This window comes from Nocardia sp. NPDC003979 (assembly GCF_053605015.1).
Genome location: NZ_JBSGIJ010000010.1, coordinates 1 through 114,839, shown reverse-complemented (window position 1 = coordinate 114,839; position 114,839 = coordinate 1). Strand labels below are relative to the sequence as shown.

Here is a 114,839-nt window from a genome sequence, read left to right as displayed (position 1 = left end):
CGGCGGCATGAACACCTGACCACCGGCCTTCGTGACGCGCTCGGCGATCTCGTCGGCCCGTTCGGCCGCGAAATAGGTGGTCCACACCGACGGCATCTGCCGCATGTCGTCGGGTTTGGGTCCGATGCCCGCCGCGGGTCTACCGTCGAGCATCGCCATGAGATACCCACCCGCGCCCGCGTCCTCGATGTCCCAACCGAAGAGCGCGCTGTAGAACGTGCGGGCGGCGGCCGGATCGTCGACCTGACAGTCGACCCAGCACGGCGTGCCCTGGGGCCATGGTTCGTCACGTGTCGGCATTGTCGAACGTCCTCCTCGTCGATGAATGACACCGGCCGGGTCGGTCGGCACGCGCCAAGTCAACCACTGCCCACCGACACGTCCGTCGCCGAGGATAACGCCCTGAACTGGAACGATACCTGTTCACTGCGACCCTCCGAGCGGTCCGGCGCTGCCCGCCGCAAGTCGTTACCACTGTTACAGTTTCGGCGCCGATCTGCGGTGGCTAGGTCAACGATGAACGAACCGGTCGGGAGCGACTCGATGACGTTGAGAGGTTCCGAACGTGGGCTCGTCCGTGTGCTGACGGCGATTCTCGCGATCACAGCGGTGCTCGCCTGCGGGGCAGGCCAGGTGTCGGGCAGGCCGGGCGGCGACGTGCCCGGCGTGCGCTGGACCGCCCAGCACGACGCGCCGGGCACCTATCCGGAAGTGCGCGTCGAGCGCGGCGTGCATATCACCATGAGCGACGGCGTGGTCCTCAAGGCCGACGTGTACCGCCCCGCCGACGCGGCAGGGGTGATCGAGCAGAAGCCGCTGCCCACGATCGTGAGCCTCACGCCCTACTCCAAACTCATGACCGGCCTGATCGAGCAGGCCGCCGCCACCCCCGGCCTGCAGTCGACCGCCGTCGACATCGTGCGCCGCCTGAACCTGTCGAGCACACCCATCAGCGGTTTCGGCGATCTGATGCAGGCACTGGACGGCGGCATGATCCAGACCATGCTCGGCGTCGACCGCAAACTCATCGGTAGCGGCTACACCGTGGTGGTCGCCGACGTGCGCGGAACCGGTCAGTCGCAGGGCAAATGGGACACCCTCGGCGCCCGCGAACAGCTCGACACCCGCGAGGTGATCGAGTGGGCGGCCGCCCAGCCGTGGTCCAACGGCCGCATCGGCATGAGCGGCGGTTCGTACTCGGGCATCAACCAGCTGCGGGCCGCCGAAGACGCGCCCGCCGCGCTGCAGGCCATCTTCCCGGTGGAACCCGGCAGCGATCTGATGCGTGACGTGGTCGCCCCCGGCGGTGGCGTCGGCACGACATTCCTTCCGCTGTGGCTCAATTCGGTCAACCAGCTCAAACTCGTGCCCGACGTGGCGTCGATGATCCAGGGCACCTTCGACTGGACCTGGTTCAACGATCGCATCGCCGACCCGACGACAAATTTCGACCTGCTCGCCCAGGCGCTGCTCACCCCCTCGCTCGAGGACATGCCGCCCGCCCTCGACGGCGCGCTCGACGAGACCTCGGCGTTTCGCGAGGCGATCATGGGTCACCCGGAGAAGGTGAACGTGCCGACGTTCGTCTACGGCGGCTGGCACGACATCTTCGCCAACAGCGCGACCAAACTCTACGAACAGCTCCCGCTGCCCCCGGGCCGCAAGCAGCTGGTCGTCGGCGACACCTATCACGCCAATCCCGGTGCGGGAACCGGTGTTCCGGGGGCGCCGCCGCGGCTGGACGTGTTGCAGCGCGCCTGGTTCGACAAGTGGCTCAAGGACATCGACAGCGGTGTCGAGGCGTTCGGCCCGGTGACGGTGAAACAGCAGGGCGGCGGCTGGGTTACGCTGCGCGAGTGGCCGCAGCCGGGTGTCACCCATCGGCGGGTATATCTGTCGGCGGAGGCGAGCGGGTCCACCGAGGACAGCCTGCACGACGGCTCACTGCGTCCCACAGGCCCCGGCGCGGTCGAAAACCTCACGGTGGCACCAGGTTTGAGCACCATCTGCTCGCGGGACGCGGCGCAGGGTTCGGCCGGGATGACCGCCGCGCTCGACGCGTGCGCCAAGGACTCGCGTATCGCCGAGCGCAACGCGCTCACCTTCACCAGCGCACCGGTCGCCGAGGAGACGGTGATCTCGGGCCCGATCAATGTGCGGCTCAACACGGTGCACACCGGCAGTGACGGATTCTGGAATGTCACCGTCAACGATGTCGCTCCCGACGGCACCTCCACCGTGCTCACCACCGGTCAGCTCACCGCCTCCATGCGGGCCATCGACGAACGGCGCAGCGCGCGGTCGGTGAACGGGGACCTCACCGCACCGTTCAACCCCCTCACCCTCGACCGGTTGCTGCCCGTGGTCCCCGGTGCGCCGACCGAGATCGACATCGCTGTCATCCCGACCCAGGCCGTGCTCGCACCGGGGCATCGTGTGCGGATCGACGTGTACGCGGGCAACGCGCCCAAGGCGCTGCCGTTCCGCCCGATGCTCGACGCCTCCGGGCTGGAACCGCAGCAGGTGCGCCTCGACCCGGCGGCACCGAGCTTCGTCAACCTGCCCACCGACAAGCCGATCCCGTGAGTCGAGCTCAGAGCTGGGATTTCACCTCGGCGGCAATGAGTTCGAGGTGGTCGAGATCGGCCAGGTCGAGGATCTGCAGGTAGATCCGGCTCGCACGGATCTCGCGGTAGCGGGCGATCTTGTCCACCACCTCGGCGGGCGAGCCGGCCAGCCCGTTGGTCTTCAGCTCGTCGACCTCACGCCCGATCGCCGCGGCCCGGCGCGCCACCTCGGCGTCGGTGCGCCCGACGCAGGCCACGAGCGCGTTGGAATACACCAGTTCGTCGGTGCGCCCGGCCGCGCGCACGGCGGCGCGGACCCGGTCGAACTGGGCCGAGCTGTCGTCCACCGAGGCGAAGGGCATATTGAATTCGGTGGCGTAGCGGGCGGCCAGGCGGGGGGTGCGGACCTTGCCGTTGCCGCCGATCACCACCGGCACCGGATCCTGCACCGGTTTCGGCAGGGCGGGGGAGTCGGTGAGCTGGTAGTGCTCGCCGTCGAAGGAGAAGGTATCGCCGAGCTTGGTCGACCACAGGCCCGTGACGATCGCGAGCTGTTCTTCGAGCAGGCCGAACCTGTTGTCGGGGAACGGGATTCCGTAGGCGGCGTGCTCGGCGGCGAACCAGCCGCTGCCGAGCCCGAGTTCCACCCGGCCACCCGACATCTGGTCGACCTGGGCCACCTGGATGGCCAGCGGCCCGGGCAGCCGGAACGTCGCGGCGGTGACCAGGGTGCCCAGGCGGATGCGGGAGGTGTCGCGGGCCAGACCCGCCAGGGTGATCCAGGCGTCGGTGGGACCGGGCAGGCCGTCGGCATCGCCCATGGCCAGATAGTGGTCGGAGCGGAAGAAGGCGTCGAAGTCGAGATCCTCGGCGGCGCGCGCCACGGCGAGCAGCGTGTCGTAGTCGGCGCCCTGCTGCGGTTCGGTGAAGATGCGGAGGTCCATGATCACCATCGTGCCCGAGACGCGCGCGGGTGTGTGAGGCTGTAGGGGCTACGGCTCGGCGGAGGAGGATACGGTGGGAGAACCTGTCATTGTCGTCATGGGCGTCTCCGGGTGCGGCAAGACGACCGTCGGGGCCCTGCTCGCCGACCGCCTCGACGTGCCCTACGCCGAGGGCGACGACTTCCACCCGCTGGCCAATATCGAGAAGATGGCGGCCGGGATCCCGCTCACCGACGAGGACCGGTGGCCGTGGCTCGACACGGTCGCCACCTGGCTGCACGAGCACAGCGAGACGGGCGGGGTGGCCAGCTGTTCGGCGCTGCGCCGGGTGTACCGCGACCGCCTGCGAGCCAAGGCGCCCGACACCTACTTCGTGCATCTGGCCGCCACCCGGGTGGAACTGATGCGCCGGATGACCGGTCGCCTCGGCCACTTCATGCCGACCATCCTGCTCGACTCGCAACTGGCCACGCTCGAACCACTCGAGCAGGACGAAGCCGGTGTCGCCCTCAACGCGCTACAACCGCCGGGGGTGCTCGTCACCGAGGCGGTCGAGAAATGGAGAGCCGATCACCGCTGAAACAGCGGATGCAGCTGCTCGACGGGCGCGAGCATCAACCACCCGCCGATCACGGCCGCCGCCAGACAGACCAGCGCGAAGAACGCCACCCACAGCAGCGCGGGCAGATGCGTGAGACGGGCCAGCTGATCGGCATCGGAATCGGCGCGCCCGGGTTGTCTGCGCCTGCCGCGCTGCAGCTCGAGCACGGGACGGACGGCGGCGGCCAGCAGGAACCACGCGGCCAGATACGCGAACGCGGCCTGGAGCAGGTCGCTGCCGTACCAGGACACCCCGAACACCAGTGCGCCGAGCACGAGGACGGTCACCAGACCGTACACATTGCGCACCTTCACCAGCACCGCGATCAGCATGGCCAGGGTGGCCCACAACATCACCGACACCCGGCCGGAACCCAGCAGCGCCGCGTAGCCGACGCCGAGCAGCGCGGGCGCCGGATATCCGGCCATCGCGGTGAGGATCATGCCGGGACCGGTGGGTTTGCCACTGGACACCGTGAGACCCGAGGTGTCGGTGTGCAGCGTGATGGCGTGCAATCTGCGCCCGGTGAGCAGCGCGAACAGCGCGTGCCCACCCTCGTGCGCCACGGTGACGGCGGCCCGGGTGATCCGCCACAGCGGCCGATACCCGACCAGGATCAGCGCCAGCGCTGCGGTGACGAGCACCAGCCACCACGGCGGCGCGGGTTGCGGTGCGAGTAAACGTTCGAACGAAGAGCTGACCGATCCGGTGTCCACCGCCGCACTGTAGCCGCGATTCGCCACGCTCACGGCCCGGTCAGCGCATGATGCGCCGATACTGTGTTGGCGCAATGCTTTCCGGGTAACAAACCCCGGCCGGGCGTGGTAGCAAAGGGCATGCAGATGCGACCGCACCGATGGACTCCGCCCCGCGCCACCGCCCGGGCCGCACAGACTCAGAGCAACCCCGCGCTGCCTGAGGTTCGGTTGATACCGCTGCCCGGGCAGGGGCCCGAGGATGTCGTGCTGACGGCCGACGGACATGTGGTCACCGGCACCGAGGACGGAGCCATCTGGCGCGTCGATCCGGCCGAGGGCACCGTCGAGAAGATCGCACACGCGGCGGGCAGGCCGCTGGGAATGCACGCGGACGCCGACGGTTCGCTGCTGATCTGCGTCGCGGGCCACGGCGTACTCCGACTGACCGAGGCCGGTGCCGAACTCGAACCGGTGATCACCGAAGTGGACGGGGAACGCATCATCTTCCCCAGCAATGTGGTGCGCGACGACGACGGCACTGTCTACTTCTCGATTTCGTCGCGGCGCTGGCCGTTCGAGCAGTGGATGGGTGACATCCTCGAGCATTCCGGCAGCGGCCGGCTGGTCCGCCGCGATCCGGCGGGGCAGGTGGAGGTGCTGATCGACGGGCTGCAATTCGCCAACGGGGTGGTGCTGGCGCCGGACCGGTCCTGTGTGCTGGTCGCCGAGACCGGCGCCTACCGGATCACGAGGTACTGGCTCTCGGGTCCCCGCGCGGGCACCGTCGACCGTCTCGTCGAGAACCTGCCCGGCTCGCCGGACAACATGCTCCTCGGCAGCGACGGCCTGATCTGGATCGGGATGGTGGCACCACGCAACCCGCTGCTGGACCGGATGCTGGCACTGCCCGGCATCTTCCGACGCCTGACCTGGGCGCTGCCCGAGTGGCTCCGACCGGCGCCCGCCCGCTCCGCGTGGGTGATCGCGCTCAACCTCGACGGCACGGTCGTGCACGACCTGCAACGCCCTGGCGACGACTTCGCGATGGTCACCTCGGTGGTCGAGCACCAGGGCAACCTTTACCTGGGCAGTCTTTCCGAATCGGCCGTCGGGGTGAGCGCGGTGCCGTGACGTGCGCAGTATCGTCGATAGCCGACCCGATGAGACTGCGGAGGGATGGCTCGACGATGACCAAGCCCTGCCTGTTGCTTCAGCTCCGCCCCGAACGTGCCGCGTCCGACGACGAGTACGCCGCGCTGCTGCGCGCCGCCGAACTCACCGACGACGAGGTGGTGCGCATCGAGATGGATCGGGGGATGCCCGAGGTCGACCTGGACGACTTCTGCGCCGTGATCGTCGGCGGCGGGCCGAGCAACGTGAGCGCGCCCGAACAGGACAAGTACGACTACCAGCGGCGGTTCGAACCGCCGCTGCGCGCGCTGCTCACCGAGATCGTCGACCGGGATTTCCCGTACTTCGGTGCCTGCTACGGCCTGGGCATCCTGGCCGACGTGCTCGGCGGGGAGGTCGGCCCCGACCGCTACGGCGAAGCTGTCGGCGCGACGACAGTCGTGGTGGCCGACGGCGCCGCCGACCCCTTGCTCACCGGCATCCCGCGTTCGTTCCGTGCCTTCGTCGGTCACAAAGAGGCCTGCCAGGGCGCGCCGCCGGGCGCGGTGCTGCTCGCCGGTTCCGAGGGTTGCCCCGTGCAGATGATCCGGGTGGGGCGCAATGTCTACGCCACCCAGTTCCATCCTGAACTCGACGGCACCGGGCTGTCCGTGCGGATCGAGGCCTACCGGCACGCGGGCTATTTCGATCCGAGCGAGGCGGACATGCTGGTCGAACTGGGTCGGCGTGAATCGGTGCCGGTGCCGCGGGAACTGTTGCGGCGCTTCATCTCGCGCTCTCGCGGGTAGCCCGGACGGTGGAGGGCAGGGGATGGTCGGGTTCCAGCGCGGGCAGGCCGTCGATGCTGGCGGAGTTGTCGCCCGCGATGCGCCGCGCGAAATCTTCGTCGGTGCGCCGGGTGTGGGCCTCGTCCAGAATGGAGCGCTCCTCGACCAGGTCCATCCTCGGCACCGACCAGCCGCACGAATCGGCGATGCGGTCGACCGAGACCACGATCACCGCGCGGATACCGGGATGCTCGGTGCCGAATCGCGCACGCAGCGTGTCGAATTCGGGGGAGTCGGGCCGCACGACCCGCCCGGTGCCGAGTAGGCGCAGGATACGGGCGACGCGGGAGAACGAGCAGAACATCACGGTGATGCGGCCGTTGTCGCGCAGGTGCGCGATCGTCTCCGAGCCGCTGCCGAACAGATCGAGGTAGGCGACGGTGTGGTCGTCGAGGACGGCGAAGGTGTCGCGATATCCCTTGGGGGACACATTGATATGGCCGCCGGAGGAGGGCGCGGTTCCCACGAAGTACATCGGCTGGTCGGCGATGAACGCCCGTAACTTGTCGTCGATCCGGTCGAACACCTTGGCCATGACGCACTTTCCGGTCCCGCCGGGCGGCGAGCTCCCCATGGTCGAGTGTATCGACGACGACGTTGGATTCACGGTGAGAGTTATCGCAGACGGCGCCCACCGTGGTGACCGACGATGGGGCCATGACGCAGACCGCTCCCCATCCTGTCCAGCAGCGCTACGCGGACCCGGACGCTGCCGTTCCCGCGCAGTGGAACTCTGTGCTGCAGGTGTTGCACGAACACAAATCGGTCCGGCGCTACCTGCCCGACCCGGTGACACCGGCGACGATCCGCCTGCTGATCTCGGCGGCCCAGTCGGCTCCGACCTCGTCGAACCTGCAGGCCTGGAGTGTGATCGAGGTCCGTGATCCGGCACGGCGAGCCCGGCTGGCGGCGGTCGCGGGCGGTCAGGCACACATCGAGCAGGCGCCGGTACTGCTGGTCTGGACCGCCGACTTCGCGCGGTTGCGTCAGCTCGCCGACGACCACCGCGCGCCCCTCGACGGCGCCGACTATCTGGAATCCAGCTACGTTGGCGTGGTCGATGCCGCGCTCGCCGCCCAGAATGCCGTGGTCGCCGCCGAATCGCTCGGGCTCGGCACCGTCTACATCGGTGCGTTGCGCAACGACCCCGAGCGGGTCGCGGCGGAACTGAACCTGCCCGCCCACGTGTTCCCCATCTTCGGGCTGGTGGTCGGCCACCCCGACCCGACGGAGGGCACACGGGTGAAGCCGCGACTGCCGCAGGCGGCCGTGCTGCACCAGGAGACCTACGACCTACCGCGTCAGCGCGGACCGGTCGCCGACTACGAGCAGCGGATCGGCGCGGTCTACGGCGACCAGGGCCTCCCGTTCTCCTGGACCGAGCGGGTACTGGCCCGCCTCGGCTCCGAGGCCTCGCTCAACGGTCGCCACCGACTCCGGGAGTCCTTGGCGGCCATGGGATTCCGGCTCCGCTGAGGCGGATCAGCCGTTGATCGCCTCGGCGGTGAGTTCGAGGGAACGGATGCGGGTGTCGATGTCGTAGACGAGGGTGGTGAGCATCAGTTCGTCGGGCCGGGTGTCCTCGATGAGCTGGGCAGCCTGGGCACGCACCGTCTCCGGCGACCCCTGCAATTGACCGGCCTTGCGCTGTGCGGCGAAGTGGCGTTCGGCATCACTACCGGGGAACCCCTCGGCCTGCTCGGGGGTGGCCAGTGCCTGCGGGCGGCCGGCGCGCAGGTTGACGAAGGCCAGGTCGCGTGGTGCGGCGAGGCGGTCGGCCTCGGCGTCGGTGTCGGCGCAGATCGCCGAGACCGCGACCATGCTGTACGGCTCGGCCAGGATCGCCGAGGGCCGGAAGTTGTCCCGGTAGAGCGCGAGCGCGGCGGCGGTGTTCTCGCCGGCGAAGTGGTGCGCGAACGCGAACGGCAACCCCAGCACGGCCGCGACCTGCGCGCTGTACCCGCTCGAGCCGAGCAACCACATTTCGGGCTGTGTACCACGACCAGGGGTGGCGACGATGCCGTCCGCATCGGTGCCACCGAAATAGCCCATCAGAGCGGTCAGCTCACGGGGAAACGATTCGGCGCCGAGACCTTCGGCGTGCCTGCGCAGCGCGCGAGCGGTAGCCGGATCGGTGCCGGGCGCACGACCGATACCGAGGTCGATACGGCCCGGATGCAATGCTTCGAGGGTGCCGAACTGTTCGGCGACGACCAGCGGAGCGTGGTTGGGCAGCATCACGCCACCCGAGCCGACCCGGATGCGCGAGGTCGACGCGGCGAGATGCGCCAGCACCACGGCGGGCGCCGAACTGGCGATGCCGGGCATGTTGTGGTGCTCGGCCACCCAGAAGCGGCGCATCCCCAGCTCCTCGGCGCGCCGGGCGAAGCGGGTCGTCGCCTGCAGGGCCTCGCCTGCCGTCGCGTCGGCCTGCACCGGTGCCAGATCGAGAACCGACAACGTGACCGGGCTCATGAGTCTCCTTCGCGTGAAATCCCCTCAGTAGGCCAACCGGCGCGGCGGCTCCGGTATTTCCGGCGAGCGGTAGGGGTGATCGGCGGCACGGTTGCCGCGCGGTAGCGTGCAGGACTGTTCGACACGAAGGAAGGATCCCGCCATGTCCGCTGACGGTCCCGGCCTACCCACCGCCGCGCCGACCGAGACCCGCACCGCTGCGTCGGAGGAGGGCTACGCGCGCGGGCTCAATCCGCGCACGATCCAGATGATCGCCATCGGCGGCGCCATCGGCACCGGCCTGTTCTACGGCTCCGGCGCGGCGATCGAACAGGCGGGCCCCTCGCTGATCCTGGCCTACCTCGCCGCCGGACTGGCGATCTTCGTCATCATGCGCGCGCTCGGTGAGCTGCTCACCTACCGTCCGGTCTCGGGCAGCTTCGCCGAGTACGCGCACGAGTTCCTCGGCCGGTTCGCCGGATTCGCCACGGGGTGGTCCTACTGGGCGGTGTGGGTGTCGACCTGCATGGCCGAGATCACCGTCGCCGGGCACTACGTGCAGTACTGGTTCGACATTCCGCAGTGGGTGACCGCGCTGGTGGTGCTTGCGGTGCTGTTCACCGCCAACCTGATCTCGGTGCGGATCTTCGGTGAGGGCGAGTTCTGGTTCTCGGCGATCAAGGTGACCGCGATCCTGGCGATGATCCTGATCGGCATCGGTGTGCTGGTGTTCGGGTTCGGGCACGCCGCCGATCCGACGGTGACGAACCTGTGGGCCGACGGCGGGGTGTTCCCCCACGGCTTCGGGCAGACCCTGCTGGTGTTGCAGATCGTCGTGTTCGCCTATGTCGGTGTCGAATTGGTCGGCGTGACGGCGGGGGAGGCCCGCGATCCGAAGACCACCCTGCGCAAGGCGATCAACACCCTGCCCTTCCGCATCGGCCTGTTCTATATCGGCGCGCTCGTGGTCATCATGTCGGTGGCGAGCTGGCGCAGCTTCCATGCCGGGCGCAGCCCGTTCGTGGAGGTGTTCGAGCAGATCGGCATCCCCGCCGCCGCGGGCATCATCAACTTCGTGCTGCTCACCGCGGCACTGTCGTCGTGCAACTCCGGCATCTACTCGACCGGCCGGATGCTGCGCAGCCTCGCGTTGCGCGACGAGGCGCCCGGCGGGTTCGCGAAACTGAGCAAGCAGTCGGTGCCGTTCGCCGGTATCTGCGCCTCGGCGGCGGCGATGGTGATCGGTGTGGTGGTGAACGTGATCTCGCCGGACAAGGCCTTCGCCTACATCACCTCGGTGAGCACCGTCGGCATCATCGTGGTGTGGAGCGTGATCCTGGTGTGCCACTTGAAGTATCGCGCCAAGGTGCGCGCGGGTGAGCTGCCCGGCAGCGACTACCGCCTGCCCGGCGCGCCCGTGACCACCTGGGCGGCTCTCGGTTTCCTCGGCCTGGTCGTGATCCTGCTGCTGTGGACCGACGGTGGTCGCACCGCGCTGGTCGTCGGTGCCGTGTGGGCCGCGCTGGTGTGCCTGGGCTACTACACCTTCGGCCGCAAGGGAGCAGCGCACACCCACTGACTCCGGTTTGCTGGAAAGCCGCTGGCAGACAAGCGTTTTCTGTCATACCCCATCGGTATCGTCGAAGTGTCACACAACTGGCCCGGCGAGTGTTGCCGGGCGGTGCGAGAACGGGGGCACGACATGAGTGACGACTATCGCGGCGATCTGCGGCCGCCACGCAGGCACGGAACCACCTGGCGCGAATCGGAATACCGGATCCTCGCCGACGACCTACGGGCCGGTGTCGATCTGGCCCGCACCGCGCGAACGCTCGGGCGCACGGAATCGGCGGTACGCACCGCACTCCGCAACTTCGTGCCACCCGAGGACCGGATATCCACGGCCGAGCGTGAACGGTGGGTGCGAACGCGCCTGGTCGCCGAACCCGAATGGGACTGGTGGGCCGTGGTGATCGACCAGCACCGCCGCTCCGGCAGCCGCTTGTGGTTCACCCGCCACGAACACTGTGCCCGGATCGGTTGGCGCCGCAAGACACCCATGCCCGCGCTCGCCCAGGAACTCGACACCTCGGAACTCTCGGCCGCCGAGTTGCTGCGCTCACTCGGCCTCGTCGAGAGCATCGAGGAAGCCGCCGACCGACTCGGTGCCACCCCGGGACACGCACTGGCCGAACGGGTTTCGGCTCGCCGCGACCGTGCCGTCGGCGCCCGCTGGATCCTGGTTGTCGACGGCGCCGCGGGCACGACCCACCCCCGCAACGCCCCGACCCGCCGCCACATCTCCCTGCACGAGACCCGCGCGGCCGCCGAAGCCGAACGCGACCGCATCCTCGCCTGGCACCAGCGCCTCACCGCCTCGGCTCGACATAGTGGACCGGCAACCGGACAGGACATCGACAGCCCGTATACATACGGCGACACGACGGTCCTGCGTAACCATGGCGCACCCACACCCGCACCCGTACCCGTACCCGCACCCGCGCCCGCGCCCGCACCGGCGGACCGGTCGCATCGGTCGGCGCATTCGGACCCAGGCACCGCGGCGCTGCCCAGCGTCGGAGACCTCGCCGAGACGACCCGGCCGCACCGGCAGGCGCGTGCCGCTGGCGACGCCGCGGCGTCGTCCGGGCCGGGTGACGCCCGCGAGTCGGTGTGGTGGACCATCGCCGAACGCGGGCTCGGCGCGAGCACCGGACCGACTCGGTGCGGTGAGTTCGCCGCGGTGGGCGGCGGTGGTGAGGTCGCCGCGGAGGCGCTGGCGGTGGGCGACATCATCAGGGTGCAGGTTCCCGACGGGTACCTCCAGGACCGCATCATCGCGATCACTCGCGCGGGAGCGGGCGCGCCGGTCACCGTCGACCTCGCACCCGTCGCGAACTCGCGCATCCGCCGCGTCGTCGAATTCGGGGCGCAGGAGCGAGTCGAGGTGGTGCGCCACACCGAGCAACGATCCGCTTGACCGCGACTACGAACCGACGCTCGCGGCGGCCGCGGTGGGCGTCGACCGGACACCCTGGTATCGGCGGTGCCCGTACAACCGGCGCATGAGCGACACCGATGACGCCTCGGCGCGGGCAGCCATCGGTCCGGGTGTGACCGGATGTCGGTTGCCGCTTGGGCGGCCGTCAGTCGGCGGGTGTCCGTCCGGGCATGGTGGCGGCCGCCGCGAACATGATCACCGCCATGGCGAGGATGGCGGCGAACACCAGGTGGATGCCGGAGGCGAGTTCGGTGGGGGTGGGGTGGTCGGGGTCGGTGATGCCGGTGTTGACGATGGCACCGAACACGGCGACACCGAGCGCGCTGCCGAAAGATCGGGCGAACATATTGGCCGAGGTCACCACACCCCGCTCCTGCCAGGGTGCGCTGTTCTGCGCCGCGATCAGGGTGGGCGAGGCGACCAGGCCCATGCCACCGCCGATCAGGAAGCACGAACCCGCGATCTGCCACGGGCTGGTTTCGGCATCGATGAACAGTGTTGTCGCGCAACCGATGACGGCAAGCGTGCTGCCGAGCAGACCGGCGATGCGGAATCCCCAGCGCAGGTACAACCTGCCCGACAGTGTCGCCGCCAGCGGCCAGCCGAGGGTGAGCCCGCCGACGGCGAGCCCGGCGATCAGGGCGGTGGTGCCGAGGACACCCTGGGCGAAAGTCGGGACGTAGGAGGTCAATCCGAGCACCACCGCGCCGACGAGCAGCGACACCGTACTGCTGGCGATCACGATCCGGCGCGTGAAAACCCACAGCGGCAGCACCGGATTGGGGACCCGCAACTCGACGACGGCGAACACCGCGAGAACCACCGTGCTGCCCACGAACAGGCCGATCGACACCGGTGAATCCCACGCCCACGCCTGCCCACCTTCGAGCAGCGCCAGGATCAGCGCCCCCGCGCCGAGCGTGAGCAGCCCCGCGCCGAGGTAGTCGATCCGCTGACGGCTGCGCGGCGCCGATTCGGCGAAGTGCCGCACCAACATCCATGCCGCGACCGCACACAGCGGCAGGTTGATCAGGAAGATCCACCGCCAGTCCGCGTGATCGGAGAGCAGTCCGCCCAGCAGCGGCCCGAGCACCGCCGACCCGGCCCACACACCCGCCATATAGCCCTGAACCCTGGCCCGTTCGGTCAGGTTGTAGAGGTCGCTCGCGATGACCATCGTCATCGGCTGGATCGCACCGGCGCCGATTCCCTGGATGGCACGAAAAACGATGAGCGCCAGCATATTCGACGCCAGACCACACAGCAGCGAGCCGACGGCGAACACCACGATCCCGAACAGGATCACCGGCTTACGGCCCACCATGTCGGCCAGCTTGCCGTAGATCGGCACCGTGACCGCCTGCGCCAGCAGGTAGATCGAGAACAACCACGGGAACATCGCGAACCCACCGAGCGAATCGGTGATGGTGAGCACCGCCGTGGCGATGATCGTGGAGTCCAGCGCGATCAGCGAGGTCGAGAGCATGAGCGAGGCGAGTACCGCACCCCGTTCGGATCGCAACCCGACAGCCGTGTCCGCCGTATCGGTCGCCACTGCGGTCCTTTCCTCGACTAACCAGTCGGTCCACGGTATCCGGCGCGCCCACGTTCGCGCGCGGAGATTTCCGTGCCGGGCGGGCCGGTGGGTCAGGCCGCCGCGAACTTGGCGGCGATCTCGGCCGCGGTGACCTTGGCCAACTCGACGAAGAACGGCACCCGTTCGTCGATCATCAGCGTGACGGGTCCGCGCAGGCCGAGCGCGAATCGGCACCGCCCCTCGGGGTCGAGGATCGGCAGGCCGATGGTGCGGAATCCGGGATCGAGTTCGCGGTCGTTGAACGCGTAGCCGCGCTCGCGGGTGGTGACGAGTTCGGCGCGCAGTTCTTCGGGCCCGGTCACGGACCGCTCGGTGCCTTCTTCGTAGGGCAGCGAACGCAACTCGTCGTCATCGACGTCGGACCAGGCGAGCAGCGCTTTGCCGAGCGCGCTGGCGTGCAGCGGCAGCCGGACACCCTGCAATTTGTGTCCATCGCTCTCGCGCCACCGGCTGGTGCCGAGCAGGACGGCGTGGATTCCGTGGCGGGTGGCCACCGAGCCGGTCGCACCGGTGGTGGCGGCGAGCTGCTCGAGGCAGGGCTCGGCGAGGTAGATCTTGTGCTGGCGGTAGGCGATCTGGCCGTACTCGGCCAGGGCACCGCCCATGCGATACCGGCTGGACTCGGTGTCCTTCTCCAGGAAGCCCGCTTGCACCAGCGCGCCGAGCAACCGGTGCGTGGTGCTCACCGCGAGCCCTTGTGCGCGTGCGACTTCCGAGACACCGCGTTCCTCGCCACCGCGGAAGCAGTCGAGTACAGACAGGGCTCGGGTGACGGTCTGCACGCTGGAGGTCTCCACGAACCGAAGGTAACACAGGTATGTGGGCAAGCCTGTCGATGTATTCCGCTATGTGGAAAGCGTTGCGGTGCAGCGACCGGGCAATCGCCATAAATCTGCGGATGCCTTCCTGTCAAGCTTTCCGATCCACGGAAAGGCATACCTCGTTCCGCACGATGCGCGCTCATACGCTCCGAGGGCATCGACCCCGTCCCGAACAGGAGCCCCGAATGTCCCGCAGGCTGTCGGCCTTCTCGCGGATCGCCCTCGCGATCGCCCCCGTCGTCGCCCTCGTCGCGGCATGTGGCTCCGGCTCGACGCCGGAACAGGGGGCAGACACCCCCTACATCCTCAAGGTCACCGACCCGGGCAACAGCGGCCCGCTGGCCGTCGGCAAACGCGACGGCACCTTCGACGCGGCCCTCGCACCGCTGGGCGCCAAGATCCAATGGGTCAGCACCACACCGGGTTTCAGCTCCATGCTGAAGCTGTTCAACACCGGCGAACTCGACGTGTCCGGCGCGGCCTTCAGCCCCGTGGTCGGCGCGCTGTCCAAGGACGTCGGCGTGAAGATCGTCGCGGTCGCCGACCCGGCGGGTCAGGATCAGAGCGGAATCGTCGTCCGACCGGAGTCCGGGGTGACCTCGGTGGCCGGCCTCGCGGGGAAGCGGATCGCGGTGAACCCGGCAGGCAAGGGCGAGTACATCACGCTCAAAGCCCTTGCCCAGGCCGGTATTCCGGCCGATCAGGTCACCCGGGTCCCGCTGCAGCAGAAGGACGCCGCCTCGGCGTTCGCGACCGGCAAGGTCGACGCGTGGGCGTCGTTCCTCGTGCCGTACCAGGAGGCCAAGGCCGCGGGCGCGGTGGAGATCACCACCGAGAAGCAGATCGGCTCCAAGGACAACTCCGTGGTGGTGTTCCGCACCGAGATCCTCGACGAGCGCCCCGATGTGGCCGCGAAGTATCTGGAAGTGCTGCAAGGTCTCACCGCGAAGCAGAAGGCCGCACCGGCCGACTTCGAGAACGTCTTCGACAAGTCCGGTCCACGCGCGCTCACGGGCGAGCGGCTGGCAGACGCCGTCCGGGTGGGTGCGCAAGCCTCCGTGCCCCGGCTGCCCGTCGACTCCGATGCCGCCGACCTGGCCGATGTGGTCAACACCTTCGCCGACAACGGCGTCATCGCCCGCCGTATCACCGCCGCCGACATCTTCTACGACCTGAAATCCAAGCTGACCCCCGAACAGCTCGCCGCGCTGAAGGACAAGTGAGGTGAGCACCCTCCTCCTTGCCGCGCCCCGTGTCCGGCGCACCCGGGAGCGGCCACGCTGGTTGTCGCTCGGTCTGCGCGCGCTGCTACCCGTCCTCATCGTGCTCGCCTGGTGGGCAGGCTCGGCAAGCGGTGCCGTCTCGCCGCGGGTGATCGCCGGACCCGGCGCCGTCTGGTCCGCGCTGGTCGAGCTGGCAGGCAGCGGTCAACTGCTCGACTTCGCCCTCGCCTCGTTCGGCCGCGCGGCCGCCGGGGTGGCGATCGGGGTCGGCGTCGGACTGGTGCTCGGCCTGCTGTCGGGGTTGTCCGCCCTCGGCGAGGAACTGGTCGACTCGACCATGCAGATCGTGCGTGCGGTGCCGTTCCTGGCTTTGGTTCCGTTGTTCATCGCCTGGTTCGGCATCGACGAGCTCTACAAGGTGCTGCTGATCGCGGTGGCGACCACCGCCCCGATGTACGCCTACACCTACCTGGGCGTGCGCAATGTCGACCGGAAGATGGTCGAGGCGGCACGCAGTTTCGGCCTCACCGGAACCCGGCTCGTCGTCGAAGTGATCGTGCCCGCCGCGCTGCCCGGCATCCTGATGGCGCTGCGGGTGTGCTTATCGATCAGCATCACCGCGCTGATCGCCGCCGAACAGGTCGGCACCCAGCAGGGCGTCGGCTACCTGGTGACGCTGGCCCAGGAATACAACCGCACCGACTACATGGTGCTGTGCGTGGTCCTCTACGCGCTGCTCGGTCTGGTGTTCGACGCACTCGTACGGCTCGCGGAACGGTACGCGATGCCCTGGCGCAAGCAGGTGGCGATCCGATGACGACAACAGCAGCCGCCCCGGTCGAGGTAGCGGCGGACCCGGTGGCGGTGTCGATCACCGGTCTACGCAAGGCCTTCGGCGACAAGACCGTGCTCGACGGCGTGGACCTCACCATCCGCCGCGGCGAGTTCGTGGTGCTGCTCGGCCCGAGCGGCACCGGCAAGACCACCCTGCTGCGCCTGCTCACCGGGCTCGAAACACCGGACTCCGGTGAGGTGCTCGTACCGCCGCGCCGCACGACCGTCTACCAGGAACCGCGCCTGATCCCGTCGAAGCGAGTGCTGGCCAACGTGATCGTCGGTTTGCGGCGCGGCAAGGCACAGCGCGAAGCGGGCCTGCGCGCGTTGACCGAAGTGCACCTCGACGGCAAGGCGGGACAGTGGCCCGCCACCTTGTCCGGTGGCGAGGCGCAGCGTGCCGCCCTGGCCAGGGCCCTGGTGCGTGAACCGGAACTGCTGCTGCTCGACGAGCCGTTCGCGGCACTCGACGCGCTGACCCGGCTGCGCATGCAGGACCTGGTCGGCGATCTCGTCGCCCGCCACCGGCCCGCCGTACTCATGGTCACCCACGACGTCGACGAGGCGATCCGGCTCGCCGACCGGGTGATCATCCTCGACCGCGGCCGTTTCGCCGTGGACGAGACCGTCGACCTACCCCACCCGCGCGATCACGCGGCACCCGAAACCCTCGGCTACCGAACGCGATTCCTCGCCCAACTCGGTGTCGGACCACATGCAAGGAGCCTGTCATGACCGAAACCCTGTGGTACACCCGCTGCCCCGTGCCCACCGCGAGCGGGCTCGCGCACAGCCTCGGCTGGCTCGGTGAGACCGCCGCGAACGCGGGCCTCGAGTTCGGCGTGCTGCAGGACGCGGGCCCCGAACTCGCCGGGCACCACTTCCTGCACGATCTGTCCGGCCTGATCCGCGAGGGCGGGAACGTGCCCGCCCTGGCCGCACGCGCACAGGGTTCACCGACCCGTCTGATCGGTCTCACCTGGATCGACGAGTCCCAGGCGATCCTGGTCGGCCCCGATTCGCCGGTCACCGATGCCGCCGGGCTCGCCGGGCTGCGCATCGGCGTCCCCGCCTGGGCACAGGACCAGGCCCGCAGCTTCCCGCGAGCGATGGCGCTGCACGGATTCGCCAACGCCCTGCGCCCGGCCGGGCTGACCCTGGCCGATGTGCGCGTCGTCGAGCTGGCGGTCGAGCCAGACCCGCAGGTGCGCACCGAGATCCAGAGTGCTCGTCGCTCGACGACCTGGGGTGTGGACGAACTCCTCGACGGCAGGGTCGACGCGATCTATGTCAAGGGCGCTCGTGCCAAGGAGGTGGCGGCCGAGCACGGCCTACGCGTGGCGGTCGACCTCGATGCCTCGGCTACCAAGCGTCTGCGGGTCAACAACGGCACCCCGCGCCCGATCACGGTCCACGCCGACCTGCTCGAGTCCCGGCCCGAGGTCGTCGTCGGCTTCCTCGCGCAGAGCCTGCGCGCCGCCGACTGGGCCGCCGGTGACCTCGACGGTGTCCGCGCGGTGCTCCAGCGCGAAACGCTGTCCGGCCCGGCCGGTGTCGTCGCTGCCTACGGCGCCGAGTTCCACCGCGGCCTGCATCCCTCGCTCACCGACGAACGGGTCGAACTGCTCGGTGTGCAGAAGCAGTTCCTCTACACCCACGGCTTCCTGGCCGCCGATTTCGATCTCGAATCCTGGGTCGCTCCTGAGCCGTTGGCCCGTGCGCGTGAGATCGTCGCTGCCGAGCGGGTGCCGGCATGACCGATTTCCTGTGGCGGCTGCCCAGCCGTGGTGACGGACGACGCGCCGATCCGGCGCTGCGTGGCCGCGGTGGGTTCGGACCGCCGAACCCCGTTGTCGAGACCACCGATCTGCGGCCGGGTCGCTTCGGCCCGTTCGACGACCTCGCCCAGATCGTCGACGCCGCCGAACTCACCGGCTTCGACGGCGTGCTCGCACCCTACGACCCGCTCGGCGAGGAATCCTGGATCGTGGCGGCCGCGGCCCTGCGCGCCACCCGCCACACGCGGGTGACGGTCGAATTCCAGCCCGCGTTCGGCACCCCGGTGTACGCGGCCAAGCTGTCGGCGACCCTGCAGCGGCACTCGGCAGGGCGGCTGAACTGGCGGTTGGCCGTCGACACCGATGAAGCCGAGGCGCGCACGCGGGGCGACCGGGTCACCGGTGACGAGCGCTACGACCGTGCCGCGGAGTTCCTCACCGTGGCGCGCGGAGTCTGGAACGAGAACGAGGTCGGTGCTGCGGGATTCGCGGGCACCGGTTTCGATTACGCGGGTCGCTATTACGACGTGGTCGACGGTGGCTTCCGTGGCATCCTGTCCGGCCTGCCGTTTCCGGTGGTGCATCTGAGTGGGACCACGCCCGCCGCGCTGGCGCTCTCCGCCGCGCACGGCGATGTCCACCTGTTCGCCGAACAGGAAGACGGCATCACCGGTGCGGTCACCGAGTTGGGGGAGCGGGCCGCCGCGGCCGGGCGCCGCGTGCGAGTCGGCCTCGAGTTGCCGATCATCGCCAGGGAGACCGAGGACGAAGCCTGGGCCAGGGTGCATCGGCAGTGGGCCGAACTCGACCGACCCGACAACGTCGCCGACCACACCCTCGGTGACGGACGCTGGTCCGGGTTCCAGGCGTTCGGCTACGACCAGCGCATCGGCCTCGTCGGCAGCTACGCGCAGGTAGCGCAACACCTTTCGGATTACGCCGCCGCAGGCGTGCGGACCTTCGTGCTGTCGGGCCACCCCGCTGTCGAGGAAATCCACCGCGCGGGCGAACACCTGCTGTTCCTCGCCGACCCGACCGCCCGCACCCTCGCTCAGGAGGTCACCGCATGACCATCGATGTCTACTGGCGCATCGGCATGGAAGGCGACCACGCTTCGCTGCGGACCCCACGCCGCTACAACCGGGGCAACGCGGGCGGTTACGGTCCGGGCAATATCGCCCCGGCCGTACGGAACGGCGCGCTCGACGACTACACCTACCTCGATCACGTCGCCGCGGTCGCCAAGGCCACGGAATCGGCGGGCTTCCTGGGTGGGTTGCTGCCGTCGTTCCCGGTGACCGACGACCCGTGGGCCTTCGCCGCCGCGCTGGCCGCCGAGACCACCACCTATCGCTTCATGGTCGCCTTCCAGCCCGGCTTCCTGCACCCGGTGCAGGCGGCGCGCATGTCGGCGAGCCTGCAACGCGCCACGGGCGGGCGGCTGGTCTACAACATCATCAGCGGTGGTGGCGGTCCGGCCCAATTGTGGTGGGGTGACAAGGTTTCCCATGACGACCGCTATGCGCGCACGAGCGAGTTCCTCGACGTGCTGCGCGGCGTCTGGGATGGTGAGCCCTGCGATCACGACGGCCGCTTCTTCCGCACCGAAGGCGCCGCACTGCCACCCGGGCTGGCCGGTCAGCCCTTCCCGGAGGTGTACTTCTCCGGTTCGTCGGGCGCCGCCGTGGCCGCCGCGGGTCGCCACGCCGACTACTACCTGTCCTGGCTCGAGCCCTACGCCGACCTGCGCGCCAAATTCGACGGTGTGCGGCGCAACGCCGAAACCACCGGACGCACACCGAAGTTCGCCGTCCGTATCGACATCGTCGCCCGCCACACCGAGGAAGCCGCGTGGGCCGAGATCGAGCAGGGCTGGGCTTTCGTCGATCGCGACGCCGCCAACCGTGCGGCCCAGGGCGACTCGGTCGGCGCCGCCCGGATCAAGGGCTGGGTGCCCGAGAACATCACCGGCTACCGCGATCTGGAAGTCCAGCCCAACGTCTGGTGCGGTTTCAGCCTGATCCGGGGCGGTCCGGCGTTCGGCCTGGTCGGCAGCTACGAACAGGTCGCCCAGCGGCTCGACGAACTGATCGACCTCGGCGTCGACGCCTTCATCCTCGCGGGCAACCCGCACCTGGAAGAGGCCTACCGGGTCGGTGAGGAAGTACTGCCGCTGCTCGGCCGCTCCCGGCTCACCGCCCCGCCCACCGACACCGTCCTCGCGACGGCCCGATAACCCACAGGAGTGCCCATGACCACCACCGAAACCCTGTTGCCGGAGACCGTGACAGCCTTCGTCGCGGCGGCCACCCGCGACGCCGCGACCGCGTTCCGGGTCTTCCGGGAGACCGGAACCGTCACCGGCAACGGCACCGTCAACTTCGTCGAGCGCGTGCCGGGTACCGAGATCGCCGTCGCCCTCAACGAACCCGGCCCCTGGGCCACCGACCGCACGGTCGAACCCGTCGTGGCAACCTTCGACGGAGAAGTGCTGTCCGGCAAGGGCTCCGCCGGATTCGTCACCGGCTACGCGAAGGTCTTCCGCGCGCACCCGGAGATCACCTCGGTCGTGCACATCCACACGCCTTGGCTGGGCGGCTGGGCCCAGACCCACCGCACCCTGCCCATCCGCTACGCCGCCTCCCAGCGGCTCACCCTGTCGCGCGAGATCCCGCCGCACATCGACCGCACCATCGGCGCGGGCGACTTCATCCTGAGCAAGCTCGAGACCGACCCACACCTGGCAGCCATTTTCGAGGCGAACGGCGGGGCCAATGTGATCGGCCGTGCCGGTCTGCTGGAACTGGCGAAATTCGTGGTGCTGCTCGAAGAGGGTGCGCAGTACCAGGCGATCGCCGAAACCCTCGGCGGTTCGGTCGAATTCGATCCGTCGAACCTGGCGGTGCAGTGGCAGCGCAGCGGGCTGGCCGACGAAGCCCGCCGCCTCGGCCTGATCGGAGACGCGCGATGAGCATCCGGGTCGGCTACTTCCCACACAACAACTCGCTGTTCGTCCTGCGCCACCGCGGCATTCTCGAACGGCTGCTACCCGAGGTCGAATGGGTCGACCTTCGTGAACTGCCCCGGCCCGCGCGGGTCGATCCGAAAACCGCACTGCCCGGCGAACATTCGGACTGGCTGTTCACCGAGGGCGGCTACGACATCATCGGCACCGGCTTCACCCCACCGCTCACCGCGCTCGCCAACGGCCGCGACATCGTCTACCTCGGCATCTCGGGACCGCGCGTGGAGAACGGCAGGCTGGTCGCGACCACCGCGAGCGGCATCACCTCCGCCGCCGATCTGCGGGGCAAGCGGGTCGGCATCGCGCACGGTTCGTGGCAGACCACGCTGCTGCTGTTCGCCCTCGACAAGGTCGGTCTGACCTGGGCGGATGTCGAACCGATCGACGTGGACGTGCGCGACGGCGGAGCGGCACTGCTGGCCGGTGAGCTCGACGCCTGGGTCGGCACCTACCCGGGTCTGCATGAGATCGAGGCCGCCACCGAACTCACCACGCTGGTCGATACCGCCTCGGTCTTCAGCCATCCGTCCCTGTGGTTCACCCGCCGCGACCTGCCCGAAGGCGATCCCGACACCGTGGAGGCGGTGCTCGCGGCACTGCGCGAATCCGACGCCTGGATCGTCGAGAACCCGCGGGCCGCGGCACAGTATTTCGTCGACGACGCGCTGCGCCACGGGATCCCCGCCGATCTCGACGCCTGGGAAGCGGCGCTGCGCGGGCGCCCGTTCGGCGTGCACCCCGTGAACGAGGACTTTCTCGACGAACAGCAGCGCGCCGCCGACCTCCTCGCCACGAACGGGCTGCTCCCGCGTGCTGTCGAGGTGCGCTCGGCGGTGCTCCCGTGGATCGGGGAGCTGATCGGCGAACAGGCCACCACCACGGTCTGAACCTCCGTATCCGATGCCCCTGGGCGGCCGATTCGGGCGCCCAGGGGCATCGGATGCGATCGCAGTCCGCTCTCGACGCAGGTCTCGACAAGTGGCCGGCGATTCGCCGTCGCCGATATGCGCGGTGCCGGTCGGCAACGGTTCGCCCCGGATCAACTTCGCCGTGACCCCGTCACCCACACCGGTCCGGTGAGCAACCAGATCACCGTGATCACACCGAGCGAACCGAAGATCCCCATCAGCTGTTCGCGCTGCTCGGCGTCGGCCACCGTGTAGCTCAGCGCCAGGGTGAGGGCGCCCGCGATGGCGGCCGCGCCGAGCCAGCGGGCGAAGTCCGCCCACTCCTTGCGGGTGCGTTCCGGCCCGTATTTCGGCACCCGGACGGGCGCGGGTCCGCCGGCGAATCGGTGGGCGAAGCGCTCGTCCAGCCACCGGATCATGCGCGGCCCGAACATCACCGTGCACCCGAGGTAGATGCCGGCGATCCGGTGCGCGAACGTCACTTCGCCGCCCCGGTGCAGGTCGATCGCGACCGCGACCACCAGCACCACGTCCAGCGCGGGAACCAGCGCAAGGGTGACGGTGCTGGCGCGCCGCAACCGCAGCAGGTAGCGCAGGGCCAACCCGCCCACCACCAGCACCCAGAAGCCGATTTCGCACCCCGCGATCGTCAGCAGTACCGGGTTCGTCAGTTCGTTCATGCGTTCAGGGTGCCGAACCGGATGTGGTGGGCACATCCGGCTTCCGGTCGCGGGCGGGTCCGTCCTTCGGGGGACGTCTTGTACCGCCCGATGTGCTGGAATGAGCAGATGCCCACCGTCCGCGCGCCCATGGACCGGCTCGTGGAGGCGTTCGACAGCGCCACCTCGGCGGCCGTCGGGGTCTTCCTCGTCGGATTGCTGCTGTGGGGGGTCGGTGGCTGGTCCATCGTCGTCGACCGCGATCTCTACCCGCCCGCAGCGAAACTGGCACTGCTGTTAGCCGCCCTCGCCATCCAGCTCACCGCGCAGCGCAGGCCCGCGCTCGCGTTCGGCCTGATGATCGTGTTGCTGGCGGGCGACTTCGTCTATGGGCCCTCGCTGCCGCTGTGGATCGCGCTGACCGACGTGATCTTCCTGGCGGTGAGCACCGGGTCGGCCCGGCTGTCGGTGGTGGTCGGCTGGTTCGCGTTCCTGGTGACCGTCGGTGGGGCGCTGCTCGCCCTGGCCCTGCTCGGGGTGCGGGCCGCGCTCTACGCCGGTCTGATCGGGGTCGCGCTCACCTGGTCGCCCCTCGGCTACGGCCGGGCCGTGCGTGCCTCCCGGCGGATGGTCGACGCCGAACGCGACGCCGGTCGCGCCGAACTCGCCGCGCGCGACGCCGAACGGTCCGCCGCCATCGGGGAGGAGCGCAGGCGCCTGGCCCGCGATCTGCACGACGCGGTCGCCGGTCACGTCTCGGCCGTCGCCATCCTCGCCGAGGTCGCGCAGCGCGACCCGGGCAATATCGGTGTCCTGCAAACGATCCGGTCGAGCAGCCTGGCCGCCATGGAGGAGATGCGGACCACGATCGAACTGCTCACCGGGCCCGACGACAGCGCCGTCACGACCCGGCTGGCCTCGCTGGACGGCCTGATCGAGGCGGCCGAGGCGGCGGGCGGGTCGGTGACGCTGCGACGACCCGACGACCTGTCGATGCCGCTGGCGATCGAGGCCGTGGTCACCCGGATCCTCGGCGAGACCATCACCAACGCGACCAAACACGCACCGGGCGCACCCTTGGACATCGAACTGCGCCGGGAGGGCGCCGGGTTGGTGGTCGAGGCGAGCAATCCCCTCGGTTCCGAGGTGGCGACAGGCCACGGAAACGGATTGCGCAACATGATGTTTCGCGCCGAATCGATGGACGGCACCGCGACGGCGGGCGCCCGCGACGGCCGATGGCATGTTCGGGTCCGGATTCCCCTGGAGGCCAGATGACGGTGACCGTGCTGGTGGCCGACGATCACGCCGCGATCCGCGCGGGCCTGAAGATGCTGCTCGAGGCCACCGGGGAGGTGCGGGTGGTCGGTGAAGCGGCCGACGGCGCCGCGGCCGTCCGCCAGGCCAAGGCGCTGAGCCCCGACGTCGTCCTGATGGACGTGCGCATGCCCCGCGTCGACGGCTTGGCGGCCACGGCGGCTGTCGTCGCGGAGACCAGCGCGAAAGTCCTGGTCCTCACCACCTTCGCCATCGACGACTACGTGCTCGGCGCGCTGTCGGCAGGCGCGAGCGGATTCCTGCTGAAATCGGTGGGCGGCGACGACCTGGTCCGCGCCGTCCGGGCGGTGGCCGACGGTGACGCGGTGCTCGACCCCAAGGTGACCCGTGCCGTGATCGCCGCCCTCCCACGTGCCGAGGAGTCCGCCCCACCCGACCTCTCGGCCCTCACCGACCGCGAACGGCAGGTGCTGGCCGGTCTCGGCGCCGGCCTGTCCAATATGCAGATCGGCACCCGCCTGCGGATCGGTGAGGCGACGGTGAAAACGCACGTCTCGCGGGTGCTGAGCAAGCTCGGCGTGCAGTCACGCGTGCAGGCCGCGGTCATCGCGGCACAGGTCGGTCTCGAATTCCCGTGACGCGAATTCGTGCCGTTTGAAACGGGCACGCCGGTTCAATACCCATGTCAGGGCGCGGAGGTGGCCTGCGGAGTGTCGCGCACGCCACCCGACCCGCCTGAGGTTGAATATTCAATAGATCTGGCTCTACCGCGTCACGCGTTCTCGACATCGGCGTCACAACGAACAACCGACGAAGGAGCAACGATCGTGAGCATGATCCTGGCCGCTGTACACGACACCTATGGCATCGTTCTCGCGCAGGTGGGCAACCCGACGCCGGAGGCGCCGCCCATGGCCGACAAGGTGCTGCAGCTCGGCCGGTACTTCACCTGGATGATCCTGCTGTCCGGCGTCACCGCCATCACCTACGGCGGCGGCCGCTTCGCCTGGGAGAAGTGGAACGGCGGCGGCCTGCAGTCACCCAAGATGATCGCCAGCGCGATGGCGGGCGGCGCGGTCGCCACCAGCGCGGGCACCATCATGAACGCGGTCATCGGAGCCTGATCCGCCCGCCCCCATCGGGCACAGTGGTGGAGTGAGTGTTCACGTAGCCACCCTGCACACCGACGAAGATCTCCATGCGGCGAGTGCGGTGTTCCGCGCGGCGATGGTCGGCCTGCCACCTTCCCCGCCCGACAGCGACCACCTGTCCGAACCCGGACGCACGCTCGGCGCCCGCATCGACGGGCAGTTGGTCGGCACCGCCGAGTCCTATACGAGCTGGCTGGTCGTGCCGGGCGGCACGCGGGTGCCGCACGCCGCCGTCACCCATGTCGGTGTCCTGCCGACCCATACGCGCCGCGGCGTGCTCACCAGCCTGCTGCGCACCCAGCTCCACGACATCGCCGACCGCGGTGAAGTCGTCGCCACCCTGCGCGCGTCGGAGGGTTCCATCTACGAACGCTTCGGGTACGGAGTGGCCAGTTCCTTCGCGACCTTCGACATCCGTCGCTCCCGTGCTCGCCTGCGTGACACCGTGCCCGGCTCCGGGCCGGTGCGGTTCGTCGAGCCTGGTCAGGCCTGGAAACTGTTCCCGCAGATCTACGCCACCGCCGACGTCTCCTGGACCGGTGCGATCGCCCGCCCCGAGTACTGGTGGACACGGCGCGAACTCGGCGCGACTCCGCCGCTGTACACCGTGACGCACGGCCCCGCCGGTGCCGAGGACGGTTTCGCCCGCTACCACCCCGTCGACACCGCGAGCTGGTTCACAAGTCCCGAACGGGTGATCGTGGTCGACGACCTGGTGGCGACCACCCCGCAGGCCTACATCGGGTTGATCCGGCACCTGCTCACCGTCGATCTGGTCGACAAGGTGACCATTGCCTTCGCCCCGGTCGATGCGCCGCTGCGGCAGCTGTTCGCCGACGAACGCGCGGTCCAGGTCGCTGCCGTGCGAGACGAGACCTGGTTGCGGCTGGTCGATGTGGCTGCGGCGCTGGCCCGTCGTACCTATCGGGAGGCGCCGCCGGTGATCATCGAGGTCGACGACGCGATCCTGTCCGCCAATACGGGCAGGTACCGGGTCGCAGCCGACGCGGTCACCCGCGTGGACGACGCACCCGACGTGAGCGTCGATGTCGCCACCCTCGGCGCGGTCTACCTCGGCGGGTCGACGTGGGCGCAACTGGCCCTCGCGGGCCGCGTCGTCGAGCACCGCCCCGGCTCCGTGGACGCCGCCGACGCCCTGTTCGCCACGCCCACACAGCCTTTCAGCGGCACCTTCTTCTGATTCACGGACGGAAGAGCTGCTCGCTGGGGCCGAGCGGACGCAGGGTTCGCGACACCTGGGCGACCAGTTGCCACGGTCGCTTCGCGTCGGTCGAGGCTTTGCCGCTGGTGAGGATTGCCCCGGACAGGCCGCGGATGGGGTCGGCCCAGCCGTACTGGGTCGTCAAACCGCTTCGCCCGAAATGGAATTCGGTGTCGGGGCCGAACTTCGATCGCCGCGCGCCCAGTTCGAAACCGGCGCGGCTCACCCGGCCCGCGGCACCGGGCATGCGGTCCGCCGGGCTGATCGCCGTGCGCACGGTGTCGGGTTCGAGGATCCTGATCCCGTCCAATTCGCCACCCCGCGCGAGGATTTCGTAGAATCGGGACAACTCCTCGGCGGTGGTCACCAGGTTGCCCGACGGCAGTTCGGCGGTGAGGAAGGCGTCGTTGGTCGCCTTGGACGCCTTGTCCATGCGCCCGCCGACCGCCTTGTTCGTCAGGAACAGCATCAGCCGCGAAGGCGGGGGACCAGTCTTGACGCTCGGCACCACCTTGTCGACGTCGGCCGGGTCGACCCCGAAGTTGTTCCAGCGGAAGCCCAGTGGCGTGAGGACCTGCTCGGCCAAGTGCTCGCGCATCCGCTTCCCGGTCGCCCGCTGCACGAGCAGCCGCTGGATGAGCCCGCTCGTCAGCGCGTGATAGACGCGGAAGCGCCCCGGTGGCCAACTGGGCCGCAGTGCGATGAGCGCCTCGACCGCGAGGTCTTCGTCGATCGCCAGCTGTGCCCCCTGGTAGGGCGGGGTGATGAACGGGATGCCCGCCGAATGCGACAGCACATCACCGATGGTGATTGCGCCCTTGCGATGCGAGGCGAATTCCGGGATGTAGTCGCACACAGGATCGTTCGCCGCGAACGCACCCTGCTCGATCAGGATCGACATCACCGTCGCGGCAACACCTTTCGCGGTGGAGAACCCGCAGAACGGTGTCTCCGGGGTGGCGAGGATCTTCTCCGCATCGGGCCCGTCGGTAGGTGCGTTGCCCCACCCGTGCCCGATGGTCCGGTTCAGCACGATCTTCCCGTTGCGGCGCAGACACACCTGAATGGCCGGCGTGGTGCCCATCGAATACCAGTCCCGCACCGAGGCCCACAACGCCTCGACATCGGCACGGGTGGACCCGGCGTCGGCCGGATCGTCCTCGTACCCGACGGTCGTCACCGAGTCCAGATCGTCGGCAATTGTCACCAGTGCGCCGGTAGGTGAGTTCATCGGGCCAGCCTACCGATGCTGGCTCCTGACCCGCCCCCATCGGCGAAGCACCGCTCACGTCAGCGGTCGCCTTTCGTTGAAGCACGCGGCCAAGGCTCTGAACCAGCGTGGCAGGTTCGATTCCTCGGCAGGACACGCAAAACATGGGCAACCGGAAAACGCCTGGTCATCACGGGTTCTTACACGATCTAGCGATCCCGGTTCGCCGGTGCCGATCCTATCGTGTTCCCGTCTCCGATGTGCCCACGGCGGGGCACAACGGAGACGGGAACACGCGCGAACTGGGCATCTGCTACGGGTGTACCGGCTCGCTTCCGGTACCGGATGCCGCCGCTGATACTGGCCGAGGACGAGTCGGCGGGCGACAGGCTCTATCGATGATTCTGAAGGAGCGGCGCACATCGCAGACCGCCTCTTGGCACGCGCCGAGCCATTGCACCGGGAGGGTGCCTAGACAGACGCCGCGTGGTGGGCGGGGCGGTGAGGCTACTTCTGTCGGAAGCAGTATGCGATGCCGGTGCGCTTGTCGATGAAGTTGTTGATCTTGGCAGGGATGTAGTCGATCTGTCCGGCGTAGTCGTCGGCGGCCAACGGTGGGTCACACGCGGCTACGTTGTTGACCCCTGACAGCGTGCGGTCCAGTCGGAACGAGGTGGGTTCGGTGCAGGTGGCGTCGTGGGAGTAGATGGTCATCATCGGCACATAGCAGCGGCCTACCGTTAGGTGCGGGCCTGCGCATCCGTGTGCGACGGTGAGGGAACCGTCCTTGAGGCCGGTGATGATGAGCCGAATCTCTTTGTCCTCGCATACAACATTCCTGCCCTCTTCGCCGGAGGCGATCTCGAGCACCTTGACCTGCTTGTTTACTTGTGGGTCGGCGCAGTCCATCACGTTGATCGGTCCGTGATGGACGAACTCATCGATCCTGGTGCAGTCGCCGACGGTCGGCAGTTGCGTCGTGGTCGTGTCGAGCTTCGGATCGGCCACGCCGACGGTGGGCTCGGCTTGCCCGGTCACGGTCCCACCACACGAGCTCACCCCCATGGCCAAGACGAGCGCGCCCAGCGTCAAGCCCCCGACCCGCGTGAGGTGAAGCGAACGTGATGCCCTACGCGGCTGTGTGAATCCCATGGCCTCTATCTTGCAGATACGGGCTTGTCCGACCCTCACGGCGGTTCGCTTGCGCCGTTCACACTGTGCCGCGCAACGCCCGTACTCCTACTGAACCGCCCCGGGTTTGGTGCTCACATCCCTTCTTGAGGAAGATGAGCAGACCATGCCAGCGAAGTACGACGAAGCGACCAAAGCCAAGGCTGTCCGGCTGGTCGTTGAGCACCGTGACGATTACGACAGCGAGTGGGCCGCGATCACAGCGGTCGCGTCTCGACTCGGGATGACCCCGGAGACGCTGAGGAAATGGATCCGCCAGGCGGCAGTCGATACCGGCGCCGCCGAGGGTGTCTCGACCGAGTCGGCGAAGGTGATCAGGGAGCAGAAACGCAAGATAGCCGAGTTGGAACAAACGATCGAAATCCTCGAAGCCGCAACAACTTTCTTCGCGCGGGAGAGCGACCCGCGACAGCGATAGTCTGCAAGTTCATCGCCGAGCATCGGGCTCGGTTCGGGGTCGCTCCGATCTGCCGTGTGCTGAGCGCGCACGGCGCCGAGATCGCCCCGAGAACGTTCTTTGCCTGGCAGAAGCGGGCGCCGTCGAAGCGGACGATGTGGGACACCGCGGTGACCGAGATCCTCGCCGGGATCTATGAACCCGACAAGCACGGTCGGCGGGCCGCCGAGTCGTTGTACGGGGCCGAGAAGATGTGGGCTCACCTGCAACGCCAGGGCATACCGGTAGCCCGGTGCACGGTCGAGCGGTTGATGCGCGTGAACGGGTGGAAAGGGGTCGTGCGGCGCAAGAAGGTCCGCACCACCGAACCCGCCCCGGCCGCCTATCGAGCGCCTGACCTGGTCGATCGGCAGTTCCGGGTGCCTGCACCGAACATGTTGTTCGTCGCGGACTTCACCTACGTCCGCTTGGTCACCGGCGTGTTCGTCTATACCGCGTTCGTCATCGATGCCTACGCCGGCACGATCGTGGGCTGGGAATGCGCGGCGAGCAAGCGCACCACGTTCGTGGAATCAGCGATCCGCGCTGCGGTCGCGCTTCGCGCCGGCCAAGGTCGTCCGGTGACCGACGCGATACATCATTCCGACGCGGGATCGCAATACACGGCGGTGAAACGCGTTGAGACACTAGCACTTTCAGGTTTGAGGCCATCGATTGGCTCCGTGGGCGATGCCTATGACAACGCCCTTGCCGAGACCACGATCGGGCTCTATAAGACTGAGGCAATCCGTGACGATTCCCCGTTCCGGCGTGGCCCGCTGCATCGGATTGCCGATGTCGAACTCCTCACCGCGGACTGGGTTTCCTGGTTCAACCAGTCCCGGTTGATGCACCGCCTCGCTCGCAAACCGCCGATCGAGTACGAAGCCGACTACTATGCCGACCTGACCCAGCAACCCGCCGGAGTCAGATAACCGGGTGCGCATCAACCCCGGGGCGGTTCAGCCTTCACCGTTCGGGCGATGCTGAGTGCCATGCGCGCACAGTACTTTGCGGCCTTGGGCCGTAGCGGTGAGGTGGTAGGTGAGGTTGCCCGCGCGGACGAGCTCTTCGCAGCTCGGACCCCCGACAGCGACCCACCGTGGATGTGCTTCTACGACACTGCCGAACATCTCGGAAGCACAGGGAAAGCACTTGCGCTCGCAGCCGAGGCGCTCGACTCGATCGACGTCGCCGCACCTAGGCTTCGCTACGCCATCGACATGCATGGCTCCGACTACCTGAGGTCGCGCACCTTCTCAGAGATCCGACTGGCTGCGTTGACGATGAAGCTCGGAGACCCGCGCGAGGCGGCGGCGCTCGGATGCGAAGCGGTAGAGCACAGTCGGACGCTGAGGTCGGCGCGAATCGCAACCGAACTTCGTGGGCTGGCGGCTGTGGCAAGTACTCACCGTCGCATCACTGACGTCGGCGAGTTGCGAGCGATGATCGCCGCCACAGCACCACGTAGGCGAGCGAAATGAACAGATCCGAAGCTGCCGAGCGGGGCGCGCGTGCCATTCTCGAGCAGGCGGCGGCTAGAAGCGGCGTCGATCCGACGCACGCGGAACTCGTACGAGCCGGGTCGAACAGCATCTTCGTGGTCGACGACCTCGTCGGTCGGGTCGGCAAGGTGGGGTCGGCGGACTCGGCTATGCGGGAGTTGCGTATCTCCCAGTGGTTGAACGCATCTGGCTTGCCCACGGTTCGAGTCGCTGACGTGGCGAATCCGATTTCGGTGGTGAACGATCGTCCGGTGACCTGGTGGGTGCGTATTCCGGACCATCGCGCGGCGAGCACGACTGAACTCGCAACCGTGCTTCGCCGACTGCACGCACTCGCGCCACCGACGACTTTTACACTGCCGGAGCACCAGCCACTCGCCGGCCTGCATGGAGTCATCACGTCTGCAGATGAGCTCGGGAAGAACGACCGTGCATGGCTTCTGGAACACCTCGACACTTTGTCCAGCAGGTATCTGGCTCTCGGCGAGCCGATGCAGCGCAGAGTGATTCATGGCGATGCCTGGCAGGGCAACGTCGTTGTTCCGCTCGACGGTGTCCCGATAGTTGTTGATTTGGACCGTGTTTCGTTGGGCCGCCCCGCATGGGACCTCATTCAGGTAGCTGCTGACCGCACCGACTTCGACCGCTTGTCAGAAGGCGACTACCGATCGTTCGTGGATGCGTATGGTGCTGACGTCACTACCGACCCGGCCTTCCGGCTGCTTGCCGACATTCAAGAGCTGCGGTGGGTTGTCTTCGCCCTGTCTCGGTCATCGAGCAGCGAGAACGCAGCCAACCAGGTGCGGCACCGTCTGGCGTGCCTGCGAGGCGAGGTCGCCAGGCCGTGGCATTGGGACGCGCTCTGAGGAGCCGATGCCCTGCCGGCAGCCGTAGCCGCCACGGGGACACCGCACAAGCGCGGCATTGGGATCAATCGTGGCCGTGTGGTGTGTGGTCGAGTGTCCAGGGGCACGGTCCGCGCCGAGCGTGGGCGCAGCGAAAGGTCAAGCTGGGGAATGAGCACGGCTGAACGATGGCCGACGCGCGCCTAGAGGTCGGGACGGTCGGAATCACTGCGCAGCACGCAGAACTCGTTGCCTTCGGGGTCGGCGAGGATCACCCAGCCCGAACCGTCGGGATTCCGGTGATCGGCGACGAAAGTGGCGCCGATGCCGAGCAGGCGGTCTACCTCCTGATCACGGGAGGTTTCGGGGCGCAGGCACAGATGGATTCTGTTTTCGATCGTCTTGGTCTCGGGTACCTGGTTGAAATGGAGTACCGGGCCCTCTGCGAGCAGGACTTGAGTCTCCTCGGCGCCCGGCCCGTCCTCCGGGTGTGTCGGGCTGCCGGTGACACTGCTCCAGAAGAGCGAAAGCGCATAGGCGTCCGCACAATCGATCGCGACGTGCTGCACCAGAGAGGCCATGGTGCAATCATTCCGAAACTTCACGCCCGACACCACGCAATTGCGGCACCCGGTGAGCCGGAGCCGTTCAGTGGTCGCCGATATGAAGGGTGCGGCCTCGGGAGACCGGGAGGCCACATCCAGTCCTAGACGATTTCCGAGGTTCCCGAGCAGAGCCGGAAGCGCCGGTGGTGTGGTTCGCCCAGTTCAGGGTGACCGTCGTCGTATAACCACCCCACAGGCTGCCTCCGGCGTGGATGGTGAAGTACGGAACGCCCGGGGCGCCGTACGGCTGCGCCCCGATGACCTGACCGCACCGGACATCACCATCGCGCAAGCGACTACTCTCGCCGCCGCATTCCGACCAATATGCTTTTGCGCCAGCATTTCTCGCCCTTCTTCAGGGGCGAACGGGTTGTCAGGCGACCGCATCGGCCGGGAGGGGGTCGGTGGCGGGTGTGCGGCCTGCGGCGGTGACCGCCCGGCGGGCGTAGGCGCGGACGTCGGCGTCGGGGTCGGTTACCGCGGATTCGAGGGCGTCGAGTGCGGTAGGGCTGTCCAACCAGGTGGATAGGGACAGGACCGCTGCCTTGCGGACGTCGAGATGGCGGTCGGACACGGCCGCACGTAGCGGTTCGACCGCCACCTCCGGGCTCGCACCCGCCAGGCCTTTCGCGGCGCCGACTCGAACCTGCCAGGCGGAATCGCGCAGTGCGGCGACGAGACCGGTGATGTCGTCGGTGCCGAGGGCGGCGTAGGCGGTGAGCGCGGCGGCGCGGACCAGCGGGTCAGGGTCGGCGACCAGGGTGCGGATCACCTCGTGACCGCCCGCCCCGATCGAGGCAAGCCCCTGGGCGACGGCGATGCGCACCTCCCGGTTGGCATCGCCTGCGATCGAGGCGACCGCGGCGTCGTCGTCGAGCGAGACCAGCGCACGCACCGCCTCGATCCGCACCCGATGATCCGTATCGCCCAGTGCGACACGGAATTCCGTGGCCGTCCCTGCTCGCAGTGCGCGCAGCAGATCGACTACGGTGGCACGCACCAGCGGGTCGGGGGAGCTGAGATGCCAGGCCAGTTCGCCGGGCCCGGGCAGGACCTCCACCAGTTCGCGCAGGCTTTCGGTGGCCGCACGGCGCACCGAGGCGGCCTCGTCACCGAGGGCACGCACCAGTTCGTCGGCGAATCCCTCGGGGGTGTTCTCGGTCAACACCGACAGCGCCGCTACCCGAACCACCGGATCGGCATCGTTCAAGTAGCTCGAAATATCCTCGACCGCAGGTGAATCCAGTGCGAGCAACGTGACCAGTCGTGGCGAGGACGGCGACACCGGCGCGGCAACCTCGCGCACCGGTGCCTCCCGCTGCGGTGCCCGGGTGCCGACCAGCTCCGGCTGGGCGATCACCTCGACGATCGGCTCGGCCGACGGCACATCGTCCAGGCCGGGCACCGGCACCAGATAGGGCGCCACCGACCGCTTGACGAACTCCATCTCGCCGTCGGCGGTCTTGCGCAGATTCAGGTGGAAATTCCACGACTCGTCGTCGCGGTCGGGTAGGTCGGCGCGATCGTGGTAGAGCCCCCACCGCGATTCGGTGCGCGTCAGCGAACTGCGCGAGGCCATCTCGGCGCAGTCGCGGATGAACTGGACCTCCACCGCGCGCATCAGCTCGTGCGGTGTGGTCGCGCCGATCCCGTCGACCTCGGCGCGCATCCGCTCGAAGGTCTCCACCGCGATAGACAGTTTCGCCGCCGTCTTCGGCGGCGCCACATAATCGTTCACGAACCGGCGCAGCTTGTACTCGACCTGGGTTTGGGGCGGACCCTCGGGCTGCCGCAGCGGACGGTAGATCAGCTCGTGTGCCTCGGCGAGCTGATCGGCGGGCAGCGAACCCGGCGCCTCGACCTCGGTCAGCGTCGACGCCGCGTGCGCACCCGCGAGGTCGCCGTAGACGAACGCGCCGATCATGTAGTTGTGCGGCACGCACGCCAGGTCACCGGCCGCGTACAGTCCGGGAACCGTGGTGCGCGCGTTCTCGTCCACCCACACGCCCGAGGCCGAATGCCCACTGCACAAACCGATTTCGGAGATGTGCATCTCGATGTCGTGGGTGCGGTAGTCGTGACCGCGGTTGGCGTGGAACGTTCCGCGAGTGGGGCGTTCGGTCGTGTGCAGGATCGATTCGAGGGTGGACAACGTCTCGTCGGGCAGATGCGACACCTTGAGATAGATGGGGCCGCGCGCGGATTCGATCTCCTGCTTCACCTCGGCCATCATCTGGCCCGACCAGTAGTCCGAATCCACGAACCGCTCACCCTCGGCATTGACCTGATAACCGCCGAACGGGTTGGCCACATACGCGCAGGCCGGGCCGTTGTAGTCCTTGATCAGCGGGTTGATCTGGAAGCACTCGATGCCCGAGAGCTCGGCGCCGGCGTGATAGGCCATCGAGTACCCGTCGCCGGCGTTGGTCGGATTCTCGTAGGTGCCGTAGAGGTAACCCGAGGCAGGCAGCCCGAGCCTGCCGCACGGACCCGTCGCCAGGATCACCGCCTTGGCCGCGACCTCGACGAATTCGCCGGTGCGCGTGTTCAATGCGGCCGCGCCGACCGCCCGCCCGTTCGCCGTGAGGACCCGCACCGGCATGAGCCGGTTCTCGATCCGGATCCGCTCGCGCATCGTGCGCTGACGCAGCACCCGGTACAGGGCCTTCTTCACGTCCTTGCCCTCGGGCATCGGCAGCACATACGAGCCAGAGCGGTGCACCCGGCGCACCGCGTACTCGCCGTACTCGTCCTTCTCGAACTTCACCCCGTAGCGTTCGAGACGCTGCACCATGGCGAAACCTCTTGTCGCCGTTTGGTACACGGTGCGCTGGTCGACGATGCCGTCGTTGGCGCGGGTGATCTCGGCGACGTAGTCCTCCGGTTCGGCCTTGCCGGGGATGACGGCGTTGTTCACGCCGTCCATCCCCATGGCCAGCGCACCGGAGTGGCGCACATGCGCCTTCTCGAGCAGCAGCACGTTCGCACCGGCCTCGGCGGCGGTGAGCGCGGCCATCGTGCCCGCCGTTCCGCCACCGATCACGAGCACATCGCAGTCGAGGCGGACGCGGTCGTCCAGATCGGGAATGTTCACAGCGACTCCAGGATTCGGGACCTCAGCGCGGTTCGGTCGACCGGTTCGCGCGGGTCGGGAACCTCGACGACCGCGCGCAGCGTGCCGGCGCCGAGCACGGCGATCCGGTCGCCGAGGCGTAGCGCTTCGTCGAGGTCGTGGGTGACGAAAACGATCGTGGTGGGGTGTGCGCGCCAGGTTTCCACGAGCAGGCGCTGCATCTCGGCGCGGGTCTGGCTGTCCAGCGCGCCGAAGGGCTCGTCCATGAGCACCGCGCGCGGCGAACCGGCCAGGCTGCGGGCGAGTTGCACACGTTGGCGCATCCCGCCCGACAGATCGCGAGGCAGATAGTCGGCGTATCCGGTGAGCCCGACTTCGCCGAGCCAACGCAGTGCCTGTTCCCGGCGCTCCGCTCGCGCGACACCGCGAAGACGCAGGGCCAGTTCGACATTGGCGCGAGCCGTGCGCCACGGCAGCAGCGCGTCGTCTTGGAAGACCAGCGCCCGATCCGCCGACGGCCGGGTGACGACATCACCGTCGGCCCGGATCGTCCCCCCGCTCGGCTCGCGCAGTCCGGCGATCGCACGCAACAGGGTGGACTTGCCGCAGCCGGACTTGCCGACCAGGACGAGGATCTCCCCGGCGCCGATCGACAGATCCAGTTCGCGGACAACGGTTCTGGTGCCGTAGCCGACGCGCACCGATTCCAGATCGAGGCGCATGCCGGTCGAGACGGCGGTGGCGATGGTCATGAGACGACCTCTCTCGGCAGCCAGCGAGTGGCCCGCCGACCGGCCAGTTCGACGATTCCGGAGGTGAGGAAGCCGAGCACGCCGATGGTGATCATGCCGACGAACACGGCCGGGTAGTCCACGATGGTGTAGGACTGCCAGGTGCGGTAGCCGATCCCGAGGCGACCGGAGATCATCTCCGCGGAGATGAGGCAGATCCAGGCCACCCCCATGCCCACCGACAACCCGCTGAACACCCCGGGCAGGATCCCGGGCACCACCACCCTGGTGAGTACTTCGCGCCGCGACGCACCGAGGGTGCGGACGGCGTCCTCCCAGATGGTCGGCAGCGCGCGCGTCGCGTGCCGGGTGCTCACCAGCACGGGGAACAGCGACGCGGTGAAGGTGATGAAAACGATGCCCGACTCGTCGCTGGGGAACAGCAGGATCGCCACCGGGACCAGCGCGATCGCCGGAATCGGCCGCACCAGTTCGGCCAGCGGACCGAACACATCGGCCAGCAACCGCGACCGGCCGAGGCCGATACCCGCCAGCACCCCGACGACCGCGGCCAGCCCGAACCCGGTGACGATCCGGATCAGCGACTGAGCCACGTCCAGGTAGTACTGTCCGCTGCCCAGGTGCTCCCCGAATTCGGCGACGATCTCGGTCACCGTGGGCAGGGTGTCGAACCGCAGCCCGAATCGCACATCGCCGGCAGTGAGCAGTTGCCACAGCCCGATCGCCGCCACCACCGAACTGACCCGAATCGACCGGGACACCCACCTGGACGACTCTGGGGCGCCGGATGCGTCCGTTCCGTTGAGGGACAGTGCGTCGGCGAGCGATGCATGCGAGCCGGAGACCTCGGAAGCGGTGGTATCTGTGTTCTTTTCGGCGACGGACGGTTGGCCGGTTCGGGTAGCAGTCGAGCCGGGAGCCGTTGTGTCGCCGGGTGTTCGGGAATCGGTGGGCGCTCGAGTGGGGGGCGCGTCGGGACCGAGTGCCGGCGGCTGGTCCGAGCGGGCGGTGGGGGTCATCCGCGAACCTCCGCGACGGCCTGGTCGTAGGTGACAGTGATGGCCGCCGGGTGGGTGCCCCGGTACCGGTCGACTGCGGCCTGGGTGGTGAACGGCAGGTATCGGGTGCCGTCACGCAACCAGATCGCCTTGTCCGCGAACCAGCGGGTGCCGAGTTCCGCATCGGGAACGTAGGCCGCGCGGACGGTCTTGCCCTGTGCCTCGGCGGCCTGCACCGCCCGCAGCAGGCAGTCGGGATTCGCGGCGGGCTGCGGTTTGTCGGCGCCCTCGACCCACACCTCACCGGCCAGGGCCGGATCGGTCACTGGCACAGCGCACACCGGGTCGGTGCCGGTGACCTTGCTGGGGTTGGTCGACTCGGCCAGGGTCGCGTCGTAATCGCGGCCGGTCTCGGCGAACGCCTGCCGCAGCGGCCCGTCCTCGACGAACGCATCGATATCGAGGTCGGCGAAGTCACCGATCGACTTCAGGTAGTTCACATCGCCTTTGAACGCATCGATCAGCTTCGTCTTGAGAGTGGTGTCGAAGCTCGTGCCGCCGGGCCCGTTGTAGAGGTACACGACCTCCTGCGGCAGCCCGGACCCCTTCGCGACGAGATCGGCCGCCTCGAAAGGCTTTTCGTTGAGGAAGGCGGTCGCGTCCAGCTGTGCGGCCAGGAATGCCTGCAGCACCTCGGGATGCTCGGCCGCATACGCCCGCCGGGCCACCACCCCGTGGAAGGTCGGCACATTCAGTTCGGCACCGTCGTAGAGCAGCTTGGCCTTGTTCTGCTGCACCAGCAGACCCGGCCAGGCCACGAACTGCGACAGCGCGCTCACCTGATGCGATTCCAGTGCCGTCGCCCCGACCTGGGGTTGCTGGTTGAGCACCTCCACACCCTTCGCCGGATCGATTCCCGCCCGGCTCAACGCCTGCACCAGAGTGCCGTGACCCGCCGAACCCACACTGGCCGAGATCTTCTGCCCGGCCAGGTCGGTCAGCGACCGCGCGGGTGAATCCTGCGGCACCACAACCATGTTCAGCGCACCCTTGGGGTTGTAGCCGGTGATCGACACCAGCTCGGTGCGGGAACGCTCGGCGGCCTGGGTGCGTGAACCGTTGATCAGCAACGGGTAGTCACCCATCGACCCGATATCGATCTTCTCCGCCACCATCTGGGCGGTGATCGGCGCACCGGTGTCGTAGTCCTGCCACTCCACCTGGTACTTCGCACCACCCGCATCGGTGATGCGCTGCAGGCGCTGTTCCAGGTAACCCTGCGCGCGCAGCAGCGTGCCCGCGGTGACGGTGTTGATGGTCTTGGACTGATAGCCGATGACGACCTTGACGGTGCCGGCCGGTGCGGCCGTCGAACTTTCGAGCGAGCACCCGGCCGCGGCGAGGGCGACGGCAAGGGCGACGGGCAGCAAGCGAGTGATCTTCATGCGTGGGGTTCCCGGGTTCAGCGGAGCAGGTAGGGCATGTTGACGGTGACGGCGCCGGTGGGGCAGCGCGCGGCGCAAGGGCCGCAGTACCAGCACTCGTCGACATGCATGTACGCCTTGCCCGAATCCTCGTGAATGGCAAGGGAATCGAGCGGGCACATGTCGACGCACAACGTGCAGCCGGTGATGCACAGGGATTCGTCGATCGTCACGGGGACGTCGGCGCGCTGGGGCACGAGGGCCATCTAACGGACCTTCCATTCGGGTGCGCTGCGCACGAGGCTGCCGCGCATGGTGATTCGATCGCCGCGCATGCGGATGTACTCGAGATCGACGGGTCTGCCGTCGTCGAGGCGGGTGAGCCGCTCGAGCATCAGCAGCGGCGCACCGGCCGGGGCGTCGAGGGTGACGGCGGTGTGCGGGTCGGCGGCCACCGCCTCGAGGGCGATCTCCGCGTCACCGAGCGAGCGGCCGGTGATCTGTTCGAGCAGGACGAACACGTCGGTGTTCGCGAGATCATGGGCCAGCACCTCGGCGCCGATGTCCGGGACGAGGTAGGTCAGGTCCAGGCTCAGCGGCAGGTCGGCGAGGAACCGCAACCGCTCGATGTAGACCACCTGCTCGCCCGGTGTGAGCCCGAGCCTGCGGGCCACGGCGGGCGGCGCGGTGACAGTGCCCGCCACGCGCACTTCGTTGCGCACTGTGCCGTGCTCGGCGAGGGTTTCCTGCAAACCGAGCAGTACGTCGAGTCCGTGGTCGAACTTGCGGGCCGCCACCCGGGTGCCCACCTTCGGGGCACGGTCGATGAGTCCCTCGTCGCGCAGCAGCGCCAGCGCCGCGCGGACGGCATTGCGGGAGGCTCCGTGTTCGGCGGCCAACTCCTGCTCGCCGGGCACCGTGCCGTCGAGCGCACCCGACAGGATCTGGTGGCGCACCACGTCGGCGACGCGACGAGCCCGATCGGCGCGCCGGTCGTGCCCCGGCTCTTTCGTGCCTGTTCTCTCGCTGACCTGCATGAACAGCGACGATAGTGGCGATTACGCCGGTGCCCGCGGCACGCGGAACGGCACGAAATCGTGCTGATCTGTTTCCGCCGGGTGGTGGGTCGCGCGACCTGCGCGAACCCGGCCCGCTACGGGTATTGCGCCACCCGGCGCCACGAGGACGGCTTTGGAATCAGGCCGATCGTAATGTCAGGGCTGGCCCGGCTTGAGCACGATGAACAGGCCGTTGGCCTCGGCGCAGAGACGGTCACCGTCGTGCATGGTCGCCTTCAGGTACACCTTGCGGCCGTCGCGCCGTTCGGCATGGGCGCGCACGGTGAGTTCACGGTTGAGCGGGGTGACCGACCGGTAGTCGACGGTGAGCGAGGCCGTGCGGGTCACCGCAGCGGTGGCCAGGGCGGCGGTCATGCCGAGGATGTCGTCGAAGGCGAGCGAGATGTGCCCGCCGTGCGCGGCCTGGTTGCCGCCCAGGTGGAAGGTGCGGAAGGTGACCTTCGCGGTCACACCGTCGCGGTCACCGCTGACCACCGTGTACGGCGGCAGGGTGATATTGCCGCGCGCGGGTAGATCGGTGCGCGTCCAGCTCGGCGAGGACCACTCGTCGACCACGGCCTCGTCCAGGCGGGCATTGAGCTGCTCGAGCGCGACGATCGTCTCCTTGGCCAGCTCGTCGGACGGGTTCGCCAGTCGCGCGCGGTCCATCAGCTCGCGCACCTGCTCGATGAACTCGCCGTAGTGCGGTCCGCCGATCAGGGTGTCGCTCTCGCTCGCGCGCGCTTCGATGAGCTCGGCCATCGGCCGGAAGCCGCCCTCGTGATGCGTCTGGTCGGGCCGCGAGTCGCCGACGTTCTTCTCGTCCATATGCAACACGTTATCGTTTCCGAGCTGGGCGTTCGCGCGGGGGACCGCCGCCGGTCGGTTAGGCTCGATGCCGATCATCATCGACGGCGAGAGGCTTGGCATGAGTATCGCGGCGGTTGTGTTCGACATGGACGGTGTGCTGATCGACTCCGAGCCCGTCTGGGAAAAGGTTCGCAAAGACTACGTCACCGTCAATGGTGGTCGCTGGCAACCGGATTCGCAGCAGCGCATGATGGGCATGTCCACCGTGGAGTGGTCGTCGTATCTGGCCGACGACCTCGGTGTCGCCCAGCCGGCCGACAAGGTCGCCGCCGACGTCATCGATCTGATGGCCGACGAGTACGCCCAGCGCCTGCCGCTGCTGCCCGGCGCCGTCGACGCCGTTCGCCGCTGCGCGGATTCCTGGAAGCTCGGGCTCGCCAGTTCTTCTCCTGCCCCCCTGATCGCGCTCGTTCTGGAGAAGGCGGGGCTGATGGAGAGTTTCGCGGTCGTGCTGTCCACCGAGGAGGTAGGTCGCGGCAAGCCCGCGCCCGATGTGTACCTCACGGTCGCGCAGCGGTTGGGAGTCGACCCGAAGAACTGTACGGCGGTGGAGGATTCGACCAACGGCCTGCGATCCGCGCACGCCGCGGGGATGCGGGTGATCGCGGTGCCGCGCCCGGAGTTCCCGGCCTCGGCCGAGGCGCTCGCCCAGGCCCAGGTGGTGCTCGACGGTCTCGATCAGCTCACCGCCGACGTGATCACCGGCTGATCAGAAACTGCCGGTCACACCGTCGATGCGTTCGCGCAGCAGGTCGGCGTGCCCGTTGTGGCGGGCGTACTCCTCGATCATGTGCAGATACACCCAGCGCAGCGTGTAGCCGTCGGAACGCCACGGCACCTGGAACACATGATCGAGGGAGAGGTCGGCGACGGCGGCGTCGCAGGCGGCGACTTCGGCGTGGAACAGGTCGAAGACCTCCGGTGCCGGACGCGAATCCAGGTCGTCGAAGTCGGCGTCGGGTTCGAGTTCGGACGCGTACACCGGGCCGATGTCCTCACCGGCGGCCGACACCCGGAACCAGCCGCGTTCGACCTCGGTGAGATGACGAACCAACCCGAGCAGCGACAGGTTCGACGGCGGAACCGAACGTTTCGCCAGCTGCGCGGCGTCGAGCCCGCCGCATTTGTTGAGCAACGTCTGACGATGGAAGTCCAACCAGGACTGCAACATCGGGCGTTCGTCGGCGCCGACCAGGGTGCGGGTCGGCACGAGTTCGGGCGCCTGCCAGGTCATGGGTGCGAGGCTAGTCGTCGTCGTCCGATCCCGCAGTCCGATTACCGCGACGATGCCGGTCACGGGTCGAGGGGCAGCGTCCGGCACACTGGCCGGATGGGTGCCGAGCATGTCGACCTGCCCGAGGTCGTGGTCCACGTCGGTGACGGTGCGGGTGCGCCCCGCGCCGTCGACCCCGCCCGCCCCGGCGCCGATGCCGTGAACCCGGCCTCCGACCACCCCTTCCTGCTGCTCACCCGGGGGCCGGACCACATCCAGGCCCGCTACCTGCCCGACGGCACCTACGAGATCGAGCACATCGCGGCCACCGACCACCGCCACCTGTTCACCACCGACGCGGTGCTGGTGCGCGATGTCGTCTGGTCCTGGATCCAGCGCGACACCTGGTGGTCCGACACCGTCGCCTGGACGACCGTCGACCCCGCGCTGGCCGAAATCGACGCCCTGCGCGCCGAACTCACCGACATGCTCGACGGCATGTCCCTGCTCGACAGCGTCACCGACGACCTCGACGCGGCTCTCGCCCGAGCCGACGAACTACTCACCGCCGAACCGGATTTCGACGACGGGTGACGGCGGAAAGGTCGCCGCGGTGACGAATCCGCGGCGACCCTCCCGTCAGTCCTCGTCGCCCTCGCACCAGTCGTCGAATGCCTCGAACTCGGCCTCGTACTGGGGTGGGACAGAGTCTTCGACCGCGTCCTCGATGGGATCCCACACCCGGTTGCAGTTCTCCGGGGCAGGTGGCCAGGACTCGATGTACTGGACCAGCGGGGTCTTCGGCGCTTCGGGTTCCTCGGCGTTCGCCACCGCGGCCGAGCTCAGGGCGAAGGCACCCGCGACGGCCGCGGCGGTGACGATCCGGTAACCAGCTCTCACAACATCCTCCTGTCTTCGGCGGCACTCCATGCCGGCTCGATTCTGCCTCCGCCTTACCCACGGGCCACTCGTCCAAGCACGCGGGCGCAGCCGTGTCGCGGCATAAGCCACGCTTATGTGCTCGTCGTGGATCGGGATCTACCCGGGGACGCGCGGCCCGGCGATGGTGGGGAGGTGAATCGCGTAGGAACTGTCGCGCCGGGCCTGGCACTGGCACTGCTGCTGGCCGCCGTCGCCACCCCGGTGGGTGAGGCGCTGCCGATGGCCGGAGCGCCGGTGGTGGCCCTGATCGCCGGCGCGCTGACCGGAATGTGGTTGCGGCGCCGGGGGAGTGCGAGGTTCGAGCCGGGCCTCGACGTGGCCAGGCAGCGGACGCTCGGGTGGGCCATCGTGCTGCTCGGTCTCGGTCTGCCGATGGGTTCGGTGCTCGGTGTGGGGCGCGAGACCGCTGTCGTGCTGGTCGGCACACTCGCCGCCGGTGCCGTCGCCGCGTTCGTCGTCGGGCGGATGCTCGCTGTGGACCGTGAGTCGGCGACTCTGATCGCCGCCGGGTCGACCATCTGCGGTGCCTCCGCCATCGCGGCCGCGACGGCGGTGCTCCGCCCCGATCGGCAACGGGTGGCATATGCGCTCGGTACCATCTTCGTCTTCAATGTCGTTGCGGTACTCGTCTATCCACCGCTGGGCCGGGCGATCGGGATGTCGCCGCAGGCGTTCGGCCTCTGGGCGGGCACCGCCATCAACGACACCTCCTCGGTGCTCGCCGCCGGGGTGGTGTTCGGGGCGGGCGCCGCGCAGTTCGCCGTCGTGGTGAAGCTGGTCCGCAGTCTGGCCATCGTCCCGCTCTGCCTCGGCCTGCATCTGGGGCGCCGACGGATGGCCGAGCGAACGGGCACATCCCCCGGCTCCCTGCGCGAAAGCTTCCCGCTGTTCGTCGTGATGTTCGTTGCGGCGTCCATCGTCGCCGCCACCGGCATCCTGCCCTCGGCTCTCACCGAGCCACTCGCGGTGACGAGCGGCTGGTTGATCACCGCCGTCCTGGCCGCCATCGGCACGTCCCTGAGCCTGGAGCGCCTGCGGTCCGCGGGTCCACGTCCGCTGCTCCTCGGCGGCGCCATCGGCGTGGTGCTCGGCACCTCGAGTCTGGCGCTGATGGCGCTCACCGGCTGGTGCTGAAACCCGAGGTCAGGTGCCTGTTCGGCGCCCGGCGGAGATCATCGTGGTTTGCTGGAGAGGTGCGCACACGAAGCCGGATCGCCGCCGCCGCCCTCGGCGCCATGCTGTGGGGCGAGTGGGTGAACTGGCGTGCGTCCCGAACCGAGACGCGCCCCGACACCGGCGGATCCGAAGCGGTGGTCGTGCTCGGATACCGCAATGCCGGTCGCAGCGCCAACGCCATGAACCGATGGCGAGTACGGGCGGGTCTGCGTTCCCGCGACCCAGGAGCGAGCGAATCGCGGCTGGTCCTGTGCGGCGGTGCCTGCGCGGGGCCCGACACCGAGGCATCGCTGCTGGCCCGCTACGCGCGCGAACGCGGGTACACCGGTGAGCTGGTGCTCGAGGAGAACAGCCGGTCCACCTGGGAGAACATCGCCTTCGCCCTCCCGTTCCTGAAGGACGTCGATCGGATCAAGATCGTCTCCCTGCCGACGCACGCCGCCGTCGCACGCCGCTACCTCGCCGAGCAGAGCCCCGAGCTCGCTACCCGCCTGGTACGCGGGCGCGACTACCGATTCGGGGAGTGGATGCCGCTCAAACCGGTGATCGCGCTCTACGGGGTCGCGAAGAACCTGCGCCGCACACCGGCGACCGGTGCGTGATGCTGCCACCGGGAACCCCCGACCTCGACGTCCTCGATCTGCTCGTGTCGGTCGCCGAGCTGGGTAGTCTCGGCGCCGCCGCGCGCCGGCACGGCATCACCCAGCCCGCCGCGAGCATGCGCATCAGCGCCCTCGAACGCCGAATGCGGGTCAAACTGCTCGACCGCGGGCCGACCGGATCCGAACTCACCGACGCGGGCCTCGCCGTCGTCGAACACGCGCGGCCGGTGCTCGCGGCCGTGCGCGACCTCGTCGACGACATCGACCGGCTGCGTGCCGCCCAGGCCACGCGCCTGCGGATCGCCGCATCGAAAACCATTGCCGATCATCGCATTCCGCATTGGCTGGCGGCCTTGCGCACCGACCATCCCGAAGTCGTCGTCGCCCTGGACGTGGAGAATTCCACCCAGGTCGCCGCCCTGGTCCGCGGCGGCGCCGCCGATGTGGGTTTCGTCGAGGGCCCACACCCGCCGGCCGGGCTCGGCAGCCGGGTGCTCGGCTCCGACGAACTGGTCGTCGTCGTGGCGCGGGACCACCCGTGGGCGCGCCGGAAGACCCCCGTGACGCTCGCCGAGCTCGCCCACACCGCCCTGCTCTGGCGTGAACCCGGCTCCGGCACCCGCGACACCGTCTGGGACCTGCTCAGCAGCGAGGGCGCACCGGCGGGCCCGGCCGCCGAACTCGGCTCGGCCGCGGCCATCGTCGCCGCCGCGCGAACCGGGATGGCCCCGGCGGTGCTGAGCCGCCTGATCGCCGCACCCGATCTGGCCACCGGCGCCCTGGTCGAGGTGTCCTCGACCGATGCCACCCGCCTCACCCGCAAGTTCCGGGCCATCTGGCGGCGTAGCAGCCCACCGACCGGCCCCGCCGAGCTCCTCGTCGAGCGCGCCGCCCGCCTCGAAGAGGCCCGCCGCTAGCGAATTCGGCCGGGGTGTACCGCTCGGTCCAGCGAAATGGTGCGTCGGCGGCACGGACAGCTCTAGGCTGTATTCGCTACACACTGTGGAGGTTGGATCTATGACGGTCGACATCGTGACCGAACCGGCGACGGAGGAACTGTGGACCGGATCGGCCCGGTCGGCCGGGACACCGCCCACGTCGATGATCGAGCGGATGACACTCATCCTCGACGCCTTCGACGCGACCACCCCGACCCTCACCCTGCTCGGCCTGGCCGAGCGCACCGGCCTGCCCAGGTCGACGGTGCATCGCATCCTCGATCAGATGATCCGATTGCGTTGGCTCGCACACACTCCCGGCGGTTACCGCCTCGGGCTGCGGGTGCTCGAACTCGGCGGACTCGCCGCCGAACACAACGAACTGCGTGAAGTGGTCGGCCCGCTGCTCTACGACCTCAGCCAGCGCACCGGCCTGGTCGGGCACCTCGCCGTGCTCGACGGCCGCGAGGTGCTGTTCCTGGATCGCGCGGGCAGGCGCGGGCAGGTGGCGATCCCCACCCGGATCGGCGGCCGGTTACCGGCCCACTGCACGGCCCTCGGCAAAGCGCTGCTGGCCACCCTCGAACCCGGTATCGCCGAGGCTTCGCTGCGCGGCAACACCGTCGCCCGCACGGCCCGCACCATCATCGACCGGGTGGAACTGCACCGAGAACTGGCCCGCATCCGGCACCGTCAGGGCGTGGCCGTCGACACCGAGGAATCGCTGCCCGGCGTCGGCTGTGTCGCGGTGCCGATCCGTGGCCGAGGGGTGGCGGTAGCCGCGATCTCGTTGTCGGGCACTGTGAACGGCGACCGCGCTGCCCTCGACACCGCCCGGCTGGCGCGCGCCCTCGCCGAGGTCGCCAACGAGGCATCGCGCGCGCTGACACCCCGGCACGGGCGCGGCTGACTAACTCCGGCGCGCCATCGCCCGGCCCGCGGCGCGGCCGGAGAAGATGCAGCCGCCGAGGAACGTGCCCTCGAGCGCGTTGTACCCGTGCACGCCGCCGCCGCCGAACCCGGCGACCTCACCGGCGGCGTACAGGCCGTCGAATACCGAGCCGTCCGGGCGCAGCACCTGTGAGTCGAGGTCGGTCTGCAAGCCGCCCAACGTCTTGCGGGTCAGCACATTGAGCCGCACCGCGATGAGCGGGCCGTGGGCCGGATCCAGGATGCGATGCGGGGTGACCACCCGCTGCAACTTGTCACCGATGTACTTGCGGGCGGCGGTGATCGCCGCGATCTGCGCGTCCTTGGTGAAGGGGTTGGTCACCTCGCGATCGCGAGCGACGATCTGCCGTTCCAGTTCGGCGGCATCGAGCTTCGGTCCGCGCGCGATCTCGTTCATGCCGTCCACCAGGGCGGGGAGCGAGTCGGCGACCACGAAGTCCACACCGTGCTGCTTGAACGCCTCGACCGGACCCGGTGCGCCCTTGGCGAGGCGGCTGCGCAGCGTGAGCTTCCAGTCCTTGCCGGTGATGTCGGGGTTCTGCTCCGAGCCGGAGAGGGCGAACTCCTTCTCGATGATGGTCTGGTTCAGCACGAACCAGGAGTAGTCGTAGCCGGTCGACAGGATCTGGCGCATCGTGGCATTGGTGTCGAAGCCGGGGAAGCACGGTGCGGGCATGCGTCGGCCGTTCGCGTCGAACCACAGCGGCGACGGACCGGGCAGGATGCGGATGGCGTGATCGGGCCACACCGGATCCCAGTTGTTGATGCCCTCGGTGTAGTGCCACATGCGATCACGGTTCACCAGCGCCGCGCCCGCGCTCTCGGAGATGCCGAGCATCCGCCCGTCGACGTAGGCCGGTACGCCCGAGATCATCGTCTCCGGGCACGGGCCGAGGCGCTCGGTCGGCCAGTTGCGCCGGATGATGTCGTGCGCGTGCCCGATACCGCCCGTGCTCACCAGCACCGCAGGCGCCTGGAACTCGAAGTCGCCGACCACGTCCCGGTTCGAGGCGACACCACGCTCGGTGTCGCTTGGCGCGAGCACGCTGCCGCGCACCCCGGTGACCGCACCGTCGGTGACCACCAGCTCGTCGACCCGGTGGCGGAACGCGAACCGCACCAGGCCCTTGGCCTCACCGGCCAGCACGGGCTCGAGGAACACCCGCAGGACCTCCGGACCGGTACCCCAGGTGAGGTGGAAACGGGGAACCGAATTGCCGTGACCGTCGGCGAGGGAGCCGCCGCGTTCGGCCCAGCCGACGATCGGTGTGATGCGTAAACCCAAGGCGTGCAGGTAGTCCCGCTTCTCGTCGGTCGCGAAGCGCACGTAGGCGCGCGCCCACTCCACGGCCATGCTGTCCTCGCCGTCGAGGCGATCGAAACCGGCCGACCCCATCCAGTCCTGCAGGGCGAGGTCGTAGGAATCCTTGATGCCGAGGCGGCGCTGCTCGGGGGTGCCGACCAGGAACAGCCCACCCAGCGACCAGAACGCCTGCCCACCCAGATTGGCGCGGTTCTCCTGATCGACCACGAGCACCTTGCGTCCGGCCAGCACCAGCTCGTGGGTGGCGACCAGGCCCGCGAGCCCGGAGCCGACCACGATCGCGTCGGGGGAGAAATCATCGGTGGGCTGGGGCGCTGCGCTCGACATGTAGGAAAGCTAGCATTGCTGCGACGGTGACCGGGGGGAGTCCTGGAATTCACCTGACCAGCGATGTTCACCGAAGAAAGGCTCGAGAAACCATGAAGGTCCGGATCCGCGCGGGCGCCGCCGTGCTCGCCCTCGCCGTGCTGGCGTCCCTCGGCGCCACCTCCTGCGGCAAGTCACGCTGGTGCGAACGCGACCTCGGCGATGTGCACGTGGCCGACTCCTACTGCGAGAAGAACACCCCCGGCTACGAGTGGGAACCCGACAACGACAAGCCGAAGTACAAAAAGAAGTCCAAGAAGAAGTAAATCCCTCGGGCGGTCCTGTGCCGCAGGCGATCCGAGACGCAACCGTGGCGCAAGGGATGCGCAACGCATGCCGTGCCGATGCCGATGACCGGGTATTCCACCTCTGAGCACACCGAATGCCGTTGAGGCAGACGGTAACTGCTCGGTTCTCTAATCCTCACAACGGCGTGAGCAGGTGGTCCCCATGGCCTATCGGAAGGTAATGCGTATCGGTTGGAAGCGCACAGCGACAATGCTGTCGGTGTGGCTTCTCGCCACGGGAATCGGTTCGGCGATATCGCCCGGACCTACGGCGTGGGCACAGGGTTGTGCCGCAGTGGACGTCGTAATCGCCCGTGGCACAACGGAGCCCGGATATCTAGGGGCCGCCGTCGGGGACCCGCTCTACGCGGTCCTGCGCGAGCATCTGGCGGTGGACACCAGTGCGCACCGCGTGGAATACCCCGCCGATCTGCTGGTGCCGTCCTCGGTGAGCGACGGAACCCGCGCCATGACAGGTCATCTCGTCGCCCGCTCGGCGGCCTGCCCGGACCAGCGGTTCATCCTGGTCGGCTATTCGCAGGGCGCGGTGGTCACCCACGGTGTGCTGGGTTCCCCTGCCGCACTGGCCCTCCCAGGGATGTGGACTCTCCCGCCCGAGCTGTCCCACCGTGTCCTCGCGGTGCTGCTGTTCGGCGACCCACTCCGCCTCGTCGGCGGAACGGTCCACCCGTGGTACGCGGATCGCACGCAGAACTACTGCGCCGCAGGCGATCCGGTATGCGCGGGCGGCATCTTTCCCGCCGCCCACGGCACCTACGAATGGGCCTTCGCCGACGCGGCGGGACAGGTGAACGCCCGGCTGTGAAGTCGCCCGCCGGGGTCGGCGACCGGTAGTCCAGAATCGGGAGATGGCGAGCGAGAACATGATGCTGATCCACGATCCCGAGCTGCTGGAGCGGGGCGAACGGGTGCTTGGCGAGGAGTTCCGGGCCATGCACGAGCGGGTGCTCGCGGTGACCGCGATGACGTCCCGGCTCAACGCACTGCCCTTCGACGACGAAACGGGAAAGGCGGAACTGCTCGAGCAGATCCTCGGGCGTCCGCTGCCCCCGAAGCTCACGATCTACCCGCCCTTCTACACCGACCACGGACTCGGTCTCGACATCGGGGAGCGGGTCTTCGTCAACCAGGGGTGCACGTTCCTCGACTACGCGGGGATCCGGCTGGGATCCGGTGTGATGATCGGCCCCAAGGCCACCTTCATCACCATGGGACACCCGGTCGACCCCGAGGAACGGCGCCGGTTTCTCACCGGCGCACCGATCGATGTATCCGACAATGTCTGGATCGGCGCCGGGGCGACAATTCTGCCCGGCGTCAGTATCGGGCGCGACTCGGTGATCGCGGCCGGCGCGGTGGTCGGGGACGACGTGCCGGAGCGGAGCCTGGTAGCCGGTCCCAAGGCGTCGGTCCTGCGCACGTGGTGACACCGGCATTCGCGGACGGAAAGTGACCGCGATGGCTTCTATCGTGCGGTTATGGGAAATCGAACGAAGAGGATCGTGGTCACCACGCCCACCGGACACGTGGGGTCGCGGGTGGTGCGGCTGTTGGTGCAGGCGGGAGTTCGGCCGCGGGTGCTGATGCGGCACCCGGGCCGGCTCGATGATGGCGTTCGGGAACTGGTCGACGTGGTACAGGTCGACCAGGGGGACGCGGACGCCGTGGTGCGGGCCACCGAGGGCGCCGATCGGTTGTTCTGGGTCGACCCGCCCGCGCTGGTGGACGGTGATCCGGTGGCCGGCTACGCGCTGATGGGTGCCTCCGCGGCGCGGGCCGTAGTCGAGAACAGCATCGAGAAGACGGTGTTCCTCAGCAGTGGGGGAGCCGAGAAACGTTCCGGCGCAGGAGAGATCGACGGACTCGCACGCACCGAGGAGCTACTCGACGCCACCGGTGCCGATGTGCTGCATCTGCGATGCGGGTACTTCTTCACGAACCTGCTGCCCCAACTCGACGAGATCCGGGCGGGCACCCTGTCCACGCCCTGGCCACTGGACCACGCCATGCCGTGGGTCGATCCGCGCGATATCGGCGAGGTCGCCGCGGTGCGCTTGCTGTCCGACGACTGGTCGGGCCGCGTCGTCCAGGCGGTCCACGGACCCGAGGATCTCACCTTCGCGCGCGTGGCCGAGATCCTCGGCGCACAACTCGGTTGCGACGTCACCCCGATCCAGCTCTCCGACCGGGAGTTCCGCAACGCCCTGCGATCGGCGGGGCTCGGTGACGGCCAGATCGACGGAATCGCCGGAATGGCAGCGGGTCTCAGCACTGACTACATCCCGGAGGACCCCCGAACCCTGCTCACCACCACGCCGACGACGCTGGCCGAGTGGGTCTGCCGTCAGCTGCCCTGATCACCGGGGTTATCCCGCCCCACATGACGTGGGCCAGGCCATCAGCAGCGGTGGGATGACCCGACCCGGTCACGACACCCCCCGACAAAGCGAGTGTCGTGACCGGGACTCGGATCACCAGTGGACGCCGGGCAGCATTCGGCTCATCCGCGCGGCCGGACTCGGAACCACCATCAGCGGGGCGAGGACCGGGCCGAGGACCGTGAGGGGTCCACGCGACGGCTCGGCCGTCTCGGCGGGTTCCGCGATGACCGGTTCCTGCTTGCCCTGCGCTGCGGTCGATTCACCGAAGAGGCGGTACCCGGTGTGCATGATGGTCCGTTTCAGCGACGGCAGCAACATCTCGACCGCCTGCGAGAACGTGCCGACAGGCGTGTCGATGCGGTCGGGGCGTTCGAGCAGGGCACGGACCACGATGCCCGCCGCCCGCTCCGGATCCGGCAGCGGCAGCGCCCGGTAGATCTCGGTCGGCGCGATCATCGGGGTGCGCACCAGTGGCATCCGGATGGAGGTGAAAGTGATTCCGGCGTCACGGTTTTCGACCGCGGCGATGTCACTGAAATTGTCCAGCGCCGACTTGCTCGCGGCGTACGCGGCGAAGCGCGGCACCTTGGTCTGCACCGCGATCGAGGAGATGTTCACGATGTGGCCGAAGTGGCGTTCGCGCATCGACGGCAGCAGTGCGAGGATGAGCCGCACCGCACCGAAGTAGTTCACCGCCATGGTCCGCTCGAAATCGTGCATGCGGTCCACCGAATTGGCCACCGAGCGCCGGATCGAACGGCCCGCGTTGTTCACCAGGTAGTCGACGTGGCCGTGCTCGGCGAGCACCGTCTGCACCAGCGCGCCGACGGCCGTGGCATCGGTGATGTCGCACGGGTAGGCGAAAGCCGACCCGCCGTCGGCACGAATGGATTCCGCAGCGGCAGTGAGATCTTCGACGCCGCGCGCCACCATCAGCACCACCGCGCCACGACGCGCGACAGCATGCGCGGTGGCCAGGCCGATGCCCGACGACGCGCCGGTGATGAGCACCGTGCGGCCCGAGAGCGGATGCGCCCCGGACTCGACACGGCCGCGCTGCGGATCGAGGTTGGCCCGCCAGAATTCCCACAGCCGGGCGGCGTAGGTCTCGAAGGCGGGCACCGCGAGCCCGGGCAGCAGCGCCCGCGTGGAGTCCGAAACGAACTCGGCGGTGAAACCGACATGCGGCGCCACCTCCGCGGGGATGCCCGCCTGCTCGAACAGGAAGTCGCGCACCGCGTGTGCGCCGGGCACCTGACCGAGCCCACGCAGCGCGAACGCACTGCCCGGCACGGTCCCGATCCCGGTCGGCCCGCCCGCCGCGCTCGCCAGCGCGCGGTAGATCTCACCGAACGGCTGCGGCTGCGGGTTGACCAGGTGGAATGTGCGCCCGTCCAGCCCCGGGCGGCGCACCAGGCGGACCATCGCCTCGGCCACGTAGTCGACCGGAACCACATTGGTGGCACCCAGATCGGGCAGCGGCAGCGGCAGCTCGGCGGGCAGGTCCGACAGTGCCGCGATCGCCGGGAAGAAGTAGTACGGGCCGTCGATCTTGTCCATCTCGCCGGTACGCGAATCACCGACGACGATCGCGGGGCGATACACCCGCCACCGCACGTCGCCGGCCTCGCGGACCAGCTTCTCGGCCGCGAACTTGGTGCGGTGATAGGGCGAGGTGAGGTTCTGGCCGAGGTCGAAATCCTCCTCGAAGAACTTGCCGTGATGATCGCCTGCCACCGCCACCGAGGACACGTGGTGCAGGACCGCACCGAGCCTGCGGGCCAGCTCGATCACCGCGCGGGTGCCGTTCACATTGGCCGCGTGGGCGGATTCCTCGTCGGCGGTCATGTCGTAGACCGCGCCGAGGTGCAGCACATGGTCGGCGCGCGGCGGCTCGTCGCCCAAGCCGAGTCCCTCGGCGGTCAGGTCGCCGACCAGGGCGAACACGCGATCGCCGTCGGGGTGCTGCGCGTTGAGCGCGGTGAACTTGGCCAGCGACTCGGCGCGCACCAGCACGTGCACGATCGCGGCCGGGTCGGCGGCGAGCAGCTCACGTACCACTCGCCGACCGAGAAAACCGGTACCGCCCGTCACGATGTAGGAAACCATCGCCCCTCCTGAAAATGTCTCGAAACACGGTGTGCGCAAAAGTGATCCGGCATGCGGCGGTGGATGTGGGGATCACGAGAACCCGGGAACGTCGTCGTCCGGGTGGGGCTAACCGTACTCGTCGGTAACAAAGGGGGCAAGCGACGGGGTGTCTGTCACCGTGTGGGAATTGTCACCCGTCGTCGCAGGTCAAAGGGTATGTGTGACAGCTGATTTCCGTAACTCCGAGTTTCGGGCAACTTCTCGCTAACGGTGCGCGGCGAGTGCTCCCGCGACGGTGTCGGCCATCCTGGCGCGGAATTTGTCGGGGGCGAAGCTGTCGGCGTGTGCGCGGATCTTCGCGGAATCGTAGTTGCCCGAATCGAAGTCGCGCATCCGTTCGGCGAGGGCGGCGACGACCGCGTCGTCGTGGCCCGGCGGCACGTATTCGCCGGTCACGCCGGGTCGCACTGTGTCGAGCGAGCCACCCGCACCGACCGCGAGCACCGGCGTGCCACAGGCCATGGCCTCCACGGGGACGATGCCGAAGTCCTCGATGCCCGGCATCAGCAGCGCCCGGCAGCGCCGGTACATGTCCTGCAGGACGTCGGCGGAGGTGGCGCCGAGGAACGTGGTCTCCGGCCCGGCGAGCTCTTCGAGTTGGTCCCGGAACCGTCCTTCGCCCAGGACGATGAGCCGTACGCCCGCGCGCTGCGCAGCCCGGATCGCCAGGTCCGCGCGCTTGTAGGGCACGAGCCTGCCCGCGCACAGGAAGAAGTCCTCCCGCGCGACCCCGGGATCGGGCGTGAAGCGGGCGACCTGCACCGGCGGATTCACGACGGAGGCGGGCAGACCCCACCAGTCCCGTACCCGGTCGGCGACGGCATGCGAGTTGGCGACCACATGGGTGAGGCGGGGTGCGGCGCGCAATTCGCCACGGCGAGCGAGGGTTCCGAGCGCACCGAGCGCGAGCTGACCCAACCGGCCGCCCGCTTCCTGGGCGCGGAATTCCCGATCCCACGCCCACCGTGCCGGGCTGTGCACATAGGCGACCACGGGTGCGTCGGTGGCGAGCGCGGCCTGAGTGGCGAAGGCGTGGTGGCTCACCACGACCACGTCGAAGTCGCGAAGCGGCATGCGCCGCAATGCCCGCGGCACCAGCGGTAGCAGGGGAGCGTGCCTGCCGCCGGTGACGGTGTGGGCGCGGCTGAGCCAGGTGTCGTGCACGGCGCGCACCGGCTCGCGCAGCCCGCCGGGCGCCACGATGGGCGCGAATACCTCGGCATCGGGCCAGGTTTCGACGAACTCGCCGACCACGGCCTCCGAGCCCCCGAATTCGGTGAATCGTTCGTGGACGATGGCGACACGGGTCATGGGGAGGTTCTCGTTTCGATCCGGCGGGGTGCGGCGGTGCGGCGCAGCGCGGGCGCGACCGGGCGGCCACGCAGCAGCCCGTCGACGGAGCCGCGCGCGATGGCGCGGCGGTATATCTCGGCTGCCCTGGCGCACGCGGAGATCGTGTCGGTGACGGCCTCGGCGTCGTGGGCGGCGGAGGTGACGAATGACTGTCCGAGCACGCCGTGCTCGAGCAGTTCCTGCAGGAACAGGGTCCGAAAGGCTTGCGACGGCAGGCCTTCGGCGTCGAGGGTGCGGAAGATCAGGCACGACGGGCGCCCGCGCACCTGGAGGTGGTCGGTGATGCCGTGGTCGGCGGCGACGGCGTTCACACCGTCGGCGAGGGCCCGGCCCGCCTCTTCCATGCGGGCGATCGGGTCCTCGGTGCGGTAGGCGTACACCACGGCGCGGAACGCCGCGAGCGAGGCGGTCTCGGGGCCGTGGGTGGTGGACAACAGGAACACCCGGTCGCGATCGGTGCGCAGGCCACCGAGTTCCATGTACTCGCGTTTGCCCGCGAGTGCGGACAGCGGGAATCCGTTGCCCATCGCCTTGCCCCAGCACGACAGATCGGGTGTCACCCCGTAGACCGCCTGGGCGCCGCCTGCCGACCACCGGAAGCCGGTGATCATCTCGTCGAACACCAGCAGCGTCCCGTGCCGATCACACAGTGCGCGAACGCCTTCCAGATATCCGGGTAACGGCTCGGCCAGCGCGGTCGCCGCCTCGAGGAAGACCGCCGCCACCGTGCCGCCCGCCAGGACCGCCGCGAGCGCGTCGAGATCGTTGTAGGGGAATGTCACGGTGTCGACGGCGGGGATGCCTGCGGACATGTCGGTGGTGCCGATGAACCAGTCGTCGACGGAGAAGAACGGCTGTGCGCAGACCGCGACGGCGGTGCGTCCGGTGACCGCGCGGGCGAGCCGAACGGCCGCCGTGGTGGCGTCGGAGCCGTTCTTGGCGAACTTCACCATGTCGGCGCCCGGGACCAGGTCCAGGAAGTCCTGTGCGGCAAGCAGTTCCAGTTCGGTGGGGCGGGAGAAGCTCATGCCGTCGGCGGCGGCCTCGGTGGCCGCCCGCAGGACCGGTTCGTATCCGTGGCCGAGGGTGACCGACCGCAATCCCATCCCGTATTCCACGAACTCGTTGCCGTCGGCATCCCAGACGCGAGCACCCTTGCCGCGCACCAGGACCGGTGCCATCGACTCGGGGTACTGGTCGGCGCCGCGGGCATAGGTATGCGCTCCGCCGGGGACGAGGTCGTGCAGACGCGCCTGGATTTCGGTGCTGCGGGTGAAGTCGCGCATCAGGTGAGCCCCCAGAGATCGTGATCGGCACACAGTCCGCTCGGCCCGCGATGGGCCTTCAGCAGCCCCTCGTGGGCGAAACCGGCGGCGGCGACCACCGCGGCGGTGACGGTGTCGCCGACGGGAATCTCGGCCGCCATCCGCCGCACACCCAGCTCCGCGAAAGCGTGCTCGACGACCGAGCGCAGGGCCGCCGCCCACAGTTCGGGTTCGACCCGGAGTGGATCGACCCAGGTGTAGAGACCGGTGGCCTGGCACGGCAGCGGTGAATCGTACAGGTGGAATTCGCCTGCGTAGACACCGTTCACGTCGAGTACGAGGAGCAGTCCACTCGATGATCGGAGGCCGAATCGGTTGTGCCACAGCGTGCGATACCACCGGGCGCGGCTCTTGGATCGGTTTTGTCCGGCCGAGGAGTCTTCCTCGGTGCCGAGGCACTCCTGCCGGGACCGGGGGAACGAGCTCGTCGCCGTCACCCTTGTGCGTCCCACCCGACTCCACTGCGCCCTGTCCTTGCGAGTCAGGGTGTGCACCACCGTTTTCGGACCCTCGGGGACGATCAGCGAAACCGGGGCGGCGGGACGGTAGAGCCGCAGCTTCTCCCGCACCGACCACACCGACCATCGCAGAGCGGCCAGCGCGACCACCGCGCGCGGTACGCCGCGATTCACCGAGCCTGCGCCCGGTGCGGTGCTCGACGGGTAGGTCGGCCTGGAGGTTCTCGACTCCACGACAGGAATGTCCGCTGGATCGGCATGAACGAGCGGCGGCAGCTGCGCGGCGGCCAGATCGGCGGGTGTCAGTGCCCACAGCGTGTGGTCCTTACGCGCACCACCCGCGTCGTAGGCCCGGACCATCGTCGCCTCGTGCCGGAAGCCCAGTCCCCGCAGACAGCGCAGCGCCGGGTCGTTGTCGACGGACACCGGAGCGAGCACCCGCGCCACACCGTGCACGCGGAACATGTAGTCGCACAGCAACAGCAGCGCCCGGCCGATCAGCCCACGGCCGGCCGCACCGGCATCGATCCAGGCGCTCGCCTCCGCCGTCGCCGAGTCGGCGTCGATGATCGTGTACTCGATCTGCCCCGCGAACCGCCCGTCGACCTCGATCACGCCGACGAACCGGCGACCGGCCCGCATATCGGCCAAAGCCACGAGGCACTCGCGCGCCCAGATCCGTGGCGTGTGCCGCTGCTCCCAGCTCAGCGGTGAGGTGCCCCAGTGCGGTTCGATCCATGCCCGGTCACGCAACCTGATCTCACGCCACCGGTCGAAGTCCGACAGTCGCGGCGGGCGCAGGCGAACGAGGCTGTCGCCGTGGCGGATCGGGCCGAAGATCGGGCTCGACATCGCGGTCGGCGCCTCGGTGGTCGTGCGCGACACTGCGCCTCAGTTCTCGCGCGGACCGGGCGACTTCGGCACCGGTGCCGCCCGCACCGGCCACTGCCGAGGCAGCACCGTCGTCTCGGGGTCGTAGTGGACACTCGCGCTGCTCGTCACCTGCGGCACGGTCGCGGTGTCGGTGCGCGCCGGTGGTGTCGGCGTGACGGGCTGAGACTCGACGGGTTCCGGCTTCTTCGGATCCGGGGTCGGCGAGGCCTGTTTCGCCGGATCCGGCTTCGCCCCGCCGCGACGGAGACCACCACGCCGGGCGATCGCGCCACGAGCGAGCACCACCGACTCCGCGACGATGATCAATGTGGCCAGCGCCGCGAACAGGCCTTCCTGCACCGGATGCGGGGCGACGAGTTCCGAGCGGGGGTTCGCCACGACCGTCAGGCGCGGCATGCCGAGCACCTGCCGGAATTCCATCTCGCGGGCCACATCCCTGGCGTCGAAGCTCAGTTCGGGGCGCAGCGGGTCGTCGGCGAGGCGCTTGGTGAAGGTGTCCTCCACCGCGCGCCGATGCGTCTCGAGGTCGGCCGCCGAACGGGCGATGGCCTCGGTGCGCATCTGCGAGGCGACACTGTCCAGGGACTGCTGCACCGCGAAGACCAGCTTCTCGGCCTGCTCGGGCGACCCCGCCTGCGCCTTGATGATCAACAGCGAGGGCGCGGGACCGGTCATGGCCGAAACCCGTGGCCGCAGATCCTGTTCCGACGGCGCGAGCCCGTTCTTCACCACATCCGAAAGCACCCGGCTCTCGGTGACGAGCACGATGTAGGGCTGGGTGAGTTCGTTGAAGACCGCACCGATCGACTGCTGCGAGATCTGCGCGGTCAGGCTCGCTTCGTAGGTGCGCGGACTGCCGTCGCGCACCACCCACACCACCCCACCGACGATCGCGGCGACGACCAGGGCGATCGGCAAGGCGCGCAGCAGCTTGCGCAGATGGTCGGCAATGTTCACCCCGGACATGGCCGGGGAGTCGGCGCCCGTGTCCGCCGGGTCGGTCTCGCTCACGCTGTCCCCACATTTCGCCGATCTTGTGCAGCGATGTTAGCTGGGGTTCCACTGTCTAGCGAACTCTGAGCGCTGTGGCGAGCATCATGAGTACCCGTACTGGGAATCGTGAAACATTATCGCCCGTCGTCTCGATGTGAATGTCGATTGCTCGGCGGGTACTGTGCACGCAAACGGGCACCCGACGCGCGACGCGGGCCTGCTGAATGTCTTGGAGGATGTGCTGTGGTGGGGGTGCCTGTATCGGTCTGTGTCCCGGCATTCAACGCGGCGCGCACCATCACCGAGACCATCGATTCGATCCGTGCCCAGGAATTCGGGGATTTCGAGATAGTCGTCCTCGACAACGCCAGCACCGACGGCACCGGTGAACTGGTCCGGTCCATCGACGACGAGCGGATCCAGCTCCACAGCAACGACACCGTGCTCCCGATGACCCAGAACTGGAACCGGGTGATGAGCCTGGCCGGTGGCGAGCTGGTGAAACTGGTCTGCGCCGACGACCTCATCACCCCGGATTGCCTGTCGGCCCAGGTGGAGACGTTGCGCGACCCGCGAATCGCCGTCGCGGGCGCGAAATTCGACATCATCGACGACGACGGCACCGTCCTGGCCAGAGCTCGAGGGCTGGCCGGGCTGATCGGGCGCAAGTCCTCGCGAGCGGCGGTACGCACCTTCGTGCGCAGACTGCCCGACGACCTGTGTCCCACCGCCGCATTCCTGTTCCGCCGCCGCGAGTTCGAGGCGACCGGCGGCTTCCGTACCGATTTCTTCTACGCCATGGACATCGACCTGATCGCCCGGCTGTGTGCGCACGGCGGGTTCTACGGCCACAACCGCCCGCTCGCGGTGAACCGGGCGTCGATCTTCAACCATTCCTCCACCACCTCGACGCTGAGCAAGTTCTCCGACGTGGTGCGCTTCAACCATCACGCGCGCCGCGAATACCGCGATCTGGTGCGTCCGGTCGACGTGCTCGCCGGCGATGCCACCGTGGTCCGGCAGGCGCTGGTCCGCCTCGGCGCGCGGGCCAGGCAGCTGGCCGGGCGGGGCTGAGGCGCGATGAGCTCGCTGCTGTACCTGGCCGCCGTCCCGGTGGGCTGGGTATTCCTGCGCTGGATTCGCTTCCGGCCCCAGCGCGGGGTGCTGCTGGTCGCGGCGCTCGTCCCGTTCAACGGTCTGCTCGAGATCGCTCCGGGCTGGATGCAGGTGGCGGGCTGGAAAGAGGCGCTGCTGTGTCTGACGCTGGCCGTGGCACTGTTCGTGCCGCACCGGCAGACCGAGCCGCGTCCGACGCTGCCGTGGGTGCCCTTCGGTGCCGCGCTGTGTGTGTTCGGTGTGGTGTCGGCGTTCGTCACGGCCGGAACGCTCGGGCTGTTCGCCATCAAGATCACGTTCTTCTACTTCGTCGTGATCCCGCTGATCCTCTACCTGCGGCCCTTCACCCCCCGCGACCGCGACCTGCTGGTGACGATCATGATGGTCGAATCGGTCGGTATCGCGTTGTTCGGCCTGGCCCAGCAGGTGATCGGCGGTGCCGGGCTGGCGAAGATGGGCTACGAGTACAACGAGACGATCCGCTTCGCCGGTGGTCTGCTCCGCTCCTTCAGCACGTTCAATCAACCGTTCCCCTATGCCTTCTACCTGGTGACGGTCTTGCTGGTGGGTGGTTCGGTGGCGCTGGCCGATCCCCGGCGCGCGCGCAATCGGATGTTCCTGATGGCCACCCCGATCCTGGTGCTCGGCGCCGCGGCAAGCGTGGTGCGGGCGGCGCTGGCCGGTTTGCTCGTCGGAGCGTTGCTGCTGGCGGTCGTGCGGTATCGCCGTCAGCTGATGCCGGTGATCCTCGGGTCCGTCGCGGTGGTCGTCGTCGGCGGGATCGCGGTGTCGTCGCAGGCCAGCAGTTCGCTGTTCTCCTCGTCGAGCCTGGCCGACCGCAGCACCGGCTGGAACACCGTGATGCGCACCGTGGGCAGTCATCCCTTCGGTGACGGACTCGGTTCCACCGGTGCGGCCGCGGCGCGGCTGCTCGTCGAGGAACTCGGGCCGATGGCGGGGGAGATGCCGTACGCCACCGGTGAAGTCCAGATCTACGGGCGTCCCTATCAACCCGACAACTACTACGTGAAGCTGCTCATCGAGCTCGGGCCGATCGGGGTGTGGCTGTTCTGCGCCATCCTGGTCGCGATCTTCCTGCTCGCGTTCCGTGGTGCCCGGGCACTGCGCGGACCGGACTCGGCCCTGGCGCTGGGTGTCGCGGCGTCGGTGCTCGCCAGCGCGGTAGCGGCGGTGGCGTCCAGCTACTTCGAGATCTTCCCGACCGACTTCTATTTCTGGCTGCTCGCCGCGGTCGTCGGGTGTGCCGTCACGCAGCGCCGACCCGAGCCGGTGTCCGCCGCGCCGAACTCTGTCCCCGAACAGGTGCCGTCATGAATGAATCCTCCAGTAGCGCAGTGTGTTTCGGGGCGCTGGCGTTCCGGCCGAACGGTGCGGGTGTCGCCACCTACCAGCGCGAGCTGCTGGCGAGGATGGTCGGGCTGATGCCGGGAACCGCGCTGTCGGCGCTGGTCCAGGCCGATGCCGCGCCCGTGCTGCCCGAGGGCATCGCCCCGGTGACGCGACCGGTCGCGGCGGGGGCGCGCCGGGCCTGGCACGGCATCGCCCCGCAGCGCGGCGTCGATGTGTTCCACGGACTCGATGTCGACATCCCGCTCACCGGTCCGAGGGCCACGGTCAGCACTGTGCACGACCTGTCGGTGTTCGACGTGCCGTGGGCGTTCAGCCGCTACCGGGCCCGCGGCGAGCAACTGCTGCTGCGGATGTCGCTGACCCGCGCCGACCTGCTCATCGCCGTCTCCGAATTCACCGCCGAGCGCATCGCGGACCGCTTCGGACGCGAGGCGGTCGTCGTCCCGCTCGCCCCGGCCGCCTGGGCCACGGTGCCCGACGAGACCGCCGTGGAGCGGGTGCGCGCCCGGTACGCGCTGCCGTCACGCTTCGTGCTGCAGGTCGGCACCGTCGAACCACGCAAACAGGTCGCGATGCTGGCGCAGGTGACGGGCGATCTCGACATCCCGCTCGTGCTGGCGGGCGCCGGATCCGACGGCCCGCAGGCTCCGGCCTCGGCGATCGGGCTCGGCTACGTGGACCTCGCCGACCTGCCCGCCCTCTACGCGGCAGCGACCGTGGTGGCCTACTGCTCGGAATACGAGGGCTTCGGTCTGCCGCCGGTGGAGGCCATGGCCTGCGGTGGCGCGGTCGTCGCCAGCGCGGTCGGCGCGCTACCGCAGGTCTGCGGTGACGGTGCGGTCCTGGTCGAGGGCACGAACCCCGAGGCGTGGGTCCGGGCGATGCGTCCGCTGCTGCACGACGAGGCCGCCAATCGGGAACTGCGCGACCGTGGCCTGGTCGCGATGACGAAACTGAGCTGGCAGACCACCGCCGAGGCGACCGTCACCGCCTATCGCACGGCGGGACTGCTGCCGTGAGCGAGCAGACTGCCGCCATCGACGAGCAGGCCGAGGGCAGGCGCCGCGCGCAATCGGGTCGCGCGGCGGCCAACAACACCGCCGCCATGCTGGCCGCCCGGATCTTCGCCGCCGCGCTCGGCCTGCTCGGCACCACCCTCATCGCACGGTCGTTGCCGACGGTCGAATGGGGCTACTTCTCCTTCGTTTTCGGGCTGCTCGGCATGCTGGCGATCGTCACCGACCTGGGTGTCGGGCGGGCGGTCATCGGCAAACTCGTGCACGGCGATCCCACCGAGGCCTCCGAGGTGGCCGCCTCGTTCATCGTGCTGCGCACCGTCCTCGGCCTGGTCGGCTACGGACTCGCCATCGGCTACGTCCTCGTGATGCGGTGTCCCACACCGGTTGTCGCGGCCACCGCGCTCGCCGGGCTGGTGGTGGTGATCGCCACCCCGAGCCACGCGCTGACCATCCTGTTCCAGTCGACGATGCGCCTGACCCTGGTCGCCGCCGCCGAATCCCTCGCGCGCTGCGTCCAATTGGCGCTCACGGTCGCCGCGGTGCTGTGGGCGCCGACGCTGCTGTGGGTCGTGGTGCCTGCCATCGCCTACGAAGTCGTCGCGGTCGCGGTGAAGATCGTCGCGGTGACACGCGGCCTCGGCGGGCCCGTTCCGGCGCGGCGCATCGAGTTGCGCTGGTGGGGACCGATGTTGCGCGAGGCACTGCCGCTGAGCATCGGTCTGGCGCTCATCATCATGTTGCAGAAGGTCGGGCTGCTGTTGCTCGGGCACGCCGACAGCTTCGAGGCCGTCGGCCTGTTCGCCGTCGGCATGAAATTCGCCGACCTGCTCGACACCGCCGCCGTCTCGGTCGTCGCGCCACTGACGACCCTGCTGATCGCGCTGTGGCCCGACGACCCGCCCCGCTTCCGGCGCTACTTCCGGCAGGCGAACGTCGCGCTGATCGCCCTGGGTCTGCTCGCCCTCGTGGCCTTCTGGCCGGTCGCAGGCCAGGTGATCGGGTTGCTGTTCGGCGAGAACTTCGTCGAGGCGGCCGACGCGGGCCGGATCCAGGTGGCGGCAGGCCTGCTCGGTGCGGTCGCGAACCTCGGCCTGGTCGCGCTCATGGCGACCGGACGCAACACCCTGATCCCGTGGATCGCCGGGCTGGCGCTCGCGGTGAACCTGGGCGTCGCGTGGCCGTTGATCGACCGGATGTCGTACGAGGGCGCCGCGATCGCCGGGTTGATCGCGCAGGTGGTGCTGCTGATCGCGGTGTGGATCGCGGTGCTCGCGACGGTACGGCTGCGGCGGCTGCTCCCGGTCGCGACAGTGGCCGCGCTCACCGGAGTCGCCGTCGCCGTCGTCGTCGCCGCGAGCCTGGCCCAACGGCACTGGGCGCCCCCGTGGATTCTCACCTGCTGCCTGGCCTGCCTGATATACGTTCTCATCGCCGGAAGCATCATGCGAAGGACCGAGGGATTGACCATACGAAGCTTGCGAGGACCGGAAACCGATGACACTGTGGCGAATCGCTCGGGCGGGACTGACCGCCGTGGTCGTCATGGCGACAGTCCTCGGGTGCGCACCGGAGCCGACGGCGAGCACTGAACCGGTGGTGCGCGGCGGTCTCGGCATCTCGGGCGGACACACCTGGCTGCAGCTCGACGCCGCGGAACTGGACCGGCAGATGGGCATCGTGGCGCAGACCGGCGCCACCTGGGTGCGGATCGACATCGACTGGTCGGTCATCGAACCCGTTCGCGGCGAACAGGATTGGTCGGCCACCGACCGCGCCGTGCGGGCCGCACGCGCCCACAACCTTTCGGTGCTGGCTATCCTGACCTACGCGCCCGCCTGGGCCGGCCCGCACGGCGGTGACGGCGGCAGCAAGACCGCGCCGCAACCGGTGTTGTTCGGGCGGTTCGTCGGTGACGCCGTGGATCACTATCGCGACCAGATCGCACACTGGGAGGTCTGGAACGAACCCAATGTGACCGCCTTCTTCGCGCCGAAGCCCGATGTCGCCACCTACGCCCACCTGCTGCGGCAAGCCGCGCTCGCGGTGCGCGCTCGCCAGCCGCACGGGCAGATCATCGTCGGCGGTCTGGCGCCCGCCGCCGACGACGGCCGCGACATCGCCCCCGCCACCTTCGTCGAAGCGCTCTACGCCATCGGCGCCGCTCCCGACTTCGACGCCGTCGCCGTGCACCCGTACTCGTATCCCGAACTGCCGGAATCGCAGAGCTGGTACAACGCCTTCGGCAACCTCATGCGGATCCGGCGCATCATGGACGCCAACCACGACACCACGATGCAGCTGTGGCCCACCGAGTTCGGTGCGCCGACCGGTTCCGGTGCGCGCGCCGTGAGCGAAGACGTGCAGGCCCAGATCATCGATCAGGGACTGGGCATGGTCGCCGCCATCCACGATATCGGACCCGTGTTCGTCTACTCGCTGGTCGACGCGGGTGCCGACCCGCACGACCTCGAGGACAACTTCGGTCTGCTGCGCCGCGACTACTCCGAGAAACCGGCGGTGACCGTGGTGCGCAACCACGCGGAGGTGCTGCGTGCCGGGCGCTGATCGGGACCTGCTGTTCGTCGCCCACAGCGCACAGGCCTCGGGTGCGGAGAAGGTGATGCTCGATCTGATCGAGCTGGCGGTGGCGCGCGGGTACCGGGTGCGGGTGGCGTGCCCGGTCGGCGCGCTCAGCGAACGGCTGCCCGGCTCGGTGGGACATGTGCCGATCCCGGAACTCGGCTTGTCGGGTCAGCAGGGCGGTGCGCGGTTCGCGGCCGCACTGGTGATGCTGCGGCACTGGGTGCTCGCCGCCGCCGCGTTGCGAAAGGCCTCGCGCGGTGGCCGGGCGCGGCTGGTGGTGAACTCGACGATGGCCCTGCCCGCCGTGGCGATGTCGGTGCCCCGGCGCCGTGACACGGTCTGGTTGGTGCACGACATTCTCGCCAGCACAAGACAATTCGCGGTGGCGCGGATCGGTCGGATGGCGCTGGCACGGGCCGTCGCGGTATCCGAACGGGCGGCGGCCCCGGTGCGCGCGCTCGGGATCGAGACCGAGGTGGCCTGGCTCGGGGTGCCGTGGCCGGTCGAGCCCGCACCCGTGCTGGATCGCTCGCACCCCGTGGTCGGCATCCTCGGAGTGATCACCGAGTGGAAGGGCCACCACGTGCTGCTGGAAGCCGTCGCGGCACTGCCCGGCGTGTGCGTCGAGATCGCGGGAACGGCCCTGCCCGGCGACGAACCGTACCTGGCGTGCCTGCGCGACCGCGCGGCGCGGCCCGACCTCGCCGGCCGTGTGCGCTTCCTCGGCCACGTCGACCCACTGCCGACCATCCGAGGCTGGGACGTCCTCGTTTCGGCCAGCGTCCTCCCCGAAGCGGGACCGCTGGTCGTGCTCGAGGCGATGAGCGTGGGCGTCCCCGTGGTCGCGACCGACCACGGCGGCAATGTGAGCACCGACGTCGCGGTATGCGTCCGCCCCGACGACCCACACGCCCTGCGCGAGGCGCTGAGCCGGGTCACCGAGGACCACGCACTGCGCGCTCGGCTCCGCGAAGCGGGACTCGCGAAGATCGCCACCCGGCACAACCGCACCCGGACCCGCCCGCACATGTTCGACACGGTGGTCGGCGACGGGGACCGAGCGATGTCGACACCGGCCGGGAACTCGACGTCGGCAGCACCGGACTCACCATGAACCCTCGGTGAGTCGGCCCGCAGGTCGGACGTCGGGTGGGTCCTGGCGTACCGGCCGTCCTTCGATGGGTGGGCACCATCAGCCGTGAGCGCTCGGCGTGGGTTCCGGCGGGTCGTGCGGAGAGGGGACGACGAGTTGCGGGAAACGGCTACTGGTCGACCTTTCGCGGGCGGAGGGGATCGTCGACGAACCAACGGCCGTCGAGTTGCGGGAGGGAAGTTCGGACTTCGCGGAGGAGGTCGGGGAGCGTGAGCAGGACAGCGTCGGGCTCGGCCGCCACCAGATCGGTGGGGGAGATGATGGGGACGTCTGTTCCTGGCATGCGTCGGCCCTGTTTGCCGGGCGAGGCGTCGGCCACTCCGGCGAGGAGTTCCCGGTGCGCGCCCGCCATCGCCAGGAGAGCGACAGCGCGGGAGGCAGCACCGTAGGCGAAGGTCCGAAGACCCTGGGCGGCACAGTCTTCCAGCCAATCGTGGAGAGCGCCGACGTGGCGATCCACCACCTGCTGCAGTCCGCCGGCCGCCGCCAGCACCTCCTCCTCGGCTGCCAGCAGCTGCTCGACCGCCCGGTCGGCGGGATGTGAACCGTGACGCGCGGCGACCAGCACCGTGCCGCCGTAGAGGTCGAACTCCCATGCCGTCACGACGCTCATCCCCGCCGCGGCGAGAAGGGTACGCAGGGAGGCGAGGGAGTAGTAGGCGAAGTGGCCGTGCCGCAACGCATTCCACTGCCCCTGCGCCACGATCGCGGCCAGCGAGTGGAACTGCACGAGCAGCACGCCCCCGGGTGCGGTCGCGGCGGCACGGGCGGCGAAGGCGGCACGCTGGTCGGGTTCGTGCATGATGCCGAAACAGTCGAGGACTATGTCGGCGGGACCGGTGGCTTCGGTGAAACCGGGAAGCGGCAACCAGGTACCGCCGTGCGGACTGCCGAACTCGGTCACGGTCGCGCCTGCGAGCAGACCGGACGCACGCACCCGGTCGATCGCGTCGGCCGCCTGATCGCGCAGCGCCTGCGGCTCGATCCCACGCGGTTCGGCGGTGACGGTGTCGTCGTCGGCGAGCTGGGCCAGCCCGCACGCCGCGCACCGGTCCATCCGCAGCGGATGCCCGGACTCGGTCGGCCGCATTGGGGAATCGCGAGGTGGGAAGTGGTCGGCGGCGGGCACCGTGCCCAGGTCGAGCAGGGTGCGCAGCGCGGTGTCACCGCAACCTCGGCAGCGGCGGGTCATGGCAGGATGTCCTCGTGCGTATCGAAAAGACCGAACTGGCCGATGTGGTTGTGCTCGTCCCCGAGCCGTTCCGCGACGACCGCGGCCTGTTCACCCGCACCTTCGACGCCGAAGAATTCGATGCCCACCTCGGAATCGACGGCGCTGCAGCACGATTCGTCCAGGACTCGCAGTCGCGGTCGAAGCGCGGAGTGATCAGGGGTATGCACGGGCGCGGCGGTCGTGGCGAAGCCAAACTGGTGCGTTGCGCGCACGGCGCGGTGCACGACGTGCTCGTCGACATCCGCCCCGCTTCGCCCACCTTCGGTGCGCGGCAAGCCTTCCGCCTCGACGACGAACTGTTCCACCACCTGTACGTACCGCCGGGCTTCCTGCACGGCTTCCAGGCACTCACCGAGGTCGCCGACGTGTGCTACCGCATCGACCGCCCACACGACCCCGCCGAAGACCTCGGGGTCGCCTACGACGACCCCGACCTCGACATCGACTGGCCGCTGCCGGTGACCGTGGTATCCGACCGCGACGCGCGCGCGGGCAGCTGGGCGCGGCTGCGCGCTACGCTGACGCCCGCGCACTGATCCGGCGCAACCGGTCGTCGAGCACACCCGCCTCGCACAGCCCACGCAGGTGCGGCAGCCGGGTGAAACGCTGGAAGAACGCCTCGGACGTGAGTCCCCGCGTCGTGTACTCGGTGAACAGCTCCTCGGCACCTGCGGGCACCGTCCACATCGCCTCGAAACCGAGAACTTCGCGCGCGGCCGAGAAGTCGACCCGGTACGAGCGCGGATCGGCACCGCTCTCACCGGTGATCACCAACCGCGAACCAGGCACCGCGTCCACCACGGCCCCCGCGATCTCGGCGACGGTGAGGTTGTTGACCTCGGTGCCGATATTGAACGCGCGGCACGAGACATCGGCTGCCGGCGCGGTCAGGCACATCGCGAACGCGGTCGCGATATCCGCGGCGTGCACCAGCGGACGCCACGGTGTGCCGTCGGAGAGGACCTTCACCTCGCCGGTGAGCACCGCGTACCCGACCAGGTTGTTGAGCACGATATCGGCACGCAGTCGGGGCGAGAACCCGAAAGCCGTTGCGTTGCGCAGGAATACCGGCACGAAGTCGTCGTCGGCCAGCGCCACCACATCGTCTTCGACCCGCACCTTGCTCTCGGCGTAGGGCGTGATCGGGCGCAGCGGCGCCTGTTCGGTGACCAATTCCTCGCCCGCCGCGCCGTACACCGAACACGTGGAGGCGTACAGGAACCGGCGCACCCCTGCTTCCTTGGCCAGTCGTGCCAACCGGACCGAGGCGTAATGGTTGATGTCGTAGGTGATCTCGGGCGCCAGCGCGCCCAGCGGATCGTTGGACAGGGCCGCCAGGTGGATCACCGCGTCGAACCCGCGCAACTGCTCGACCGTCACCTCCCGCAGATCCACGGCGAGACCCGCCGGGTCACCGGCGAATTCGCCGAGCACACACTCGGCGAAGTAACCGATGTCCAGACCCGTGACCTCGTGGCCCGCCGCCTGCAGCAGCGGAACCATCACCGTGCCGAGGTACCCCTGATGCCCGGTGACAAGTACCCGCATGTTCACGTCTGTTCCCATCTGATGATCGCTTTGTCGAGTACGAACGCCTCGGCATACGGCGCGTGACACTGCACGCCACGCATCCGGGCCAATCCGAGGAAGGCCTGTTCGTCGAACCAGTCCCGGCCCGTCTGCGACGGATAGTGCTCGTGCAGCAACCGCGACTTGCGGTGCAGCAGTTCGGCATCCATCGGGTGGTACAGCGTCGGCGTCGGAGTGTCGGTCTCCCACTTGAGGATCTCGTAGCCGAGGATCAGGTGGTCACGGAACTCGGTGGGCACCAACTCGGCGAGCAACCGGTGATCCTGGTGGGCGTCACCACGATGCGGCGCGAACACCACCTCCGGTTCACCGCCGCGGCGGAACGCGGCGAGCGCGTCCTTGATCCGGTCCCAGTGCGCGGGCGCGCGCCCGTCCGGCACGTCGAGCACCTCGAGCTGGGGTTTCGTCCCGGAACAGAACGCCGTGAGGGCCGCGCGTTCCTCGTCCTCGCGTGCGGTGCCGCCACCGGAGAGCACCAATGCCCGCACCTCGACCTCCGGGTCGGCGGCGGTGAGCGCGAGCAGGGTGGCACCCATGCCGATGGCGATGTCGTCACAATGCGCGCCGAGCACCGCGATCCGCTTCGGCGGACGAGTGAACATACCGATCACGCCGACTCCCACACCATCCACGGCCGCGAACCGTTGCGGTAGGCGTCGTCGAGTTCGGCGCGCTCCTTGAACGTGTCGGCGGGCTTCCAGAAACCCAGGTGCCGATATCCGAAGAGGCGACCCTGCCCGGCCAGCGTGCCGCACGCGTCGGCCACCAGGTCGCCCCCGGGCGGCAGCAGATCGAAGATCTCCTGGCTGAGCACGAAGAATCCGCCGTTCTCCCACAGCGGCATCCGCGCCACCGGCATGATGTCCTTCACCTCGCCGCTGTCGGTGATGTCCACACAGTGGAACGACGACTGCGGGGGAACGACCATCATCGACGCCGCCGCCCCCGAGGCGTGGAAACGCTCGATCATGGTGTCGAGCGGTGCGTCGGTGAGCACGTCGGCGTAATTGGCCAGGAAGAACTCGTCACCGTCGAGATGCTCGCGCACCCGGCGCAACCGCTCACCGATCGCCGACTCCACCCCGGTGTCGACGAAGGTGATCGACCAATCGCTGATATCGGTGCCGAGCAGTTCGACCTTTCCGTCGCGGATGACGAAGTCGTTGGATGCCGTCTCCTGGTAGGTCAGGAAGAAGTTCTTGATGTGTTCGGCGCCGTAGCCGAGGCACAGGATGAACTCCTTGTGCCCGAAGTGCGCGTAGTACCGCATCACGTGCCACAGCAGCGGTCGGGGACCGACCAGCTGCATCGGCTTGGGCACGATGTCGTCGGACCCGCCGCGCATGCGCATGCCGTACCCGCCGCAGAACAACACGACCTTCATCGATTCACTTTCGTTTCCAGCTCGCCGCGGTGCAGCACCGGCAGCGGGTAGACCAGTTCGCCGCCCCATTCGCCCACGTGGCGCAGCTGTGCGCTGATCTCGGTTTCGAGATTCCAGGGCAGCACGAGGACCACGTCGGGCCGGTCCGCGTCGATGCGCTCCGGCGGATGGATCGGGATGCGGGTGCCAGGGGTGTAGCGCCCGTGTTTGTAGGGGTTGCGGTCGACGGTGTATTCGAGCAGGTCGGGTCGGATGCCGCAGTAGTTGAGCAGGGTGTTGCCCTTGCCGGGAGCACCGTAGCCGACGACCCGCTTGCCCTGCGCACGGCAGTCGAGCAGGAAGCGCAGCAGCTCCTGGCGCACCGCCTCCGCGCGCGGCGCCAGGTCCAGATATCCGACGGGGGTGTGCAGCCCGGCTTCGCGTTCGAGGTCGAGCACCTCGGCGACCCGCGGACCCGGCTCGGCGACGGCGTCCGGGCGCGCCCACAGCCGCAGCGAACCGCCGTGGGTGTCGAGCAACTCCACGTCCACGATCGTCAGGCCGCCCACCGCGAGCGCGCGCTGCGCCGAATGCACGGTGTAGTACTGGAAATGCTCGTGATAGATGGTGTCGAACTGGCCGTGGCGCACCAGGTTCAGCGCGTGGTGCACCTCGATGCTGAGCCAGCCGTCGTCGCTGAGCAGGGTGCGCAGCGCGCGGGTGAAGCCGCGCAGATCGGGGATGTGGGCGTAGACGTTGTTGGCGACGACCAGATCGGCCGGTCCGTGCTCGGCCCGCACCCGCGCGGCCGAATCCTCGTGCAGGAACGTGGTTTCCGTCGGCACACCGACCGCGCGGGCCGCGGCACCGACATTGACCGACGGCTCGATGCCGAGGCACGGGATACCGCGCGCCACCGCGTGCCGCAGCAGATACCCGTCGTTGCTCGCCACCTCGACGACGAACGATTCGGCACCGAGCCCCAGGCGCCGCACCGCGGTGTCGACGAAGTCCTCGGCATGGCGCACCCAGCTGTCGGAGAACGACGAGAAATAGGCGTATTCGGTGAAGGTGTCCTCGGGGGTGATCAGGGCCGGGATCTGCAACAGCAGGCATTGTTCACACAGCCGCAGATGCAGCGGATAGGTCATCTCGGGTGATTCGAGCCGCTCGCTGTCGAGGAAGCTCTCACACGCCGGGGTGGCGCCCAGGTCGAGCACGCTCGTGAGCTGCCCGGAATCACACAGCCGACATTGCAACGGGTCCACCTTCATCAGACGCGAGAATTGTCGCGGCCGATGCCGGACATGCCGGACTTCGGTCCTGCGGCACGAGACGTTACAGTGCGGCCCAGGCCATAGCCGCCGGAAAATGTTGCGACCTGGGAAACACCGCGGTGCCCATATCGGGGATCAGGCCGGTGAAACCGCGATCGGCTAATTTCCGGCGAAGGCGACCGTTCCTTCGATGGATGTGATGTCACCCACTCGAGAAATCGGTTTTCCTGCCTTCATATCGAAATGCCATGGACTTTCTGTCATCTCGTCCACCGCTGCGCGTACTGCTGGGCTAATCTCTGGATCGCGTTGTGGCGCTTGCGCTTCGATGTGGAGGAATTTCGGCGATGTGTAACGATCGTCCCACGGGTTTCGAATCGAGGGGCGTAGCGGCCATCGCAATGGTCGCGTTCTGGTCGCCGGCGATCGGAAGGGTTCGACTCCCGATAGGGGAGGTGTGTCGGTTCATGAGCTACGAGCTCACCAGTAGTGGCGAGATGGATGCCGTCACCGGCGTGCACGCGGTGCACGACTTGCGGCGGGAAAGCTGGCAGACCGCGTTCGTGCGGCGCCTGGCCGTCACCGATGCCGTCGCTGTCGTCGGTGCCGTCGCTACCGCGCAGGTGCTGCGGTTCGACGGACCCGTCGACTCGACGCTGGCCTGGCCCTTGCCGTACGACATCGGCTACTCCGCGGTGTCGCTCGCCCTCGCGCTCGGCTGGCTCGCGCTCTTGCACGGGTACGGCACCCGCGCACCCCAGGTGATCGGCACCGGCAGCGAGGAATTCCGCAGGCTGGTTTCGGCGAGCCTGCGCCTGTTCGGTGTCCTCGCCATCCTGGCGCTGCTGTTCCGCATCGAATTCGCCCGTGGCTACCTGGCCATCGCCCTGCCCGCCGGGCTGTTCGGCCTGATCGTCGGGCGACTGGCCTGGCGCAGGCAGCTGCGTAGCCTGCGGGCCGAAGGTCGCTGCCACACGGCGGTGCTCGTCGTCGGCTCGCCCGAAGCCGCCCACGCCATGGCTACGGCGTTCACCGACGACCCGGCCTCCGGGTACCGGGTGGTCGGGGTGTGCGTACCGACCGGGTCGGGGGAGCGGGTCGAAACCCTCGGCGGCGCATCGGTTCTCGGTGACGACCGCTCCGTACTCGACGCCGTGCGCCGCAGCGGGGCGGGCTCGGTGGCCGTGGCGGCGACCGACCATCTGGGCCCGGCCGAATTGCGGCGCATGGCATGGGAACTCGACCCGCTCGGTGTCGACCTGATCGTGGCACCGGGTGTCGTGGACATCGCCGGTGTGCGCCTCAATCACCGGCTGGTGGCCGGGATGCCGATGCTGCACATCGACCGCCCGCGCTACGGGCGGGCCAAGTCCACTCGGAAGGCGCTGTTCGACTTCTGCTTCGCGGCCATGGTGGTACTGCTCAGCGCTCCGGTGCTGCTCGCCATCGCGCTGGCGGTGAAGCTGAGCAGCCCCGGCCCGGTGTTCTACCTGTCGGAGCGGATCGGCCGCGACGGCGTGCCGTTCCGGATGATCAAGTTCCGCAGTATGCGCCCCGATGCCGACACCGCTGTCGACGAGCTCATCGCCGAGCACGGCGGAAACCCGGTGTTCTTCAAGGTCAAAGACGATCCACGGGTGACGCCGGTCGGCCGCTTCCTGCGCAAATACAGTCTCGACGAGCTGCCCCAGTTCTTCAATGTGCTGCGCGGTGAGATGAGCGTGGTCGGGCCGAGGCCGCAGGTGCAGCGTGAGGTCGACACCTACGACGGCGAGATGCGCAGGCGGCTGCTGGTGAAGCCGGGGCTCACCGGGCTGTGGCAGGTGAGTGGACGCTCGGACCTGTCACCGGAGGATTCAGTGCGCCTGGACCTGTCGTACGTGGAGAACTGGTCGATGGTGCTGGATGTCGCCCTCATCGCCCGAACCATCGGGGTGGTCACCCGGGGCGAGGGCGCGTACTGAGCCGGTGCGCCGAACACGCACCGGCCCAGTCCGTTTCAGCGCAGATCGCGGCGACGGTAGGCGAACAAGCCCACCGCGATGCCGGTTCCCGCGACCGCGAGCAACCAGGTGATCGGGGTGGCGGTGAACTCCGCACCCGGCAGCTTCGGCGGATGCACGAACGGCACGAGATCGAGCACCCACTGCGGGAAGCTGCCCAGTGAGCCGAGCAGGAAACCCACGACCATCGCGCTCAACACACCCCAGCTCAGCGGCGCGAACCGGGGCAGGGCGCCGACGAGCAGCACCGCGACGGCGGTGACCACCCACACGGCGGGCAGCTGCACGGCCGCCGCGGCGAGCGCCTGGCCGATCTTGCTTCCCGGGTCGCCACCGGTGGCACCCCAGACCACACCGATCGCCAGTCCGGCGGTCAGCAGGCCCACCGCCGGGCCACCGAGGGCGAACAGCAGATGGCTGCCCGCGTACCGGATCCGGCCGACAGCGGCCGCCAGCACGCTTTCGGTGCGACCGGTGTTCTCCTCCTCGTGCAGTCGCAGCACGGCCGACACCGAGTAGGCCGACGCGGCGGCCGCGAGCATCGCGATGGCGTAGGCGATGAACGACTTCTCCAGATCGTCCGAACCGCCGAGGGAGGTGATGACATCACGCAGCGATTCGCTGCCGTCGAGCATGTCGCCGATGCCCGTCACCGCACCGCCGATGAGCAGGCCGTAGAGGGCGAAACCGGTCGTCCAGGCGAGCAGCGACCCACGCTGCAGCCGCCAGGCCAGCCCGAACGGTCCCGACAGCGAGGTGCCTGCCGTAGCCGGGCCCGGCCGGTCTGCCAGCAGGCCCGCGCCGAGGTCGCGGGTGCGTAGCAGTTGGTAGGCCAGCAGTGTCGCACCGGCACCGAGGACGAGCAGCGGCACGAGCACCCACCACCGTTCCTGAGCGAAGGGCCGGATCTGCAGGCACCAGCCCACCGGCGAAAACCACGACAGCACACCGTTTCCCGCGTCACCGACGGCACGCACCGCGAACGCCGCACCCAGAGATCCCAGGGCGATGCCACGCGCGATCCTGGCACCCGTGCTCAGCTGCGCGGCGACCGCGGCCACCGCGCCCCAGACGACACCGGACCCGGCGAGGGCCGCACCGAACGCGACCGACCCGGCGAGGGGCAGATCCGTCGCGAGCAGCGAAGCCGCACAGGCGATTCCGGCGATCACCGACGCGCCGTAGGTGAGCAGGAGCGCGCCGGTGAGGCCGGCGAACCGGCCGATGCTCGTCGCGCCGACCAGTTCCGCGCGCCCGGTCTCCTCCTCGACCCGGGTATGCCGGATCACGGTGAGCACGGCCGCGATCGCGATGAGCGCGTACATGGCCCCGGCCTTCCAGGTGCCGATCGATCCGAGAGCCGAACTGAACACCGGGCCGTACATCGCGACCAATGCCGGGCTGGCGGCCGTCGTCGTGGCGAAACTGTCGAGCTGTTCCTGGGTGGAGTAGAGATCTTTGATCGACACCACTTGGATCGCCGGCATCAGCCCGATCAGCAGTGCCCACAGTGGGGCGACCACCCGGTCACGGCGTAGCGCGAGCCGCAGCATCTGCCCTGTGCCGGTGAATTCGTCTGCGGTGCGGGATGTTCCGGTGAAGCGACCGGTGGCGGTGAGCGTGCTCATGCGCGCACCTTCTCGGGCTGATCGACGTGGTAGTGGCGCAGGAACAGGTCCTCCAGCGTCGGGGGAGTGCTGGTCAGGCTCCGGACGCCCGCGTCACCGAGTACCCGGATGAGCGCGCCCAGATTGTCGGCGTCGACCTGGCAGCGCAGGGTCGAACCGTCACGTTCCACGTCGTCGACACCGGGTAGCGTGCTCAGATCGCCTGGTTCGCCGATCAATTCGGCCGTGATCGCGGTGCGGCTCAGGTGACGTAGTTCGCGCAGCGAACCGGATTCGACGGTTCGGCCCGCGCGGATGATGGTCACCCGGTCGCACAGGTGTTCCACCTCCGAGAGGATGTGGCTCGACAGCAGCACCGTCGCGCCGCGCGCGGCGGCGTCCCGCACACATTCCTGAAAGACCTGCTCCATCAACGGATCAAGGCCCGAGGTCGGTTCGTCGAGGATGAGCAGGTCGGCCTCGGCGGAGAAGGCCGACACCAGCGCCACCTTCTGCCGGTTGCCCTTGGAATAGGTGCGTGCCTTCTTGGTCGGGTCGAGTTCGAAGCGCTCGATCAGTTCGGCGCGGCGCGCCTGGTCGAGGCCACCGCGCATGCGGGCGAGCAGGTCGATGGTTTCCCCGCCCGACAGCGACGGCCACAGCGTGACATCGCCTGGCACATAGGCGATCCGCTCGTGCAGCGACACCGCGTCGGCCCACGGGTCACGGCCGAACAACTGCGCGGAACCGCCGGTCGCCCGGAGCACGCCGAGCAGAATGCGGATGGTGGTGGACTTGCCCGCACCGTTGGGTCCGAGGAACCCGTGGATCTCACCAGGACCGACCTGTAGGTCGAGCCCGTCGAGAGCGGTGAAGCGACCGAAAGTTTTGCGCAGGTCCCGGGTTTCGACGACCTGCTGGGAGGGGGACGGCATTGCTACTCCTCGAGGAGAGAGTCGAGCAGAGACGGGTCGGTCAGCATGCCCTGGGTGTAGAGCTCGACGGCCGGGAAGGTGAGTTCGGTGGACAGCTCGCGAATCGCCTTGCGGTAGTTGAGTTTTCCCTCGCGCTGACTACGCATCTGCAGATAGAGGTTCATGGCTCCGACATGGCAGAGCACCAGATAGCGGGCACGGGCCACGGGATCGTGGCTCGGTTTGATGCGGCCTTCGTCGACGGCGGTCTGGGTGTACTGCACGGCGTCGTCGATCATGTGCTCGAGCAGCGACTCGGCGAGTGGTCCGCCGGCCTGGAAGCTGCGCAGCATGTAGGCCACCAGGGGTGCGTAGATCTCGATCTCGGCCAACGCGTCGAGCATCCCGGTCGGACCGGTGGCGCGGATGGCCCGCAACTTCTCGTCGCGGATGATCTCGATCACTCGTTCGTCGCACGCCGCGCGCAGGCCGTCCTTGGACCCGAAGTGGTGATTGACCAAGCCCGGTGACACCCCGGCGGCAGTGGCGATGGCACGCACGCCGACACCGAATCCCTGCTCTCCGAACAGGTCGATCGCGGCGTCACGGATGCGCGCGGCCGTGCTCAGGTCGGTGGGGGATCCTTGCGAAACGGGCTGTTGGTTAAACACATGTTCAATATACTAAACGAGTGTTCAATCGGTCCACAAGAGGGTGTGCGAGGGAGTTTCGCCGCCGCCGGTACGTCGCCGACCGGGCTATGGTCGAAGGCATGGCTACCGGCACATCGACGACGGCAGAACACCTCCGCGCAGCGCTGGACGGACCGTGGCGCGCGGTCAGGGAACAGGCACGCACCCAGCTCGCGGACGACCGCTTCACCGGCGATCCCGATCTCGATCTGAAGGACGCCCGCGCACGGGTGCTCGAACAGATGCGCGTCATCGCGGAAATGGGTTACCCCGAGCGCGGGTTCCGCCCCGAGAACGGTGGCACCGGCGATCCCGGCGGCGCGGTCACCGGTCTCGAGATGCTGGCCTACGCCGACCTCTCGCTGTGGGTGAAATCCGGCGTCCAGTGGGGCCTGTTCGGCGGCGCCGTGGAAAACCTCGGCACCGAGCGGCACCGCGACTACATCAAGCGGCTCATCTCTCTCGACCTGCTCGGCTGTTTCGCGATGACCGAGTCCGGGCACGGCAGCGATGTCGCGGTTCTCGAGACCACGGCCACCTATGACCCGGCCACTCAGGAATTCGTGGTCAACACACCGACCCCATCGGCGCGCAAGGACTACATCGGTGGCGCCGCCGAGCACGCCCGCATGGCGGCGGTGTTCGCCCAGCTCGTCACCGAGGGCAAGAACCAGGGCGTGCACTGCTTCCTGGTGCCCATCCGCGACGAGAACGGCGCCGACCTGCCCGGTGTCACCACCTCCGACGACGGCCGCAAGGGTGGTCTGCCCGGTGTCGACAACGGTCGCATCGTGTTCGACAACGTGCGCATCCCGCGCGAGAACCTGCTCAACCGCTATGCCGATGTCGCGCCGGACGGCACCTACACCTCCGAGATCGAGAACCCGAGCAGGCGCTTCTTCACGACGCTCGGCACGCTGGTGCGCGGACGGGTGAGCGTCGGTGGCGCCGCCGCGGCGGGTGCGCGCGTGGCGCTGAGCATCGCGGTGCGCTACGCCCTGGCCCGGCGTCAGTTCGCCGACCCCGACACCGGTGCGGAAACCCTGCTGCTGGACTACCGCAGCCACCAGCGCAGGCTGCTGCCGTTGGTCGCGAAGTCGTTCGCGCTGGCCTTCGCGCAGAACGACCTGGTGCGCCGGATGGACCTCGTCCAGCGTGGCGCCGAGATCGAGCCAGGTGCGCAGCGTTCGCTGGAGAAGCGCGCCGCGGGTCTGAAGGTCGCCCAGACCCGGCACGCCACGCGCGCCATCCAGGAATGCCGCGAAGCCTGCGGCGGCGCCGGGTATCTCACCGAGAATCGTCTCGTGACGCTCAAGGCCGACACCGACGTGTTCACCACCTTCGAGGGCGACAATGTGGTCCTCACCCAGCTGGTCGCCAAGGAACTGCTCACCGCCTACGCCGACGAGGTCCGCGACCTGGACGCACTCGGCTGGGTGCGCTTCGCCGCGACGATGGCCGGCGATGTGGTTCGCCGCAATACCGGTGTGCGCCAACTGATTCAGACGCTGCGCGACCGCAACGACGAATCGGTCGACGAGGGCGACCTGTCCAAGCGCGACGTGCAGCTGCAGTTGTTCGCCGACCGTGAGGACTACCTGCTGCGCACCGCCGCGCACCGGTTGCGGGCCCGCGCCGAGGACACCGGTCCGTTCGAGGCGTTCAACAACGCCCAGGACCACATCCTCGCCGCAGGCACCGCCCACATCGACCGGCTGGTACTCGAGGAGTTCGTCGACGGGATCGCCACCATCGAGGATCCCGATGCCAGGGCCCTGGCCGAAACCGTCTGCGACCTCTACGTGTATTCCTCGCTGGAGGAAAACCTGTCGTGGTACATCATGCACCGGTTCATGTCGGTGGAACGGGCCAAGGCGGTTCGCCGCGGGGTGAACGAGCTCGTCGACCGGCTGCGTCCCGACGCTCTCACGCTGGTGGAGGCGATGGGTGTGCCGGAGTCGATGCTGCGGGCCGAGATGCTGCACGACGCCAGCGTTTTCGACCGCAGCTGACAGCCCACACCCCCGCCACGGCGAGGGTGACCGCTGCCGCCGCGCCACCGAAGACATCGGTGGCGTGGTGGTAGCCCCGCTCGATCATCCCCAGGGTGACTGGGACGAGCATCAGCGCGGTGAGCGCGACCACCACCAGCCGCGCCCGAGCGCTCGTCACCAGACACGCGAATGTCGTTGTGACTGCGACCAAGTGGACGGTGTGGCCGCTCGGGTAGGCCAGATAGTCGTGTAACTGCCTGTCCCACAAAGGTTTCAACAACAACGTATTGATCGTCACCGCGACCTCCGGGACGACGAGCATCGTCGCCGCGCGCCACCACTGGCGCCGCACCAGGAACCAGCAGCAAAACCCCAGCAACCCGATCAGCACGGTCGCGCCGTTGCTCGGCGACACCAGAATCGAGCCCCACTCGGGGGAGACCGAACGCCGCACCGGTTCGGCGATCGCCCGGTCGATATCGGTCGCCCCGTCGTCGGCCGGAAACGTCAGCGGGATCAGGGCGGTGACGCTCGCGCAGGCTGCGAGGACGGTAGTGCGAAATGCCTGGCCGGGGTGGATCACGGCCCCGACGATAGCGTTCGGTTCAGGCAGGCCCGTAGGTGAGCACGGCGGTGACCACGAACCACAGCACCCACACGATCGCGATGATCATGCCGACGGCGAGGGTGATCCGCAGGAACGCGCGCCCGAAATCCAGATCACCACCGACCCGGGGATACAGCTTCCACGGGCTGTACCAGGGTGCGACGAGACCGCGCCGCGACTGCGCCTCCTGCTCGAGCCGTGCCTGCTCCTCCGCGTACGCCTCGGCCTGGGCTTGGGTGGGCCCACCGTGCCACAGCGTCACATCGATCGGCCCCAGGAATCCCTCGTTGAGCAGATCCTGCGGGGCGGGCAGGTACGGCAGGATGCCGAGGCCACGGAACGCGATGGCGATGTCGTTGGCCGTCCACCGGTTGTGTTCCTTCTCGGCGAGCACCTCGAAGTACTGTTCGAGCCGGTAGGGATCGTCGGTGACGACCACATCGAAACTCGGGTCGTGCCAACCCTGATGGATGTCGATATCGGCGCCGGGCTGCGGCACGATCAAGCCGAGACCGTGCACCGCACGCTGCCCGAGCCCACGCGCGGCGAGGTAGTCCTGCAGCGCGAAGGTGTGCTCCCTGGAGCGTTCCAGCGGCGTCGACTTCTCACCACCGGCGAACTGCGCGAGTTCACCGGAGACCATCCACGGGCCGTTGAGCGGGATCTCGAGGACACCGTGCTGGGTGGCGGTGAACGTTTCGGCCTCGATCACCACACAGCTGGTCGGCGTCCACACCACCGCGTCGAACTGGTGCAGCCGATCGTTGTGGAACAGGCTGCAGTTGATGGTGGCGACACCGTGCGGACTCGACGGGTCCTTCCAGGTGCGCAGCCAATTGATCAGAGCCCGCTCGGCATCGGTGCCTGCCGCATTCTGCACGCGCACGAGCATGGAGGTCCGCCCTTCTTGGTCGGTGGCGCCGCAAGCCGAGAACCGTTGGCGTACATCGTAGCTCGCCGGCGAGCCGATGCCGGTCAGGATGCGGCCGGTGCGTGGTCGGCGCCGCGCGGCTCAGCTGGGCTCGGCGGCGAGCTTGCCCGCCTCGACCGCGGCGACGAGCTGCGCGTGATCGGCTTCGGTGCGGTCGGCGTAGCGCACCGCGAAGCGTGCCACGGCCTCCTCGAAGCGGTCGTCGTCGGGACCGTCGCCGTCCAGGTACCCGGCCAGCGTGCGCGGATCGAGCGAGCGCGCGTGCGCCCGCGCCAGCAGGGCACCCGCCAGCCTGCCGTAGTCGTCGAGATCGTCGGCCGACAACCCGGCCGGGTCGATGGCGCCCTTGAAGTTGCGGAACTGGCGCACGATGAACGGCAGCGGCGTGTCGAACTCGATGGTCGTCCAGCCGAGCAGGATGTCGGTGTCGGACTGCACGCTGCGCGCCCCGGCGACGATGCGCTCACCCTCGTGCCGGTGCGTGGTCGCCGGAAGGAACGGCGCGAGCGCGGACGGCCTCGCCTGTTTGGCCTGCAGCACCAGCGACTCGCCGTCGTTGCCGTGCAGCAGCACCACGTAGCTGTGCAGCCCCACGCTGCCGGTGCCCACGACCCGGAACGCGACATCGGAGACCGCGAACCGCGACAGCAGCGTGCGCCGCGACTCCCGGATGGTGCCCGCGTAGCGTTCCAGCCCGTCGATCACCGCCTCGCGGACCTGCTCGTCGACCGGGGTGAGGACCGGCGGATCGCTGATGAAGCAGTGCTTGCGGATGCCGGTCTCGTGATCGTCGATGTGCTCGGTGAGTTTTGCGACCACTTTCGCGCTGGTGTTCTTGCGCGCCTTCTTGGCGGCCTTCTTGAAGTCGTCGTGCAGGTCCTGGGCCTTGGCCTTGGTGAGAATCGACTCGTCGTGCAGATCGGTCCAGGACTGCAGGAACGGCAGTTCGGCGAGGCCGGCGACGGTCCGGCGATAGGAGGCCGCGGCGTCGCGGGCCGCGCGCAGGCAGTCGTCGGCGTCGGCACCGCTCTCGCGTCCGGCCAGGACGAGGCTCGCGGCGAGGCGTTCGAGATCCCATTCCCACGGCCCGAGAATCGTCTCGTCGAAATCGTTGATATCCATCACGATCTCGCCCCGCTGGGTGCCGTAGAGGCCGAAGTTGGCGGCGTGCGCGTCGCCACAGATCTGGGCGGGCAGACCGCTGTCCGGACCGGCCGCGAGATCGGCGGCCATCAGGCCCGCCGCGCCGCGGAAGAAGCTGAACGGCGAGGCCGCCATCCTGCCGATGCGCAACGGGATCAGGTGTTCTAGTCTGCCCTGATTGCTGGCCTCGACGAACTCGAGCACCCCCGGTCGGTCGGGGCTCTCGGCCGGGCGATCGCGCTCGGTCACCGGCACCTTCGCGGCGGCGGCACGGCCACGGGCGCGGGCCTGCTCGGGGGAGACGGAGGAGCGCAGATCGATACCACTGTCGGACACGACTGTCGAGGTTAGCGCTTCGGCGGCCGGACAGCGCCACGACCGATAACCTGCCGCGAAATGGGTGCGGGTTTCGGCGTGGCCGGATGGCGCGTCGGGGGGTCGGTGCGGTAAGCAGGGGCGTGGCAACCGAATCGGGAACGCCTGGCACGAGCGACACCGACGGCGGTGGCGTGTTCAGCGACCGCATCCTGACCGTGCCCAACGCCCTGAGCGTGCTCCGCCTCATCGGCATCCCCGTCTTCCTGTGGTTGATGCTGGTCGAGCACGCCGACGGCTGGGCCTTCGCCCTGCTGATCGCCAGCGGCTTCACCGATTTCTTGGACGGCAAACTGGCCAGGCTGCTCGATCAGTCCTCGCGCCTGGGCGCCCTGCTCGACCCGTTCGTCGACCGTTTGTATCTGCTGACGACACTGGCCGCCTTCGTCCTGCGCGGCCTGATTCCGTGGTGGCTGGCAGTGATCTTGATCGCTCGCGACCTTGTTCTCACCGTGACCCTGTCGGTGTACAAACGGCGTGAGCTGCCCGCGCCGGAAGTGATCTACCTGGGCAAAGCGGCGACCTTCGCGCTGATGTCGGGTCTGCCGTGGCTGCTCACCGGGGAAATGGACTGGGTGGGCGCGGGTTTCGGCTGGGCCTTCGGTTGGGCACTGTTGATCTGGGGCACCGCACTGTACGTGTGGACCGGGGTGCTCTACGCGGGTCTGGCGGTCGCGGTCGCACGATCGATACCGCCTGTGCCGCACCGAGGGAGCTAGCCGTTACTGTTGCGTGCAACGTTCACGACGAAAGGACGTCCTGTGACCCGGACCCCTGAGGATCTGCACTACACCGAAGAGCACGAATGGGTGCGGCGGACCAGCCCGACAGCGGTCCGTGTCGGTATCACCGACTACGCCCAGTCACAGCTCGGTGACGTGGTGTTCGTCCAACTGCCCGACGCCGACGCCGACGTCACGGCGGGCGAGAGCATCGCCGAGGTCGAATCGACCAAGAGCGTGTCCGACATCTACGCCCCGCTCAGCGGCAAAGTCGTTGCGGTGAACGAGGATCTGGTCCAGGCCCCGGAGACGCTCAACAGCGACCCCTACGAGGCGGGCTGGTTGTTCGAGCTCGCCTTCGACGACGCGGCGAGCCTGGACGCGGCGCTCGCCGAACTGCTGGATGCGGCGGGTTATCAAGGAGTTATCGGGGGCTGACGCAGCCTTCACAGTTCTCCCTGCACGGGCACGCCCCGGCAGGGTACGGTCAATGCCGAAGACAGCACCTGCTTGCATGGATAATCAGGTTCGAGGAGGAGAGAAACGGTGAGCGAGAACAGGGACCCGGGTTACGGGGAGACCGCGGCCGAGACGACATCGGTCTTCCGCGCGGATTTCCTCAACGAGGTCGATTCGTCGCGCTCCGGAGAGCCGGCCGGCGAACAGCCGGTGCAGGGCGTCGAGGGCCTGCCGGTCGGTGCCGCCCTCCTGGTGGTCAAGCGAGGCCCGAACGCGGGTTCGCGCTTTCTGCTCGACCAGCCGACCACGTCGGCCGGTCGCCACCCCGACAGTGACATCTTTCTCGACGACGTCACCGTCAGCCGTCGGCACGCCGAGTTCCGGCAGGACGACGACTCGTTCCAGGTGGTGGATGTGGGCAGCCTCAACGGCACCTACGTCAACCGGGAGCCGGTGGACTCCTCGGAGCTGCAGAACGGCGACGAAGTCCAGATCGGCAAGTTCCGGCTGGTCTTCCTGACGGGCCCGCGCGCGCAGGCCACCGAGTCGTCGACGGGCGCGGGTTCGCGATGACCCGTCCGGTGCTGGTGCTCGCGAAGGGCGCAGTGCTGTGACCGGGGCGGCGCAGTGGGCGCGCGGAGGGATGTCGATCGGCTCCGTGCTCGACCTGCTGCGACCAGATTTTCCCGACATCACCATCTCCAAGATCAGGTTCCTCGAATCGGAGGGCCTGATCCGGCCGGAACGGACACCGTCGGGATACCGGCGGTTCTCGGTGGCCGACTACGAACGGCTGCGTTTCGTGCTCACCGCACAGCGCGATCAGTACCTGCCGTTGAAGGTGATCAAGGAGCAGTTGGAAGCGATCGACAGCGGTGCTGCGACGTTGGGTGTGCGTGAGGCGCGAGCTCGCGCGCACTCCCTGCGTGGCGTCAAGGAGTACACCGAGGACGACGCGCCCGCCGCGCCGCGCCGCCTCGGTGTCGTTCCGGGGGAGATCACGCCCGAAGAATTACGTTTCGATGTCGCGGTGCGGCTCACCCGCGCCGATCTGCTCGCCAAGGCGGGCATCGAGGAGCGTTTTCTCGACGACCTGCTCCGGGCCGGACTCATCGTCCCCGGTGCGGGTGGGTTCTTCGAGTCCGATGCGGTGAGGCTGGCGCGCGCGGCCAAGGCGATGGCCGAATTCGGTTTGGAGGCACGGCATCTGCGTGCGTTCAAGCTGGCCGCCGACCGCGAGGCGGCGCTGGTCGCCCAGATCGCCGCACCGATCGCGAAGAGCCGCGACGCCGACGCGCGGGCCCGCGCCGAGGAAACAGTTCGCGAATTGGCGGCGTTGTCACTGAACCTGCATGCGGCACTGGTGAAAGCCGCAGTGCGCAACGCGTTGGGTAGCTGACGCGCGCGAGCGCCGGGTGGCCGGATTCGCCTAGACTCGTGATACCGGGCGGGGCAGCGGTCGTGCCGTCGGCGGCGAGTATGGGAGTGTGACAGCATGAGTGAGATGCGCGTTATCGGCATCCGTGTCGAGCAGCCACAGAACCAGCCCGTGTTGCTGCTGCGGGAGGCGGCGGGCGAGCGGTATCTGCCGATCTGGATCGGGCAGGCCGAGGCCACCGCGATCGTGCTCGAGCAGGAAGGGGTCACCCCCATCCGTCCGCTCACCCACGATCTGATCAAGATTCTCATCACCGAACTCGGACACACCCTCAAGGAAGTGCGGATCGTCGATCTGCAGGAGGGCACCTTCTACGCCGATCTGGTCTTCGACGGCGACCTGCGGGTCTCGGCCAGACCGTCGGACTCGGTAGCCATCGCGTTGCGTGTGGGATGCCCGATCTACGCCGAGGAGCCGGTGCTGGCCGAGGCCGGGCTGGTGATGCCCGACGAGCGCGAGGACGAGGTCGAGAAGTTCAAGGAGTTCCTCGACTCGGTGTCTCCCGACGATTTCAAGGCGACCGACAGCTAGGGCCGGACTATTTCCTGACCCTGAAGTAGAGGTCGAGGGAATCGCCGCTCACGGTGCTTGGTCCGATGACCGTATGGGTCCGACAATGACAGGAGTAACCTCGAAAGTCGGGCAACATCCGTCGTGACTCCGGTACTCGAGAACGTCGGCAGAGCAAGGAGCGGTCAGTGGAAGAGCAAACGCAGGATGTAGTGCAGCCTGGCTTGTTCCCGGACGACTCGGTTCCGGATGATCTGGTCGGTTACCGGGTGCCGAGCGCGTGTCAGGTCGCGGGAATCACCTACCGTCAGCTCGACTACTGGGCGCGGACCGGGTTGGTTGTTCCGTCGATCCGTGGCGCGGCCGGGTCGGGGAGCCAGCGGCTGTACTCGTTCAAGGACATCCTTGTCCTCAAGATCGTGAAGCGCCTGCTGGACGCGGGCATCTCTTTACAGAACATCCGGATCGCCGTCGATCACCTGCGCAGTCGTGGCGTGGGCGATCTGGCCGGGATCACCCTGTTCTCCGACGGCACCTCGGTGTACGAATGCACCTCACCCGAGGAAGTCGTCGATTTACTGCAGGGCGGGCAGGGCGTCTTCGGAATCGCGGTCAGCGGCGCCATGCGGGAACTGACCGGCGCCATCGCCGACTTCCCCGCCGAACGAGCCACCGCCATTACCGACCGCCCAGAGGACGAACTGTCCTACCGGCGCAAGGCCAGGGAAAACCGAAAGACGGGTTAGCGCGGTGTCTCGCGCGTACGCGGCGAACTCCGTGTACGCGCGATCACGTGTGCGGGGTGTCGGTCAGCCGTCGGCCGAGCAGTCAGAAGGTGCCGTGGGCGGGCGGCGGAGTGCCGTGGAGTAGGGCACGGCCGAGGTGATGGTATTTCCAGCGGACCGGGTCGTGCAGTGTGTGCGTCCTCGCGTTGCGCCAGAAATGATGCAGGTTGAGATCCGCTGCGGCACTGCGGGTTCCGCTCACCTCGAACAGGGCGCTCGACACGTTCACGGCCGCGCGGTCGGCGACGATCTTGGCCGTCGCGACGGCGAGGGACGCCTGACCGGCCGCGGACTGTTCGCCGGTGCGCGGTGCCCGGATCGCCGAATCGACGGCGGTCGCCGCAGCGGTCAGGGTCGCTTCGGCCGTCGCCACCGTCACCGCCAACTCGCCGAACCGCTGGATCAGCAACGGGTCGTCGATGGCACGGTCGACGCCGGCCTCGAACCACGGCCGGGCGTGTTCACGCACGAATTCTGTTGCGGCGGTGAGAGCTCCGCGTGCGATCCCCGTATCTATCGCGGCGTGCAGGAGCTGGGCGTACGCGCCGTAGGCGGTGGGTCCGGCGAGGGCCTTCGCCCGGGGAACGAGCTGCCCGGCGCGCACCCGCACACCGTCCAACTCGACGGTGCCGCTGCCGGTCGTGCGCTGACCGAGGCCGTTCCAGTCGTCCACGATCCGGACGCCCGGCGTTCGGGCCGGTAGGTAGGCGATGTATTCGCCCGCGGGCAGGCCGCTGCGTGCGTCCGGATCGTCGAGCCGGGCCAGCACGGCGAGCAGATCAGCGAACAACGAGCCGGTGCAATAGAATTTCGTGCCGTCGATCCGGAATTCGTCGTCCACCGGACGCAGCGTGGTCGAAATATCGGTGATGGTCCGGCCACCGCGTTCGGATTGGGCATTGGCGATGCGCGCACCGCCGAGCACCGCTCGAAAGTATTCGCGACGCTGTCCGTCCGTGCCGGCCAGGCGTAACAGATTCAGATAGACGAAATGACTGTGCGGGATCTGCGCGATGTTCGGATCGGCCACCGCCAGCAGCCGCACCACTTCCGTGACCACGCTCGGCGCCAGATCGGCCCCACCGAATTCGGCGGGAACCGTGATCGCGAGCAGACCCGAGGACGCCAGCCGATCCAGCTGCGCGTAGGGCAACTCGCGGTCGCGATCACGTGTGGCGGCGCCGGGTGCGAACTCGCGGGCGAGTTCGGCCGCGACGGTCACGGCCTGGTCGGCGGAGGTGATGAGCTGGGCGGTGGCCGCGGTCATCAGCCGACCACCGTCGCGGGAACCCGGGCCGCCTCGAGTTCACGAACCAACGGCAGCACCTTCGCCCCGAAGTACTCGATGTCCTCCTGGAAATGCAGGAATCCGCCGAGAATCAGGTCCACCCCGAGATCGCGATAGGCGACGATCCGCTCGGCCACCTGCTCGGGTGTGCCGATCAGCTGCGTGCGGAATCCGTCGTTGTACTGCACGAGATCGGCGAACGACGAATCCGCCCACATACCCTTGCGGTCGCTGGTGGACGCACCCGCCTGCTGCACCGCGTCACGGAAACCCTCGACCGCGGGCTTGTTCGCCTTCTCGATGATCTCGCGCAACGTATCGCGCGCTTCCTTCTCGGTGTCGCGGGCGATGATGAAACCGTTGAGCCCGAATTTCACCTCGCGGTCGTTTTCCCGGGCGACGGCTCGCAGGTCGTCGAGCTGTTCGGTGACACCGTCGAAGTCCTTGCCGTTGGAGAAATACCAGTCGGCGTAGCGGCCGCCGTTGCGCCGGGCCGCCGTAGAATTGCCGCCCTGGAACAGTTCGGGATTGGGTCGCTCCGGGGTGTTCAGCGGTTTCGGCTTCAAGGTGAAATCGCGAATGCGGTAGAAGTCGCCACCGTAGTTCACCTCGTCCTCGGTCCAGATCTTGCGGATCACCTCGAGGAATTCGCCGCTGCGCCGATACCGTTCGTCGTGCTCGAGCCACGGCTCGCCGAGGGCCTGGAATTCGCCCGCGAACCACCCTGACACCACATTGATCGCGAACCGGCCGTTCGAGAGGTGGTCGGCGGTCCCGCCGAATTTCGCGAGCACCGCCGGATGCCACAGCCCGGGATGAATGGCGGCGATCACCTTCAGCCGTTCGGTGGCAAGCAACAGTGCCAGGCTGAAGGACGTGGATTCGTGCTGGAATTCGGCACCGTAGGAGGCGGTGTAACGCACCTGCGAGAGGGCGTAGTCGAAGCCGTTGCGTTCGGCGGTCTGCGCGAGCTTCTTGTTGTACTCGTAATCCCAGCTGGTGCGCTGTTCGATATCGCTGGTGACGAGGCCACCGCTCACATTCGGCACCCAGTAGGCGAACTGGATCTGATCGGTGATCCGCTCGGTTGTCATAGCTGCTCCAGAGGTTGGTGCGGGAGTGGGTTGGCTGTCGCTATCCGACGGCGACCGGTGCGAACGTCGATCGTGCGAAGCGGCCCGCCGGTGCGAACTTCGCCAGCAACTCGCCCGCGTCCACACCGGTGACCTGGGTGATGTAGGCGGCGGCGTCCTCGGGGGTGTCGATGGCGAGGAACGGCTGCGGCCGGTGCAGCAGCCCGACCAGCGCCGAGGCGAAGCGCGGGTCGACGGCGGCGGTGGCGAAGAACTGACCGCCGATGTCGGCGAACTCGGGGTCGCTGAGGAACAGCCGGGTCACCTTGGCAGCGGCATCGCTGCGGGCGGCCAGGAACGCTGCGTACTGCTCGCCGATCCACTGCTCGTCGAAGGGCCCCTCATGCACCGCGGCGGCCGCGACCAGGCGCTGTGCCTGGACCAGCCCGCTCTGGGCGCCCTGCCCGGCGACCGGGTCGTAGGCGACCGCGGTATCGCCGAGGGCGGCGACCGGGTGGCCACCCTCGGTGCGTCCCACACCCGCCCGCACGACCGGCCGTACCGCGCCCTTGAGCCAGGAGTGCGGGTCTTCGGCGATCACCTGGGTGGCCTGGACCTCCGGCAGATCCCAGTCGATGTAATCGCGGTAGAGGTCCTTCACGATGCGCAACGCCGATTCGGCGGAATCGGCCGCGGCGAATCGGGTCTCCCAGTCGCTACCGGGACGCGCCCACCCGAGGAAGGCCCAGCTCGGACCCACATCCTTGTGCAGGTACGGGCCCCACCACGCTTCGCCCTGCTCGGCCAGGATGGAGAACAAGCTGTGCGCACCGCCGGCCGGGCCGCGGTGGGCGAACACGCCGGAGTCGTAGCCGAGGCCGGTCACGGTGACGGTGAGCAGCGAGCGTTGCGGCTTGTCGTAGACGGTGCGGGTGGTGTCGATCGGGAAGAGGTCGGACAATCCGCCGCGACCGGTGGCGACCAGGGTGAGGTCGTTGGCGGCGGCGATCGCGTCCAGTGACTGCGGGGTGACGTTGTCGACGACGAACTCGCCGCCGCGCGCACGGAAGGCGGTGAGTCGTTCGTCGGCCTTGAGGCGGGTGTCGACCGCGACCCCGACATACCCGTCGAAAGTGCCGTCGAAGGCGATCAGTTCGGCGTTCTCCGGTCCGGCGATGCGGACACTGAGTCCGGTGTGGCGGGGTGCGCGGCCGGTGTAGCTGTCGAGCCCGAGCGCGGCTTCGGCCTGCTGGGTTTCGCCGAATTCGAGGGCGGTGCCGGTGGCGGGCACCTCGTCGCGCAGTGCGCGTTGATCTCGGTCGCTGTAGAGGGTGACGGTGAAACCGGCGTCGAGTAGTCCTAGCGCCGCAGTGACGCCGGTTTGGCCGGCGCCGATTACCGCGGCCGAACGAGTGGAGCGGGAAGCGGGAGTCTGCGATGTCATACCGGAATACTGCGCTGACCTGCACCCGATGAAGAGTGTTGCGATCAGCGCGAATTCATTCCTACGCGCCCGCCGGTTCGTTCACCGACCCCGGCCGTGACACCGCGTGCGGTAGCACGGTGGACCGCGTACCACCGACGCGATATCCGGCACCACGATGGTGCTCGGGTAGCCGATCGCCGGCCCCGAAGAGGGCGTTGCGCAAGGTCCCCGGCTCGTATTCGGTGCGGTACACACCGCGTTCGCTCAACACCGGAACGACATGGTCCACGATGTCCTCGAACGTGCCCGGGGTGATGGCGTAGGCGAGGTTGAACCCGTCGAGATCGGTGTCGGCGACCCACTCCTGCAGCAGGTCGGCGACGGTTTCGCCGGAACCGGTGAACACCGGCCCCATGCCGCCGATACCGGCCCAGCGCCCGATGTCGCGCACCGTCCATTCGCGGCCGTCGTCGTCGAATTCCTGGAATGCCGCCACCGCGGACTGGATGGCGTTGCTGTGTACCTCACCGATCGGATCGTCGAGGTCGTATCGCGACAGGTCGATTCCCATCCAGCCCGACATGAACACCAGCCCGCCCTCGACGCTCGCATAGGACAGGTATTCCTCGTTTTTGGCCCGTGCCGCCTCGTCCGTCTCGTCGGTGATGATGGTGGCCAGCGCGTAGATCCTGGCCTCGTACCGCCCGCGCCCCGCCGCCTCCAAGGCGTCGCGAACCCTCGAAACGGTCTGGGCCAGTACGCGTTTGGAAGGGCCTGCGATGAAGATCGCCTCGGCGTTCTCGGCCGCGAACTGTACTCCGCGCGGCGAGGCGCCCGCCTGATAGATCACCGGCGTGCGCTGCGGTGACGGCTCCGACACGTGGATTCCGGGCACGGTGTAGTGCTTGCCATAGTGACCGATGTGGTGCACCTTCGCCGGGTCGGTGTAGATGCCGCGATCGGCATCGCGGATCACCGCGTCGTCCTCCCACGAGCCCTCCCAGAGCTTGTAAAGCACCTCGAGGTACTCGTCGGCCCGGTCGTAGCGTTCGTCGTGATCGAGCTGATCGGCGTCACCGAAATTCCTTGCCGCCGAAGGCAGATAGCCCGTCACCACATTCCAGCCGAGGCGCCCGCGCGTGAGGTGGTCGAGGGTCGACAAGCGGCGCGCGAACGGAAACGGATGCTCGAACCCGGTGCCGGTGGTGATGCCGAAGCCCAGATGCTCGGTCACCGCCGCCATCGCCGACACCAGCAGCAGCGGGTCGGCGACGGGTGTTTGCGCCCCTTGGCGTAGTGCGGCGGTGTCGTCGCCGCCGTACACGTCGTAGGTGCCGAGGACATCGGCGATGAAGATGCCGTCGAACCGTCCGCGTTCCAGGAGTTTCGCCAGCTTGGTCCAGTACCCGATATCGGAGTAGCGGTGGGACTGGTCCTGCGGATGACGCCACAGTCCCGGTGACTGGTGGGCCACGCAGTTCATGTCGAACGCGTTGAAGCGGATCGGCCTGCTCATCGCGTCACCTCCGTGCGGCGCTCGCCTGCGCTCCAACCGAACGGCAACTCGGTGCCGTTGAGCAGGTGGTCACCGACCGCGCGGGCTTTGAAGATCGCCGGATTGTGCACGGAGACGGTGCGCGCATTGCGCCAGTGCCGGTCCAGGCGCAGCTGTTCGGACACAATGGACGCGCCACCGAGCTCGAACAGCTGTGTCGTGGCGGCCAGGACGATATCGATCACCGCGAGTTGTGCTTGCGCGGCGGCCAATTCGGCGGCGGCGAGATCCCGGGGGTCCTTCGCCCCGGCGTCGAGGACCCGGTCGAGGATGTCCGCGACGGCCAGGACGGTCGCGCGCGCGGTGAATGCCGCCGCCGACAACTTTCCGATCACCTGCTGGACGAGGGGGTCCTCGCGCGGCAGGTCGGCCGAGGCGTGCGTGTAGGTGCGGGTGCGTGCGCTCACCCATTCCCTGGCGTCGCGCTCGGCGCGGGCGGCGATCCCGGCGAGCACCGCGAGCTGCACCAATTGCAGGTAGGCGGTGCCGTAGGTGGGACCCGCGACACCGTAGCCGGGCCCGAGGACGCGATCGGGCGCCACCACGACATCGGTGAACTCGGTGGTGCCGCTGGCGGTGAGCCGCTGCCCGAAACCGTCCCAGTCGTCGTGCTGCACCACCCCCTCGGCGTTCGCGTCGACCAGCACACCGAGGCGCTCACCGTCACGATCGGCGGCTACCAGGATGTGATCGGCGAACAGCGAACCGGTGCTGTAGTACTTCACCCCGTTCAGGAGCAGCCGGTCGCCGTCCTCGGCCAGCCGGGTGCGATACCGGTCGACGGCGCCCACCCCGGGTTCGGTGATCGCGTTACCGACCAGCGTCCCCGCGGCCACCGCCCGCAACCACCGCTCCCGCTGCGGACCGGGCTCGGCCAGCCGCTGATCCTCCACGAACGACCAGTGCACCCGCAGCGCCTGCGGCAGGTTCGATTCGGCGGCCGCCAGGTCGATGAGCAGCCGGAACAGCTGACGCACGCTCGCACCGTAGCCGCCGAACTCGACCGGTACCCGCAGGGCACCGAACCGGGCCTCCTTCAGCCAGGAGACCTCGTCGAACGGCAATCGCCGGTCGACCTCCCTGGCCACCGCACCGGCGGCGATCCGGTCGAAGATCGGGGCGAAGACGGCATCGAGCTCGGAATCTGTGATCGCGGACGCGGTGGAGGAAGTCATGCCGACACGATCGCGCAGCGGGCCGCCGGATTCACCGGTTGCGCGCAGGGGGATCGAAACGTCTCCCCGTCCCGGTGGGGGAGTGACGAGCACTACACCCCCGGCGGGCCCCTGGTGGCGCGACCGGGGGTTTGCTGCCTCTAGACTCGGAGGTGCGTCGCCGCCGTGCGGGAGAGTCCTGGGATCGCAAGAGTCCGGGCGCCGAAGGAGCAGCACCTCCCCGTCAATCTCTCAGGCAACAGGGACCGCGCGGTGATTCGACGCCTCTGGAAAGCGGTGGCATCCGGCTGCCCGCCCACGGGGAAAGGGGCACGGTTCCGACCGGCTACCGAATCTCTCAGGCGCACAGACAGAGGGGGAGGGCTGGTACCCGTCGGCCACGAGGCCGACCCGCCCGACCTGGAGCTGCCGTGACCCGTTCGTTCGCCGACCGCCACATCGGACCCGATTCCGACGAACTCGCCCGGATCCTCGCGACCATCGGCGTCGAGTCCGTCGACGCGCTCGCGACCACGGCGTTGCCCGCCACCATCCTCGACGAGTCCGGCCTCGCCGCGCTGCCCGCGCCCGCGAGCGAACACGAGGTACTCGCCGAGCTGGCCGGCCTGGCCCAGGCCAACACCGTCGCCACCTCGATGATCGGGCTCGGCTACTACGACACGCTCACCCCGCCCGTGCTGGTGCGCAACCTGCTCGAGAACCCCGCCTGGTACACCGCCTACACCCCGTACCAGCCCGAGATCAGCCAGGGCAGGCTCGAGGCGCTGCTCAATTTCCAGACCATGGTGTCGGACCTGACCGGCATGGACGTGGCCAACGCGTCGATGCTCGACGAGGCGACCGCCGCCGCCGAGGCGATGACGTTGCTGCGCCGCGCCGGCAAGTCCAAGTCGAACCGGCTGCTGCTCGACACCGACCTGTTCCCGCAGACCAAGACCATCATCGGCACCCGCGCCGAGCCGTTGGGCATCGAACTCGTCGAGGCCGACCTGTCCACCGGGGTGCTGCCCGAGGGCGACTTCTTCGGCGTGATCGTGCAGACCCCCGGCGCGTCGGGCCGCATCGTCGACTGGACCGAGGTGTTCGCCGCCGCCCACGAACGTGGCGCGCTGGTCGCCGCCGGTGCCGACCTGCTGGCGATGACCCTGATCACCCCGCCCGGCGAACAGGGCGCCGACGTGTGCTTCGGGACCACCCAGCGTTTCGGTGTGCCCATGGGCTTCGGCGGCCCGCACGCCGGGTACCTCGCCGTTCGCACCGCGTTCGCCCGTCAGCTGCCGGGCCGCCTGGTCGGTGTGTCGGTCGACGCCGACGGCGCCCCGGCCTACCGCCTGGCGTTGCAGACGCGTGAGCAGCACATCCGCCGCGAGAAGGCCACCTCCAACATCTGTACCGCCCAGGTGCTGCTGGCCATCGTCGCCGCCATGTACGCGAGCTACCACGGTGCCAACGGACTGCGGGCCATCGCGCGCCGGGTGCACGAGCACGCCGCCGCCGTCGCGACCGGTCTCGGCGGTGCGGTGGTGCACGGCGCCTTCTTCGACACGGTGCTCGCGCACGTGCCCGGTGGCGCGGAAGCCGTTGTCGCCAAGGCGAAGTCGAAAGGGATCAACCTGCGACTGGTCGACGCCGACCACGTCTCCATCGCCTGCGACGAAGCGACCACCGAAGCCCATGTCGCCGCCGTCGTCGAATCCTTCGGCACCGCACTGACTCCCGAGTCCGGCGCGGGCGCCGAACCGGTCGGCATCGAGACCCGCACCTCGGAGTACCTGACGCACCCGGCGTTCACCCGCCACCACACCGAGACCGCCATGCTGCGCTACCTGCGTTCGCTCTCGGACAAGGACATCGCCCTGGACCGCAGCATGATTCCGCTCGGTTCGTGCACCATGAAGCTCAACGCGACCGCCGAGATGGAGGCCATCACCTGGCCCGGTTTCGCCCGGCTGCACCCCTTCGCCCCCACCGAGGACTCGCCGGGCATCCGCAAGCTCGTCGCCGACCTCGAGCAGTGGCTGTGCGAGATCACCGGCTACGACGCGGTGAGCCTGCAGCCCAACGCCGGTAGCCAGGGTGAGTACGCGGGACTGCTCGCCATCCGCCGCTACCACCTGGACCGTGGCGACGACCACCGCGACACGTGCCTGATCCCGTCGAGCGCGCACGGCACCAACGCCGCCTCGGCGGCCATGGTCGGTATGCGGGTCGAGGTGGTGAAGTGCCGGGAGAACGGCGACATCGACCTCGACGACCTGCGCGCCAAGATCGCCGACCACGCCGAGCGGCTGGCCTGCATCATGATCACCTATCCGTCCACCCACGGCGTGTACGAGCACGAGGTCGCCGAGCTGTGCGCGCTGGTGCACGACGCGGGCGGCCAGGTGTACGTGGACGGTGCGAACCTGAATGCCCTTGTCGGACTTGCCCGTCCGGGCCGGTTCGGCGGCGACGTGAGCCACCTGAACCTGCACAAGACCTTCTGCATCCCGCACGGTGGTGGCGGTCCGGGCGTGGGCCCGGTGGCGGTGCGCTCGCACCTGGCGCAGTACCTGCCGGGTGATCCGCTCGAGAACGGTTCGCACGCGGTGTCGGCCGCCAACTACGGTTCGGCCTCGATTCTCCCGATCACCTGGGCCTACATCCGGATGATGGGTGCCGATGGCTTGCGCTCGGCCACGTTGACGGCCATCGCGTCGGCCAACTACATCGCCCGCCGTCTCGACGCTTACTTCCCGGTGCTCTACACCGGCGAGAACGGGATGGTCGCCCACGAGTGCATCCTGGATCTGCGCGAGATCACCAAGCAGACCGGTGTCACCGTCGACGATGTGGCAAAGCGCCTGGCGGACTACGGTTTCCACGCACCGACCATGAGTTTCCCGGTGGCGGGCACGCTCATGGTGGAGCCGACCGAGAGCGAGAATCTCGAGGAACTCGACGCCTTCATCGACGCCATGATCGCCATCCGCGGCGAGATCGACCAGGTCGCCGCAGGCGTCTGGCCCGTCACCGACAACCCGCTGCGCGGCGCACCGCACACCGCGGCCTGCCTCGTCGGCGAGTGGGACCACCCCTACAGCCGTGAAACCGCCGTCTACCCGCGCGGTGTGGGACACGCCCGGCCGAAGATCTGGCCTGCCGTGCGCCGCATCGATGGCGCGTTCGGCGACCGCAATCTCGTCTGCTCCTGCCCGCCGCTCGACGCGTACCAGGACTGATTCCCGCTGATTCGGGCCCCGCCGATGCTGTTCGGCGGGGCCCGGATTCGTTCACGGCCCGGAATTCGGGCACCCGGTGGGCTGCCCGGCGTGGCGACGGTCGGTACGGTGGCGGATGGGGCGGGATGTTCCCATGACCAGGAGGGGATCGAATCGTTGAGTATCGGCGAGATAGTGCGCGAGATCGAGGTAGCCGGAGCACCGTACGGGGTGACCATCGGACCCGACGGTGCGTTGTGGTTCACCTTGGTGACCCAGAGCGCCATCGGGCGGTATGCCAAGGGGCAGGTCGAGACCTTCGCTCTCGACCCCGTCGGCGGACAGCCCACGGTGATCGTGGCGGGGGACGATAACGCCTTGTGGTTCACCGAGTTCCACGGTGGCCGGCTGGGCCGGATCACCCTCGACGGCGCGGTGAGCAGTCTGACGATGGACGGGCCCTACGGTGTCTGCGCTGGGCCCGGCGGGATGTGGTTCACCGAATTGCAGGCAGGTCGGGTCGGCCGGATCGCGGGCGACGGTGGGATCGAGGGGGTCGCGGTCGACGGAATGCCGTCGATGATCACCGCGGGCTCCGACGGTGCGGTCTGGTTCACGGTGAACCAGGGCAATGCGATCGGCCGCATCGACACCGACCTCGCGGTGACACTGCACCCCCTGCCCACCCCTTCGGCGGCACCGGTCGGCATCGCCGCAGGCCCCGATGGTGCGGTGTGGTTCACCGAGATCGGCGTCGGCGCGATCGGCCGGATCGACCACGCGGGCACCGTCACCGAATACGCTCTGCCAGACCGTGATTCACGCCCGCACGCAATCGTCACGGGGCCCGACGGTGCGCTCTGGTTCACCGAATGGGCCAGCGGAAACCTCGGCCGGATCGACACCGACGGCAAGATCGACCACCTCACCCTTCCCGGCGCCGAACCGCACGGACTCACGGTGGATTCCACCGGCCACCTCTGGGTGGCCATGGAATCCGGTGCGCTGGTCGAGGTCGCACCATAGATGACGCGCGGGGACACTCCTTGTCACAGGACGCGGGGTGTCCCCGCGATGATCAATTCGTCGCGACCGTGGCGTCGGTGATTTCGACGAACTCCGCGTAGCGCCCGCCCGTTTCGATGAGTTCGGGGTGGGTGCCCTCCTCTACTACGCGACCCTTGTCGAGGAAGAGGACGCGGTCGGCGGTTCGGACTGTGCGCAGGCGGTGGGCGACGACGATGACGGTTCGCCCGGCCATCAGGCGTTCGATGCCCCGGTGGACGGCTGCTTCGTTGGCGGGGTCGAGGGCCGAGGTGACTTCGTCGAGCAGCACGATGGGTGCGTCCTTCAGGAGGGCGCGGGCGATCGAAACACGTTGGCGCTCACCGCCGGACAGCAGCGCGCCGCCCTCGCCGACGGCGGCCGCCCAGCCGCCGGGCCAACGGTCGACCACCTCGTCCAGCCCGGCCGCGGTCGCCGCCGCCCGCACCTCGGTGTCGGTGGCATCGGGGCGGCCGAGGCGGATGTTGTCCTCGATCGTGCCGTCGAACAGGTACACCTCCTGGAAGACGATGGCGATGGACGACATCAGAGTCGCGGTGTCGATGTCGCGCACGTCGACACCGCCGATGCGCACCGCGCCCGCGTCGACATCGTGGAATCGGGCGAGCAATTGGAGCACCGTGGATTTCCCGGCGCCGGAGGGCCCGACGATCGCGAACCGCTGACCCTGCGGCACCTGGAACGTCAGCCCGTCCAGCACGGTGTGACCGTCGCGCGCGAAGCCGACGGCATCGAACTCGAGATCGTGGCGGAGCGGTCGGATCGGATCGCGTGGCTCGGGAAGCGGTTCGGTACTCAGCAGTTCGTCCAGGCGGGTGAGCTGGGAGTGCGCGCTGCGCAGCTTGCCACCCAGATCGGCCAGTGACAACAACGGTTCGGCGCAACGGGCGGCGAGCACCAGGATCGCCAGCAGCTCGGCGGCGCCGATTCGGCCGCCGAGCGCGAGGTAGGCCCCGAGCGCGAGCACCACGGTGAACATGGTCTGGACGACGAGCGTGAGACCGACCATCCCCGGCAGCGCGGTTCGCACCGAGCGATGAGTGGCCCGCTGCAGCTCCTGCAGCGCATCATCGAGCAGACCGAACCGCTCGGTGCTTCGGCCACCCGCGCGCAGCACCGGCTGGGCCCGCAGGTATTCGATGACGCGGCCCGCCGCCTCGTGGTCTCGGGCGTGGCGTTCGGCATCGACGGCGGCCAGCGCACGGCTCGCCCGGATCTGCACTGCGGCCACCAGGGGGACGGCGATCAGCGCGGCCAGCCCGAGCCGCCAATCGAAGACCGCGATCACCACCACGATGGTCGCCGGCGTCAGTGTCGCGGTGATGAACGGGCTGAGCAGGTGCGCGATCACGCCCATCGCCTCGAGCACACCCCGGCTGGCCAGCACCGACACCTCACCGACCCGGTCGGGCCCGAACCACCCGACCGGCAACCGCGCGAGGTGGTCGCCGATGCGGTGATAGGTCCCGCGCAGCAGCGTGGTGCCCGACCGGAATCCCGACAGATCGCTGACATAACGCAGCACGGCGTACGCCGCGACCGCGCCCCCGAACCCGATCAGCCACGGCCAGGCCCGCGCGGGTTCGCTGCCGAACAGCTCACGCAACACGGGAACGAGCAGCAGGTAGGACAACCCTTCGAGCACGGCGGTGACACTCATCAACACCACGGTCCGGCGAACCGGACCCGCGTACTGACGACCGAGCACTCGTAACAGTGTGCGGATCATGACAGGTCGCTTCCTTGTTCGGCCCGCCAGAACGCGGCGAACGCGCCGCCCTCGGCCAGCAGCCGGGTGGGTGCGCCGCGCTCGATGATCACGCCGTCCCGCAGCAGGACGACGGTGTCGGCGTCGGCGATGGTTTCGTGTCGGTGGGCGATGACGAGCACCGTGCGGTCACCGCGCAGGTTCGCCATGGCTCGCCGCCATGCCCGCTCGGTCTGTGGGTCGGCGAAGGCGGTCGCCTCGTCGAGCACCAGTACCGGGGTGTCGGCCAATAGGGCACGGGCGAGCGAAAGCCGTTGTGCCTCACCTCCGGACAGCCCGGCCTGTTCGCCGAGAACGGTGTCGTACCCGTGCGGCAGGTCGAGGATCCGTTCGTGGATTCCGGCCAGCCGGGCTGCCTCGATCACCCGCTCGCGGTCGGCGTGTGGCACCGCGAGCGCGATATTATCGGCCACCGAGGCGCGCAGCAGTCGCACATCCTGGAAGACGAACGACACCGACCGGTAGAGCCGATCGCTGCCGATGTCGCGCAGATCGGCACCACCGAGGACGACGCTGCCGTGACTCGGGTCGAAGAATCGCAGAAGTAGTTGCGCCAGTGTCGATTTGCCGCTGCCCGACGGACCGATCAGCGCGGTGACGGTACCCGGCTCGAGCACCAGATCGATACCGCGCAGCACCTCCCGGTCGTCGTAGCCGAAGCGCACGTCCCGCAACTCGACCCTGTGCCCGCGCGGAGCCACGGGTCGCGCCGGTTCGGGCAGTGGCCGCACGGCGAGGACCTGGTTGATCCGGCCGATCGCGTGGCCGGCCGCCTGCAGATCGTCGAAACCGTGTTGCAGCGCCGCGACCGGCGCGGTCAGGCCGAGCCCGAGCAGCAGGAACGGCAGCAGATCGGCGGCGGCCAGCTCGCCACGGGTGAGCAGGAAGGTGCCGCCGCTCAGAATCACCAGCAGCACGAACGGCGGCGACAACGCCAGCTGCATCCCGGCCGCCACCGGAGCGAGACCGCGAACGAAACGCAGGAACGTATCGGCGAATTCGTCTGCGGCCGTGCGGAATCGCCGATGCGCCCGATCGCCACCGCCGAAGGCCTTGACCACCGCGATGCCCTGCACGAACTCCACCACCGCATCGGCGATGCGACCCATCGCGGCGTCGAACTCCCGCTGTTCGCGTTCCCTCGCCGGCAGCAGGAGCAGCGGCACGTGCAACAGTGCGAGCAGGACCGAGACGAGCGTGATGAGCGTGAGCCGCCAGTCCACCGTGCACAGATACGCCAGCGACACCAGCGGCACCACGAACGCCGACACCAGCTCACCGGGCGCGTGCGCGAGCACCGGATGCACCGCGCTCACGTCGTCGCCGACCACTTTGGCCAGCTCGCCGGTCCGGCGCCCCGAGAACCAGCCGATCGGCACGCGTCCCAGCTGTGCGGCGAGCTGCCGCCGAAACGCCAGCTGTACCCGGCCGTCGAGCACATGGCCGAGTCCTGCCGCTGTACCGGTGAACACCAGCCGCACCAGCAGACCGATCGCACCGATCGCCACCGCGAGCCACACCCGGTCGCGATCGACCGGCCCGGCCGACAACAGCACCCGGCCGACCTCGACCACCGCGAGCAGCGGCGCCAGTCCGGCCAGTGAGCCGATGACCTGCGCGATCATCACTACGGCGAAGCCGGGGACGTGGGGGCGGACCGATGTCGCAAGAGTCGGCGGCGGGGAATGCGTCACCGACTCCGCCTCGGGACGTTCGATTGTCATCGTCATCGCACACTCAATTCAGAAAGTCACTGTCTGTAGGCAGTGACTGTACGAGCGTCATTGCAGACAGTCAATGTCTGAATGAGAGTGACAGTCACCAGATAGTGGCTTGCTGATAACCTGGCCGCATGGCTGGACTACGCGAACGCTGGCGGCTCAACGCCATGCACACCGTTCAGGAACGCGCCCTCGACCTGTTCGACGCGAAGGGCTTCGCCGCGGTCACCATCGAGGAGATCGCCGCCGCGGCCGAGGTCTCGCCCTCGACGGTCTACCGGCTCTTCGGCACCAAGGAGGGCATCATCGTCGCCGACGAGTTCGACAACCTCAGCGACGAACAGCTGGCGAAGGTCGTCGACCCGCACGATCCGATCGGCAGCCTCATCCGGTCGGTCCGTGAATACGACACGGGCACGAACGAATCGGGCTCCGAACCCGGCCCGTGGCGGCGCAGCCTGCGCTATCACTTCACCGAACCCTCGGTTCGGCGCGCCGCCTACGCCTCGGCCGACCGCACCAGCCAGCGGCTGTCACCGCTGCTCGCCTCGACCGGCCGCTTCACCCAGGCGCAGGCCACGGTGGCGACCAACGCGCTCATCTTCGGCTACCTCGCCGCGCTCGAACAGTGGTTCCTCGACGGCGGCGACCTCCCCGTCGCCGCCTATGTGGACGAGGCGCTCGACCCTTTACGGGCCGTCTGGGGCGACTGACTACGGAGTGGTCAGCGCCTTGACCACGGCCGTTCCGAAGCCGAGATCGTTGCTGGTCGGCATCCGGGTGTAGGTGCCGCCCGTCTGTGCGGACAACTCCTGCAAGGTCTGGGTGCCTTCGCCGCCGACCACGATGATGTCCACCCGCACCGGCTTGCCGGACTGGTTGGCCGCCGCGATCTGGGCGAGCAGGTCGGCGCCGGTCAGCGAGGAATCGTCGTCCGGTCCGTCGGTGATGAGCAGAATCGAATTGGTGCGGCCGGGGGAGTAGTTCGCCACCGCCGCCCGGTAGGCGGCGAGCAGACTCGGATACGCCTGGTCGGTACTCACCGTGCTCGGCTTCAGTGAGGTGACCGCCGATCCCACGGCATTGCGCTGGCTGTCGGTGAGCAGACCGGTGGCCACGTTCACCTGGTAGGGGTTGGTTCCGTCGAGGTTCTTGCCGAACGTCCACAGGCCGAGCCCGAAGTCGGGCGGCATCACCTGCAGGGTCGAGGCGAGCGCGGCGCCCGACGTGGCGAGGCGAGTCATCGAGCCGTCGGTGGTGCCCATGGACGACGAAACATCGAGCAGCACAGTGGCATTCACGCCGAGCACCGGGTTGTCGATGGTGGCGCGCACCTTCTCGAGCGCCGCCTTCCCCGGATTGGCGGGCGCCGAACCGATGGCCGGGCCGAAACCGTCGGCGGCGAAAGCGGCCGCCTGCTCGGGAGCCCGCAGGAAATCGATGAAGCGCGAGGCGATGAGGTTCTGGATCTTGTCGACCCACGGACCCGACAGCACCGCCGCCGGATAGTCGGCCAGCGGCGCGGTGACCGCCGGACGGAACGCGGTGAGCCCACCGGTCCCCAGTTGCTGAGCGGTAGCGGCCACCGCGTGGATATCGTTCGCGGCCGGATCCGCGCTGATCGCGGCCATCGCCGTGGTCAGGTCGGCGGGTTTCTCGGCAGCGGCGGCCAGACCGGAAATGGCGGCCACCACCTGCCCGGATGCGGCGGCCTGCTCGGTGAGCGGTTCGGTGCCCGACACCGCCGACCCGATCGCGGCGGCGGCCGCGGTGGTCGCGTCACCCGGGGGCAGCGCCATCCGCAGTCCACCCCAGCCGTTCAAGCCGATCTCGTCGAGCGAGCCCTGCTGCAATCGGGGCAGGTCGGCCCAGGTGATCTGGTGCTGCTCGAGTGCCTGGCGCAGCGGATCGGGCACCGCGAGCACGATGGGGCTCGTCGCGATGGACGCCGGGGTGCCCTCGATCAGACCGGGCACCCGGACCAGCTCGATCGAACGACTCGAGTCGGCGATCCACAGCCCGGGCTTCGGACCGAGGCCCGGTTCCCAGGTGCTGGTGTCGGCCAGCGCGCCGACGAGCGCCGCCGACGGCCGGGCCGTCACCTCGACGCGCGCGCAGTGGTCACGCACGCGCGGCTTTGTCGCGTTGAACCGTTCCGCGGCCGCGCGCACCGGACCGGCCACGGCCGGGTCGACGGTGACATCGAGGGCGGCGGGCCCCTCCACACATTCCGCCGCCGCGGCCACATCGGATTCGGCGGCACGATCGCGCAGCTGGAACCAGGCGAACACGGCCACGAGTACGAGCACGAGCACCGATGCCGCGATAACCGGACCTTTGCTGATACGTCGAGATCTGGTCCCGCTGCGATGTGTACCCACGCGGCAAGTTTAAGGACTCGTTGCCGGGGCGGCGCACCGCGCATCCCCCGGCGCATCGTCGCAGCTCACAGCCGGAGGCCGGGCGTCGTGGTCGACGCCCGGCCCCCGGTCGGTCATTCGCGGATCACGCGGCCGCGGTCGTATTCACGACCACCCCACACCCCGGACTGGCCGGTGCGCGCCGCGTACTCGGTGCACCCCGCGAGCAACGGGCAACCGGCGCAGATGCGGCGGGCGTAGTCGAAATCCTGCGACGGGTACGGAAACCACGCCTCGTGGTTGGGGTCGCCCCGGCAGGCGGCGCGATGCCACCGCCCGGAATCGGACAGGGTGAGCAGGTCGGTCAATGCGGTGGTCACGGCGCGTACTCCTTCCAGATCCGGCGCTGTGTGCTGGCGAGGGGGTCGGGTGCCTTGGGCTCCCACAGCAACCGCATCCCCGCCTCTTCGGGGGTGCGGTCGGCCTTGGTCGTATTGCAGGGTGCGCAGCAGGCCACGAGGTTGCCCCAGGTGTTGGGGCCGCCCCGGCTGCGCGGGCGAATGTGGTCGACGGTGGCCGCCCAGTTCGCGCAGTAGCCGCAGCGGTGCTTGTCGCGGCGCAGCACACCGGCCAGGGTGGCGCGGCTGTCCTCGCCGATCGGTCGCACATGCGCCAGGTACACGTAGCGCAGCAACCGAATCGTCTCCGGCAACGCCACCTCGAGCCGCTGCGAGCGGATCGGGAAACGCGGCACCCGGTCGATGACGGATTCGGCGGCACCGCTGAGCAGCAGTGTCACCGCCCGATCGGCGGTGATTTCGTCGAGCGCCTCGTAGCTGGCGTTGAGCACCAGCACGCGGCTGTGTATCCAGTTGTCGGCGGCGGGAGCCGTCGGGACGACGGCATGACGAATCATCATCGGAATCACCATGTTTCGAAGAAGCGAGCGGAAGGGAGAGGTGGGGAGCGCTCAGTGCGCGATGGGGAGACGACCGGCTTCGCGCATCTCGGCGCTGCGATGTCCGGTGCTCTGATATCCGGGCTTCGAATCATGCTGTCGTACAGCTGGTTTCATGGTCGTCTCCTCCTCTCTACGTGCTCTGCCGGTCTCGCCTGACGCGATACACCGTCGTGAGAATCATGGTGACACATTGTGTCCGGAATGTCGGTTCATTTATTTTCGGTCGGCGACAGCGCATCCCACCGGTGCCCAGGGTGATTCCGGCGTGGCTGTGCTGCCGACGCGTGCGAGCTGGGCCGCCGCCCACACGGCGAACCCGGCCAGGGCGTAGAGCGCGCCGAACAGGCAGGACGCCCACCATCCCCACACGGTGTAAGCCCAGGTCGTGGTGACCGCGCCGAGCGCGGAGCCCAGTGCGTAGAAGGCCATGTAGGCACCGATGACGCTGCCCGCGCGGTCGGGATGTGCGGTGGTCAGCACATGCTGACTGCTCACGTGCACAGCCTGGACGGCGAAATCGAGCAGAACGATGCCGACGAGCAGTATCGCTGTCCCGGTCCGCGCGATGAACAACCAGGACACGGCCAGCACCAGCAGGGCCGAGCCGGTGACCCGCTGCGCGTGACCGGCATCGGCCCACCGCCCGGCCCGGCCCGCGCCGAGGGCGCCCGCGAGACCGAACAACCCGAACAGCCCGATCTCGGTCGTGCCCAACGACCAGGGATGCGCGGCGAGGGGCAGCGCGAGGCCGCTCCACAACGATCCGAAGGACGCGAAGACGAAGAAGGTGATCGAGCCCCGGCTCAGAAACAGCCGGTCCGCGGTCACCAGCCGTCCCGTGGACCGCAGCACCTGGGTGTACCGATCGTCGCGGGCTCTGACGTCCGGACTCAAAACCTTCCGGGTGAGGACGGCGAGCGTCGCGCAGAGCACCGCGAGCGCAGCATAGGCCGCCCGCCAGCTGAGCGTGTCACCCAGCAGACCCGCGACGACACGGACGCCGAGGATGCCGATCACCACACCGGAGGTGACGGCGCCGATATTGCGGCCCCGTTCACCGGGCACGGAAACAGCAGCGACGTACGCCACGGTCACCTGGACGACGACCGCGAACACCCCGGCGACCGCGAGCCCGCCGACCGCGACGACACCGGTGGGCGCGACGGCGGTGATCGCGGCCCCGACCGAGGTGAGCGCGAGCATGCCGCCGATGAGCCGACGGCGGTTCACCAGGTCACCGAGCGGGACCAGCAGAATCAGCCCGGCGAAATACCCGATCTGCCCGGCGGCGATCAGGACGCCCGACGACTGCGGCGACAGCCCCAATTCGGCACCCGCCACGGCGAGAACCGGCTGGATCGCGTAGATCGTGGAGACCGCCGCGGCGCACACCGCCGCCAGCATCACCAGTTGTGCTCGCGTCAGTCGTGTACCCACCGGACCTCCAAAGAGTAGCAAAATGAAACCAAATCAACGGTAGGCAATAATGGTTTCGAATTGCAACCTATTTGGAGGTGGCCCATGGCTCCGACGGTCCGTGTCGACCGCGAATGGACCGATGCCACCTGCCCGGTGGCGCGAACTGTCGACCTGGTGGGTGATCGGTGGAGTCTGCTCATCGTGCGGGACGCCATGGAAGGGCCGGCGTCGTTCACCGAGTTGCGGCAGCGGCTCGGGATCGCGCGCAACATCCTCGCCGACCGCCTCCGCCGACTCGTCGACGACGGCATCCTCGGCACCAGCGCGACCGCGAGCGGCAAACGGTACGTCTACGAGTTGACGCCGGCGGGGCGGGACCTGTTCACCGTCGTCGTCGCGCTGCGGCAGTGGGGGGAGAGTCATGCCTTCGCCGACGACGAGCCCCGCTCGAGGCTCGTGGACCGCGACGGCCGGCCACTCGCCGAACTACGCCCGCGCGATCGGGCAGGCGCGGTCGTCACCGCCGCCACCACCGAAGTGCGGCGAGTGGACTGCGGGTGAACTACTTCCGGTCGGCAGCCACCAGTTCTGCGCACCGCTCGCCGACCAGCATGACGGTGATATTCGGGTTCACCGTGGTGTGGGCCGGGAACACCGAGGCGTCGGCCACGCGCAGGCCCGCGACACCCTTCACCCGCAGTTCGGGGTCGAGCGGGCTCATCGGGTCGTCGGGTGCGCCCATCCGCACGGTGCCGACCGGGTGGTAGACGGTGTTGTGGGTACGGCGGATGTAGTCGGCCAGTTCGGCATCGGTCTGAACTTGTGGGCCCGGGTACAGCTCTTGCTCGATCCACTCCGAAAGCACTGGGGCGGAAGCGATCTCGCGAGCCTTGCGCAGGCCCGCGATCATCACCCGCATGTCGTGGCCCTCGGCATCGGTGAAGTAGCGCGGGTCCACTCGAGGCTTGTCGCGGAAGTCGCGCGAGCGCAACCGCACGGTGCCGCGCGAGCGGGCGTGGGTGACATTGGGAGTGAGGCAGAAGGTGTTCTCGGCCGTCGGGTAACCCTGGCGCAGCGTATGCATGTCGAAGGGGACGCTGCCGTAGTGCATCATCAGGTCGGGCCGGTCGAGCCCGTCGACGGTGGTGGTGAAGATGCCCGCCTCCCACCATTGCGTCGAACTGCGCACCATCGGCTGTTTCGTCTCGAACCCGATCACCCCCTCGGGGTGGTCCTGTAGGTGCGCACCGACGCCGGGGGAGTCGACCACGACGTCGATTCCGTTCTCGCGCAGGTGATCCGCCGGACCTATACCCGAGAGCATCAGCAGCTTCGGCGAGTCGATGGCCCCGGCCGAGACGATCACCTCCCGCTCGGCGGCGACTCGGGTCGCGCGGCCGAAGGCGTTGTCGGTGTACTCCACACCGACCGCGCGCCCGTCCTCGATGAGGATCCGCTTGGCCCACGCACCCGTCCGGATGGTGAGATTCGGCCGGTCCAGAATCGGGTGCAGGTAGCTCACCGACGACGAGGAACGGGTGCCGTCGGTGCGGCTGTTGATCTGGAAGAAGTTGGCGCCGTTGACAACCGTGCGATCGGCATTGAACTCCGCACGCGGAATCCCGACCTCCGCGCAGGCGTCGAGCACCGCCACACCGCAGGGGTCGTTCGGTGGCACCGTCATGATGTTCACCGGCCCGCTGCGACCGTGGTGCTCGCCGGGAGCATCGTTGGTTTCGATCCGGCTGTAGAGCCGGTACACCGAGTCCGCGCCCCAACCGGTGGCCCCGTGCTCGCGTTCCCAGCTGTCCAGGTCTTCGCGCGGCGCCCAGAACGCGATGCAGCTGTTGTGCGACGAACAGCCACCGAGCACCTTGGCCCTGGCATGGCGCATGAACGAATTGCCGTTCTCCTGCGGCTCGATCGGGTAGTCCCAGTCGTAGCCGGATTCCAGCAGTTCCATCCAGCGATCCAGGCGAAGGATCGCCGGATCGTCGACATCGGACGGACCCGCCTCGAGCAAGCACACCGTCACCGACGGATCCTCCGAGAGGCGAGCGGCCACCGCAGCGCCCGCCGAACCGGCGCCGACGATCACGTAGTCGTAGGAATTCACCGCTGGTCCTCCCGCAGCTCGAACCAGCCGGTGACCCCCGGCCGGAGGTTCTCGTACACGTGCTTGGCCTCGCGATACTCGTGCAACCCGGAGGGACCGAGTTCACGGCCGACACCGGACCGGCCGAACCCGCCCCACTCCGCCTGTGGCAGATACGGCCCGAAGTCGTTGACCCACACCGTGCCCGCGCGCACCCGGGCCGCCACCCGCCGCGCCCGCGCCGAATCGCTGGACCACACCGCGCCCGCCAGGCCGTATTCGGTGTCGTTGGCGATGGAGATCGCCTCTTCCTCGGTCGTGAACGTCTCCACCGTGACCGTCGGGCCGAACGCCTCGTCGTGCACACAGGCCATCGTGCGGTTCGCCCGGTCGATGACGGTCGGCAGATAGAACCAGCCGTTGTCGAGATTGCCCGAGCCCTGGTCACCGACGGCGAAGGTACCGCCGGTACGGACATCGGCCCCGTCCGCCCGGGCCTGCTCCACGTAGGCGTGCACCTTGTCGCGATGCGCCGAGGAGATCAGCGGACCCGTCTCGGTGCCGTCGGCGAACGGCAGGCCGAGGCGGATCTGGCGGGCACGGCGGACGAGTTCGTCGACGAACCGGTCGTGCGCCGACTCCTCGATCACCAACCGCGCCCCGGCCGAACACACCTGGCCGGAGTGCAGGAACGCCGCGTTGAGGGCGTTGTCGACACAGGCGCGGAGGCGCTCGTCGGTGTCACAGGCATCGGCGAAGATGATGTTCGGGTTCTTGCCGCCCAGCTCGAGGGCCACCTTCTTCACCGTCGCAGCCGCCTCGCGGGCGATGACGCGGCCCGTGGACAGTCCGCCGGTGAACGAGACGAGGTCCACGTCCGGATGGGCCGACAGCGGAGCGCCCGCGGTCGGACCGGCGCCGAGGACGAGATTGGCCACGCCCGGCGGCACCCCGAGGTCGTCGAGGACGGTCATCAGCAGGATCGCGGTGTGCGGGGTGAGTTCGGCGGGCTTGAGGACGAAGGTGTTGCCCGCGGCCAGCGCCGGTGCCACCTTCCAGGCGGCCTGCAGCAGCGGATAGTTCCACGGCGTGATGAGCCCGCACACCCCGACCGGTTCGTAGACGATGCGCGAATCGATGTCGGCGCTGCCCGCGTCGACCACCCGGCCCGCGTCCTCGGCGGCGAGCTTGCCGAAGTACCGGAAGCAGTTCTCGATATCGGTCATGTCGATCTCGGATTCGTAGGGCCGTTTGCCCGTGTCCAAAGTCTCGGCGCCCACGAACTGTTCGCGTCTGCCCTCGATCGCGTCGGCGATGTCGAGCAGCAGATCGCCACGTTCACCGGCCGTGGTGGTGCGCCATGGTCCGTCGTCGAAGGCGCGCCGGGCGGCGGCGATCGCGGCCTCGGTGTCCTCCGCGCCCGCCTCGGCGACGGTGCCGACCACGGAATCGTCCGCCGGACAGCGGATCTCGCGGGTCAGACCGGACGCGGCCGCGCGCCAGGTGCCATCGATATAGAGGGTCTGGCTCATGGTTGTCCCTTCACGATTCGTCGGTGTCGACGGCTTCGGGTTCGTGGTGATCGGTGGCGGAGCGGCGCAGGTAGAGATAACCGAGATGACGTTCGTACTGGTCGAGGATGTCGCCGATCACCTGCTCACGGCTGTACCCGTTGAGGGCGTACCCCTGCGAGCCCTCGGCCAGATACACCTCGCAGCGGAAATAGCGGTCACCGGAGCGCTGGGCCAGCACCGCGTACGACGGCGCGGGCGCCGAGACCGGCCACACACCGTATTCGAACCCGGTCTCGGTGCCCTGATCGACGATCAGCCGCGGATACGGCAGCCCCTCGTGGGTGCCCGATTCGTCGATGTGCGCGGTGAGCCCCATCCTGGCCAGCTCCTCGGAAACCTCACGCATGGCCGGAATCACGGTGTTGTTCAAGAACTTCCGGGTCGAGGCCGGGCCGGGGTAGTGGACGGTGGCCAGCAGCCTGCGCCGCCAGCTGCCGTGCTCACTCGGTCCGCGCCCGGCCGCGATGGCATTGGGCAGCGCCGCCCGGTAGCTGTCGATCTTGAACGACTCGTTGCGCACCGCGCGCAGCATGGCGATCCCGATCAGAGCCAGCACGAACGAGAACGGCAGGCCCATGATGATCGTCGCGTTCTGCAGGGTGATGATCGAGCCGCTCGCCCCCGCGAACAGCATCGACAGCGTGAGCAGGCCGATCGCGGCCGACCAGAAGATCCGCGTGCCACGCGCGCAATCCGCCATCGGGTCGGGCAGTTTCGAGGTGAAATTGCCCATCACGAGCGAACCGGAATCGGCGCTGGTCACGTAGAACAGCAGCCCGGTGATGGTGGCTATACCGAGCAGGAAGGTGGCGCCGGGGTACCGCTCGAGCAGGGAGTAGAAGCCCAGTTCGGCTCGGGCCGCGGTCTGTTCGGCGAACTGCTGATCATCGCGCGCCACCTGCAACGCGCTGTTGCCGAACACCGAGATCCACAGCAGGGTGAAGCTGAACGGCACGACGAGCACACCGAAGATGAACTGGCGCAGGGTGCGCCCGCGCGAGATACGTGCCAGGAACAGCCCGACGAACGGCGCCCATGCCACCCACCACGCCCAGAAGAACAGCGTCCAGCTGTCCAGCCACGTCGACGGCTGATTCGCCGTCTCCGGATTGCGTTCCCAGGCAAAGGTGTTCAGCGTGCGGTCCAGGAATGTCGACAGGTAGTCGCCCGCGTTCTGGGTGAGCCCGTTGAGCAGGAACGACGTGCGACCGGCCACCAGGATGTAGATCAGCAGGGCGATGGCCATGATGACGTTGAGTTCGGACAAGCGCCGGATGCCCTTGTCGACCCCGGTGGTCGCGGAGATGGTGGTGATGGCCACCGACAACGCGATCAAACCGATCTGGGCCGCCTTGCCCTGCGGGACGCCGAACAGTTCGTGCAGACCGTAGTTGAGCTGGACGATGCCGATGCCGAGCGAGGTGGCGATTCCGAAGATGGTGCCGAGCACCGCGGCCACATCGATGGCGTCACCCCAGCGCCCGTGCACGCGTTTGCCGAAGATCGGGTAGAGGGCGGCGCGGATCGTCAGCGGTAGGTTGTGCCGGAACGCGAAGTACGCCAGCGCCCCGCCCATCAGCGCGTACATCGCCCACCCGGTGATGCCGTAATGGAAGATCGTCCAGGTGACCGCTTCGCGGGCGGTGTGATCGGTCTGGGCCGGCCCCTCCGGCGGGTGCAGGTAGTTGTAGACCGGTTCGGCCACGGAGAAGAACATCAGGTCGATGCCGATACCCGCCGCGAACAGCATCGACGTCCAGGAGAACAGGCTGTACTCCGGGCGCGACTCCTCCGGACCCAGGCGGTACCGACCGTAGCGGCCCGCGCCGAGGAACACGACGAGCCCGAGGATCACGGTGGCGAGCACGAAATACCACCAGCCGAACCAGGTGGAGATGAAGGTCTTCACCTCGCCGACGACGCTTTCGGCGCTCTCCGGTGAGGCCAGCGCCCAGACCGCGAAAGCCAGCACGAGCCCCGCGGCGGTGAGGAACACGGGCTTGTTCACCGAACGCTTGTCGGCCACCGGGTGCAACGGCACCTGCGTCGCCCCGACAGGTGTGCTGTTGTCGCCGGGATTGCTGGGGGCGCCCATGCGACGAAGGCTAGTTCGTCCACCTCGTCCTTTCGTGGACATCCGGTGGTTGCTGCGCTCGTGTTCGAGCGTGCGCGAGGGTCGCGAGGGGGGAACCTACAATCGAGAGGTGGTTCGCCACGCCCAGCCGTCGGCCCCCGACGATTCGGCGTGGCGGAATGCGTGACGCCCGCCGGGCGTTCCACCCACACGCGATGTCGCATGTACCCACGGGTAACATGACATCGACTTTTTCCAGCCGGTTTTCAACCGAAGTGAGGCAGTAGATGACAGAGCGGATTCAGGTCGGCGGGCTCCAGGTGGCGAGCGTTCTCCACGATTTCATCGAGAACGAGGCGCTTCCCGGTACCGGCGTAGATTCCGCCGCGTTCTGGGCAGGCGCCGAACAGGTCATCAACGACCTCGCCCCGCGCAACCGTGCCCTGCTGGCCGAACGCGACGAGATCCAGGGCAAGCTCGACGCCTGGCACCAGGAGAGCCCCGGCGCGAACTACGACAAGGGCGCCTACAAGCAGTTCCTCACCGAGATCGGGTACCTACGCCCCGAACCCGCGCCGTTCCAGATCGGCACCGGCAACGTCGACGCCGAGATCGCCACCACCGCCGGCCCGCAGCTGGTGGTTCCGGTGATGAACGCGCGTTTCGCGATCAACGCCGCCAACGCGCGCTGGGGTTCGCTCTACGACGCGCTCTACGGCACCGACGCCATCTCCGAGGCCAACGGCGCCGAGAAGGGCACCGGCTACAACCGCGTGCGCGGCGACAAGGTCATCGAATGGGGCCGCAACTTCCTCGACGACGCCGTCACCCTGATCACCGGTTCGCACATCGGTTCGTCGTACTACAAGATCGTCGACGGCGAGCTCGAGGTCGGCCTGGAAGACGGCACCGACATCGGCCTGGCCGATCCCTCCCAGCTGGTCGGCTACCTCGGTGACCCCGAGGCCCCCACCTCAGTGCTGCTCAAGCACAACGGTCTGCACATCGAGATCCAGATCGATCCGAATTCGCCCATCGGCTCCACCGACACCGCCGGTGTCAAGGACATCGTGCTCGAGTCGGCGCTCACCACGATCATGGACTTCGAGGACTCGGTCGCCGCGGTCGACGCCGACGACAAGGTCGTCTGCTACCGCAACTGGCTCGGTCTGATGAAGGGCACCCTCGCCGAGGAGGTCACCAAGAACGGCAAGACCTTCACCCGCACCATGAACCCCGACCGCGTGTTCACCGCGCTCGACGGTTCCGAGCTGGTGCTGCACGGTCGTTCGCTGCTGTTCGTGCGCAACGTCGGCCACCTGATGACCTCCGACGCCATCATCGACGCCGAGGGCAACGAGGTGCCCGAGGGCATCATGGACGGCCTGATCACCTCGCTGATCGCCGTGCACTCGCTCAACGGCACCGCCGAGCTGGCCAACACCCGCACCGGCTCGGTCTACATCGTGAAGCCGAAGATGCACGGCCCCGACGAGGCCGCGTTCACCAACGAACTGTTCGGCCGCATCGAGGACGTCCTCGGCCTGACCCGCAACACCCTCAAGGTCGGCATCATGGACGAGGAGCGCCGCACCACGGTCAACCTCGCCGCGTCGATCGAGGCCGCCAAGGACCGCGTGGTGTTCATCAACACCGGCTTCCTGGACCGCACCGGCGACGAGATCCACACCTCCATGGAGGCCGGGCCGATGGTCCGCAAGGCCGAGATGAAGACCCAGACCTGGATCACCTCCTACGAGGACTGGAACGTCGACACCGGCCTGGCCAAGGGCCTGCCCGGCAAGGCGCAGATCGGCAAGGGCATGTGGGCCATGCCCGACCTGATGGCAGGCATGCTCGAGCAGAAGATCGGCCACCCCAAGGCAGGCGCCAACACCGCGTGGGTGCCCTCGCCGACCGCTGCCACCCTGCACGCCACCCACTACCACCAGGTGGACGTGTTCAAGCGGCAGTCCGAGATCGCCAAGGGCGGCCCCCGCGCCACGGTCGACCAGATCCTGGAGATCCCGCTGGCCCAGTCCACCGACTGGTCCGACGAGGAGAAGCGCCAGGAGCTCGACAACAACTCCCAGGGCATCTTGGGCTACGTCGTGCGCTGGATCGACCACGGTGTCGGCTGCTCCAAGGTTCCCGACATCAACGACATCGGCCTGATGGAAGACCGTGCCACCCTGCGCATCTCGAGCCAGTTGGTCGCCAACTGGCTGCGCCACGGCATCGTCTCCGAAGCCGACGTGATCGCCAGCCTCGAGCGCATGGCCCCCGTCGTCGACCGCCAGAACTCGGGCGACAAGAACTACCGCCCGATGGCGCCGAACTTCGACGACTCCATCGCGTTCCAGGCCGCCAAGGAACTGGTCCTGGAAGGCACCAAGCAGCCCAACGGCTACACCGAGCCGATCCTGCACCGGCGTCGTCGTGAGTTCAAGGCTGCGCAGAAGTAGTGATGGCGAGTGATTGAAAAGTAGCTCGTAGCAGCACTTTTCGTTCGAGGCCCCGCATCGGAGAATCCGATGCGGGGCCTCCGTCGTCAGCGGCGATCACCTCGGATACCGGCGTATCACGCTCAAAACGGTCACAGAAACGGTCACTCGATCAGCGTCCTGGCATCGTCCATACGGCGCTGTTCACCAGCGCATTCGCATCGCCCCTTTGACGCTCATATTGGCGTGATTCGGCGCGGTCTTGTGGGGCCGGTGTGCTCGGCCGGACCGATCCATGGTCGCACCGATAAGTTCGGGAGCAGTTTCTTTGAGGACTGCAGCACGAACAGCTCGCTCCGACCAGCAGAGACATCTGCACAGATGGCCTGCCTGTATCGTCGGCGCGGACCGGGGTAGTTGCCTCGTTGTGAATCCTCTTCCGTTCGGCAGATCACGAATGACCACCGTGTCCTGACCGTTGCCTGATCGGCCTGTTCCAGTAGTCAGGCGCGGAACGGCTCGCTGGTAGATCGAAAGTCGCCTGATCGAAAGTTACCTGGTAGCAGTACTTTCGAAGAGGCCCCGCACCGAGAACCCTGGGCGAGGCCTCTTCTCGAGATCATTTGTACCGCTGTCGGCATGTCGGAATGTGTGCGATGCCGAGGTATCGGTTTCAGGTGAGTTCGGCTGCCATGTTCGGGGGGAACGTGGCAGCATCGCTCGGCAACGTGGCGATCCTCGGAGTGGCTGTCATTTCATGGTGATGTCGACGCCCGGTGCGGCGTCGGTGAGGACCGAGTCGGCGGCCAGCACCGCACGACCACTCTTCTTGCGCGAGCGCAACCGCTTCTCGAGGGCAGTGGCCAGGGAGCTCAGTGCCATGTTGAGCGAGATCATGATCAGCGCGACGATGATCAGTACGGGGATCGTGTTCTGTAGTGCCGCGCCTTCTTGCTGGCCGGAGCGGACCAGTTCCACGTAGGTGATCTGGTAGCCGAGGGCGGTGTCCTTGAGCACGACGACCATCTGCGAGACCAGGGCCGGGAGCATGGCGGTGACGGCCTGGGGGAGCAGGATCAGCCGCATCAGCTGGTTCTTGCGCAGCCCCACTGCCACGGCGGCTTCGGTTTGGCCTCGGGGCAGTGACGTGATGCCTGCCCGCACGATTTCAGCGATGACCGCGGAGTTGTAGATGATCAACGCGATGACCACCGCTGCGAGGGCGAGCTGCTCGGAGGGGAACAGGTTGTAGTCGCCGAAGGCAGCGAACAGGAAGATCATCAGGATCAGGACCGGAATGGCCCGGGCGAACTCGACGATCGTGCCTGCCACCCACCGCACCCATGCGTGGTCGGACAGGCGAAGGATGCCGAAGATCATGCCGAACACGAGCGAGCCGATGATGGAGATGATCGCTGCGGTGAGCGTGCCCTGCAGGCCGGGCAGCAGGTAGGTTTCCCAGATCTCGGCCTCGAGAAACGGTTTCCATTTGACGGCGGTGAACTGGTCTTTCTCGGCGAAGGCGGCGAAGAGCCACCAGCCTGCCGCTACGACCGAGATGACGACCAGCACGGTGTAGAGGTGGTGCCGCAGTCGCGCGTGCGGGCCGGGAGCGTCGAAGAGAACCGAAGCGTCGCTCATCGTTTGACCTCGTATCGTCGTGCCAGCCAGCCAAATACGAGCCCGGTCGGCAAAGTGAGTACCACGAAACCGAGCGCGAAGATCGCGCCGACCGCCAGGACAGCGGCTTCGTTCTCGTTCATCGCGCCCATCAGGTAGGCGGCCTCGGCCACGCCGATGACGGAGGCGACCGTTGAATTCTTGGTGAGTGCGATCAGCACGCTGCCCAGTGGCGCGATAACGGCCCGGAAAGCCTGGGGAAGCACGACCAAGCGCAGGTTCTGTGCGAATCCGAAGCCGAGCGAGCGACCTGCTTCGGATTGCCCGAGGGCGACGGTGTTGATGCCCGAGCGCAGCGACTCGCAGACGAAGGCCGCGGTGTAGGCGCTGAGCCCGACGATCGCCCAGCGAAAGTTGTTCTCGCGCAGGTCGTCACCGGCCAGCTCCCAGCCGAGGGTGGTGTAGAGACCGAGCGAGGTGAACACGATGATCAGGGTGAGCGGGCTGTTGCGGAATACCGACACATATGCCGCGCCGACCCAGCGGGCGACGGGAACGGGGGAGACGCGCATTCCGGCGACGAGGGTGCCGACGACGAGCGCGCCGACAGCGGAGTAGAAGGTGAGTTCGATTGTTACCCGGAACGCGTCGAGGATTTGGTTGTCGTACCTCGAGATCAGGTCGAACACGGCGTCAGTTCCGTTCGACGGTCGGGGGCGCAGGCACCGCGAAGCCGGTCCCGGCGAAATTCTTCTCCTGGGCGGCCTTCCACGAACCGTCGGCGATCATCGCCTCGATCGCGTCGTTGACCTTGCCGCGAAGCTCGGCATCGCCCTTCTGCACACCGATGCCGTATTTCTCGGTGGTGAAGGTCTTGTTCACCAGCTTGAAGGTGCCCGGTGACTGGGCCGCGTAACCGGCCAGGATCACGTTGTCGGTCGTGACCGCGTCGATGGCACCGCCGCGCATCGCCTCGATACACAGCGAGTACGTGTCGTAGGTCTGCAGCTGGGCCTGCGGGTAGTTCTTCTCGATGTTCTGGGCCGGGGTGGAGCCCTTCACCGAGCAGACCTT

General features: G+C 68.5%; 105 protein-coding genes, 1 pseudogene and 1 riboswitch (1 of these 107 running past the window's edge). Of the genes and pseudogenes, 52 read left to right on the top strand and 54 right to left on the bottom strand.

Features of this window, described 5'->3' with window-relative positions:
* Positions 1–300, bottom strand: the 5' end (the start) of a protein-coding gene (locus tag ACWEVR_RS21360; protein ID WP_452468393.1) for a VOC family protein. Its footprint begins 498 nt before the window's first position; 300 of the gene's 798 nt are visible here — the first part of the coding sequence; its start codon is at positions 298–300; the stop codon falls past the left edge of the window.
* 243 nt (positions 301–543) lie between these two features.
* On the opposite strand from ACWEVR_RS21360, the gene ACWEVR_RS21355 reads away from it, so the two are divergent.
* Positions 544–2,586, top strand: a complete 2,043-nt coding sequence (locus ACWEVR_RS21355) for a CocE/NonD family hydrolase (protein ID WP_452468392.1) — start codon at positions 544–546, stop codon at positions 2,584–2,586.
* Between the two features lie 7 nt (positions 2,587–2,593).
* Here the strand turns inward: ACWEVR_RS21355 and ACWEVR_RS21350 are convergent, their stop codons facing one another.
* Positions 2,594–3,511: an LLM class F420-dependent oxidoreductase gene (locus ACWEVR_RS21350; RefSeq protein WP_452468391.1), complete on the bottom strand. Its 918-nt coding sequence runs from the start codon at positions 3,509–3,511 to the stop codon at positions 2,594–2,596.
* Positions 3,512–3,608: 97 nt separating this feature from the next.
* Between ACWEVR_RS21350 and ACWEVR_RS21345 the strand changes: the two genes are divergently transcribed.
* The gene (locus ACWEVR_RS21345) at positions 3,609–4,091 is read left to right on the top strand and encodes a gluconokinase (RefSeq protein WP_225280322.1); all 483 of its coding nucleotides are present in this window, start codon (positions 3,609–3,611) and stop codon (positions 4,089–4,091) included.
* Here the strand turns inward: ACWEVR_RS21345 and ACWEVR_RS21340 are convergent.
* A complete protein-coding gene (locus ACWEVR_RS21340) occupies positions 4,082–4,828 on the bottom strand; it encodes a M50 family metallopeptidase (protein WP_452468390.1) in 747 nt (248 codons plus the stop codon). The genes ACWEVR_RS21345 and ACWEVR_RS21340 overlap by 10 nt on opposite strands.
* A 120-nt stretch (positions 4,829–4,948) precedes the next feature.
* Between ACWEVR_RS21340 and ACWEVR_RS21335 the strand changes: the two genes are divergently transcribed.
* Both ACWEVR_RS21335 and ACWEVR_RS21330 read left to right on the top strand, forming a co-directional pair.
* Positions 4,949–5,941: an SMP-30/gluconolactonase/LRE family protein gene (locus ACWEVR_RS21335; protein ID WP_452468389.1), complete on the top strand. Its 993-nt coding sequence runs from the start codon at positions 4,949–4,951 to the stop codon at positions 5,939–5,941.
* 56 nt (positions 5,942–5,997) lie between these two features.
* Positions 5,998–6,729 (top strand): glutamine amidotransferase, encoded by a 732-nt coding sequence (locus ACWEVR_RS21330; protein WP_452468388.1) that lies wholly within the window; start codon positions 5,998–6,000, stop codon positions 6,727–6,729.
* Here the strand turns inward: ACWEVR_RS21330 and ACWEVR_RS21325 are convergent.
* Complete coding sequence (locus ACWEVR_RS21325) at positions 6,707–7,303, bottom strand: pyridoxamine 5'-phosphate oxidase family protein (RefSeq protein ID WP_452468387.1); 597 nt, start codon at positions 7,301–7,303, stop codon at positions 6,707–6,709. The genes ACWEVR_RS21330 and ACWEVR_RS21325 overlap by 23 nt on opposite strands.
* A gap of 122 nt (positions 7,304–7,425) precedes the next feature.
* Between ACWEVR_RS21325 and ACWEVR_RS21320 the strand changes: the two genes are divergently transcribed.
* Complete coding sequence (locus ACWEVR_RS21320; protein WP_452468386.1) at positions 7,426–8,244, top strand: NADPH-dependent oxidoreductase; 819 nt, start codon at positions 7,426–7,428, stop codon at positions 8,242–8,244.
* A 6-nt stretch (positions 8,245–8,250) separates the two neighbouring features.
* Here ACWEVR_RS21320 and ACWEVR_RS21315 read toward each other — a convergent pair whose 3' ends face one another.
* A complete protein-coding gene (locus ACWEVR_RS21315; protein ID WP_452468385.1) occupies positions 8,251–9,243 on the bottom strand; it encodes an LLM class flavin-dependent oxidoreductase in 993 nt (330 codons plus the stop codon).
* A 142-nt stretch (positions 9,244–9,385) separates the two neighbouring features.
* Here ACWEVR_RS21315 and ACWEVR_RS21310 point away from each other — a divergent pair, with 142 nt between their 5' ends.
* Together ACWEVR_RS21310 and ACWEVR_RS21305 are read left to right on the top strand one after the other, a co-directional pair.
* A complete protein-coding gene (locus ACWEVR_RS21310; RefSeq protein ID WP_452468384.1) occupies positions 9,386–10,801 on the top strand; it encodes an amino acid permease in 1,416 nt (471 codons plus the stop codon).
* Positions 10,802–10,924: 123 nt separating this feature from the next.
* Positions 10,925–12,202, top strand: a complete 1,278-nt coding sequence (locus tag ACWEVR_RS21305) for a hypothetical protein (protein WP_452468383.1) — start codon at positions 10,925–10,927, stop codon at positions 12,200–12,202.
* 166 nt (positions 12,203–12,368) lie between these two features.
* Here ACWEVR_RS21305 and ACWEVR_RS21300 read toward each other — a convergent pair whose 3' ends face one another.
* Both ACWEVR_RS21300 and ACWEVR_RS21295 read right to left on the bottom strand, forming a co-directional pair.
* A complete protein-coding gene (locus tag ACWEVR_RS21300) occupies positions 12,369–13,778 on the bottom strand; it encodes an MFS transporter (protein WP_452468382.1) in 1,410 nt (469 codons plus the stop codon).
* A gap of 92 nt (positions 13,779–13,870) precedes the next feature.
* Positions 13,871–14,617 (bottom strand): IclR family transcriptional regulator, encoded by a 747-nt coding sequence (locus tag ACWEVR_RS21295; RefSeq protein ID WP_452468381.1) that lies wholly within the window; start codon positions 14,615–14,617, stop codon positions 13,871–13,873.
* Between the two features lie 209 nt (positions 14,618–14,826).
* Between ACWEVR_RS21295 and ACWEVR_RS21290 the strand changes: the two genes are divergently transcribed.
* From ACWEVR_RS21290 to ACWEVR_RS21255, 8 genes are read left to right on the top strand one after another with little or no spacing between them, the layout of a single operon-like run.
* Positions 14,827–15,864 carry an NrtA/SsuA/CpmA family ABC transporter substrate-binding protein gene (locus ACWEVR_RS21290; RefSeq protein ID WP_452468380.1) on the top strand — a complete coding sequence of 346 codons (1,038 nt, stop codon included), beginning with the start codon at positions 14,827–14,829 and terminating at the stop codon, positions 15,862–15,864.
* A gap of 1 nt (position 15,865) precedes the next feature.
* Positions 15,866–16,681 carry an ABC transporter permease gene (locus ACWEVR_RS21285; RefSeq protein ID WP_452468379.1) on the top strand — a complete coding sequence of 272 codons (816 nt, stop codon included), beginning with the start codon at positions 15,866–15,868 and terminating at the stop codon, positions 16,679–16,681.
* Positions 16,678–17,433, top strand: a complete 756-nt coding sequence (locus ACWEVR_RS21280; protein ID WP_452468378.1) for an ABC transporter ATP-binding protein — start codon at positions 16,678–16,680, stop codon at positions 17,431–17,433. The genes ACWEVR_RS21285 and ACWEVR_RS21280 overlap by 4 nt, the downstream gene beginning before the upstream one ends.
* Entirely contained in the window at positions 17,430–18,455 is a 1,026-nt protein-coding gene (locus ACWEVR_RS21275; protein ID WP_067639086.1) for an ABC transporter substrate-binding protein, read from the top strand. Before ACWEVR_RS21280 ends, ACWEVR_RS21275 begins: the two co-directional genes overlap by 4 nt.
* The gene (locus tag ACWEVR_RS21270) at positions 18,452–19,546 is read left to right on the top strand and encodes an LLM class flavin-dependent oxidoreductase (protein WP_452468377.1); all 1,095 of its coding nucleotides are present in this window, start codon (positions 18,452–18,454) and stop codon (positions 19,544–19,546) included. Before ACWEVR_RS21275 ends, ACWEVR_RS21270 begins: the two co-directional genes overlap by 4 nt.
* The gene (locus ACWEVR_RS21265) at positions 19,543–20,712 is read left to right on the top strand and encodes an LLM class flavin-dependent oxidoreductase (protein ID WP_452468376.1); all 1,170 of its coding nucleotides are present in this window, start codon (positions 19,543–19,545) and stop codon (positions 20,710–20,712) included. Before ACWEVR_RS21270 ends, ACWEVR_RS21265 begins: the two co-directional genes overlap by 4 nt.
* A gap of 15 nt (positions 20,713–20,727) precedes the next feature.
* Positions 20,728–21,447, top strand: a complete 720-nt coding sequence (locus tag ACWEVR_RS21260; RefSeq protein ID WP_452468375.1) for a class II aldolase/adducin family protein — start codon at positions 20,728–20,730, stop codon at positions 21,445–21,447.
* Entirely contained in the window at positions 21,444–22,388 is a 945-nt protein-coding gene (locus tag ACWEVR_RS21255) for an ABC transporter substrate-binding protein (protein ID WP_452468374.1), read from the top strand. Before ACWEVR_RS21260 ends, ACWEVR_RS21255 begins: the two co-directional genes overlap by 4 nt.
* A 152-nt stretch (positions 22,389–22,540) precedes the next feature.
* On the opposite strand, the gene ACWEVR_RS21250 is transcribed toward ACWEVR_RS21255, so the two are convergent.
* On the bottom strand, positions 22,541–23,089 hold the full coding sequence (locus ACWEVR_RS21250; protein ID WP_181697424.1) for a hypothetical protein: 549 nt from the start codon (positions 23,087–23,089) through the stop codon (positions 22,541–22,543).
* Positions 23,090–23,197: 108 nt separating this feature from the next.
* Here ACWEVR_RS21250 and ACWEVR_RS21245 point away from each other — a divergent pair, with 108 nt between their 5' ends.
* The 4 genes from ACWEVR_RS21245 (at position 23,198) to ACWEVR_RS21230 (ending at position 26,698) form a co-directional block, all read left to right on the top strand.
* Positions 23,198–24,346 (top strand): sensor histidine kinase, encoded by a 1,149-nt coding sequence (locus ACWEVR_RS21245; protein WP_452468373.1) that lies wholly within the window; start codon positions 23,198–23,200, stop codon positions 24,344–24,346.
* A complete protein-coding gene (locus tag ACWEVR_RS21240; RefSeq protein ID WP_378669076.1) occupies positions 24,343–24,984 on the top strand; it encodes a response regulator in 642 nt (213 codons plus the stop codon). The genes ACWEVR_RS21245 and ACWEVR_RS21240 overlap by 4 nt, the downstream gene beginning before the upstream one ends.
* Before the next feature lie 195 nt (positions 24,985–25,179).
* Positions 25,180–25,470: a hypothetical protein gene (locus tag ACWEVR_RS21235; RefSeq protein ID WP_174550258.1), complete on the top strand. Its 291-nt coding sequence runs from the start codon at positions 25,180–25,182 to the stop codon at positions 25,468–25,470.
* 31 nt (positions 25,471–25,501) lie between these two features.
* A complete protein-coding gene (locus tag ACWEVR_RS21230) occupies positions 25,502–26,698 on the top strand; it encodes a GNAT family N-acetyltransferase (RefSeq protein ID WP_452468372.1) in 1,197 nt (398 codons plus the stop codon).
* 1 nt (position 26,699) lies between these two features.
* Here the strand turns inward: ACWEVR_RS21230 and ACWEVR_RS21225 are convergent, their stop codons facing one another.
* Together ACWEVR_RS21225 and ACWEVR_RS21220 are read right to left on the bottom strand one after the other, a co-directional pair.
* Complete coding sequence (locus tag ACWEVR_RS21225) at positions 26,700–27,950, bottom strand: serine hydrolase (protein ID WP_452468371.1); 1,251 nt, start codon at positions 27,948–27,950, stop codon at positions 26,700–26,702.
* Between the two features lie 486 nt (positions 27,951–28,436).
* Entirely contained in the window at positions 28,437–28,967 is a 531-nt protein-coding gene (locus tag ACWEVR_RS21220) for a hypothetical protein (protein ID WP_452468370.1), read from the bottom strand.
* A 259-nt stretch (positions 28,968–29,226) separates the two neighbouring features.
* Here ACWEVR_RS21220 and ACWEVR_RS21215 point away from each other — a divergent pair.
* From ACWEVR_RS21215 to ACWEVR_RS21205, 3 genes are all read left to right on the top strand, one after another.
* Positions 29,227–30,491 (top strand): IS3 family transposase gene (locus tag ACWEVR_RS21215; RefSeq protein ID WP_452468369.1). Its coding sequence is split into 2 segments (ribosomal slippage): positions 29,227–29,500 and positions 29,500–30,491, totalling 1,266 coding nucleotides; the frame shifts between segments, so codons are not numbered across the junction.
* A 60-nt stretch (positions 30,492–30,551) separates the two neighbouring features.
* Positions 30,552–31,040 (top strand): hypothetical protein, encoded by a 489-nt coding sequence (locus ACWEVR_RS21210; protein WP_452468368.1) that lies wholly within the window; start codon positions 30,552–30,554, stop codon positions 31,038–31,040.
* Positions 31,037–31,927, top strand: coding sequence for a phosphotransferase enzyme family protein (locus ACWEVR_RS21205; RefSeq protein ID WP_452468367.1), 891 nt, complete (start codon positions 31,037–31,039; stop codon positions 31,925–31,927). The genes ACWEVR_RS21210 and ACWEVR_RS21205 overlap by 4 nt, the downstream gene beginning before the upstream one ends.
* Before the next feature lie 182 nt (positions 31,928–32,109).
* Here the strand turns inward: ACWEVR_RS21205 and ACWEVR_RS21200 are convergent, their stop codons facing one another.
* From ACWEVR_RS21200 to ACWEVR_RS21165, 8 genes are all read right to left on the bottom strand, one after another.
* Entirely contained in the window at positions 32,110–32,520 is a 411-nt protein-coding gene (locus ACWEVR_RS21200) for a VOC family protein (protein ID WP_452468366.1), read from the bottom strand.
* A 364-nt stretch (positions 32,521–32,884) separates the two neighbouring features.
* Entirely contained in the window at positions 32,885–35,605 is a 2,721-nt protein-coding gene (locus ACWEVR_RS21195; protein ID WP_452468365.1) for a fumarate reductase/succinate dehydrogenase flavoprotein subunit, read from the bottom strand.
* Positions 35,602–36,336: an ABC transporter ATP-binding protein gene (locus tag ACWEVR_RS21190; protein ID WP_452468364.1), complete on the bottom strand. Its 735-nt coding sequence runs from the start codon at positions 36,334–36,336 to the stop codon at positions 35,602–35,604. Before ACWEVR_RS21190 ends, ACWEVR_RS21195 begins: the two co-directional genes overlap by 4 nt.
* Positions 36,333–37,148 (bottom strand): ABC transporter permease, encoded by an 816-nt coding sequence (locus ACWEVR_RS21185; RefSeq protein WP_452468527.1) that lies wholly within the window; start codon positions 37,146–37,148, stop codon positions 36,333–36,335. Before ACWEVR_RS21185 ends, ACWEVR_RS21190 begins: the two co-directional genes overlap by 4 nt.
* A 203-nt stretch (positions 37,149–37,351) precedes the next feature.
* Complete coding sequence (locus ACWEVR_RS21180) at positions 37,352–38,779, bottom strand: ABC transporter substrate-binding protein (protein WP_452468363.1); 1,428 nt, start codon at positions 38,777–38,779, stop codon at positions 37,352–37,354.
* A gap of 17 nt (positions 38,780–38,796) precedes the next feature.
* The gene (locus ACWEVR_RS21175) at positions 38,797–39,024 is read right to left on the bottom strand and encodes a 4Fe-4S dicluster domain-containing protein (protein ID WP_019046727.1); all 228 of its coding nucleotides are present in this window, start codon (positions 39,022–39,024) and stop codon (positions 38,797–38,799) included.
* Positions 39,025–39,795 carry a GntR family transcriptional regulator gene (locus tag ACWEVR_RS21170; RefSeq protein ID WP_452468362.1) on the bottom strand — a complete coding sequence of 257 codons (771 nt, stop codon included), beginning with the start codon at positions 39,793–39,795 and terminating at the stop codon, positions 39,025–39,027. It abuts the gene before it with no gap.
* Between the two features lie 177 nt (positions 39,796–39,972).
* On the bottom strand, positions 39,973–40,644 hold the full coding sequence (locus ACWEVR_RS21165; RefSeq protein WP_452468361.1) for a PaaI family thioesterase: 672 nt from the start codon (positions 40,642–40,644) through the stop codon (positions 39,973–39,975).
* Positions 40,645–40,711: 67 nt separating this feature from the next.
* On the opposite strand from ACWEVR_RS21165, the gene ACWEVR_RS21160 reads away from it, so the two are divergent.
* Positions 40,712–41,395 carry an HAD family hydrolase gene (locus ACWEVR_RS21160; protein WP_452468360.1) on the top strand — a complete coding sequence of 228 codons (684 nt, stop codon included), beginning with the start codon at positions 40,712–40,714 and terminating at the stop codon, positions 41,393–41,395.
* Here the strand turns inward: ACWEVR_RS21160 and ACWEVR_RS21155 are convergent, their stop codons facing one another.
* Positions 41,396–41,920, bottom strand: a complete 525-nt coding sequence (locus ACWEVR_RS21155; RefSeq protein WP_067639007.1) for a DinB family protein — start codon at positions 41,918–41,920, stop codon at positions 41,396–41,398. It lies immediately after the preceding gene.
* Between the two features lie 96 nt (positions 41,921–42,016).
* Between ACWEVR_RS21155 and ACWEVR_RS21150 the strand changes: the two genes are divergently transcribed.
* The gene (locus ACWEVR_RS21150) at positions 42,017–42,493 is read left to right on the top strand and encodes a hypothetical protein (protein ID WP_452468359.1); all 477 of its coding nucleotides are present in this window, start codon (positions 42,017–42,019) and stop codon (positions 42,491–42,493) included.
* A 45-nt stretch (positions 42,494–42,538) separates the two neighbouring features.
* On the opposite strand, the gene ACWEVR_RS21145 is transcribed toward ACWEVR_RS21150, so the two are convergent.
* The gene (locus ACWEVR_RS21145) at positions 42,539–42,799 is read right to left on the bottom strand and encodes a hypothetical protein (RefSeq protein ID WP_357143516.1); all 261 of its coding nucleotides are present in this window, start codon (positions 42,797–42,799) and stop codon (positions 42,539–42,541) included.
* Positions 42,800–42,973: 174 nt separating this feature from the next.
* Between ACWEVR_RS21145 and ACWEVR_RS21140 the strand changes: the two genes are divergently transcribed.
* The 4 genes from ACWEVR_RS21140 (at position 42,974) to ACWEVR_RS21125 (ending at position 46,467) form a co-directional block, all read left to right on the top strand.
* Positions 42,974–43,975 (top strand): YeiH family protein, encoded by a 1,002-nt coding sequence (locus ACWEVR_RS21140; protein ID WP_452468358.1) that lies wholly within the window; start codon positions 42,974–42,976, stop codon positions 43,973–43,975.
* Between the two features lie 59 nt (positions 43,976–44,034).
* Complete coding sequence (locus ACWEVR_RS21135) at positions 44,035–44,619, top strand: YdcF family protein (RefSeq protein WP_067638999.1); 585 nt, start codon at positions 44,035–44,037, stop codon at positions 44,617–44,619.
* Positions 44,616–45,536 (top strand): LysR substrate-binding domain-containing protein, encoded by a 921-nt coding sequence (locus ACWEVR_RS21130; RefSeq protein ID WP_452468357.1) that lies wholly within the window; start codon positions 44,616–44,618, stop codon positions 45,534–45,536. The genes ACWEVR_RS21135 and ACWEVR_RS21130 overlap by 4 nt, the downstream gene beginning before the upstream one ends.
* 100 nt (positions 45,537–45,636) lie before the next feature.
* On the top strand, positions 45,637–46,467 hold the full coding sequence (locus ACWEVR_RS21125) for an IclR family transcriptional regulator (RefSeq protein WP_067638995.1): 831 nt from the start codon (positions 45,637–45,639) through the stop codon (positions 46,465–46,467).
* On the opposite strand, the gene ACWEVR_RS21120 is transcribed toward ACWEVR_RS21125, so the two are convergent.
* On the bottom strand, positions 46,468–48,159 hold the full coding sequence (locus ACWEVR_RS21120; RefSeq protein ID WP_452468356.1) for an FAD-binding dehydrogenase: 1,692 nt from the start codon (positions 48,157–48,159) through the stop codon (positions 46,468–46,470).
* Between the two features lie 92 nt (positions 48,160–48,251).
* On the opposite strand from ACWEVR_RS21120, the gene ACWEVR_RS21115 reads away from it, so the two are divergent.
* The 4 genes from ACWEVR_RS21115 to ACWEVR_RS21100 all read left to right on the top strand — a co-directional run bounded on the left by ACWEVR_RS21115 (position 48,252) and on the right by ACWEVR_RS21100 (position 50,863).
* Entirely contained in the window at positions 48,252–48,464 is a 213-nt protein-coding gene (locus ACWEVR_RS21115; RefSeq protein WP_067488734.1) for a hypothetical protein, read from the top strand.
* 316 nt (positions 48,465–48,780) lie between these two features.
* Positions 48,781–49,311: a cutinase family protein gene (locus ACWEVR_RS21110; RefSeq protein ID WP_452468355.1), complete on the top strand. Its 531-nt coding sequence runs from the start codon at positions 48,781–48,783 to the stop codon at positions 49,309–49,311.
* 43 nt (positions 49,312–49,354) lie between these two features.
* The gene (locus tag ACWEVR_RS21105; protein ID WP_452468354.1) at positions 49,355–49,933 is read left to right on the top strand and encodes a sugar O-acetyltransferase; all 579 of its coding nucleotides are present in this window, start codon (positions 49,355–49,357) and stop codon (positions 49,931–49,933) included.
* Between the two features lie 51 nt (positions 49,934–49,984).
* Positions 49,985–50,863 carry an NmrA family NAD(P)-binding protein gene (locus ACWEVR_RS21100; RefSeq protein WP_452468353.1) on the top strand — a complete coding sequence of 293 codons (879 nt, stop codon included), beginning with the start codon at positions 49,985–49,987 and terminating at the stop codon, positions 50,861–50,863.
* Between the two features lie 114 nt (positions 50,864–50,977).
* Here the strand turns inward: ACWEVR_RS21100 and ACWEVR_RS21095 are convergent, their stop codons facing one another.
* The 5 genes from ACWEVR_RS21095 to ACWEVR_RS21075 form a co-directional block, all read right to left on the bottom strand.
* On the bottom strand, positions 50,978–52,996 hold the full coding sequence (locus ACWEVR_RS21095) for an SDR family oxidoreductase (protein WP_452468352.1): 2,019 nt from the start codon (positions 52,994–52,996) through the stop codon (positions 50,978–50,980).
* A gap of 246 nt (positions 52,997–53,242) precedes the next feature.
* On the bottom strand, positions 53,243–54,349 hold the full coding sequence (locus ACWEVR_RS21090) for a glycosyltransferase (RefSeq protein ID WP_452468351.1): 1,107 nt from the start codon (positions 54,347–54,349) through the stop codon (positions 53,243–53,245).
* Positions 54,346–55,677: a glutamate-1-semialdehyde 2,1-aminomutase gene (locus tag ACWEVR_RS21085; RefSeq protein WP_452468350.1), complete on the bottom strand. Its 1,332-nt coding sequence runs from the start codon at positions 55,675–55,677 to the stop codon at positions 54,346–54,348. Before ACWEVR_RS21085 ends, ACWEVR_RS21090 begins: the two co-directional genes overlap by 4 nt.
* On the bottom strand, positions 55,677–57,059 hold the full coding sequence (locus ACWEVR_RS21080) for a GNAT family N-acetyltransferase (protein WP_452468349.1): 1,383 nt from the start codon (positions 57,057–57,059) through the stop codon (positions 55,677–55,679). Before ACWEVR_RS21080 ends, ACWEVR_RS21085 begins: the two co-directional genes overlap by 1 nt.
* A 6-nt stretch (positions 57,060–57,065) precedes the next feature.
* Positions 57,066–58,079: a hypothetical protein gene (locus ACWEVR_RS21075; protein ID WP_452468348.1), complete on the bottom strand. Its 1,014-nt coding sequence runs from the start codon at positions 58,077–58,079 to the stop codon at positions 57,066–57,068.
* 228 nt (positions 58,080–58,307) lie between these two features.
* Between ACWEVR_RS21075 and ACWEVR_RS21070 the strand changes: the two genes are divergently transcribed.
* The 6 genes from ACWEVR_RS21070 to ACWEVR_RS21045 are packed head-to-tail and all read left to right on the top strand — an operon-like array spanning position 58,308 to position 65,264.
* Positions 58,308–59,135 carry a glycosyltransferase family 2 protein gene (locus ACWEVR_RS21070; protein WP_452468347.1) on the top strand — a complete coding sequence of 276 codons (828 nt, stop codon included), beginning with the start codon at positions 58,308–58,310 and terminating at the stop codon, positions 59,133–59,135.
* A gap of 6 nt (positions 59,136–59,141) precedes the next feature.
* The gene (locus ACWEVR_RS21065; RefSeq protein WP_452468346.1) at positions 59,142–60,512 is read left to right on the top strand and encodes an O-antigen ligase family protein; all 1,371 of its coding nucleotides are present in this window, start codon (positions 59,142–59,144) and stop codon (positions 60,510–60,512) included.
* Entirely contained in the window at positions 60,509–61,567 is a 1,059-nt protein-coding gene (locus tag ACWEVR_RS21060) for a glycosyltransferase family 4 protein (protein WP_452468345.1), read from the top strand. Before ACWEVR_RS21065 ends, ACWEVR_RS21060 begins: the two co-directional genes overlap by 4 nt.
* Positions 61,564–63,156, top strand: a complete 1,593-nt coding sequence (locus ACWEVR_RS21055; RefSeq protein ID WP_452468344.1) for an oligosaccharide flippase family protein — start codon at positions 61,564–61,566, stop codon at positions 63,154–63,156. Before ACWEVR_RS21060 ends, ACWEVR_RS21055 begins: the two co-directional genes overlap by 4 nt.
* Positions 63,110–64,132 carry a glycoside hydrolase 5 family protein gene (locus ACWEVR_RS21050; protein WP_067638969.1) on the top strand — a complete coding sequence of 341 codons (1,023 nt, stop codon included), beginning with the start codon at positions 63,110–63,112 and terminating at the stop codon, positions 64,130–64,132. The genes ACWEVR_RS21055 and ACWEVR_RS21050 overlap by 47 nt, the downstream gene beginning before the upstream one ends.
* On the top strand, positions 64,119–65,264 hold the full coding sequence (locus ACWEVR_RS21045) for a glycosyltransferase family 4 protein (protein WP_452468343.1): 1,146 nt from the start codon (positions 64,119–64,121) through the stop codon (positions 65,262–65,264). Before ACWEVR_RS21050 ends, ACWEVR_RS21045 begins: the two co-directional genes overlap by 14 nt.
* A gap of 148 nt (positions 65,265–65,412) precedes the next feature.
* Here ACWEVR_RS21045 and ACWEVR_RS21040 read toward each other — a convergent pair whose 3' ends face one another.
* Complete coding sequence (locus ACWEVR_RS21040) at positions 65,413–66,495, bottom strand: class I SAM-dependent methyltransferase (protein WP_452468342.1); 1,083 nt, start codon at positions 66,493–66,495, stop codon at positions 65,413–65,415.
* A 14-nt stretch (positions 66,496–66,509) separates the two neighbouring features.
* On the opposite strand from ACWEVR_RS21040, the gene rfbC reads away from it, so the two are divergent.
* Positions 66,510–67,073, top strand: coding sequence for a dTDP-4-dehydrorhamnose 3,5-epimerase (gene rfbC / locus ACWEVR_RS21035; RefSeq protein WP_452468341.1), 564 nt, complete (start codon positions 66,510–66,512; stop codon positions 67,071–67,073).
* Here rfbC and ACWEVR_RS21030 read toward each other — a convergent pair.
* From ACWEVR_RS21030 to ACWEVR_RS21015, 4 genes are read right to left on the bottom strand one after another with little or no spacing between them, the layout of a single operon-like run.
* On the bottom strand, positions 67,051–68,085 hold the full coding sequence (locus tag ACWEVR_RS21030; protein WP_452468526.1) for an NAD-dependent epimerase/dehydratase family protein: 1,035 nt from the start codon (positions 68,083–68,085) through the stop codon (positions 67,051–67,053). The genes rfbC and ACWEVR_RS21030 overlap by 23 nt on opposite strands.
* 2 nt (positions 68,086–68,087) lie before the next feature.
* On the bottom strand, positions 68,088–68,729 hold the full coding sequence (locus ACWEVR_RS21025; protein WP_452468525.1) for a PIG-L deacetylase family protein: 642 nt from the start codon (positions 68,727–68,729) through the stop codon (positions 68,088–68,090).
* A 5-nt stretch (positions 68,730–68,734) separates the two neighbouring features.
* The gene (locus tag ACWEVR_RS21020; RefSeq protein WP_181698860.1) at positions 68,735–69,511 is read right to left on the bottom strand and encodes a glycosyltransferase family protein; all 777 of its coding nucleotides are present in this window, start codon (positions 69,509–69,511) and stop codon (positions 68,735–68,737) included.
* A complete protein-coding gene (locus ACWEVR_RS21015; RefSeq protein ID WP_452468524.1) occupies positions 69,508–70,749 on the bottom strand; it encodes a methyltransferase domain-containing protein in 1,242 nt (413 codons plus the stop codon). Before ACWEVR_RS21015 ends, ACWEVR_RS21020 begins: the two co-directional genes overlap by 4 nt.
* Positions 70,750–71,234: 485 nt before the next feature.
* Between ACWEVR_RS21015 and ACWEVR_RS21010 the strand changes: the two genes are divergently transcribed.
* On the top strand, positions 71,235–72,731 hold the full coding sequence (locus ACWEVR_RS21010; RefSeq protein WP_452468340.1) for a sugar transferase: 1,497 nt from the start codon (positions 71,235–71,237) through the stop codon (positions 72,729–72,731).
* A 35-nt stretch (positions 72,732–72,766) separates the two neighbouring features.
* On the opposite strand, the gene ACWEVR_RS21005 is transcribed toward ACWEVR_RS21010, so the two are convergent.
* The 3 genes from ACWEVR_RS21005 to ACWEVR_RS20995 are packed head-to-tail and all read right to left on the bottom strand — an operon-like array spanning position 72,767 to position 75,962.
* Positions 72,767–74,398, bottom strand: coding sequence for an ABC transporter permease (locus ACWEVR_RS21005; RefSeq protein WP_452468339.1), 1,632 nt, complete (start codon positions 74,396–74,398; stop codon positions 72,767–72,769).
* On the bottom strand, positions 74,395–75,312 hold the full coding sequence (locus tag ACWEVR_RS21000) for an ABC transporter ATP-binding protein (RefSeq protein ID WP_452468338.1): 918 nt from the start codon (positions 75,310–75,312) through the stop codon (positions 74,395–74,397). Before ACWEVR_RS21000 ends, ACWEVR_RS21005 begins: the two co-directional genes overlap by 4 nt.
* A gap of 2 nt (positions 75,313–75,314) precedes the next feature.
* Positions 75,315–75,962, bottom strand: coding sequence for a TetR family transcriptional regulator (locus ACWEVR_RS20995; protein WP_452468337.1), 648 nt, complete (start codon positions 75,960–75,962; stop codon positions 75,315–75,317).
* Positions 75,963–76,063: 101 nt separating this feature from the next.
* Between ACWEVR_RS20995 and ACWEVR_RS20990 the strand changes: the two genes are divergently transcribed.
* On the top strand, positions 76,064–77,995 hold the full coding sequence (locus ACWEVR_RS20990; protein WP_452468336.1) for an acyl-CoA dehydrogenase family protein: 1,932 nt from the start codon (positions 76,064–76,066) through the stop codon (positions 77,993–77,995).
* Here ACWEVR_RS20990 and ACWEVR_RS20985 read toward each other — a convergent pair.
* The 3 genes from ACWEVR_RS20985 to ACWEVR_RS20975 form a co-directional block, all read right to left on the bottom strand.
* Positions 77,910–78,560, bottom strand: a complete 651-nt coding sequence (locus ACWEVR_RS20985) for a phosphatase PAP2 family protein (RefSeq protein WP_452468335.1) — start codon at positions 78,558–78,560, stop codon at positions 77,910–77,912. The two genes, ACWEVR_RS20990 and ACWEVR_RS20985, sit on opposite strands and share 86 nt — an antisense overlap.
* Before the next feature lie 22 nt (positions 78,561–78,582).
* Positions 78,583–79,464, bottom strand: a complete 882-nt coding sequence (locus ACWEVR_RS20980) for a nuclease-related domain-containing protein (protein ID WP_243749953.1) — start codon at positions 79,462–79,464, stop codon at positions 78,583–78,585.
* Between the two features lie 132 nt (positions 79,465–79,596).
* Positions 79,597–80,994, bottom strand: a complete 1,398-nt coding sequence (locus ACWEVR_RS20975; protein WP_452468334.1) for a DUF2252 domain-containing protein — start codon at positions 80,992–80,994, stop codon at positions 79,597–79,599.
* Positions 80,995–81,116: 122 nt separating this feature from the next.
* On the opposite strand from ACWEVR_RS20975, the gene ACWEVR_RS20970 reads away from it, so the two are divergent.
* From ACWEVR_RS20970 to ACWEVR_RS20945, 6 genes are all read left to right on the top strand, one after another.
* A complete protein-coding gene (locus tag ACWEVR_RS20970) occupies positions 81,117–81,752 on the top strand; it encodes a CDP-alcohol phosphatidyltransferase family protein (protein ID WP_452468333.1) in 636 nt (211 codons plus the stop codon).
* Positions 81,753–81,794: 42 nt separating this feature from the next.
* A complete protein-coding gene (gene gcvH, locus ACWEVR_RS20965) occupies positions 81,795–82,193 on the top strand; it encodes a glycine cleavage system protein GcvH (RefSeq protein ID WP_067488684.1) in 399 nt (132 codons plus the stop codon).
* Positions 82,194–82,301: 108 nt separating this feature from the next.
* The gene (odhI, locus tag ACWEVR_RS20960) at positions 82,302–82,787 is read left to right on the top strand and encodes an oxoglutarate dehydrogenase inhibitor Odhl (protein ID WP_067488683.1); all 486 of its coding nucleotides are present in this window, start codon (positions 82,302–82,304) and stop codon (positions 82,785–82,787) included.
* Positions 82,788–82,857: 70 nt separating this feature from the next.
* Entirely contained in the window at positions 82,858–83,613 is a 756-nt protein-coding gene (gene ftsR, locus ACWEVR_RS20955; RefSeq protein ID WP_452468332.1) for a transcriptional regulator FtsR, read from the top strand.
* Positions 83,614–83,709: 96 nt separating this feature from the next.
* A complete protein-coding gene (locus ACWEVR_RS20950) occupies positions 83,710–84,183 on the top strand; it encodes a bifunctional nuclease family protein (RefSeq protein WP_452468331.1) in 474 nt (157 codons plus the stop codon).
* Positions 84,184–84,350: 167 nt separating this feature from the next.
* Positions 84,351–84,908 (top strand): MerR family transcriptional regulator, encoded by a 558-nt coding sequence (locus tag ACWEVR_RS20945; RefSeq protein WP_133734085.1) that lies wholly within the window; start codon positions 84,351–84,353, stop codon positions 84,906–84,908.
* A gap of 82 nt (positions 84,909–84,990) precedes the next feature.
* Here the strand turns inward: ACWEVR_RS20945 and ACWEVR_RS20940 are convergent, their stop codons facing one another.
* The 5 genes from ACWEVR_RS20940 to ACWEVR_RS20920 form a co-directional block, all read right to left on the bottom strand.
* On the bottom strand, positions 84,991–86,214 hold the full coding sequence (locus ACWEVR_RS20940) for an SfnB family sulfur acquisition oxidoreductase (RefSeq protein ID WP_452468330.1): 1,224 nt from the start codon (positions 86,212–86,214) through the stop codon (positions 84,991–84,993).
* Complete coding sequence (gene sfnG / locus ACWEVR_RS20935; RefSeq protein ID WP_452468329.1) at positions 86,214–87,329, bottom strand: dimethylsulfone monooxygenase SfnG; 1,116 nt, start codon at positions 87,327–87,329, stop codon at positions 86,214–86,216. Before sfnG ends, ACWEVR_RS20940 begins: the two co-directional genes overlap by 1 nt.
* A gap of 40 nt (positions 87,330–87,369) precedes the next feature.
* On the bottom strand, positions 87,370–88,752 hold the full coding sequence (locus tag ACWEVR_RS20930) for a styrene monooxygenase/indole monooxygenase family protein (RefSeq protein ID WP_452468328.1): 1,383 nt from the start codon (positions 88,750–88,752) through the stop codon (positions 87,370–87,372).
* A gap of 61 nt (positions 88,753–88,813) precedes the next feature.
* A complete protein-coding gene (locus ACWEVR_RS20925; protein ID WP_452468327.1) occupies positions 88,814–90,250 on the bottom strand; it encodes an LLM class flavin-dependent oxidoreductase in 1,437 nt (478 codons plus the stop codon).
* Positions 90,247–91,464, bottom strand: coding sequence for an acyl-CoA dehydrogenase family protein (locus tag ACWEVR_RS20920; RefSeq protein WP_452468326.1), 1,218 nt, complete (start codon positions 91,462–91,464; stop codon positions 90,247–90,249). The genes ACWEVR_RS20925 and ACWEVR_RS20920 overlap by 4 nt, the downstream gene beginning before the upstream one ends.
* Positions 91,465–91,622: 158 nt before the next feature.
* Positions 91,623–91,722, top strand: a riboswitch (glycine riboswitch).
* A 152-nt stretch (positions 91,723–91,874) separates the two neighbouring features.
* Here ACWEVR_RS20920 and gcvP point away from each other — a divergent pair.
* Together gcvP and ACWEVR_RS20910 are read left to right on the top strand one after the other, a co-directional pair.
* Positions 91,875–94,685 carry an aminomethyl-transferring glycine dehydrogenase gene (gene gcvP, locus ACWEVR_RS20915; RefSeq protein ID WP_452468325.1) on the top strand — a complete coding sequence of 937 codons (2,811 nt, stop codon included), beginning with the start codon at positions 91,875–91,877 and terminating at the stop codon, positions 94,683–94,685.
* Between the two features lie 156 nt (positions 94,686–94,841).
* Complete coding sequence (locus tag ACWEVR_RS20910) at positions 94,842–95,690, top strand: Vgb family protein (protein ID WP_452468324.1); 849 nt, start codon at positions 94,842–94,844, stop codon at positions 95,688–95,690.
* 52 nt (positions 95,691–95,742) lie between these two features.
* Here ACWEVR_RS20910 and ACWEVR_RS20905 read toward each other — a convergent pair whose 3' ends face one another.
* Together ACWEVR_RS20905 and ACWEVR_RS20900 are read right to left on the bottom strand one after the other, a co-directional pair.
* A complete protein-coding gene (locus ACWEVR_RS20905; protein ID WP_452468323.1) occupies positions 95,743–97,458 on the bottom strand; it encodes an ABC transporter ATP-binding protein in 1,716 nt (571 codons plus the stop codon).
* A complete protein-coding gene (locus ACWEVR_RS20900; RefSeq protein WP_452468322.1) occupies positions 97,455–99,227 on the bottom strand; it encodes an ABC transporter ATP-binding protein in 1,773 nt (590 codons plus the stop codon). Before ACWEVR_RS20900 ends, ACWEVR_RS20905 begins: the two co-directional genes overlap by 4 nt.
* Before the next feature lie 122 nt (positions 99,228–99,349).
* Here ACWEVR_RS20900 and ACWEVR_RS20895 point away from each other — a divergent pair, with 122 nt between their 5' ends.
* The gene (locus ACWEVR_RS20895; RefSeq protein WP_452468321.1) at positions 99,350–99,931 is read left to right on the top strand and encodes a TetR/AcrR family transcriptional regulator; all 582 of its coding nucleotides are present in this window, start codon (positions 99,350–99,352) and stop codon (positions 99,929–99,931) included.
* On the opposite strand, the gene ACWEVR_RS20890 is transcribed toward ACWEVR_RS20895, so the two are convergent.
* The 4 genes from ACWEVR_RS20890 to ACWEVR_RS20875 all read right to left on the bottom strand — a co-directional run bounded on the left by ACWEVR_RS20890 (position 99,932) and on the right by ACWEVR_RS20875 (position 103,976).
* Positions 99,932–101,599 carry a substrate-binding domain-containing protein gene (locus ACWEVR_RS20890; protein ID WP_452468320.1) on the bottom strand — a complete coding sequence of 556 codons (1,668 nt, stop codon included), beginning with the start codon at positions 101,597–101,599 and terminating at the stop codon, positions 99,932–99,934.
* Positions 101,600–101,712: 113 nt separating this feature from the next.
* A complete protein-coding gene (locus ACWEVR_RS20885; RefSeq protein WP_067488664.1) occupies positions 101,713–101,958 on the bottom strand; it encodes a WhiB family transcriptional regulator in 246 nt (81 codons plus the stop codon).
* A complete protein-coding gene (locus tag ACWEVR_RS20880) occupies positions 101,955–102,497 on the bottom strand; it encodes an HNH endonuclease (RefSeq protein ID WP_067640037.1) in 543 nt (180 codons plus the stop codon). The genes ACWEVR_RS20885 and ACWEVR_RS20880 overlap by 4 nt, the downstream gene beginning before the upstream one ends.
* A gap of 255 nt (positions 102,498–102,752) precedes the next feature.
* Entirely contained in the window at positions 102,753–103,976 is a 1,224-nt protein-coding gene (locus ACWEVR_RS20875; RefSeq protein WP_452468319.1) for an MFS transporter, read from the bottom strand.
* Positions 103,977–104,060: 84 nt separating this feature from the next.
* On the opposite strand from ACWEVR_RS20875, the gene ACWEVR_RS20870 reads away from it, so the two are divergent.
* Complete coding sequence (locus ACWEVR_RS20870; protein WP_452468318.1) at positions 104,061–104,519, top strand: winged helix-turn-helix transcriptional regulator; 459 nt, start codon at positions 104,061–104,063, stop codon at positions 104,517–104,519.
* Between the two features lies 1 nt (position 104,520).
* Here the strand turns inward: ACWEVR_RS20870 and ACWEVR_RS20865 are convergent, their stop codons facing one another.
* The 3 genes from ACWEVR_RS20865 to betT are packed head-to-tail and all read right to left on the bottom strand — an operon-like array spanning position 104,521 to position 109,722.
* A complete protein-coding gene (locus ACWEVR_RS20865) occupies positions 104,521–106,074 on the bottom strand; it encodes a GMC family oxidoreductase (protein WP_452468317.1) in 1,554 nt (517 codons plus the stop codon).
* Positions 106,071–107,585: an aldehyde dehydrogenase family protein gene (locus ACWEVR_RS20860; protein ID WP_452468316.1), complete on the bottom strand. Its 1,515-nt coding sequence runs from the start codon at positions 107,583–107,585 to the stop codon at positions 106,071–106,073. Before ACWEVR_RS20860 ends, ACWEVR_RS20865 begins: the two co-directional genes overlap by 4 nt.
* A gap of 10 nt (positions 107,586–107,595) precedes the next feature.
* Positions 107,596–109,722, bottom strand: coding sequence for a choline BCCT transporter BetT (betT, locus tag ACWEVR_RS20855; RefSeq protein WP_452468315.1), 2,127 nt, complete (start codon positions 109,720–109,722; stop codon positions 107,596–107,598).
* A gap of 266 nt (positions 109,723–109,988) precedes the next feature.
* Here betT and ACWEVR_RS20850 point away from each other — a divergent pair, with 266 nt between their 5' ends.
* The gene (locus ACWEVR_RS20850) at positions 109,989–112,166 is read left to right on the top strand and encodes a malate synthase G (protein WP_452468314.1); all 2,178 of its coding nucleotides are present in this window, start codon (positions 109,989–109,991) and stop codon (positions 112,164–112,166) included.
* 729 nt (positions 112,167–112,895) lie between these two features.
* Here ACWEVR_RS20850 and ACWEVR_RS20845 read toward each other — a convergent pair.
* The 3 genes and pseudogenes from ACWEVR_RS20845 to ACWEVR_RS20835 all read right to left on the bottom strand — a co-directional run.
* On the bottom strand, positions 112,896–113,786 hold the full coding sequence (locus ACWEVR_RS20845; RefSeq protein ID WP_452468313.1) for an amino acid ABC transporter permease: 891 nt from the start codon (positions 113,784–113,786) through the stop codon (positions 112,896–112,898).
* Positions 113,783–114,454 (bottom strand): amino acid ABC transporter permease, encoded by a 672-nt coding sequence (locus ACWEVR_RS20840; protein ID WP_452468312.1) that lies wholly within the window; start codon positions 114,452–114,454, stop codon positions 113,783–113,785. The genes ACWEVR_RS20845 and ACWEVR_RS20840 overlap by 4 nt, the downstream gene beginning before the upstream one ends.
* A gap of 4 nt (positions 114,455–114,458) precedes the next feature.
* Positions 114,459–114,839 (bottom strand): annotated as a pseudogene (locus tag ACWEVR_RS20835) (glutamate-binding protein); the annotation flags it as partial.

Bases quoted from the DNA above. Each gene is read 5' to 3' on its own strand.
- ACWEVR_RS21005 (WP_452468339.1), bottom strand. From the start codon at position 74,398: ATGAGCACGCTCACCGCCACCGGTCGCTTCACCGGAACATCCCGCACC.
- ACWEVR_RS21000 (WP_452468338.1), bottom strand. From the start codon at position 75,312: ATGCCGTCCCCCTCCCAGCAGGTCGTCGAAACCCGGGACCTGCGCAAA.
- ACWEVR_RS21095 (WP_452468352.1), bottom strand. From the start codon at position 52,996: ATGGTTTCCTACATCGTGACGGGCGGTACCGGTTTTCTCGGTCGGCGA.
- ACWEVR_RS21160 (WP_452468360.1), top strand. From the start codon at position 40,712: ATGCCGATCATCATCGACGGCGAGAGGCTTGGCATGAGTATCGCGGCG.
- ACWEVR_RS20850 (WP_452468314.1), top strand. From the start codon at position 109,989: ATGACAGAGCGGATTCAGGTCGGCGGGCTCCAGGTGGCGAGCGTTCTC.
- ACWEVR_RS21115 (WP_067488734.1), top strand. From the start codon at position 48,252: ATGAAGGTCCGGATCCGCGCGGGCGCCGCCGTGCTCGCCCTCGCCGTG.
- ACWEVR_RS21305 (WP_452468383.1), top strand. From the start codon at position 10,925: ATGAGTGACGACTATCGCGGCGATCTGCGGCCGCCACGCAGGCACGGA.
- ACWEVR_RS21125 (WP_067638995.1), top strand. From the start codon at position 45,637: ATGACGGTCGACATCGTGACCGAACCGGCGACGGAGGAACTGTGGACC.
- ACWEVR_RS21290 (WP_452468380.1), top strand. From the start codon at position 14,827: ATGTCCCGCAGGCTGTCGGCCTTCTCGCGGATCGCCCTCGCGATCGCC.
- ACWEVR_RS21260 (WP_452468375.1), top strand. From the start codon at position 20,728: ATGACCACCACCGAAACCCTGTTGCCGGAGACCGTGACAGCCTTCGTC.
- ACWEVR_RS20860 (WP_452468316.1), bottom strand. From the start codon at position 107,585: ATGAGCCAGACCCTCTATATCGATGGCACCTGGCGCGCGGCCGCGTCC.
- ACWEVR_RS21030 (WP_452468526.1), bottom strand. From the start codon at position 68,085: ATGCGGGTACTTGTCACCGGGCATCAGGGGTACCTCGGCACGGTGATG.
- ACWEVR_RS21010 (WP_452468340.1), top strand. From the start codon at position 71,235: ATGAGCTACGAGCTCACCAGTAGTGGCGAGATGGATGCCGTCACCGGC.
- ACWEVR_RS21325 (WP_452468387.1), bottom strand. From the start codon at position 7,303: ATGGCCAAGGTGTTCGACCGGATCGACGACAAGTTACGGGCGTTCATC.
- ACWEVR_RS20900 (WP_452468322.1), bottom strand. From the start codon at position 99,227: ATGACGATGACAATCGAACGTCCCGAGGCGGAGTCGGTGACGCATTCC.
- ACWEVR_RS21175 (WP_019046727.1), bottom strand. From the start codon at position 39,024: ATGGCCCTCGTGCCCCAGCGCGCCGACGTCCCCGTGACGATCGACGAA.
- ACWEVR_RS20880 (WP_067640037.1), bottom strand. From the start codon at position 102,497: ATGATGATTCGTCATGCCGTCGTCCCGACGGCTCCCGCCGCCGACAAC.
- ACWEVR_RS20930 (WP_452468328.1), bottom strand. From the start codon at position 88,752: ATGACATCGCAGACTCCCGCTTCCCGCTCCACTCGTTCGGCCGCGGTA.
- ACWEVR_RS21310 (WP_452468384.1), top strand. From the start codon at position 9,386: ATGTCCGCTGACGGTCCCGGCCTACCCACCGCCGCGCCGACCGAGACC.
- ACWEVR_RS20950 (WP_452468331.1), top strand. From the start codon at position 83,710: ATGAGTGAGATGCGCGTTATCGGCATCCGTGTCGAGCAGCCACAGAAC.
- ACWEVR_RS21090 (WP_452468351.1), bottom strand. From the start codon at position 54,349: ATGACCCGTGTCGCCATCGTCCACGAACGATTCACCGAATTCGGGGGC.
- ftsR (WP_452468332.1), top strand. From the start codon at position 82,858: ATGTCGATCGGCTCCGTGCTCGACCTGCTGCGACCAGATTTTCCCGAC.
- ACWEVR_RS21330 (WP_452468388.1), top strand. From the start codon at position 5,998: ATGACCAAGCCCTGCCTGTTGCTTCAGCTCCGCCCCGAACGTGCCGCG.
- ACWEVR_RS21355 (WP_452468392.1), top strand. From the start codon at position 544: ATGACGTTGAGAGGTTCCGAACGTGGGCTCGTCCGTGTGCTGACGGCG.
- ACWEVR_RS21350 (WP_452468391.1), bottom strand. From the start codon at position 3,511: ATGGACCTCCGCATCTTCACCGAACCGCAGCAGGGCGCCGACTACGAC.
- ACWEVR_RS21040 (WP_452468342.1), bottom strand. From the start codon at position 66,495: ATGACCCGCCGCTGCCGAGGTTGCGGTGACACCGCGCTGCGCACCCTG.
- betT (WP_452468315.1), bottom strand. From the start codon at position 109,722: ATGGGCGCCCCCAGCAATCCCGGCGACAACAGCACACCTGTCGGGGCG.
- ACWEVR_RS20870 (WP_452468318.1), top strand. From the start codon at position 104,061: ATGGCTCCGACGGTCCGTGTCGACCGCGAATGGACCGATGCCACCTGC.
- ACWEVR_RS21060 (WP_452468345.1), top strand. From the start codon at position 60,509: ATGAATGAATCCTCCAGTAGCGCAGTGTGTTTCGGGGCGCTGGCGTTC.
- ACWEVR_RS21320 (WP_452468386.1), top strand. From the start codon at position 7,426: ATGACGCAGACCGCTCCCCATCCTGTCCAGCAGCGCTACGCGGACCCG.
- ACWEVR_RS21210 (WP_452468368.1), top strand. From the start codon at position 30,552: ATGCGCGCACAGTACTTTGCGGCCTTGGGCCGTAGCGGTGAGGTGGTA.
- ACWEVR_RS21150 (WP_452468359.1), top strand. From the start codon at position 42,017: ATGGGTGCCGAGCATGTCGACCTGCCCGAGGTCGTGGTCCACGTCGGT.
- ACWEVR_RS21275 (WP_067639086.1), top strand. From the start codon at position 17,430: ATGACCGAAACCCTGTGGTACACCCGCTGCCCCGTGCCCACCGCGAGC.
- ACWEVR_RS21180 (WP_452468363.1), bottom strand. From the start codon at position 38,779: ATGAAGATCACTCGCTTGCTGCCCGTCGCCCTTGCCGTCGCCCTCGCC.
- ACWEVR_RS20905 (WP_452468323.1), bottom strand. From the start codon at position 97,458: ATGATCCGCACACTGTTACGAGTGCTCGGTCGTCAGTACGCGGGTCCG.
- ACWEVR_RS20845 (WP_452468313.1), bottom strand. From the start codon at position 113,786: ATGAGCGACGCTTCGGTTCTCTTCGACGCTCCCGGCCCGCACGCGCGA.
- ACWEVR_RS21020 (WP_181698860.1), bottom strand. From the start codon at position 69,511: ATGAAGGTCGTGTTGTTCTGCGGCGGGTACGGCATGCGCATGCGCGGC.
- ACWEVR_RS21025 (WP_452468525.1), bottom strand. From the start codon at position 68,729: ATGTTCACTCGTCCGCCGAAGCGGATCGCGGTGCTCGGCGCGCATTGT.
- ACWEVR_RS21050 (WP_067638969.1), top strand. From the start codon at position 63,110: ATGGCGACAGTCCTCGGGTGCGCACCGGAGCCGACGGCGAGCACTGAA.
- ACWEVR_RS20940 (WP_452468330.1), bottom strand. From the start codon at position 86,214: ATGACCGCGGCCACCGCCCAGCTCATCACCTCCGCCGACCAGGCCGTG.
- ACWEVR_RS21190 (WP_452468364.1), bottom strand. From the start codon at position 36,336: ATGACCATCGCCACCGCCGTCTCGACCGGCATGCGCCTCGATCTGGAA.
- ACWEVR_RS20895 (WP_452468321.1), top strand. From the start codon at position 99,350: ATGGCTGGACTACGCGAACGCTGGCGGCTCAACGCCATGCACACCGTT.
- ACWEVR_RS21165 (WP_452468361.1), bottom strand. From the start codon at position 40,644: ATGGACGAGAAGAACGTCGGCGACTCGCGGCCCGACCAGACGCATCAC.
- ACWEVR_RS21255 (WP_452468374.1), top strand. From the start codon at position 21,444: ATGAGCATCCGGGTCGGCTACTTCCCACACAACAACTCGCTGTTCGTC.
- ACWEVR_RS21265 (WP_452468376.1), top strand. From the start codon at position 19,543: ATGACCATCGATGTCTACTGGCGCATCGGCATGGAAGGCGACCACGCT.
- ACWEVR_RS21345 (WP_225280322.1), top strand. From the start codon at position 3,609: ATGGGCGTCTCCGGGTGCGGCAAGACGACCGTCGGGGCCCTGCTCGCC.
- ACWEVR_RS21240 (WP_378669076.1), top strand. From the start codon at position 24,343: ATGACGGTGACCGTGCTGGTGGCCGACGATCACGCCGCGATCCGCGCG.
- ACWEVR_RS21100 (WP_452468353.1), top strand. From the start codon at position 49,985: ATGGGAAATCGAACGAAGAGGATCGTGGTCACCACGCCCACCGGACAC.
- ACWEVR_RS21085 (WP_452468350.1), bottom strand. From the start codon at position 55,677: ATGCGCGACTTCACCCGCAGCACCGAAATCCAGGCGCGTCTGCACGAC.
- ACWEVR_RS20990 (WP_452468336.1), top strand. From the start codon at position 76,064: ATGGCTACCGGCACATCGACGACGGCAGAACACCTCCGCGCAGCGCTG.
- ACWEVR_RS21120 (WP_452468356.1), bottom strand. From the start codon at position 48,159: ATGTCGAGCGCAGCGCCCCAGCCCACCGATGATTTCTCCCCCGACGCG.
- ACWEVR_RS21315 (WP_452468385.1), bottom strand. From the start codon at position 9,243: ATGAGCCCGGTCACGTTGTCGGTTCTCGATCTGGCACCGGTGCAGGCC.
- ACWEVR_RS21235 (WP_174550258.1), top strand. From the start codon at position 25,180: ATGATCCTGGCCGCTGTACACGACACCTATGGCATCGTTCTCGCGCAG.
- ACWEVR_RS21225 (WP_452468371.1), bottom strand. From the start codon at position 27,950: ATGAACTCACCTACCGGCGCACTGGTGACAATTGCCGACGATCTGGAC.
- ACWEVR_RS21205 (WP_452468367.1), top strand. From the start codon at position 31,037: ATGAACAGATCCGAAGCTGCCGAGCGGGGCGCGCGTGCCATTCTCGAG.
- ACWEVR_RS21155 (WP_067639007.1), bottom strand. From the start codon at position 41,920: ATGACCTGGCAGGCGCCCGAACTCGTGCCGACCCGCACCCTGGTCGGC.
- ACWEVR_RS21170 (WP_452468362.1), bottom strand. From the start codon at position 39,795: ATGCAGGTCAGCGAGAGAACAGGCACGAAAGAGCCGGGGCACGACCGG.
- ACWEVR_RS21105 (WP_452468354.1), top strand. From the start codon at position 49,355: ATGGCGAGCGAGAACATGATGCTGATCCACGATCCCGAGCTGCTGGAG.
- ACWEVR_RS21245 (WP_452468373.1), top strand. From the start codon at position 23,198: ATGCCCACCGTCCGCGCGCCCATGGACCGGCTCGTGGAGGCGTTCGAC.
- ACWEVR_RS21250 (WP_181697424.1), bottom strand. From the start codon at position 23,089: ATGAACGAACTGACGAACCCGGTACTGCTGACGATCGCGGGGTGCGAA.
- sfnG (WP_452468329.1), bottom strand. From the start codon at position 87,329: ATGACAACCGAGCGGATCACCGATCAGATCCAGTTCGCCTACTGGGTG.
- ACWEVR_RS21280 (WP_452468378.1), top strand. From the start codon at position 16,678: ATGACGACAACAGCAGCCGCCCCGGTCGAGGTAGCGGCGGACCCGGTG.
- ACWEVR_RS20920 (WP_452468326.1), bottom strand. From the start codon at position 91,464: ATGACTTCCTCCACCGCGTCCGCGATCACAGATTCCGAGCTCGATGCC.
- ACWEVR_RS20925 (WP_452468327.1), bottom strand. From the start codon at position 90,250: ATGAGCAGGCCGATCCGCTTCAACGCGTTCGACATGAACTGCGTGGCC.
- ACWEVR_RS21335 (WP_452468389.1), top strand. From the start codon at position 4,949: ATGCAGATGCGACCGCACCGATGGACTCCGCCCCGCGCCACCGCCCGG.
- ACWEVR_RS21270 (WP_452468377.1), top strand. From the start codon at position 18,452: ATGACCGATTTCCTGTGGCGGCTGCCCAGCCGTGGTGACGGACGACGC.
- ACWEVR_RS21065 (WP_452468346.1), top strand. From the start codon at position 59,142: ATGAGCTCGCTGCTGTACCTGGCCGCCGTCCCGGTGGGCTGGGTATTC.